Origin of the sequence: Brevundimonas sp. LM2 (genome assembly GCF_002002865.1) — a bacterium.
Classification (GTDB): Bacteria; Pseudomonadota; Alphaproteobacteria; order Caulobacterales; family Caulobacteraceae; genus Brevundimonas.
This window is the reverse complement of record NZ_CP019508.1, coordinates 3,353,014-3,468,356: the sequence shown is the minus strand read 5'-3', so window position 1 is coordinate 3,468,356 and position 115,343 is coordinate 3,353,014. Positions and strand designations below refer to the sequence as shown.

The 115,343-nt window shown below is 65.8% G+C and carries 93 protein-coding genes and 5 pseudogenes (2 of these 98 only partly in view); 69 read left to right on the top strand and 29 right to left on the bottom strand.

Annotated elements, in window-relative coordinates:
- Window positions 1-663, bottom strand: the 5' end (the start) of a protein-coding gene (locus BZG35_RS16970) for a TonB-dependent receptor (RefSeq protein ID WP_171982007.1). 1,872 nt of this gene lie to the left of the window's left edge; 663 of the gene's 2,535 nt are visible here — the first part of the coding sequence; its start codon is at window positions 661-663; the stop codon falls past the left edge of the window.
- A 295-nt stretch (window positions 664-958) separates the two neighbouring features.
- On the opposite strand from BZG35_RS16970, the gene BZG35_RS16965 reads away from it, so the two are divergent.
- The 6 genes from BZG35_RS16965 to BZG35_RS16940 all read left to right on the top strand — a co-directional run bounded on the left by BZG35_RS16965 (window position 959) and on the right by BZG35_RS16940 (window position 8,734).
- On the top strand, window positions 959-2,323 hold the full coding sequence (locus BZG35_RS16965) for a YdcF family protein (RefSeq protein WP_150126085.1): 1,365 nt from the start codon (window positions 959-961) through the stop codon (window positions 2,321-2,323).
- A 60-nt stretch (window positions 2,324-2,383) separates the two neighbouring features.
- A complete protein-coding gene (locus BZG35_RS16960; RefSeq protein WP_077357493.1) occupies window positions 2,384-3,013 on the top strand; it encodes an RNA polymerase sigma factor in 630 nt (209 codons plus the stop codon).
- The gene (locus tag BZG35_RS16955) at window positions 2,925-3,884 is read left to right on the top strand and encodes a FecR domain-containing protein (protein ID WP_077357491.1); all 960 of its coding nucleotides are present in this window, start codon (window positions 2,925-2,927) and stop codon (window positions 3,882-3,884) included. Before BZG35_RS16960 ends, BZG35_RS16955 begins: the two co-directional genes overlap by 89 nt.
- Window positions 3,885-3,967: 83 nt before the next feature.
- Complete coding sequence (locus BZG35_RS16950; protein WP_077357489.1) at window positions 3,968-6,778, top strand: TonB-dependent receptor; 2,811 nt, start codon at window positions 3,968-3,970, stop codon at window positions 6,776-6,778.
- A gap of 346 nt (window positions 6,779-7,124) precedes the next feature.
- Entirely contained in the window at window positions 7,125-8,036 is a 912-nt protein-coding gene (locus BZG35_RS16945; protein ID WP_077357488.1) for a DUF4238 domain-containing protein, read from the top strand.
- On the top strand, window positions 8,036-8,734 hold the full coding sequence (locus BZG35_RS16940; RefSeq protein ID WP_077357486.1) for a hypothetical protein: 699 nt from the start codon (window positions 8,036-8,038) through the stop codon (window positions 8,732-8,734). The genes BZG35_RS16945 and BZG35_RS16940 overlap by 1 nt, the downstream gene beginning before the upstream one ends.
- A 13-nt stretch (window positions 8,735-8,747) precedes the next feature.
- Here the strand turns inward: BZG35_RS16940 and BZG35_RS16935 are convergent, their stop codons facing one another.
- The 5 genes from BZG35_RS16935 to BZG35_RS16915 form a co-directional block, all read right to left on the bottom strand.
- Window positions 8,748-9,944: a restriction endonuclease gene (locus BZG35_RS16935; RefSeq protein WP_077357485.1), complete on the bottom strand. Its 1,197-nt coding sequence runs from the start codon at window positions 9,942-9,944 to the stop codon at window positions 8,748-8,750.
- Window positions 9,945-9,949: 5 nt separating this feature from the next.
- Window positions 9,950-11,677 carry a UvrD-helicase domain-containing protein gene (locus tag BZG35_RS16930; RefSeq protein ID WP_077357483.1) on the bottom strand — a complete coding sequence of 576 codons (1,728 nt, stop codon included), beginning with the start codon at window positions 11,675-11,677 and terminating at the stop codon, window positions 9,950-9,952.
- On the bottom strand, window positions 11,674-13,638 hold the full coding sequence (locus BZG35_RS16925) for an ATP-dependent endonuclease (RefSeq protein ID WP_077357481.1): 1,965 nt from the start codon (window positions 13,636-13,638) through the stop codon (window positions 11,674-11,676). The genes BZG35_RS16930 and BZG35_RS16925 overlap by 4 nt, the downstream gene beginning before the upstream one ends.
- Window positions 13,639-13,970: 332 nt before the next feature.
- Complete coding sequence (locus tag BZG35_RS16920; protein ID WP_077358249.1) at window positions 13,971-14,972, bottom strand: toll/interleukin-1 receptor domain-containing protein; 1,002 nt, start codon at window positions 14,970-14,972, stop codon at window positions 13,971-13,973.
- A 144-nt stretch (window positions 14,973-15,116) separates the two neighbouring features.
- Window positions 15,117-17,210, bottom strand: a complete 2,094-nt coding sequence (locus tag BZG35_RS16915; RefSeq protein WP_077357479.1) for a hypothetical protein — start codon at window positions 17,208-17,210, stop codon at window positions 15,117-15,119.
- Between the two features lie 179 nt (window positions 17,211-17,389).
- Between BZG35_RS16915 and BZG35_RS16910 the strand changes: the two genes are divergently transcribed.
- Window positions 17,390-19,222, top strand: a complete 1,833-nt coding sequence (locus BZG35_RS16910; RefSeq protein WP_077357477.1) for a type II toxin-antitoxin system HipA family toxin — start codon at window positions 17,390-17,392, stop codon at window positions 19,220-19,222.
- Between the two features lie 121 nt (window positions 19,223-19,343).
- On the opposite strand, the gene BZG35_RS18475 is transcribed toward BZG35_RS16910, so the two are convergent.
- Together BZG35_RS18475 and BZG35_RS16900 are read right to left on the bottom strand one after the other, a co-directional pair.
- Window positions 19,344-19,628, bottom strand: coding sequence for an excalibur calcium-binding domain-containing protein (locus tag BZG35_RS18475; protein ID WP_077357475.1), 285 nt, complete (start codon window positions 19,626-19,628; stop codon window positions 19,344-19,346).
- A gap of 90 nt (window positions 19,629-19,718) precedes the next feature.
- Complete coding sequence (locus BZG35_RS16900) at window positions 19,719-19,913, bottom strand: hypothetical protein (protein ID WP_171982006.1); 195 nt, start codon at window positions 19,911-19,913, stop codon at window positions 19,719-19,721.
- 437 nt (window positions 19,914-20,350) lie between these two features.
- Between BZG35_RS16900 and BZG35_RS16895 the strand changes: the two genes are divergently transcribed.
- The 4 genes and pseudogenes from BZG35_RS16895 to BZG35_RS18470 all read left to right on the top strand — a co-directional run.
- The gene (locus BZG35_RS16895; RefSeq protein ID WP_171982005.1) at window positions 20,351-20,830 is read left to right on the top strand and encodes an RNA polymerase sigma factor; all 480 of its coding nucleotides are present in this window, start codon (window positions 20,351-20,353) and stop codon (window positions 20,828-20,830) included.
- A gap of 15 nt (window positions 20,831-20,845) precedes the next feature.
- Complete coding sequence (locus tag BZG35_RS16890) at window positions 20,846-21,826, top strand: FecR domain-containing protein (protein ID WP_171982004.1); 981 nt, start codon at window positions 20,846-20,848, stop codon at window positions 21,824-21,826.
- A gap of 82 nt (window positions 21,827-21,908) precedes the next feature.
- The gene (locus BZG35_RS16885; RefSeq protein WP_077357469.1) at window positions 21,909-24,863 is read left to right on the top strand and encodes a TonB-dependent receptor; all 2,955 of its coding nucleotides are present in this window, start codon (window positions 21,909-21,911) and stop codon (window positions 24,861-24,863) included.
- Between the two features lie 9 nt (window positions 24,864-24,872).
- Window positions 24,873-27,242: pseudogene (locus BZG35_RS18470) on the top strand (alpha/beta hydrolase family protein); the annotation flags it as partial.
- Between the two features lie 52 nt (window positions 27,243-27,294).
- On the opposite strand, the gene BZG35_RS18280 reads toward BZG35_RS18470, so the two are convergent.
- From BZG35_RS18280 to BZG35_RS16865, 4 genes are all read right to left on the bottom strand, one after another.
- Window positions 27,295-28,977 carry an asparagine synthase C-terminal domain-containing protein gene (locus BZG35_RS18280; RefSeq protein WP_077357465.1) on the bottom strand — a complete coding sequence of 561 codons (1,683 nt, stop codon included), beginning with the start codon at window positions 28,975-28,977 and terminating at the stop codon, window positions 27,295-27,297.
- The gene (locus BZG35_RS16870; protein ID WP_171982003.1) at window positions 28,978-29,616 is read right to left on the bottom strand and encodes a lasso peptide biosynthesis B2 protein; all 639 of its coding nucleotides are present in this window, start codon (window positions 29,614-29,616) and stop codon (window positions 28,978-28,980) included. It lies immediately after the preceding gene.
- Window positions 29,617-29,847: 231 nt separating this feature from the next.
- Window positions 29,848-29,988 (bottom strand): hypothetical protein, encoded by a 141-nt coding sequence (locus tag BZG35_RS18075; protein WP_171982002.1) that lies wholly within the window; start codon window positions 29,986-29,988, stop codon window positions 29,848-29,850.
- A 342-nt stretch (window positions 29,989-30,330) separates the two neighbouring features.
- On the bottom strand, window positions 30,331-30,819 hold the full coding sequence (locus tag BZG35_RS16865; RefSeq protein ID WP_077357461.1) for a helix-turn-helix transcriptional regulator: 489 nt from the start codon (window positions 30,817-30,819) through the stop codon (window positions 30,331-30,333).
- A gap of 245 nt (window positions 30,820-31,064) precedes the next feature.
- Between BZG35_RS16865 and BZG35_RS16860 the strand changes: the two genes are divergently transcribed.
- Window positions 31,065-31,733: a GntR family transcriptional regulator gene (locus BZG35_RS16860; RefSeq protein ID WP_171982001.1), complete on the top strand. Its 669-nt coding sequence runs from the start codon at window positions 31,065-31,067 to the stop codon at window positions 31,731-31,733.
- On the opposite strand, the gene BZG35_RS16855 is transcribed toward BZG35_RS16860, so the two are convergent.
- Window positions 31,730-32,296 carry a GntR family transcriptional regulator gene (locus BZG35_RS16855; protein ID WP_171982000.1) on the bottom strand — a complete coding sequence of 189 codons (567 nt, stop codon included), beginning with the start codon at window positions 32,294-32,296 and terminating at the stop codon, window positions 31,730-31,732. The genes BZG35_RS16860 and BZG35_RS16855 overlap by 4 nt on opposite strands.
- Before the next feature lie 1,118 nt (window positions 32,297-33,414).
- Between BZG35_RS16855 and BZG35_RS16850 the strand changes: the two genes are divergently transcribed.
- From BZG35_RS16850 to BZG35_RS16755, 22 genes are all read left to right on the top strand, one after another.
- On the top strand, window positions 33,415-34,074 hold the full coding sequence (locus BZG35_RS16850; RefSeq protein WP_077357456.1) for a glycoside hydrolase family 11 protein: 660 nt from the start codon (window positions 33,415-33,417) through the stop codon (window positions 34,072-34,074).
- 95 nt (window positions 34,075-34,169) lie between these two features.
- Window positions 34,170-34,775 (top strand): SOS response-associated peptidase, encoded by a 606-nt coding sequence (locus BZG35_RS16845; protein ID WP_253189211.1) that lies wholly within the window; start codon window positions 34,170-34,172, stop codon window positions 34,773-34,775.
- Between the two features lie 103 nt (window positions 34,776-34,878).
- Window positions 34,879-35,382 (top strand): hypothetical protein, encoded by a 504-nt coding sequence (locus tag BZG35_RS16840; protein WP_077357454.1) that lies wholly within the window; start codon window positions 34,879-34,881, stop codon window positions 35,380-35,382.
- Window positions 35,383-35,753: 371 nt separating this feature from the next.
- On the top strand, window positions 35,754-35,966 hold the full coding sequence (locus BZG35_RS17785) for a hypothetical protein (protein ID WP_150126083.1): 213 nt from the start codon (window positions 35,754-35,756) through the stop codon (window positions 35,964-35,966).
- Window positions 35,967-35,971: 5 nt separating this feature from the next.
- Window positions 35,972-36,277, top strand: a complete 306-nt coding sequence (locus BZG35_RS16830; RefSeq protein ID WP_077357449.1) for a hypothetical protein — start codon at window positions 35,972-35,974, stop codon at window positions 36,275-36,277.
- Window positions 36,278-36,746: 469 nt separating this feature from the next.
- The gene (locus tag BZG35_RS18070; protein ID WP_171981999.1) at window positions 36,747-36,917 is read left to right on the top strand and encodes a hypothetical protein; all 171 of its coding nucleotides are present in this window, start codon (window positions 36,747-36,749) and stop codon (window positions 36,915-36,917) included.
- 308 nt (window positions 36,918-37,225) lie between these two features.
- On the top strand, window positions 37,226-38,644 hold the full coding sequence (locus BZG35_RS16825; protein ID WP_216351867.1) for a CmpA/NrtA family ABC transporter substrate-binding protein: 1,419 nt from the start codon (window positions 37,226-37,228) through the stop codon (window positions 38,642-38,644).
- Between the two features lie 217 nt (window positions 38,645-38,861).
- Window positions 38,862-39,758, top strand: a complete 897-nt coding sequence (locus BZG35_RS16820; RefSeq protein ID WP_253189210.1) for an ABC transporter permease — start codon at window positions 38,862-38,864, stop codon at window positions 39,756-39,758.
- Window positions 39,755-41,455: an ABC transporter ATP-binding protein gene (locus BZG35_RS16815; RefSeq protein WP_077357445.1), complete on the top strand. Its 1,701-nt coding sequence runs from the start codon at window positions 39,755-39,757 to the stop codon at window positions 41,453-41,455. The genes BZG35_RS16820 and BZG35_RS16815 overlap by 4 nt, the downstream gene beginning before the upstream one ends.
- A gap of 56 nt (window positions 41,456-41,511) precedes the next feature.
- Window positions 41,512-42,738: an alginate export family protein gene (locus BZG35_RS16810; protein ID WP_077357443.1), complete on the top strand. Its 1,227-nt coding sequence runs from the start codon at window positions 41,512-41,514 to the stop codon at window positions 42,736-42,738.
- 16 nt (window positions 42,739-42,754) lie between these two features.
- Window positions 42,755-43,741 carry a siroheme synthase gene (locus tag BZG35_RS16805; RefSeq protein WP_077357441.1) on the top strand — a complete coding sequence of 329 codons (987 nt, stop codon included), beginning with the start codon at window positions 42,755-42,757 and terminating at the stop codon, window positions 43,739-43,741.
- Between the two features lie 46 nt (window positions 43,742-43,787).
- Window positions 43,788-44,381, top strand: a complete 594-nt coding sequence (locus tag BZG35_RS16800; protein ID WP_077357439.1) for an ANTAR domain-containing response regulator — start codon at window positions 43,788-43,790, stop codon at window positions 44,379-44,381.
- Window positions 44,378-45,514 carry a CmpA/NrtA family ABC transporter substrate-binding protein gene (locus BZG35_RS16795; protein ID WP_077357437.1) on the top strand — a complete coding sequence of 379 codons (1,137 nt, stop codon included), beginning with the start codon at window positions 44,378-44,380 and terminating at the stop codon, window positions 45,512-45,514. Before BZG35_RS16800 ends, BZG35_RS16795 begins: the two co-directional genes overlap by 4 nt.
- A 234-nt stretch (window positions 45,515-45,748) precedes the next feature.
- Window positions 45,749-47,119: an NAD(P)/FAD-dependent oxidoreductase gene (locus BZG35_RS18465; RefSeq protein WP_371454821.1), complete on the top strand. Its 1,371-nt coding sequence runs from the start codon at window positions 45,749-45,751 to the stop codon at window positions 47,117-47,119.
- The gene (locus tag BZG35_RS18460) at window positions 47,089-48,237 is read left to right on the top strand and encodes a (2Fe-2S)-binding protein (RefSeq protein ID WP_371454820.1); all 1,149 of its coding nucleotides are present in this window, start codon (window positions 47,089-47,091) and stop codon (window positions 48,235-48,237) included. The genes BZG35_RS18465 and BZG35_RS18460 overlap by 31 nt, the downstream gene beginning before the upstream one ends.
- Entirely contained in the window at window positions 48,237-48,572 is a 336-nt protein-coding gene (nirD, locus tag BZG35_RS16785; protein ID WP_077357435.1) for a nitrite reductase small subunit NirD, read from the top strand. Before BZG35_RS18460 ends, nirD begins: the two co-directional genes overlap by 1 nt.
- Before the next feature lies 1 nt (window position 48,573).
- Window positions 48,574-51,144 carry a nitrate reductase gene (locus BZG35_RS16780; RefSeq protein ID WP_077357433.1) on the top strand — a complete coding sequence of 857 codons (2,571 nt, stop codon included), beginning with the start codon at window positions 48,574-48,576 and terminating at the stop codon, window positions 51,142-51,144.
- Window positions 51,145-51,155: 11 nt separating this feature from the next.
- On the top strand, window positions 51,156-51,974 hold the full coding sequence (cobA, locus tag BZG35_RS16775) for a uroporphyrinogen-III C-methyltransferase (protein WP_077357432.1): 819 nt from the start codon (window positions 51,156-51,158) through the stop codon (window positions 51,972-51,974).
- The gene (locus BZG35_RS16770; protein ID WP_077357430.1) at window positions 51,971-52,510 is read left to right on the top strand and encodes a molybdenum cofactor guanylyltransferase; all 540 of its coding nucleotides are present in this window, start codon (window positions 51,971-51,973) and stop codon (window positions 52,508-52,510) included. Before cobA ends, BZG35_RS16770 begins: the two co-directional genes overlap by 4 nt.
- 78 nt (window positions 52,511-52,588) lie before the next feature.
- Window positions 52,589-53,641 carry a GTP 3',8-cyclase MoaA gene (moaA, locus tag BZG35_RS16765; RefSeq protein WP_216351866.1) on the top strand — a complete coding sequence of 351 codons (1,053 nt, stop codon included), beginning with the start codon at window positions 52,589-52,591 and terminating at the stop codon, window positions 53,639-53,641.
- Window positions 53,641-53,853: a cyclic pyranopterin monophosphate synthase MoaC gene (locus BZG35_RS16760; RefSeq protein WP_077357426.1), complete on the top strand. Its 213-nt coding sequence runs from the start codon at window positions 53,641-53,643 to the stop codon at window positions 53,851-53,853. Before moaA ends, BZG35_RS16760 begins: the two co-directional genes overlap by 1 nt.
- Entirely contained in the window at window positions 53,850-55,049 is a 1,200-nt protein-coding gene (locus BZG35_RS16755; protein WP_077357424.1) for a molybdopterin molybdotransferase MoeA, read from the top strand. The genes BZG35_RS16760 and BZG35_RS16755 overlap by 4 nt, the downstream gene beginning before the upstream one ends.
- Before the next feature lie 656 nt (window positions 55,050-55,705).
- On the opposite strand, the gene BZG35_RS16750 is transcribed toward BZG35_RS16755, so the two are convergent.
- Window positions 55,706-56,617 carry a LysR family transcriptional regulator gene (locus tag BZG35_RS16750; RefSeq protein WP_077357422.1) on the bottom strand — a complete coding sequence of 304 codons (912 nt, stop codon included), beginning with the start codon at window positions 56,615-56,617 and terminating at the stop codon, window positions 55,706-55,708.
- Between the two features lie 101 nt (window positions 56,618-56,718).
- Here BZG35_RS16750 and BZG35_RS16745 point away from each other — a divergent pair, with 101 nt between their 5' ends.
- Together BZG35_RS16745 and BZG35_RS16740 are read left to right on the top strand one after the other, a co-directional pair.
- The gene (locus tag BZG35_RS16745) at window positions 56,719-57,576 is read left to right on the top strand and encodes an NmrA/HSCARG family protein (protein ID WP_077357420.1); all 858 of its coding nucleotides are present in this window, start codon (window positions 56,719-56,721) and stop codon (window positions 57,574-57,576) included.
- Window positions 57,577-57,598: 22 nt separating this feature from the next.
- The gene (locus tag BZG35_RS16740; RefSeq protein WP_077357418.1) at window positions 57,599-58,525 is read left to right on the top strand and encodes an NmrA family NAD(P)-binding protein; all 927 of its coding nucleotides are present in this window, start codon (window positions 57,599-57,601) and stop codon (window positions 58,523-58,525) included.
- Window positions 58,526-58,715: 190 nt separating this feature from the next.
- Here the strand turns inward: BZG35_RS16740 and BZG35_RS16735 are convergent, their stop codons facing one another.
- Window positions 58,716-59,627, bottom strand: coding sequence for an AraC family transcriptional regulator (locus BZG35_RS16735; RefSeq protein ID WP_077357416.1), 912 nt, complete (start codon window positions 59,625-59,627; stop codon window positions 58,716-58,718).
- A 109-nt stretch (window positions 59,628-59,736) separates the two neighbouring features.
- Here BZG35_RS16735 and BZG35_RS16730 point away from each other — a divergent pair, with 109 nt between their 5' ends.
- Window positions 59,737-60,855: a zinc-binding alcohol dehydrogenase family protein gene (locus BZG35_RS16730; protein WP_150126082.1), complete on the top strand. Its 1,119-nt coding sequence runs from the start codon at window positions 59,737-59,739 to the stop codon at window positions 60,853-60,855.
- 878 nt (window positions 60,856-61,733) lie between these two features.
- On the opposite strand, the gene BZG35_RS16720 is transcribed toward BZG35_RS16730, so the two are convergent.
- Both BZG35_RS16720 and treF read right to left on the bottom strand, forming a co-directional pair.
- Complete coding sequence (locus BZG35_RS16720) at window positions 61,734-62,300, bottom strand: Crp/Fnr family transcriptional regulator (RefSeq protein ID WP_171981998.1); 567 nt, start codon at window positions 62,298-62,300, stop codon at window positions 61,734-61,736.
- A gap of 550 nt (window positions 62,301-62,850) precedes the next feature.
- Window positions 62,851-64,470 (bottom strand): alpha,alpha-trehalase TreF, encoded by a 1,620-nt coding sequence (gene treF, locus BZG35_RS16715; RefSeq protein ID WP_077358241.1) that lies wholly within the window; start codon window positions 64,468-64,470, stop codon window positions 62,851-62,853.
- Between the two features lie 118 nt (window positions 64,471-64,588).
- Here treF and BZG35_RS16710 point away from each other — a divergent pair, with 118 nt between their 5' ends.
- Both BZG35_RS16710 and BZG35_RS16705 read left to right on the top strand, forming a co-directional pair.
- Entirely contained in the window at window positions 64,589-66,127 is a 1,539-nt protein-coding gene (locus tag BZG35_RS16710) for a tryptophan halogenase family protein (protein WP_216351865.1), read from the top strand.
- Window positions 66,124-66,801: a DUF6445 family protein gene (locus BZG35_RS16705; RefSeq protein WP_077357408.1), complete on the top strand. Its 678-nt coding sequence runs from the start codon at window positions 66,124-66,126 to the stop codon at window positions 66,799-66,801. Before BZG35_RS16710 ends, BZG35_RS16705 begins: the two co-directional genes overlap by 4 nt.
- Here BZG35_RS16705 and BZG35_RS16700 read toward each other — a convergent pair.
- Window positions 66,776-68,848 (bottom strand): hypothetical protein, encoded by a 2,073-nt coding sequence (locus BZG35_RS16700; protein ID WP_077357405.1) that lies wholly within the window; start codon window positions 68,846-68,848, stop codon window positions 66,776-66,778. The genes BZG35_RS16705 and BZG35_RS16700 overlap by 26 nt on opposite strands.
- Before the next feature lie 131 nt (window positions 68,849-68,979).
- A complete protein-coding gene (locus tag BZG35_RS16695; RefSeq protein ID WP_077357403.1) occupies window positions 68,980-71,505 on the bottom strand; it encodes a TonB-dependent receptor domain-containing protein in 2,526 nt (841 codons plus the stop codon).
- A 180-nt stretch (window positions 71,506-71,685) separates the two neighbouring features.
- Between BZG35_RS16695 and BZG35_RS16690 the strand changes: the two genes are divergently transcribed.
- The gene (locus BZG35_RS16690; RefSeq protein WP_077357401.1) at window positions 71,686-72,741 is read left to right on the top strand and encodes a LacI family DNA-binding transcriptional regulator; all 1,056 of its coding nucleotides are present in this window, start codon (window positions 71,686-71,688) and stop codon (window positions 72,739-72,741) included.
- Window positions 72,742-72,921: 180 nt separating this feature from the next.
- Complete coding sequence (locus BZG35_RS16685; protein ID WP_077358239.1) at window positions 72,922-74,025, top strand: glycoside hydrolase family 68 protein; 1,104 nt, start codon at window positions 72,922-72,924, stop codon at window positions 74,023-74,025.
- Between the two features lie 6 nt (window positions 74,026-74,031).
- Here BZG35_RS16685 and BZG35_RS16680 read toward each other — a convergent pair whose 3' ends face one another.
- Window positions 74,032-75,276, bottom strand: coding sequence for an MFS transporter (locus BZG35_RS16680; protein ID WP_077357399.1), 1,245 nt, complete (start codon window positions 75,274-75,276; stop codon window positions 74,032-74,034).
- Window positions 75,273-75,407 carry a hypothetical protein gene (locus BZG35_RS18365; protein WP_256364120.1) on the bottom strand — a complete coding sequence of 45 codons (135 nt, stop codon included), beginning with the start codon at window positions 75,405-75,407 and terminating at the stop codon, window positions 75,273-75,275. The genes BZG35_RS16680 and BZG35_RS18365 overlap by 4 nt, the downstream gene beginning before the upstream one ends.
- A 307-nt stretch (window positions 75,408-75,714) precedes the next feature.
- Here BZG35_RS18365 and BZG35_RS16675 point away from each other — a divergent pair, with 307 nt between their 5' ends.
- On the top strand, window positions 75,715-77,880 hold the full coding sequence (locus BZG35_RS16675; protein ID WP_077357397.1) for an ATP-binding protein: 2,166 nt from the start codon (window positions 75,715-75,717) through the stop codon (window positions 77,878-77,880).
- A gap of 199 nt (window positions 77,881-78,079) precedes the next feature.
- On the opposite strand, the gene BZG35_RS17780 is transcribed toward BZG35_RS16675, so the two are convergent.
- Both BZG35_RS17780 and BZG35_RS16670 read right to left on the bottom strand, forming a co-directional pair.
- Window positions 78,080-78,475: a hypothetical protein gene (locus tag BZG35_RS17780; protein ID WP_150126081.1), complete on the bottom strand. Its 396-nt coding sequence runs from the start codon at window positions 78,473-78,475 to the stop codon at window positions 78,080-78,082.
- A 367-nt stretch (window positions 78,476-78,842) separates the two neighbouring features.
- The gene (locus BZG35_RS16670; protein WP_077357395.1) at window positions 78,843-80,900 is read right to left on the bottom strand and encodes a response regulator; all 2,058 of its coding nucleotides are present in this window, start codon (window positions 80,898-80,900) and stop codon (window positions 78,843-78,845) included.
- A 1,097-nt stretch (window positions 80,901-81,997) separates the two neighbouring features.
- On the opposite strand from BZG35_RS16670, the pseudogene BZG35_RS18455 reads away from it, so the two are divergent.
- From BZG35_RS18455 to BZG35_RS16605, 14 genes and pseudogenes are all read left to right on the top strand, one after another.
- Window positions 81,998-82,747, top strand: a pseudogene (locus tag BZG35_RS18455) (HAMP domain-containing protein); the annotation flags it as partial.
- Window positions 82,748-82,810: 63 nt separating this feature from the next.
- Window positions 82,811-84,709 (top strand): PAS domain-containing methyl-accepting chemotaxis protein, encoded by a 1,899-nt coding sequence (locus tag BZG35_RS16665; protein WP_253189363.1) that lies wholly within the window; start codon window positions 82,811-82,813, stop codon window positions 84,707-84,709.
- Entirely contained in the window at window positions 84,694-84,996 is a 303-nt protein-coding gene (locus BZG35_RS16660) for an STAS domain-containing protein (RefSeq protein WP_371454818.1), read from the top strand. Before BZG35_RS16665 ends, BZG35_RS16660 begins: the two co-directional genes overlap by 16 nt.
- Window positions 84,993-85,358: a response regulator gene (locus BZG35_RS16655; RefSeq protein WP_077357393.1), complete on the top strand. Its 366-nt coding sequence runs from the start codon at window positions 84,993-84,995 to the stop codon at window positions 85,356-85,358. The genes BZG35_RS16660 and BZG35_RS16655 overlap by 4 nt, the downstream gene beginning before the upstream one ends.
- 11 nt (window positions 85,359-85,369) lie before the next feature.
- On the top strand, window positions 85,370-87,604 hold the full coding sequence (locus BZG35_RS16650; protein WP_077357391.1) for a chemotaxis protein CheA: 2,235 nt from the start codon (window positions 85,370-85,372) through the stop codon (window positions 87,602-87,604).
- A gap of 3 nt (window positions 87,605-87,607) precedes the next feature.
- Window positions 87,608-88,069 (top strand): chemotaxis protein CheW, encoded by a 462-nt coding sequence (locus tag BZG35_RS16645; protein WP_077357389.1) that lies wholly within the window; start codon window positions 87,608-87,610, stop codon window positions 88,067-88,069.
- Window positions 88,066-88,929 (top strand): protein-glutamate O-methyltransferase CheR, encoded by an 864-nt coding sequence (locus tag BZG35_RS16640; RefSeq protein ID WP_077357387.1) that lies wholly within the window; start codon window positions 88,066-88,068, stop codon window positions 88,927-88,929. Before BZG35_RS16645 ends, BZG35_RS16640 begins: the two co-directional genes overlap by 4 nt.
- Window positions 88,922-89,950, top strand: coding sequence for a chemotaxis response regulator protein-glutamate methylesterase (locus BZG35_RS16635; RefSeq protein ID WP_077357385.1), 1,029 nt, complete (start codon window positions 88,922-88,924; stop codon window positions 89,948-89,950). Before BZG35_RS16640 ends, BZG35_RS16635 begins: the two co-directional genes overlap by 8 nt.
- Before the next feature lie 14 nt (window positions 89,951-89,964).
- Window positions 89,965-90,354 (top strand): response regulator, encoded by a 390-nt coding sequence (locus BZG35_RS16630; protein ID WP_077357383.1) that lies wholly within the window; start codon window positions 89,965-89,967, stop codon window positions 90,352-90,354.
- Between the two features lie 11 nt (window positions 90,355-90,365).
- On the top strand, window positions 90,366-90,917 hold the full coding sequence (locus tag BZG35_RS16625; protein WP_077358233.1) for a chemotaxis protein CheD: 552 nt from the start codon (window positions 90,366-90,368) through the stop codon (window positions 90,915-90,917).
- Window positions 90,918-90,928: 11 nt separating this feature from the next.
- Window positions 90,929-91,267: a hypothetical protein gene (locus BZG35_RS17775; RefSeq protein WP_150126080.1), complete on the top strand. Its 339-nt coding sequence runs from the start codon at window positions 90,929-90,931 to the stop codon at window positions 91,265-91,267.
- Complete coding sequence (locus tag BZG35_RS16615; protein WP_077357379.1) at window positions 91,261-91,869, top strand: PleD family two-component system response regulator; 609 nt, start codon at window positions 91,261-91,263, stop codon at window positions 91,867-91,869. The genes BZG35_RS17775 and BZG35_RS16615 overlap by 7 nt, the downstream gene beginning before the upstream one ends.
- Window positions 91,866-92,351, top strand: a complete 486-nt coding sequence (locus tag BZG35_RS16610; protein ID WP_077357377.1) for a hypothetical protein — start codon at window positions 91,866-91,868, stop codon at window positions 92,349-92,351. Before BZG35_RS16615 ends, BZG35_RS16610 begins: the two co-directional genes overlap by 4 nt.
- A gap of 414 nt (window positions 92,352-92,765) precedes the next feature.
- Window positions 92,766-93,536 (top strand): type 1 glutamine amidotransferase domain-containing protein, encoded by a 771-nt coding sequence (locus BZG35_RS16605; RefSeq protein WP_077357375.1) that lies wholly within the window; start codon window positions 92,766-92,768, stop codon window positions 93,534-93,536.
- Window positions 93,537-93,854: 318 nt separating this feature from the next.
- Here the strand turns inward: BZG35_RS16605 and BZG35_RS17770 are convergent.
- Window positions 93,855-94,295, bottom strand: a pseudogene (locus BZG35_RS17770) (dihydroxy-acid dehydratase); the annotation flags it as partial.
- A gap of 136 nt (window positions 94,296-94,431) precedes the next feature.
- Between BZG35_RS17770 and BZG35_RS16595 the strand changes: the two are divergent.
- The 3 genes from BZG35_RS16595 to BZG35_RS16585 are packed head-to-tail and all read left to right on the top strand — an operon-like array spanning window position 94,432 to window position 97,299.
- Window positions 94,432-95,679, top strand: coding sequence for an SGNH/GDSL hydrolase family protein (locus tag BZG35_RS16595; protein ID WP_077357373.1), 1,248 nt, complete (start codon window positions 94,432-94,434; stop codon window positions 95,677-95,679).
- Complete coding sequence (locus tag BZG35_RS16590) at window positions 95,679-96,581, top strand: polysaccharide deacetylase family protein (RefSeq protein ID WP_077357371.1); 903 nt, start codon at window positions 95,679-95,681, stop codon at window positions 96,579-96,581. Before BZG35_RS16595 ends, BZG35_RS16590 begins: the two co-directional genes overlap by 1 nt.
- Window positions 96,582-96,600: 19 nt before the next feature.
- Window positions 96,601-97,299, top strand: coding sequence for a DUF6445 family protein (locus BZG35_RS16585; RefSeq protein WP_150126079.1), 699 nt, complete (start codon window positions 96,601-96,603; stop codon window positions 97,297-97,299).
- Here BZG35_RS16585 and BZG35_RS16580 read toward each other — a convergent pair.
- Both BZG35_RS16580 and BZG35_RS16575 read right to left on the bottom strand, forming a co-directional pair.
- Window positions 97,296-98,325 (bottom strand): annotated as a pseudogene (locus tag BZG35_RS16580) (cupin-like domain-containing protein). The gene BZG35_RS16585 and the pseudogene BZG35_RS16580 overlap by 4 nt on opposite strands.
- Window positions 98,326-98,392: 67 nt before the next feature.
- Window positions 98,393-101,617: a TonB-dependent receptor gene (locus BZG35_RS16575; protein WP_077357367.1), complete on the bottom strand. Its 3,225-nt coding sequence runs from the start codon at window positions 101,615-101,617 to the stop codon at window positions 98,393-98,395.
- A 263-nt stretch (window positions 101,618-101,880) separates the two neighbouring features.
- Here BZG35_RS16575 and BZG35_RS18450 point away from each other — a divergent pair.
- Both BZG35_RS18450 and BZG35_RS16560 read left to right on the top strand, forming a co-directional pair.
- Window positions 101,881-102,251, top strand: a pseudogene (locus BZG35_RS18450) (tryptophan 7-halogenase).
- Window positions 102,252-102,389: 138 nt separating this feature from the next.
- A complete protein-coding gene (locus tag BZG35_RS16560) occupies window positions 102,390-103,736 on the top strand; it encodes a S9 family peptidase (protein WP_216351864.1) in 1,347 nt (448 codons plus the stop codon).
- 445 nt (window positions 103,737-104,181) lie between these two features.
- Here BZG35_RS16560 and BZG35_RS16550 read toward each other — a convergent pair whose 3' ends face one another.
- A complete protein-coding gene (locus BZG35_RS16550; protein WP_077357361.1) occupies window positions 104,182-104,850 on the bottom strand; it encodes a TetR/AcrR family transcriptional regulator in 669 nt (222 codons plus the stop codon).
- Window positions 104,851-104,923: 73 nt separating this feature from the next.
- On the opposite strand from BZG35_RS16550, the gene BZG35_RS16545 reads away from it, so the two are divergent.
- The 5 genes from BZG35_RS16545 to BZG35_RS16525 all read left to right on the top strand — a co-directional run bounded on the left by BZG35_RS16545 (window position 104,924) and on the right by BZG35_RS16525 (window position 111,458).
- Complete coding sequence (locus BZG35_RS16545) at window positions 104,924-105,958, top strand: efflux RND transporter periplasmic adaptor subunit (RefSeq protein ID WP_077357359.1); 1,035 nt, start codon at window positions 104,924-104,926, stop codon at window positions 105,956-105,958.
- Window positions 105,955-109,011: an efflux RND transporter permease subunit gene (locus BZG35_RS16540; RefSeq protein ID WP_077357357.1), complete on the top strand. Its 3,057-nt coding sequence runs from the start codon at window positions 105,955-105,957 to the stop codon at window positions 109,009-109,011. Before BZG35_RS16545 ends, BZG35_RS16540 begins: the two co-directional genes overlap by 4 nt.
- Before the next feature lie 232 nt (window positions 109,012-109,243).
- On the top strand, window positions 109,244-110,014 hold the full coding sequence (locus tag BZG35_RS16535; protein WP_253189209.1) for an SDR family oxidoreductase: 771 nt from the start codon (window positions 109,244-109,246) through the stop codon (window positions 110,012-110,014).
- An 18-nt stretch (window positions 110,015-110,032) separates the two neighbouring features.
- Window positions 110,033-110,821 (top strand): hypothetical protein, encoded by a 789-nt coding sequence (locus BZG35_RS16530; protein WP_077357355.1) that lies wholly within the window; start codon window positions 110,033-110,035, stop codon window positions 110,819-110,821.
- 181 nt (window positions 110,822-111,002) lie between these two features.
- Window positions 111,003-111,458: a hypothetical protein gene (locus BZG35_RS16525; RefSeq protein ID WP_077357353.1), complete on the top strand. Its 456-nt coding sequence runs from the start codon at window positions 111,003-111,005 to the stop codon at window positions 111,456-111,458.
- On the opposite strand, the gene BZG35_RS16520 is transcribed toward BZG35_RS16525, so the two are convergent.
- Complete coding sequence (locus tag BZG35_RS16520) at window positions 111,455-112,240, bottom strand: hypothetical protein (protein WP_077357351.1); 786 nt, start codon at window positions 112,238-112,240, stop codon at window positions 111,455-111,457. The genes BZG35_RS16525 and BZG35_RS16520 overlap by 4 nt on opposite strands.
- A 257-nt stretch (window positions 112,241-112,497) precedes the next feature.
- Between BZG35_RS16520 and BZG35_RS16515 the strand changes: the two genes are divergently transcribed.
- From BZG35_RS16515 to BZG35_RS16505, 3 genes are all read left to right on the top strand, one after another.
- Entirely contained in the window at window positions 112,498-113,298 is an 801-nt protein-coding gene (locus BZG35_RS16515) for a tryptophan-rich sensory protein (RefSeq protein ID WP_171981997.1), read from the top strand.
- A 183-nt stretch (window positions 113,299-113,481) separates the two neighbouring features.
- Window positions 113,482-114,285 carry an SDR family oxidoreductase gene (locus BZG35_RS16510; protein ID WP_077357347.1) on the top strand — a complete coding sequence of 268 codons (804 nt, stop codon included), beginning with the start codon at window positions 113,482-113,484 and terminating at the stop codon, window positions 114,283-114,285.
- Window positions 114,286-114,333: 48 nt separating this feature from the next.
- Complete coding sequence (locus BZG35_RS16505) at window positions 114,334-114,978, top strand: TetR/AcrR family transcriptional regulator (protein WP_077357345.1); 645 nt, start codon at window positions 114,334-114,336, stop codon at window positions 114,976-114,978.
- Between the two features lie 167 nt (window positions 114,979-115,145).
- On the opposite strand, the gene BZG35_RS16500 is transcribed toward BZG35_RS16505, so the two are convergent.
- On the bottom strand, window positions 115,146-115,343 hold the 3' end of the coding sequence (locus BZG35_RS16500; protein ID WP_077357343.1) for an ATP-binding protein. It continues 1,374 nt past the right edge of the window; only the last 198 of its 1,572 coding nucleotides appear in the window; the start codon falls outside the window, past its right edge — the gene reads right to left on this strand; it ends in the stop codon at window positions 115,146-115,148.

The following is a 115,343-nucleotide window of genomic DNA, read 5'->3' as shown; positions in this document are numbered from 1 at the left end:
CTGGCTGTAGTTGGCGCTCAGCAGGACGCCGAACTGGTCCTGGTCGCCGAAGGTCGTCGAGACGGTGCCGTCGACGCGATAGTTCAGGCCGTCGTCGCTGTCGCGGCTGTACCCTTCGCCGGGAACCGCCGTGGAGTTCGAGCCGCCGATGAAGGCGTTGGCGACGGCGTAGAGCCCGTTGTGGTCGAAGGCCGACCGCGTGCGCAGGTTGACCAGTCCGCCGATGGCGTTGCCGTCGGCGTCGGGCGTGCGCGACTTGATGACTTCCAGCCCGCCCACGGCGGTCGACGGGATGGCTTCCATGTTCAACTGTCGATTGCCGCGCTCGGCCGTGGCCAGGGTCGCGCCGTCGAGGCTGCCCAGGGTGTAGCTGGGGTTCAGGCCGCGCACCGAGACGTAGCGGCCCTCGTCCTCGTCGAACACGGTCTGGACGCCGGGAACGCGGCGGAAGCTGTCGGCGATGTTGTAGTCGGGCTGCTGCCCGATATCGTCGCTGGTCAGAAATTCCGCGATGCGCGGATCGTCGCGCTTGGTCGCCACCGAGCGTTCGTTCTGGGCCCGGTAGCCGAGGACGACGATCTCGTCGACCTGGCTGGCCTGGCTGTCAGCGGTCTGGGCCGACGCCGGCGCGACCAGCCCCCCGGCCAGACCGGCTGCGCTCACAGTCGCGAAGAGAATTCCATAACGATTCAAAGTCATTTTTGAAGACATGAGTCCAACCCCCAAGAGAAACGGCGGCGGACCCTTAGGAGGAATTGATGACCGATTTACAACTGGTTTGCTGGTTGCATGACTCTTATCGTCGCGCGCTCAATTTTGCTAAACTTAGATGCGTTTGTCAGGATTAGTTCACACTATAATAATGCCCGCTGCCCGTGTTGACTTGCCATCGACACGTCCTTCAACTGCGTACGTCAGCCGGGCCACGCTCGCGACGGGACCGGACAGGAGGACGATCATGGCTCTGCGATCGCGGCGCGCGGCGACGGCCGCACTGGTGTTCGGCACGGCCCTGGGGCTTCTCACGATGAGCGGTGCCGCGGCGTCGCAGGACGCCGGCCAGCCGACGCCGAACGCCGCCGGGGCCGCGCGCGACGCGGACGTCGATCTGGCCTACCGGCCGCTGGCTGGGCCCTCGCCCCTGCAAGATTTGAACTTCTATCTCCTGACCCTGTTCGAACAGTCGCCCGAAGCGCTGGCCGCCCTGAGCGCCGATGCCGATCTCGAGGCGATCCGGAACGCAGCGGCCGGGCGCGCCCGCACCGCGGCCGCGGCGTGCGAAGCCGTCCTGGAGGCCGCGGCCGAAAATCGCGTCTTCGAGGGCCCGGCCGCCTGCGCGCCCGAGGCCCTGCGATGGACCGACGACGAACGCGCCCGGGCGGCCGCGGCCGTCGGCCGGGTCTACGATCGCACCCCGGCCGTGCGGCGCCTGGTGGACGCGCACATGCGGCCCTCGGGGCGTTTCCATCGCGACGCGGCGCTGGACGATCGCGCCCTGCTGGTGCGCGCGTGGACCGAGGCGCAATCGTCGATCGACCGCATCATCCGGGTCTATGCTCTGGGCGAGGCACCGCGATACGCGGACATCGACTCGGTCATCTATCCGGTCGACGGCCGTTACTATCAGGGCCTGCTGGGCCAGTTGATCCGCGAGGTCGCCCGCCGGGCGGACCAGCCGGGCCCCGCCTATGACCTGTCGCGGGCCTTCGCCCTGGAATTGATGGACGCCAACCTGCGGGACGATGCGGTTCGGCAGAGCGACCTGCAGGATCGCGAGAACGCCGCCACGATGGCCCGTCTGGCCGGGGTCCGCTGGAGCGACTTCCCCTATGCGGCCATTCTGGTTCCCGGCTATTCGCCCGAGGTCGCCTATGAACCGCTGAACCCGGCGGCCCGGATTCGGCTGCGGCGCGGCGTCGAACACTATCGCGCGGGCCGGGCTCCGGTGATCATCGTCTCCGGGGGAACGCTCCGGCCCATCGGCACCCCGTTCAACGAGGCGTTGCAGATGAAGCGTTTCCTGATCTCTCATCACGGCATCCCCGGCGACGCCATCCTGATCGATCCCGTGGCGCGGCACACGACCAGCAACATGCGCAACGCCGCCCGGCTGATCTTCAGCATGGGATCGCCGCGCGGGATGAAGGCGCTGGTGTCGGGCCAGGTGACCTATATCGCCAGCGCCATCTTCGCGGCCCGCTGCGTGAACGACTATGGCTACGTACCCTTCGTTCTGGGGCGCCGACTCGACTTCGATACCTATGAGTTCGCCCCGGTCCTGACCTCGCTGCATCGCGAGGCCACGGACCCGATGGATCCATGACCATCCGTCCCGCCTCATCGCTTCGCCTTCGGAAGATCTGACTTGAGCCCTCGCCCCGACATGAGCGTGGTCGCCTGGCTTTCGCGCGAAGTCCTTCCGCACGAGGCGGAGGCGCGGGCGTGGATCCGCTCCACCTCGGTCAGTCCGGCCGAGGAGGACGACATCATCCAGGAAGTCTATTGCCGCCTGCTCGAGCTCGGCGACGCGGTGGCCGAGGCCCAGCCGCGCACCCTGTTCCTGCGGGTGGTTCGCGAGGCGACCCAGGATCATCTGCGCCTGACCCCGGTGGTCAGTATCGACATCGCCAGCATCATGGACGAGCTGGAAGCGCCCGAGGCGATCAGTTCGCCGGAACGGATCGCCAACGACCGGCGCATCCTGGCCCAGGTGGGCGCGGTCATCGCCACCTTTCCGAGCCAGTGTCGGCAGGTTTTCGAGCTGCGGAAGATGTGGGGTATGAGCCAGAAGGACGTTTCGCGGCGGCTCCAAATCAGCGAGAAGACGGTCGAAAAGGAAATGACCCTCGGTCTCAGGCTCCTGATGCAGGCCCTGGCCCGCAAGACTCTCCCTCAGACACAGTTAGAACGGACTCCAGGTACGCATGCCGACGCTGCATCATCACGGCGAGATCGACGCGGAAGCGGCGGACTGGGCGGCACGGGTCGACGCGGGCGCGATAAGCCCCGATGAAGCCGACCGGCTCGATCTCTGGCTCGGCGCAGACCGCCGCCACCGCGGGGCGTTCGCGCGCGCCCAGGCCATCCTGCATGCCGCCGGCCAGTTGAACTCCAACGACGTCCGCGCGCCCCGCCGGGTGATGAATCGGCGCGCGCTGCTGGCCGGCGGCGGCGTGATGGCGGCCTCCCTGGCGACGGGCGCGGTCTACCTGACGCGTCGCGATCCGGTCCTGCGACTGCGCACCGGGGCGGGCGAAACCCGCCGCATCGCCCTGGATGACGGCTCGACCGCTGTCCTCGACAGCCGTTCACGCCTGGATGTCGCGCTTTCGAGCGCGACACGGCATTTGACGCTGGACGCCGGGGAGGCTTGGCTGTCGGCGACGGCCGACGCGGTCCGCCCCCTGCGTCTGGACGTCGGCGACCTGCACGCCCGGGCCGCTGCGGCTGTGGAACTGGTCGTGCGCCTTCGGGACGGCGAGACCCGGCTGACGATCGTGCAGGGGGTGGTGGAGGCCTGGACCACCGCCGCGCCGCGGGATGTTCGCCGGTTGGGCTCCGGCGCGGAGCTGACGCTGGCGGACGCGACCCGGTCGATCGCGGTCGGCAAGGTGGAGGCGGATGCGCTCCAACGCCGGCTCGGCTGGCGCGATGGCCTGCTGATCCTCGACGGCGAGACCCTGGCCGAGGCGGCCCGCGAGTTCAATCACTACAACGACCTGCAGATCGACGTCCGCGGCGACTCGGCCGATCTGCGTGTCGTCGGGGCCTTCCGCAACACCGATCCCGAAGCCTTCGCCCGCACGATGCAGGATCTGTTCGGCGTCGGCGTTCAAAGACTGTCGGGTCGGATCGCCATCACCGACGCGCGGGGCGTGTCGTGAAACGGTCGTCCAAATCCCCGAAATAGAGCCGCAGTCCGCTCTCCTATTCCAGAACACGCAAACGGCGACCCAGAGGCCCAGCGGTGACCCTCGACCCGCGCATGCTCGGTCTTCTCGCGCCGGCCGCCATCGCGGTCGTCCTCGGCGCGTCGCCGGCCGTGGCCCAGGACACCCTGCGCGTCTTCGACCTGCCGGCCCAGCCGCTGCGCCGCGCGATCCCGGCCTTCGCCCGCCAGTCCGGTCTCCAGATCGTGGCGGCCGAGGCGGACGTCGGTCGCGCCCGGACCTCCGCCGTCCGGGGGCGAATGACGGCTCGGACCGCCCTGGCGACGATGCTGGCGGGCACGGGCCTGTCCGTGCGCACGGACGACGGCCGGACGGTCACGCTGATGCGCAGCGCGCCGCCGCGACGCTGGCCGCCGCCGCCCCGCCCGATCCCGACCGCGCCGCCCGACACGACGGCGCGGGTCGAGGACGTCTTGGTCAGCGGCTATCGCGACCTGCACATGGCGGGCGTAGAACTGCAGCGCCAGGAGATCCGGCCGACGGCGTTCCGAACCAGCGACAGCATCGGTCAGCAGCCCGACTACAACATCGCCGACAGCCTGCGCCGCCTGCCCGGCGTGCAGACGGTCTTCGACGAGGATGAGGGGCGGTACGTCTCGATCCGCGGCCTGAACGCCAGCTACACCCTGGGGCAATTGGACGGCGCGGCTCTGGCCACCGCAGAGCGCAACAATCGCCAGCTCAACATGGAGAGCATCCCGTCCACGGCGGTGAAGGTGCTCGAGGTCATCAAGTCGCGCACCCCCGACCTCGACGGCAACGCGATCGGGGGGCTGATCAATCTGCGGGTGCGGTCCCCGCTCGAGGAACCCGGCCTTCGCGCCACGACGAGCGTCTTCGCCGGGATGTCGGACTCGACCGGCGCGCCCGGCCGGGGATTCGGCCGCCCGTTCGACGACGGCGGGAATTTCCGGTTCGACGGGGCCGTCTCGCGGACCTTCGGCGATCAGGACCAGGTCGGCGTGCTGATCAGCACAAACTACAGCCGGCGTAGCCGCGATCAGGAGCGGCTGAGCACCGCCCATGCGATGACCTCGACCACGCCGACCCCCGCCGCCGCGGGCGCGGGCGTCTACTATCGCGCCTATCCCAACACCGTCGATCGCTACGGCGGGCTGATCAAGCTGGAGGCGCGGCTGGATCCCGCCCTGACAGCGCGCCTGACGCTCTCGCATTTCCAGCAGGACGACAACGAGCTGCGGCTGGGTCAACATTTTCTCGGACAGAGGGCCAGCCAGGTCCAGTTCAACAGTTTCCAGATCGAGAAGCCGCTGACCACGGTCCAGGCCGCCGCGGACTGGCACCCCCGGGCCGGACAGCGTCTGTCGGTCCGGGCGTCCTGGTCTAGGGCGGTCTTCTACGAATCGTCGCCCGAAGTCCTGTTTCAGCTGTCCGGGCCGCCCGGCGCGTTCGACATCGCGGTGCGCCGGGGTGTGTCCTATGTCTCCGGTGCCGATCCCCGCCTGTTCGCCCCGGACCAGTATGTCTTCGCGCGCCATTCCCCCTACGTCGACGACTCTGCGGAAACCGTCCGCGAGCTGCAGGTCGACCATGGGGTCAACCGTGAACCCGACGCGCGCGGCTGGGGGTTCGAGACCGGCCTGAAGCGCCGCACCCTGGCGCGAAACTCCGACCGGACCCAGATCGTCCACAACGGATACGGGCCAGGCGCGCTCAGCCTGGCCGGGTTCGTCAGCCCGGTCGCCTATCGCCCGCTCGAAGGCGCGTTCGATCAGATCGTCATCGACTACGACGCCTTCCTCCGCTTTTTCACCGCCAATCCCCAGGCCTTCAGCCTTGATGTCGCCCAGACCCGGATCAACAGCACCGGCCAGGACTACCGGGTGCGGGAAACGGTGGAGGCCGGGTACGCCCTGATCCAGCACCAGAGCGACCGCCACGCCCTCGTCTTCGGCGGCCGTTGGGAGCGGACCCGGACCAAGGCGGACTTCATGCGCCAGATCGGCTCGGGCGCGGCCGCGCAGGACTTCGTCCCCGTCAACGCCCGGGTCGTCTATGAGGACTTCCTGCCGTCCGTCACCCTCACGTACGACCTGACCGAGACACTCAAACTGCGCCTGGCCTATGCCGAGGGCGTGGGCCGACCCAATCCGGGCGACCTGGGGTCCGCCGAGACGACGGCCGAGGACGGCGGACTGAACCGAAGCAATCCGACGCTTCGCGCGCGACGCGGCCGAACCTACGACGCGTCCCTGGAGTACTATCTCCCTGACCGACAGGGGCTGCTGGCGGCGAGCCTCTTCCAGAAGGCGATCGACGGCGAGATCTACCGCTACGCCAGCCGCGAGATCGTCGACGGAGCCTCCCTCATCGTCAATCGCCCGCGCAACGCGGCCAGCGCGGCGATCGATGGCCTGGAGCTTAGCTTCGTGCTGCGGTCCCTGCCCTATCTGACCGATCTGGGGCTGTCGGCCAATGTCTCGTGGCTGAACGGGCGGGCGACGGTCCTCACTCCAGGCGGCGTGGTGCGCCGGTTAGGGTCCTTGCCGCAGCAGTCGGAGAGGCTGGCCAATGTCGCCCTGATGTATGAGCGCGGCCCATTCGAAGGGTATCTAAGCTACGCCTTCGTCGGCGACGCGCGCACCGTCGTCGGGGAGACCCCCTCCCTGGACCAAGTGCAACTGGCCAGCCATCAGGTCGATGCACAGCTTCGTTTCAACCTGAACGCGGGGGTGCGCCTCACCGCCGAGGTTCGCAATCTGACCGACCAGGACAAGCGGACCGTGACAGGCCCCGACGGTGCCATTCTGCGCGATTACAGCATCTACGGCCGCCAGCTTTGGATCGGTGCCGCTTTCAGATACTGAAGCCCGTTCCCGGCTCAGGCGAACGTATTCAACAGCCGGATGCAGCGTTCCAGGGCCTGACTACCGTTTTTAAGCCTGTGGGAGAGAGATCCATCGAGTCTTTTGTTTGGACAGAAGTCCACTCGAGCATGGCGAGGCGGTCATTGGCGAGGGTCTGAGAAGCGCCACTAGCTGACATTGCTGCTCGGCCAAGAAGCCGACGCCGGGGACATTCCGCACAGTCACGATGGCATTGGCGTATCGCCGCCTGCCCCCATCCCGGTTCAAGCAGCGAAACTGCGCGTGATCACTTTATAGTTGCGGTAGTAGAGTGTCGTGTCATCGACCCTACAAAGGCGCTCTGAGCATGGGCAAACAGGAGCCTCGCGACCACCACTACGCACCGCAGTTTTACCTGCGGAGCTTCGCGGCCGATGCGGAGAAGCGGAAGATCGCGACTGTCGCGAAGAACGGTCATGTTGCCGTCTGGTCGGTCCGCTCCATCGAGGGCTTGGGCTACGAGCGAGACTTCTACGTCCACATGCGCAACGGCGCGCCGGTGTCGATCGAAACGGCGATCAACCGCCGCCTCGAAACGCCAATCTCGGGAAGCGAAACCTGGCAAAAGATCACCTCAGGTAACTCCGAGGCCCTAGACCGCTCGGATCGGCCGGTTCTCTACGCGCTGATCAGGCACCTCCAAGCTCGCACCCCTCATGCCCGCGAGACAGCGCGGCAGCTGATGGAGATGGCGAACTCGCCCACGAGCGAAATGCCGTTCTCCGATGACGAGCGCGCCATGTACGCAGCCATCAAGCGCTCGCCAGGCGGACACGTCGCCTGGATGAACGAAATGGCGTTGAACCTCGACTGGGCGGTGGATGACTTCGAGAGCTGCGGGCTCTGGATCTTCCGATCGCCGATCCCGCTTACCGCGTCGACCACGCCAGTCTTGTCAGTCAAAGCGCCGGCCCATCCAGCCTTGAAGATGGACCTGCCCGGCATGACGCCCTTCTCCTTCGTCCTACCGCTGGATCCGAACACATTGGCGGTCTTGGCGATCGGCAAGTTCGACGGTGCCTTCTCCAATGAGGCGATGTCGGCCGATACCGCCCGCGGCTTCAATCAGCAGTACATCGGTCAATTCTCTTTCTTCGAGCCCATCCGGCACCTGATCACAGGCCGCGAAGGCTTGGTCGAAGTCATGACCTGGGCACCCTATGACTTCGTGGAGGAGGACCATCGGAAGGTCGTGTTCCGCCGCCGGCCCGGCCGGTGATGGACAGGTCGGAACAACTTGCGAAGGCCTATCTGGAGAGCCTTCGCCTCGGCCCGGTCGCCTACGAGCCGGACGGCCAAGTTCCGCCAGACTTCACGATCGAGGACATCGCGATCGAGGTCCGCCGGCTCAACCAGAACTTCGAGAGTGACGACGGCTACGAAGGGCTCGAGTCCGTCGAGGCGAGCGTCCTTCGTTACGTCGAGAAGCTTCTGCCGACTTACGGACCGCCGAAGGAAGGCCAGGGCTGGTGGGTATCGCTAACGTTCTGGCGACCGCTAGATGGAAAGGCGATCAAACGAGAGCTGCCCAAGGCCCTTGCCGCCTTCTATGCGCATCCCAACCCGGTGGGCCTCGACACCAAGCTGACGCGGAACTTCGAGCTGGAGATCAGCCCGGCTGGCATTCCGGTCGCCAACCACTTCATGCTGGGCGCCTCCTCTGACTTTGACCAGGGCGGGTTCGTCGCAAGCGAAATCATCCGCAACCTCAAACTCTGCATCACCGAAAAGGCAGCAAAGATCGCGCCCTACATAGATCGCTACAGGGAGTGGTGGCTGGTCTTGCCGGACTACATCGGACCAGACCTCAATGCCGACGAACGCTCGACCATCGGCGAGCACGTCAACACACTCTCATTCTCACGTGTGGTTCTGATTCACCCCCGCGATCCGACGAGGGCGCTGATCATGACCTAGCCAAAGGCCAAGCTTAATCCATCAGATTGAAGTGGCAGGGCTGACCGTTCCAAGCGTGCCAGAGATGGCGGCCATCCCAGTAACGGACCCGTCCATCTTCGCTCGTTCGCTTGGCGCGCCAGACGTTTTCTGACTGAAACCGAAGAAATGTGGAAGGATCTAGCTTCGGGATGTGGCGGCCGATTTGCCCATAGCCATCATGGTCTGGCACGGCTGCCGGCACGCCCATGAGGAGGGCGGCGTGCTTCGTCTCTTTCAGGATCAAGGCGAACCAGTTGTCGGTGATATTCCACCCACCGGAATCGTGGACGATAAGCCCCGGAGCACCTTGGGCCGCTGCCAGAATAAGCTGCTCAACGCGGTCGCGGGCGACCAAACTTGCTCGGTCGGCAATGACGCCAGCTCGGGCGCCAGCACACCATTTCACCACCTCCTCGGCACCCGCCAATTCCATAAAGCCGTCCGTTCGCGCCGCCCATCGCCGCGGCGCCGGCGCATAGTTAGACGTTGTCACGAACAAAGCCTTGTCCGCGTGGTCCAACTGCGCGGTGCCATAAAGCGCTTGGACCTCGGGCAACTTGACGGGCCGGTGTGTGCTGTACCGTTTGGCCTGAACGAAGGTCATCATGTCGCCCAGCGGCGACTGCTGGATGATCCGCAGATCGACGCCTTCATCGCCGCGGCCAGGCCCGAGCACTGCTTGGAACCCTTGGTTCTGAAACAGCCGATACAGCAGGATCTCGAAGTCCCGCCATTCAAGGCGTTGAAGGCGCTCCGGGTTGGCGGAGAATTGCTCGTACAGCTCGTGGTAGACGTCGGCCGTATCGTCGGTGATCAGGCCGCAGACCCAATGCCAGTGGAAGTAGTCTTCCAGCGCTGCCGCAAGCTCCGGATCGGTCGGATAGACGTGGATCGTTGATCCGTCGTTGTTCTCATATTCGAACCCGAGCCCTTCGATCATATCGGAAAAGGACGGCTCGTGCCCTTCTGCGTCCTCACCGCTGAGCACGCCGTAGAGATCGCCGCCGAGACACAGCACCGTGGCGATAGGCGGACTGCCCGGTTCAGCACCGTTGTGGGCGAGGTGGCTTTTGCAGGAGCAGTCAAACCATAGGTCCCGCTCGACCGCCCATTTTTCGATGGCGGCTTCGAGCGATTGGATGCGTAGCTCAAGCGCTTCGTCGGCCCATTGCTTCGGTGACGGCCTCATCGCGCTCAGATCACTCGAATCTCTGCGGCATGCCCGTCGACATCGAGATGCGCCTTCAGAGCGGCGGCCCGACTCTTCGGTGCCGCGATGGCCAAAAGCCGTTCGGCGCGGGATGCGGCAACATAGATTTTTCGAGCCTCTTCGACGACGTTCGGATCGGTCGACTCTCCGCTCAAGACATCAAGGATGCCGCCAGCGGTTCGCGCCGTCAGCACCACACACACCGCCGGGAACTCCAAACCCTTCACGGCGTGGATGGCCTTTGCGGGCAAAGCTGTCGGAGACACTTCGACCAAGACAGCGTCCAACTTCCCGTTCGATCGCAGACGCTGACCGATCGTCGACGATCCAACGAGGGTCGTTCCGATGAGATCGCGCGCGCGCTTCAACCAAGCATCAGCGTTTTCTCCCGGTCTGACCCGCAGTGCCTGGCCAACGGCGATGATCTCGGGCCGCCATTTGCCGTCATCGGGACCATTTGATGTTACATGGGAGGTGTAGTCCCCGGCGTTGGCGATGACGCCGCGAATCTGGAGAACGACCCTGTGTAGTCGGGTTAGCGCTTCGCGGCGGTTGCCTGCCGCGAAGGCGAAGTGGAAGCCCATGACGGCTTCGGCGAGGAGTAACGTCTTGTCGTTACCTGCGTCAGGTACAGCCCGACCAACAGCGTTCCCGGCGCTGGCCCAAGTCGCGGCGAGTACCGGCGCCTGCGCCGGTGAAATATCCATATTAGCGGCCAAGGTCTGAAAGCAGGAGCCGATCGAGGAAGGCACGCCAGTGCCGCTATAGGACAGGATGTAAATTGGCGTGGTTTCAGTTCTGAACCTACCCACTGCCTGGTCGCGAACAGTGCGGGTCGCCGGGGGACGCAATTGTGAGATGGCTGCGCAGATTGCCGGCGACGAGCGAAAGTTGCCGCTCATCGGAAGCCGATCGTCACCGCTGAAGGTCCTCTCGAACTTGAGCAGCTCATCGGTCAGACCGCCTCGGAAAGCGTAGATCGCCTGGTTCGGATCGCATACGACCTTGACCCTTATGCCTGCCTTCCGAAGCCAGTCGATGATCTCAAGGTCGGCCGGATTGCAGTCCTGAGCCTCATCAACGACGATCTCCCGGAACCGGCCATTCAGCGCAGCGCCCAAGCGCGCGGCAAAGGTCGGGTCTCCGAGGCGGTTGGCGACGCAGTCCCTGACGTCCTCGAAATCCAGATCCCCCCGATCGCGGGCTCGGGCGATCGTGTTGCGCGCCACCGTCTCCCAAGCGCCTGGACCAGTCTTCGAATAGAAGCCGGTGTCCGCCGCCTTGGCGGGCACAAAGGTGCCGGTCGACCGATCGAAGTGCTTCAGCTTCAGGGCCTGAGCGGTGTCAAAGGGCTTAATCTCCCACTCCGACTTGTCCGGAACCAGCCGGGGTGGATGGCTGCATCCGTCGACCCCGAACGGTGTGATGAAAAACTGCCAGAGGAATCGATCGAAAGTACCGATGAAGCTCGGGAAGATTGGCGAAGGCAGCACGCCGAAGGTGTGAAGCCTTCCCTCCAGTTCCTCGACGGCCGCATTCGTGAAGGACAGGAACGCCACTCCGCGCCGATCGGTCGTCGCGCTGAGCATGTGGCGCGCGCGCTCGACCATGGTGCGGGTTTTTCCGGCGCCGGGGCAGGCGCGCACGAACGCATTTCCATCGTGCTCGATAATCGCTTCCTGCTCCTTCGTCGGCGCATAGGCGTTCGTCACGCCACGACCTCGCGGATTGTGTCGGCGATGTACTTGGGCACGACAAAGGTATGGCTGTTCTCGGGGATATTCTCGATCAGGTCGGCCAGTGTCTGGGCGAAGTCACCCTTCCGCGCATTTTTAAACAGCTTCTGTATGGCGTTGGCTCGTGCATCGCCTTCGAGCGCCGCAGCCCGGTCCCATTTCTTGCCGGATCGCTTGTGGAGGCTGACGTAAGCGGCGCGCAGGATCGCCCCGTTGCCTGCTTCCAAGAGTTCGCTCTCCAGAGAGTAACGGGACGTAACTGCTGACAGCACGCCTTCGGCGCCATTGGCTTTGGCCAAGGCTTCCAATGCGCGCTTGCGACGTTCGCCAGGGATCAGCGGCTCGGCATCGGCGCTAGATGCATTCTCCTCGCCGTCGTCCTCCTCGTCAGCGGCGCCGGCGTCGTCTTCGTCATCTTCGCCCAGGCCCACGCCATGATCGCCGTCCGTCATGACCACGACCCTTTCCGCGATCCGCGCCTCATTGATCTGCCGGGTCAGCAGGTTGGCGTAAGGCATGAAATCCACGCCATCGATCGGGACGAAAACGGCCGAGCGAAATAGCCGGAGCTTCTCCGGCTGTTCCTTCAAGGTGAAATGCTCCGCGATGACGGGCAGCAGAAGGGCTTCGGCGATGCCCTCGGCGAGCAAGACGCGCCCACCGAAAAGTAGAGCCGCTTTGGTGACGTCGAGGTATCGGTCGATCTTGCGGCGCTGCAGGTCGCCCAGATCGATCTGCGACAACGGGATGCAACGGGTCGATCGCCGAATGAAGGCGGCGGTCGCCGTCGCGGCAAGCGCTTCGACCGCATCAGTAGCATCGTCCGCTCCCTCGGCGATGCCCCCTTCGATCGCGGCGGCGTCCGCCTCTGCTGGAGACTCCGGCTCGTGGGGAGCGTCCGAGTGCGCTGTCGAAGTGGGAACCATCGACTTAAACACGACCAACTGCTTACTGCTGACCCACGCCGAAAGGTTGGGCGAGTGACTGGCCACGACCACCTGAATTTGGCCGGCCGGACTATCCTCGGATTTGACTGAGCGCGACAGGGTCGCTTGGTCCTTGAGGAAGGACAAAACGGCCGCCTGCAGCTGGGGATGTAGGTGCGCCTCCGGCTCCTCCACCAGAAACAAGGTCAGGTCCGCATTCCGGACCTTTTCAAGTTCAACGGCGATCGTCGCCATAAACAGGAGGTTGGCGTAGCCATGGCCGGAGTAGCGTAGGTCTTCGGGATGGACGCCGTGGTCAGCGAGCTTGAACCGAAGGTCGCGAGCTATATCGACCAGTGCCTCTTGCGGGGCAAAGCCCAGCGCGGCGGCTTGGGGGCGCACGCCTCCAGTAAGGGCGGCAAGGCCTTTTCCGACTGCCTCATCGACCTTGGCCAACACATCGTGTTTTGCCTGCCGCGCCAGTTCGCGGGCGAGGTCTTCGGATTTGGTGTCGCCGAGGAAGTGATTGAGGAGGGCCATAATCCGCGTGGGATTGCCGGAGGCCAAGGCGCGCTTGGCGTCGCGCAACGGCTGCAAATAGACATGACGGATCATATCGTGACAACCCGGTTCTGGCAGGTTGCCAGGCTTGCCCGCCCAAAGGCTTGGGCGATCCCCGAGGCCGCCAGCGTAGCGAATTCCGAAGCGTGCTTCCGATAGCGAGGAATCACTGCTGGCAGTGATGAGGCGTCCTTGTTGGCCGACGCTCAGATCGCTGAAGGTCGCTTCAAGCTCGAAACCTTTGTTCGCGCTCTGGAACCGAACATCCGTAGGCTCGCAATAAATTTCTCGGCGACCGCCCAGCGGCTGAGTTACTAGCCGGATCGCATCGATCGCGTTGCTCTTGCCGCCGTTGTTCTCGCCCACAAAAACCGTGAGGTCCTTTTGCAGTTCGACTTCGCCCGCATCGAACGAGCGAAAATTCCGCAGTGCAACCGTCTTCAAATACATGGGATCCCCTCAAGCGCAGGGACTGTCCGTCGGGACGGGTCGTATTGCAACTTAGCAGCGATAGATGGTCTGCCTTTTCAAGCGTTCGTGGTCGTTCCAGGACCGATATGACTGATCTAGAGCGGACCTTCCCATAGCCGCGACAAGTCAGCGTCGGCGCACTTGCGTTAGGTTCGGTGTTCGCCCGAAAGCGGACCTCACCGAGGTCGTTTAAGAGTCAGAAGAAGACCTACGCTCCGGGTTTAGCAAGCTTGGCCTGACGTGGCCCGAGCAGCATGAACGGAAGGTCCTGAGGCGGGGCTGGCGATATCAGACAGGCAGTCAGGTTGCTTCTAAACCAAGCGTACCGATCCGCTTCTTTCTTGAAGCGGTTGGATAAGAATGTTCCAGAAGAGCTCGGCCGCGCCTTCCTGAGATAGCTTGTCGTTCCGCGAATTCACCATCCTCGCCATGCCCATGCTCGTGAGAAATAGAGCTTGATCGTCGGTATGAACGCTCAGTTGCTCGCTCATGGTGTTGCTCTCTGTCGTCTCACGATCGATGTAGCAGATGCCTTTGTGACCCCACAGGCTGCCTCCCATGTAGACGGTGGCGCGAGCGACGTCCTTACCGTCCCGGTAGACGGTCGCGAAGAACCGGTTGGCGTCCATGCGTCGGAAGACGCCTTCAATTCCTTCATTGCGGGCGCTCAGTTCGCCGAGTGAATTTTCGAAAAAGCGTGCGAGGTATTCGAACGTCTCCGTCTGGAACCGATCCATGTCGCGCTGGGTAAAGGTCTTGGCCAGACGGAGATTGCTTGAACGCGGCCCGACGGGCGTCGATGTCGGTGCCGACATCGGTGCCGTCACTGGAAGCGTTACCGCGCCAGGCGTCGCCCCGTCCGTGTCGGCCCCGCCAGCGACACGGCCTGCGGCCTCGCGGACGGCCCGGGCGACCTGGAGGAACGCCTCGTCGGTGTTGGGCCAGGTCGTGATCGGTTTGCCGTCGGCCGGCGTGGCGTTGAGTTTGCCGAACGGTGCCGGATGCCAGTCGCATGGTCGCAAGATCACCGGAATGACGATCGCCTCGCCGGCTTCGTGCCGCGCCATCGCTCGGGCCATCTCGCGGTCGTAGCAGTATTCCGACGCGATGAAGTCGGGGGTCACCAACAGCAGAATGACGTCAGCCTTGTCGATGATGTCATCAATGGCGTGATCGATGTTTTGTCCCGCACCGATGCGACGGTCATGCCAGGTGTCGATGACGCCCTGGCGCTTGAGCATGGAGAGCTGGATTTCCAGTTGATCTCGCAGCCCTTCATCGATGTGAGAATAGGAGAAAAAGACGGTTGGCACGATCACCTCAGGGGGGGTGCGGTCAGTTCGATATTGGTTTGGCGCAAACAGATTGGCCGCCTGACCCCACACCGATCAGTGGAGGATTCTCACTCTATAGCCCACGGTTGGTAATCCAAGGCACCGCTCCACACCGCGTCGAGCCTAGGCGTCTGGCGCCGTCTGCGCCGAACTCCGCAGCGCTTCGATCACCCACCACCGCCAGGCCTCGACGAGGCGCTCGCTGATCGCCGTGGCAGTGTCCGCCGCCTCCGGCGTCTCGATGAACCACTTGCGCCAGTCCGCAGCGACATCGCGCTTGTATCCAGCGCCTCGCCCGTAGCGATCCGCTGTGAGCGCCCAGATCTCGCTCTGTCCGGACAGGAGGTCCGCATAGGCTTCCCGGCCAATCGTGCGTGCTGATGTCAGGAAGCCCTGGCGGCTGTCCGCCAGTTTCGTGCGCAGGCTCTCCAGGGTCTGGCGCACAGAGATGACGTTGGACCACCGGTTTTCGAGCTCCTCGATCTTCAGCTCCAGCCGCATGGCCTCGCGCTGAGTGCGGGCGTTCGCATCGATCCGGACGCCCTGGCCGAGGATTTCGGCGAAATCGAAAGCGCTCCACTCGCCCCGGCGGGCGATCGAGGCGGCGATCGAACTGTGATGGCCGATGGCCATCTGATCGACCAGGTTCTGATAGGCCGGACGGAGGCTGTCGCCCAGGCGATCGGCCATATTCAAGACCGCGTCGAGTTCGACGGACACGTCGCGGCGGGCCTGTTCGGCCAGGACATCGTGCGGGTTTTCGCGCAGATGGGCGACGCCGGCCGCGGCCCGGGTTGCGCGCTCGCCATAGACCGCGCGCATCTGGGTGATCTGGCCGCGTAGGGTCGCCCAGATCTTGTCCGGGTCGTCGTTGCGGGCATCGAAGAAATAGGCCGGGGTGGTCGGCAGGCCGGCCTTGACCAGGGCCTGCTCGATATCCTTTCGTCGAATTGCATAACCCAGCAGTCGGGTGGCGACGTCGGCGTCCATCCCGGGCACGTCGAGCGCTTCATCGCCCCTCGGCAGGACGAGTATGCATTTGCGGCGACGCTCGACGGCGCCGGAGTAGGCGTCGACGGAGTCCTGCAAAAGACGTTGTACGGTAGGTGCCGGGGCGTCGGCGAACTTGGTGCACAGGACCATCAGCGTCCGGCGTTCCTGGTCGTGATCGATCAGATCCTTCCGCTGGGTCAAACCCTCCACACCCCGGGTGTCGATGACCTGAAGCTGCTGGCCATCGGCGCTGAGACGACTGGACGGCATCAGGACCGTGATCCGCTTCGGGAGCGTGAACCGGGGGTCCGTGCCGTTATTGATGGCGGAGACGCGCTTGGACACCCACGACAGTCCATCCTCGCTACCCTCCGGCAGGATGACCTGGCGCTCCCGCCGCTCGGCCAGGTTCATGGCGGCGATCAGGCGATCGGTCGTCTCATCGACACCGAGACCGCTTTCCAGCAGATCCTTGATCGGATCCTGCATGACGGGCTCATCGTTGATGACGACGGGGACGTCCTTCATCCCGGACATGTTCCGGAGCACGCGGGCGACTTCCGCCGATGGGCCGAGCCCGCCGCTGTCCGGCTTCAGGCTGGCGACCATGTCCCGGGTCAGCCGGGCCACTTCGTCGTCATCTTCCGGATCGACCAGGACGCCGAAGGTTGGCGAGGCTTTCACGGCCGTCTCGCAAACGGTGACGCGACCGGATCCGACGGGGAAGGCGGGCTTGCGGCCGCTGCGGCCGTCGCCGACCAGAAGGCCGACGGCATGGGTGAGTGCGGTCGTCTTGCCGACGCCGATATCGCCGACCCAGGCGACGATGTGATCCTGTCGCTTGAGATAGGTCCACGTGGCTTGCAGGTCGTCACGCAAAAGCCCGATCGGGCTGCGGAGCACGGGCTCGGGATTGTCCGTCTCGAACGCCTCGAGAGACGCAAGGGCTTCGTCGATGGTCCAGAGGGTTTCGGCGTCCGGGTGCAGGAAGGACGGCGGCTCCTGGGTCCAGGGTCGCGCATAGTAGGCGAGGATGTCCGCAGCGAGGGGCGTGCCCACCGCCGACAGATAGCGTTCCGCCATCTCAGGATCGGTTTCGACGGCGCGCTCCTGTTTGGACAGGACACTGGCGACCGTCTTCATCGTATCGGCCAGTTTGGCCAGACTCTGCTTGTCAGCCTCGCGGGCGTGTTTCAGAACCTCGGAGGGGACGGGATAGCGCATGGAAATTGCCTTTCGCCGAGAACCATCGTTCAACTAGCGAATATTCGCAACATGTTATCGTTATATCTCGTGAATTATCATCATAAAGGCGGTGTTTGATGCCTTTAGAGCGTTTCCGCTTGGCTTTCGCCCCTTAGGGTTCCTAACTTTGACGCATCTTAAATGCGGGAAAGTTAGAGATGCTGCATCTCGTCGGAGAAACCATCGACAAGCACCGTGCCCACGCGGGTGCCCAGACGGGCGACTTAATCAGTGTCTACAAGGGCGTTTATGTGGACGCCTCCCACAATGTGGATCAGGTCGTTCTGGACAACGCCGTGCGTATCGCGGCTTTTCTCTACCCCAGAGCCTACCTCGCCGGCGCGAGCGCGGCCACCCTCGGCCCGGACGCGAACTATCGCCTGTTCCTCAGCGACCGGCGCAACGACCGAACCCGTATTCGCAGCCTGGAGATCATTCGCAATCAGGCCCCCCCCCATCCCTCGACCGTCCCCGTCATCGTTGGCGACGATCTCGGCGAACTGACGCTGACCGCCTCGTCGCCGCGCCAACAATTCCTTGAAGCCTTTCGCCGGCGCAGCGAGCACGCCAACGCGATCGGACCTGATCTGAAGCGGCGGATGGCTGAACGACTGCTGGGAGAGTTCGGCAGCGTCGGAGCCACCGCCGACGCCCTGTTCGCCCTCGCCGAACAGAACAAGTGGACCCACGAGGCCGACGCCGCCCAGCGCTATCTCCGCACCGATCTTCAGGGCCTGCGGGCCGCCCCGAACCGGGCCGCCGCCACCTTCACTGTCGCCTGGCATGGCGAGGAGATCGGTCAGCTGGCCCACGACGGGGTCGAGTGGCGCTGGGTCCCGGCCGAGGGTCTCCGCCCGCCGCTGGTGCGCGAGACGCGCCCCGGAAGCCTTCCACCCTTCATCGAATCTCTCCTGCCGGAAGGCTGGCTGGCCCAGGTCCTGGGGGACCGGGACGAACGCGAGGCGCTCCGCGGCGGCCGGCGCTACCTGTCCAACATCACCATCGCCGAGGATCCCGACGATCTCGCCGCCGTGCCGGCCGACGTCCTGGCCGGTCGCCTCGCCGCCTTCCAGGTCGAGGGACGGTTCACGGGCCGATACCTCGGCCCCTCACAGACCACCTTCGACGACACCTTCCAGCAAAATCTCGCGCGTCTCTACAAGAATGACGCCACGCCGCGCCTGTCCGGAGTCCAGATCAAGGCGCCGATGACCCTCCTGCCGGACGGCGATCTCATCTCGGCGACGGACACGCCCTTCACCCACATCCTGAAGCCGGCCGGAACCGCCGGGTTCGAGGCCTTGCCGATCGTGGAGTGGACGGGCCTGTCCCTGGCGCGGGCGGTGGGGTTCGAGGTGCCCGAGGTGGCCCTCGTCGAGATGCCGGACGGTCTGCCGCCGGCCCTCCTGGTCGAGCGGTTCGATATCCGCCGCACCGACAATGACGGACGCCGCATCGCGATGGAGGACTTCTGTTCGGTCCTGGATGTTCCGGCCGAGCGTAAATATTACGGCACCATCGAGCAGATGGCCCGCGGCATGCGCCCGCTGTCGACCGATATCGTCGCCGACCTGGAGGTCCTCTTTCGTCGGGCCCTGTTCGCCTGGCTGATCGCCGACGGCGACATGCACCTGAAGAACCTCGCCCTGCTCAAGGTCGCCGATCCGGATGAGGATCATTTCGGATCCGTGCGGTTCGCACCGGTCTACGACACCGTCACCACCCAGGTGTTTCCAAACCTCCGGAACGACGGCATGGCGCTCAAGCTCAACGGCAAGGATGACCGGCTCAGGCCTGCAGACTTCCACGCCCTGGCGCGAACGATCGAGTTGCCTCAGGCCCGGGCGAACATCCTGATGGGGGACATCGCCCGCCGGCTGGTGGACGCCTTGCCCGGACTGGCGCTCCCGGAGCCTTTCGCCCTGGCCCATGGTCCCATGCTCGACCGGGTCCGAGGTATCGTGGCTCGGAGGGCTGAGGAGTTCGTCTAACGACACCTATACGGGACGGCTCAGCGCCTCGCTCCTTGCGGCGTCCGGTGCCGATATCGCTTCGCTGGACAAGTGACGCCGCCCCCACGATCAACAGGCGAGGGAGTCAGCGTCTTTCAGGCTATTCGCAGCCCACGCCGTCTCCGTCGCGGTCGAGATGGGAACCATAGCCCGGTTGTCCACGCCGGACCGGGGCCGCGCCCGCCGCCCGCGCCGCTGAGCAGTTCGCGAAAGCCCCGCCCGACCGAGGGGCAGCGTTCAACAACCCCTGAGGGGCTCTCGGCACCTGAGCGCGATGGCAGTGGTACCCGCCGTTGCGTCGGTCGTTGTGGCAACCCTGGGCGTTCAGCCCGCCAGGGTGCGGTGCCGGCGCAGGGAAAAGCGCGATGACGATGGCTGCGATCATTTGAGCGTTCCCCTGCCGAAGAATGGGCCGCCCGCGTAGCGGGAGTCTAGTTGGACCTCAGAACCACCCGCTCAGGGAGCGAGGCGGTAACTAGGCCTTGGGCTGGAACGCACGGCCGCGATTGCCGATCAGGACCCAGCCTGCGTTCGTCGGCTGATAGCCACCCTTGGCTTTGGCCAAAGCCAGACCGAGGACGGCGAGCTCCGCGCCTCGGCTGACGTTCGGCATTCGCTCGGGATCAACCATGTCGAGCAGAGCATCGATGCGTTCGGCGTCGGTCATCATCGGAAGTCTCGGCGAAAGATATGGAGGCGAAAGAGGCCTATCACGGCGGTCGACCCCCGGTCTAATTCTCGCTTCATGGAGACTGCAGCCGCCCGGTGAACGTCAGCTGGAAAGGCCGGGCTCAAAGGCTGGGCGCTCGAAGGTCGGGACCGTCTCGATCGCATTCACAGGTCGACGCGCCCGCCCGCTTGCAAACCGGGCGGGCATGATTCAAGCTTGGGATGCGTCGCCCCCGGGCGGCGTCGAGGCGTGAGAACCTCGCTTGAGACGATCCCATCTTCATCGCTCCGCGGCAGCGGCGTGGTCGGCGCGTATGTCCAGGTCCTTCGGGACTAAAGGCGTCGGCGCATGCCTCAAGCATGGTCTCAACACCCGGTGCTTCGGCCGGGCTCGCCTCGCCACCTGGAGGCGAGCCCGTGTCGGATCGATCTGGAGGCGTGAGGGACAAGGAGGCCGATCTTGGCCTTCACGATCTATATCGCACCTACTCCGGCTGGCTGACCGCCCGATTGCGACGTCGTTTCGGCGACCAGACCGAAGATCTTGCGCAGGAAGCCTGGATCCGCGCGGTGCCCTACAGCCGGCGCGGCGTCATCGCCCATCCCAAGGCTCTGCTTCTACGGATCGTCGACAACCTTGTCATCGATCATGCGCGAAGACGCGCTCCCCGCTCCCTGGCGATCACCGACACCGTCGACCCGCAGTCCGCCGTCGATCCGGCGTCGCAGATCGACGTGGTCCTGCTCAAGCAACTCATCGTGTCGATGCCGCCGCGCCTGCGCGACGTCTTCGTCTTGAGCCGCTTCGCGCATCTGGAGTATCAGGAGATAGGCGAACGCCTGAACATCCCGGTCTCTACCGTTCAATGGCGGATGCAGAAGGCGATGGAATACTGCGCAGCCCAGTTGCGGCTGTAGCCAATGGGGAACGCGATGAGCGACCCGGACACGACGGGCGAGGCTGCGGCCCGGGAAGCGGCGGAGTGGCACGCGCGCCTCGGCGTGCGACCCGTGTCCGCCGCGACGCTGGAAGCCTTCAGGCTTTGGCGGCGGTCGCCCGCCAACGCCGAGGCCTATCGCGGGGTCGAGGCGGTCTGGCGGACGAGCGGCCGTCTCTCGGCCGACGCCGAGGTCCAGGCGCTGACGCAGGCCACGCTCGAGAGGACCCGGGGACGGTCAAACCCCCGATGGACGCCACGGGCAGCGGTGCTCGTCGCCGTCTCGGTATTGGCGGCGGCCGGTTTCGTCTTCATGCAGCTTTCCCCACGCGGTGTTTACGAGACGGAGATCGGCGGCCGTCGCGTCGTGGCGCTCGAGGACGGCACCCGCGTGCAGCTCGACACGGACACCCGGCTGAAGGTCCGGTTCAACGGGACGGAGCGCCGCGTGATGCTGGAGCAGGGGCAGGCCCTGTTCACCGTCGCGCACGACGCCGGGCGTCCGTTCACGGTGGCCGCCGGAGGGACGGAAGTCACGGCGCTCGGCACGGTGTTCGACGTTCGCCGGGAGCGCGCCGGGGCCCGGGTGACCCTGGTGCAGGGCTCTGTCGCGGTGAGCGACGCCGGACCCCGCGAACCCCGGCGATGGCGGCTGGCCCCCGGCCAGCAGCTCAGGACCGCCGCCGTCGATCCAAAGCCCGTGGCGATCGATCCGGCCGTGGAGACGAGCTGGGCGCAAGGCCGTCTCGTGTTCCGGAACGCACCGCTTCGCGACGCCGTCGCCGAGGTCAATCGTTACCTTCCCGAAGAGATCGTGCTCGCGCCAGGTCCGGTCGCGGACGTCCAGGTCAACGGGGTCTTCGCCACCGGAGACCGCGACGCCTTTGTCGCCGCCGTCTCCGACCTCTTCGGTCTGTCCGTGGAGCGACAGGCCGACGGCCGCGTTCGTCTGGGCGCGTCGTCCGCCGGCGGATAAAAATTTCTTCTCATTACTCAGATGACGGGGTCGCGCTGCGTCTCCTGTTCGACGCGATCCCGCGTCGGAGGGGGAAACGTCCATGATCCAACGCACCTGCAGCCTCTGGGGCGGCGTCGCGCTCGCGCCCGTCGCCGTCGTCGCTCTCGCCACGGCCGCACATGCCCAGACCCAGCGGGAGTTCAACATCCCTGGCGGTCCCCTGGGCGGCGCGCTCGTCGCCTATGCCGAACAGGCGAATGTTCAGCTGCTCTACACGGCCGACCTGGTGGCCGGGGTCCGGACCGAGGGCGTGGCGGGCCGACATCCCCCCCGGATGGCGCTCGATCGGCTGCTGGCCGGCAGCGGGATCACCTGGTCGCAGAGCCGCCCCGGCGTGCTCGTGCTCCGCCGGGGCGCGGCCCGGCAGGCCGCCCTGGACGAGGCCACCGTGGTCGATGAAATCCTGGTCACCGGCACGCTCCTGCGAGGCCCGGGCGTATCCCCGTCTCCGGTGACCGTCATCTCCCGAGCCGACATCGATGCACGGGGCGCCGCCAGCGTCGCAGAGGTTCTGACCGCCCTGCCCCAGAGCTACGCCGGTTCCGCGACCCCGGGGACCCTGCTGACCCTGAACGACACCCAGGGCAGCAACAGTTCGCTGTCCACGGGGGTCAACCTTCGGGGCCTCGGGGAGGATTCCACCCTCGTGCTCGTCAACGGGCGACGTATCGCCGGCACCGGCTCACGCGGCGAGTTCGCCGATCTCTCCGCCATTCCCGGCGCGGCTTTGGAGCGGGTCGATGTCCTGCTCGACGGCGCTTCGGCTCTTTATGGATCCGACGCGGTCGGCGGGGTTGTGAACGTCATCCTCAGGCGCGCGTACGAGGGCCAGGAGAGCCGGCTGCGGGTCGGCGCTGCGCGCGGCGGGGCCGAGGATCTTCTGGTCTCGCATCTTGCGGGAACGACATGGTCGTCGGGCTCTGCCCTGGTGAGCTACGAATACCAGGACTCCAGCGCCCTGAACGCCGCCGACCGCGCCTATACGGCGACGAGCGATCTAAGGCCCTGGGGCGGATCGGACTACCGCAACATCTACGGGGCCCCGGCCAATATCGTGCGCTTCGACGCTGGCCTCGGCGCCTATGTCTCCGCCTTCGCCATCCGGCCGGGCGCCGACGGCGTCGCGCGCAGCCCGTCCGATTTCGCGCCGGGACAGGCCAACCTCTCCAATCGGCGGGCCGGCGTCGACCTCCTGCCCAACCAGGAGCGCCACACCGCCTATGCCCGGTTCCGCCAGGACGTCGGGTCCCGCGTCGAGGTGTCCGGGGATCTGCGGTTCAGCCGGCGCGCCTATGAGTACGCCAGCATCTCGGGCGGCGGTCTCTACACGGTGACGGCCGCCAATCCCTCATTCGTGTCGCCCAACGGCTCGACGTCCCATCTGATCGCCTACGATTTTGGTCGCGAGCTCGGCCCGACGGCGCGGCTGGGCCAGTCGCGAAGCCTCGCTGCGACCCTCGGCGCCGACGTCGACATCGTCGGCGACTGGAAGCTCGACCTCTACGGATCATGGGCGGAGGAGAAGAACCGGGGCGCCCAGGAAAACCAGATCAACACGACCTTCCTGAACGAGGCTCTGGGGTCGATCGCGGACAATCCCGCGACGTCGTTCGGTGCGGGCCGCGACGGCTTTCTGAACCTGTTCGGGTCCGGCTCGGCCAACACGCCCGCGGTGCTCGCCTTCATCAGCCAGGGCTATGACCGGGACTGGGCGCGCAGCCGGGTCGAAACGGTCAACGGCCTGGTGGACGGCACGGTGATGACCCTTCCGGCGGGCCCATTGAAGCTCGCGGCGGGCGTCAACTATCGCCGCGAGACGCTGAGAACCCGAAGCGCGTCGTTTCGCTCCGGGGTGACGCCGACGGAAGGCGCGCTTGCCTTTCGGAGCCGCGAAATCAAGGCGGCCTTTCTGGAGATCCGGGCCCCTCTGGTCGGCGGCGACGTGACCTTCCCCGGTGTCCGGCGCCTCGAACTGAGCCTCGCGGCGCGGACGGAGGACTACAGCGACTTCGGCACGACGACCAATCCCAAGGTCGGGGTGATCTGGGAGCCGGTGGACGGGCTCACGACCCGGGCGAGCTGGGGAACCTCCTTCCGGGCTCCGGCGCTGACGGAGCTGTACGAGCGGGTTCTGATCGGGGCCGCCAACCTGGCGTCGCCCGGCGGCAGCCAGCTGACCCTGATCAATCTCGGCGGCAACACCGACCTTCAGCCCGAGAAGGCCGAGAGTCTGACCGCGGGCTTCGAGATCCGGCGGCCGAATGGTCTGACCTTCGCCGCCAACTATTTCGACATCCTGTTCGACGACCGCATCGGCCGACCCGCCTCGACCAATCTCACGACGGTGCTGAGCAATCCTTCGCTCACGCCCTTCCTCACCTTCGTGAACCCGTCGACCAGCGCCGCCGATCTCGCCCTCGTGCAGAGCTACCTCTCGAGCCCGGCCTACCTCCAACCCGGTCAGTTTCCGGCGACGTCCTTCAGGGTCATCCTGGACGGGCGCTGGGCCAATACCGGCGAACTGCGGACCCGGGGCGTCGACTTCACCGCCAGCTACGGGATCGACCTTGGATCCCACCGCGTCGATTTCGACGCCGGCGGCAGCTATGTTCTCGAATACAGCCGCCGCCTGACGCCCGTCGCGCCGCGCGAACAGCTCGTCGACCTCGTGGGCTTCCCGTCCGACCTGCGTCTTCAGGCCGCCGCACGATGGTCGTTCGCGGACTGGTCCGGGCGGCTCGGCCTGAACTATGTCGACGACTACCGCACCCTGACCAGCGCTGAGGTGGCGTCCTGGACGACGGTCGACGCCCAGCTGCGGTGGTCGCCTTCGGGGCGGTTCGGCCTCGACGGCGTGGACGTCGCCCTGAGCGCCCAGAACGTCTTCGACGAGGATCCACCCTTCTACAACAATCCCCAGGGGATCGGCTTCGACCCGGCCAACGCCACGGTGCTCGGGCGTGTCGTCTCGCTTCAGTTCACGAAGCGCTGGTGAGCGACGCGCATGGCTTCGATCCTGCGGCGCGCGCCGCGGACGCTGGCGGCCGCGCTCGCGGTCGCGCTGGCGTCCCTGATGGCCCCGGCGTCCCACGCCGCCGCCCATTCCCCAGCCGACCCGTTCACGGTCGACGACCTCCTGCGGAACGAGAATTTCGGCGCGATCCGCGTCTCGCCCGATGAGCGATACGTCCTGTTCGAACGGCAGGGGCCCTACGACACCGCCGAGCGGTTCGATCTGGCTTACTTCGCGCGCTGGACGACCAGCGAACTCTGGGTCGCCGACCTGACGCAACCCCGCCGCGTCAGGCCTCTCCTCGGCCAAGCGGATCGGCGAGGCGTCGTCATGGGGGAGTTTTCTCCCAATGGACGGCGTCTTGTCGTCCATCGCCTCCAGCACGATCGATGGGAGACAGGGGTCGTGGAGCTTGTGTCCGGCACCGTCGATTGGCTCGGTCTCGGCGCCGAGCCGCCTTTCAAGGGGGAGACGACGCTCTGGCGGACGGACGACGAGCTCATCCTGGTGGCACGGTCGGACGGTGATCTGCCCTATGAGATCGGCGCGCTATCCGCCGCCGCCCGGCATAGTCGAGACTGGCGTGACGCGGCCGCCCTCGGCGGTGTCGCGACAACCGTCTGGGGCGCCGGGGCGCACGCGCAGGCGACAGGATCCGGGGCGCAGCTCACGACCTGGCGGATCGACCTGGCGTCTGGAGCCCGGACGCGCCTGGCGGCAGGGCAAACCCTCGACCTCGCCCTGTCGGTCACCGGCCGCTGGCTGGCGATCGTGGACCGCGGCGCGCCCGAGCCTGTCGCTCCCGAGGAGCCCTTGCGGCCCGCCGACCAGGCGGAAGCGCGTCGGCTGAAGGTGCTGGACCTGACAACGGATCAGACCTGGCTCCCCTGCGGGACCTGCGATGTCGCGAGCGGACTGCTCGGATGGTCTGCGGACGACCGACTGCTCGTGTGGGAGCGGGGGGGCTCGGGCCAGCCCACGCAGGGCCGCCTTCTGGCGATCGCGCCGGGGTCACGATCCGTCGCGCCGATCAGCCTTGAGCGTGTCGAGCCCGATGTCGGCCAGACCCGGGACACGCGGTTCCAGACCGTGCGCGCAGCCTGGCTGGGCGCGCAGGTGATCCTCCTGGGCCGAAGCGCCGGAAACACCCGGCTGGACTGGCATCTGGCCGGGGCGAGGCCGCTCAATCTCACCCGCGGTCTTCCAGCGCCACCGGGCGGCCTTGAGGCCATCTCCACGGATGCCTTTCTCACCTTCGCCGATGGGTCGCTCTGGTCCGTTGACCGGAACGGCAGAAGCGTTCGACTGCCCGCACCCGGGACTGTGACCGCTGTAACCACCCTGACGCATTGGGCCTCTCCGCGTCGACGGCTCAACTCTCCGCTCCTGCGCGACTGGACCCTCGGCCGAGCGTCCGACGGCTCCCTGTGGCGGCTGGGCGCTGACGGGTCTTCGCACAGGATTTCCGCCCAGGCCTCGCCGGATCTGCGGGCGACCGGCCGGGGTCTTGCGATCGACGTGTCGCTCGAGAACGGCGTCGAAACCCTGCGGCTGCTGGGCCCCGATCAGACGCCGACGCCGCTCGTCGCCGTGAACCAGGCCTATGGACGGATCGCGTTCGCCGAAGCACTGCCCGTCACCACACCTGGGGCCGGCGATGGTGTGGGACAGAGCTGGCTCTACGCCCCGCCGGGCGGGCTTGTCCCCGGCACACCGCTGATCATCGTCGCCTACCCTGGAGCCAGCGTGCGACCGTCGGCCAACCCTGCGGAGTTCTCGACCATGGCCAATGTCCAGCTTCTTGCCGGACTGGGCTATGCCGTCCTCACTCCGGCACTGCCGGGCACGAGCGCCGACGGCCCGGCGGCGCATCTGACGGACCGGATCGTCTCGGCGCTGGACGCGGCTCTGGCGCAATACCCGGATCTCGACGGGGACCGCGTCGGCTATGTGGGGCACAGCTTCGGCGGCTACACCGGTCTGGTACTGGCGACGCAGACAAGCAGGATCCGCAGCTTCGTCATCATGTCGGCGCCATCCAACCTCGCCTCGGGCTGGGGCGGCTTTGGTGGACTCCTGCGGCAGAACCCGGAGTTCGGGCACGCGATGATGCGGCGCCTCGCCGGCTGGAGCGAGGCCGGCCAGGGCGCCATCGGCGGGCCGCCCTGGCAAGCCCCGGAGGCCTATGTCGCCAACACGCCGCTCTTCGATGCGGATCGGATCGACGCGCCGGTTCTTCTGATCCACGGCGATCTCGACTTCGTCGGCGTCGGTGAGGCGGAGAGCCTGTTCACGGCCCTGTGGCGACAGAACAAGGACGTGCAGCTCGTCACCTACTGGGGTGAGCAGCACCTGTTCTACAGCCCCGGAACGGTGCGGGATCTCTGGCACCGCCTCGAAGCGTGGTTGAAGCTCACCCTCGGGCCGCCGGCGCGGGCGTCCTTGCCGACCGCCGCGCTTCCCAGCGACGAATCCAGGCCTCCACCGACACGGCCGCCAGGATTTCCGGTGCACCCCCCTGCCAGCGGAGACGGTCTTCATCCAGGCGCGCTTCCATGAGGGAGCGGTCGATCGCATTTTGGGCGACCAGCCGCCCATCGAGCAGATAGGCTTTCAGGAAGGGAAGGTTCTGCGCGACCTGCTGATTGAAATAGGCCGCATAATCTCCCTTGCCCTTACGGTTTGCGATCGAGGCGGGCAGGCGGTCCGCAAACGCATCGCGCGCCAGGCCGCGCTCGCGACCATCCGGAACGAGATGCGGTACCGGCGTCTGCAGCGCCCATTCGACGAGCGGCTGGGCCATGAGGGGATGGATCATGTCCGTCACTTCGGATCGGCGACACGTCGACGCGTAGGCATGACCGCTCGCGATCGCGGCGATCTGCATCCGCTTGCCCGGGGGCAGTGCGCTGGGATCGGCTGATCGGCTTTCCCGCGCGGCCCGGATCAGCGACCATGTGGAGCTTCGGGTCCAACGCGCGACACCCGGCAGATGGCCGGAGACGAGCGACCGGAGGGGACGGCGCCACCAGAGATCCACGAACGCCAGCGGTGTGTGCATCTGAAAGAACAGAGCGTCTCCCCCCTTGCCGGTGAGCAGCGTCTGGACGCCCGCGTCTCGGCAGGCCGTCGCCACCGTCATGTCATTGCTGAGATCACGGCCGTTCTGGCTGGGCCAGGGATCGCCGGCTGTCGCCTCGAAAAGTTCGGCCGAGTAGACGACCTCATCGCGCGCGCGACAGGCCAGAACCGTTCCAGCGGCCGCAGCGACGTCCTGCGCATAGTGCCGCTCATCCGTCTCAGCATGCGGGCCCCGGGTGTTGAGGGCGAAGGCGATGGGTTTGCCCAGCGCCGTCAACGAGAAGGCCACGATGGCGGAATCGAGCCCGCCAGAGATCTCGATGCCGACCGCCCGGTGGCCAGACAGCGCGGAGACGCAAAGATCGAGGCTGCGGCGCAGGTCCTCGCGGGCATCGGCCATTCGGCGCGTGGGGGGCGCCGCTATGACTTCGGGCTGCCATAGCCGCGCCGAAGGGCCATCGAGCCTGAAAAACTCTCCGGGCTGGATGGTCGCGATCCCTGTCAGGGGCGAGGCTCCGTCGAGATCGAACGGACGCTCTGCCAGAGCCCGGACACGATCCCAGTCGAAGTCGATGGGAGGAGGCACCGCGGCGATCAGCCCCTCGAACAGCACCGAGGTCAGGATTTGAACCCCGGCCGCGCGCCATTCATGGATCGGCAAGCCCCCCGATGGATCCCTGAACACGCTCTGAAATGCGCCGTCCGGGCTGCGAAAGAGGATGACATAACGACCCCAGCGATTTCGGCAGTACCAGGTCGCGAAACTCAGGTCTGTCGCGCCGTCCGCCGCTCCGGTTTCGGCGTCGGGATGGGTGAACACCTCGCCGATGATCAGCGTGCCGGGACGGGGGCTATAGGCTTTCGGCGCGTTGGGGCCTCTGACGCCCACCCAGGATCCCTCTTGTGTCTCGATCGCGGTCCAGCCGTCGGCGATCGCAAGGGTCTGAAGCCTGGCGACGGTGCGGGCGGCGACGGCGTCCGCAGGGGACCAGTTCAAGGCCAGGAAGCCCCGCATTCAGACCTCCATGATCGGCGTGTAGTGAGAGACCCGCTCAGGGTCGTCGTCGAGAACGGCATCCCCGATCCGTAGCCAGCAGTGCGCGCTGAACGGCCATGTGCGGACGCCGAACACCCAGACCGCGTTCTGGCCGGCCCGTCGCAGCATGGAGAGAAGCACGAACGCTCGGTAGAGGCAGGCCCCTTGGTCGGGAACCCAGGGCAAAAGTCGGGTGAAGGCGGCGACCACGGCCGCCACCCTCGCTGTATCGGCGTGACCGACCGGCGGGGAGGGAAGGGCGCTGATCAGGGTACGGATGGGCGCCAGCGGGCCGAGACGTCGCGCCGTCGCGGCCGCGACAACGAGGCTCGCGGCTGCCGGGATCGACCACAGCGACGGTCGGGCAGGGAAGCCCCGTACGGGCGGATCCAGCGCTATACCCGGAGACGATCGTGAGGCGTCTCCGAGAAGACCGGCATCCGCCAGCAGTCCCAGCAGACCGAGCTCGGCTTCGACGGACGGCCCCAGAATACTGAGGTCGTCACGGGCGTGGGGGAGGCAGGCATAGGTGTCGGTCGCGAGGTCGAGAACGATAACGTCGGGCTCGATCGCCGCCATGAAGACGCCGGCGGCCAGAGGCCGCGTCTCTGTGGGCAACGGCGGTGCCGACCCGCGGTCCCAGCCCGTCATCTGCTGACCTCGTCAGAGGTACGTAGCGGCCGCCCGGAGCCGTCCGATACCGCGCAAACCGGACCAGACGTCGAACCCAGGGACCGTCCGAGAGCGCTGGAGCCGTGCATGTATACTCCGAGGCGTTCCGCCGAAGAGGCGGCCATAGGGGGAAGATGGAGCGGCGATCGTTTGGTGATCGCTGCTCCAGACCGTGGTTCAGGCGAGCGGCCGCCACACGCCGAAGTCTGTCTCCGGCAGAGTGCCCATGTCGCTTCCGCGGGTCAGCGCGGCGGCGGCGCCGAAGGCAAGCAGGCGAGGCTTCAACTGCGTCATCTTGGTCTCCTGTTTGTTGCGCATGTGCGCTTTGACGAGGTGTCGTCAGGATCCCCACCCCCGGCAGCGCGCAGACTTGACCTGCGACATACCGGAAGCGGGGCCGGAGGCGGACACGACGGATCGCATCCGCCCTGGCGTTTCAGGCCTGCGGCTTGAAGACGCCGTAGTCCGGCTCCGGAATGAGGCCCACTTCGGCCCCACGCGTCAGGACCGAGGCCGCGCCGAAGGCGATCAGCCGAAGATTGGAACGGGTCGTCATGGTCTGTCTCCCTTTCTGAATGTCGCAAATTCGCGACGCTTCATCAGGGGGCCGGCGGCTTGGCGCGGCAATCTATATCCGTCGTATATTTCAACCGTGGCGGGTCACTCGCCATCCTCGGGCGGTTTGCCCGCCAGCCGGTCGCGTCCGGCGTCCAACCAGCTCTCCGTCTCCGCTTCGCGGGCCCGGCTTTCCGCCTCCACCCTGCGAAACGCCTCGGTGAAGGCCTCGATCAACGCACGCGGATCGAGCGTGGTCATCCGATCTCCCATGCGGCTTTCGAACTCGCTGAGGGCGATCAGGAAGATCAGGATCATCTTGGTGTCGGCGGTCCGCCTGGCGAACTCGGTGGATCCAAGGCCCGGTCCCAGGACGAGCGCGTAGGGGTCGCAGTTGGTCGCGGCGGCGAACCGGTGAATGTAGTCCAGGTTGACCCGGCCCTGACCCGCCTCAAAATACTCGTAGGTTCGTAAAGGCAGGTTCATGGCGTCCGCCGCCTGCAGCGCCGTCATGCCGCGGGCGCGCCGGACAGCCCGTGCCCCAAGTCCGATCAGGCGCGCTTCGCTGGGCTTTTCGGGCGGATCGGGCGGCATCGGAAATCGACCTTTCGCCCCCTAAGTTGCGTCGTGTCAGGCTTCGGATCAATGCAGACGGGTGGCCTATTTTACAGTCGGAGCGGCACCTGGCGGAGCGCCCGCAAGAATCCTGCGGGACGACGGCGAGGGCGTGGCGGTCTGACCGACGTTGTTTTTCGCAGACGGATTCGCACTTTTGATTAACGATGCGGGAGCTGACGATCGGGCGCGAAGGGCCCATGGGCCCGCTCGGGATTCACATCATGGCGCGTAACCGGGACCCGTTCACCCAGGCGCTTTCGTCCCTGCGCGACCGCATCCAGTCCGGCGCCTTGTCGGGCGGGAGGCCGGTCATTGTCCAGGACGAGGCGCAGAGGCTGCGGCTATCGACCACGCCGGTCCGCGAAGCCCTCGCGCACCTCAGCGGCGAGGGGCTCGTCGAGCGCGCGGCCTCGGGCGGCTATGTCACCCTGCGTCTCGACGCGACGACCGCGCGCGAGCGCTACGCGATGCGCGGCGAATACATCCGCATGGCGCTTGAGCTGAACCGCGCGGCGCTCGGTCCGCTCCGGCCTCCGGCTCCGGCGTTTGACCCGGCAGCGCCCGGCCCCGCCGTGGGCAGGCTCTTCTCCATGATCGTCTGCAGCGCCGGCAACCAGGTGTTGTGGAGCGGCTTCGAGCGGATCTCGGGTCAGCTGGCGCGCCTCGGCCGGCTAGAGCCCTTTCTGTTCGATGATGTCGAGGCCGAGGCTCTGGCTCTCCAAGAAGCCTACGTCAGCGCGGCGGCCGAGACCTTCATCGAAGCGACCCGGCGGTTTCACGCACGCCGGATCTCGGCGGCCGCCGCCCTGGCGGCCCTGGCGTTTGCGGAGCGAGACGAGAAGACCGAGGCGCAGCCCGGGCGACGGGGGACCAACGGCTTCCTCGCTTAGCGGACGGCCTGAGTAAGAAGGGCCGCGACGCGCGCGCAGCGTTGATCGTGATACGCCGCAAGCTCTTGCAGAAGATCTGGAAGGCGACCTTGGATGAGCGCGTCGATCATCCTCCGCACCGTGTCCCCCGAGGTGTCTTCCCCGGTCCGCTCGGCGCGGAGGACGGGTCCGAGCCGGCGCGCGACCCGTCGGTGCGCGGAGAGAAGGGCGGCGTTGGCCGACTGGGCGACGACGGCGTCGAACAGAGCCTGGGCACCCTCGAGGGGATCCACGCCGGACACGGCCTTCCTCAAGGACCCCAGGCCTCTCGGATGGAGGGTCAGGGCGGCGTGCAGAAAGGCGAGCTGAAGCTCGAATAGGTCGATGACGTCGGCTGTCGTCAACTCGGGATAGAAATAGCCTCGACCGCGCCGACGCTCGATCAGTCCTTCCCCGGCAAGGCAGGCGAGGGCTTCGCGGACCGGCGTGGGGCTCAGCCCGACTTCGGCGGCGAGTTCGGTGATGACAAGGGCTTCGCCCGGAACGAAGCGGCCCGCTTCAGCAAACTGGCGAACCGCGCCCAAGGCGGCTCCATAGGGGTCGCGGGATTGCGCGGTGTGCATCACGCCCTCGAAGGAACAGGTGGCGACCGGGCGACGGGGCGACCGGTCCGATACAGTCGGCTCGTGCAAATATATTTGGTCCGATGAAGGGTTATATTTCCACCCCCAATAGTCGGCGGGATGTCCGCCAGAAAGTTGCGGTCTGTTCTCGACTCATGGCGTCGGGCCGGATCGCGCCCTTGAGACATCAGCGCGATGCCCCTCTCATGCAGGTTCGAAGGCGCGATTCCTGGTTGCACGGTGCGGCCACTGCAGTCACGACAAGGACGTCCGGACCCTCACCGTGTGGCGCACTGACTAGGCCTGCAGGCTCACGTCACAGCGTCCCCCATGGCCTTGCACGCTAAGTGAGCCTGCACCAGTGTGGCCAGCAGGGCTCGATAGCGGCCAGATCATAACGTCTATGCCGGCCTCGGCCGACCTCGATTTTTGCACTCGCGATTTCGCATGTGCCTGGAGGCGGTCCGATGATCGCAAAAACTGCAGTACGATCACGTAGGTTTTCCCACCAAGAGAACCTCTTCGTAGTGAACAAGAGTTTAAGTTTGCGTATCTTCTAATACGTCCGAATATTTAAGGTTCGCCGTTATTCCGCTTGGCACCAAAATCCGACAGTGTCAGCGTGTGCTTTCTTTAGCCGCTCATAAGAGTTCGACCGTGCCGTGGCCGCGGATAAGGGAAAGTGCGTCGGAGCTTTCATGGCTCTGGATTTCACTCATCCTTACTCCGCCTGACAATGCGGTCAGAGCAAGCAGAGATTCAGCCTGTCGGAACACTCCGGACATCGACCCGCCATCGCGACCATCTCCGAAAAGTGCTCGGTTTCGTCCAGGGCTGCTCACCTACGAGTTGCCCGCCATTATGGATGTAGCCCCAAATGCCGTCGAAAGTTCGCTTTGGTCAGGCTGCCAAAGACCGAGTTCGCCCCTAGCGGGCCTTCGGCAAATCTGGCTCACGGCGTCGCCTGCAATGCCTGCTTTGCGGATAGAGCTCGATGTCGCAAACCGACCCAAAGCAGACCCGACTTTGCGTCAATCCAGGCGACGTGATTTGCTCGTTCCGATCCTAGGGGAGCTCTGATGTCACGTGCAGCTTTAATATCACTGGCCTGCGCTGCCCTGTTGGCGTCCTGCGCCACGGGGGTCTCGATCTCCGAGAACGCAACGGGCCTCAAGGACGGGCGATTTTACACTTTCTGGCGCGATACGGGCTCGGGCGAAATGCGGGTGGGCCGCAACGGGTCCTATTCTGTCGTCTGGCGGCTCGGTGACACCGGCAATCTTGTGGCCGGCACAGGCTGGGCGACCGGGTCCTTAGATCGCGTCGTCCGTTATTCAGCCCGCGCCTTCGATCCCGGGGAAAACGGCTACCTGACTTTCTACGGATGGTCTAAGGACCCGCTGGTCGAATATTACATCGTCGAGAGTTGGGGCGACTTCGTCCCGCCGGGAGAACGCGCCACATTCTTGGGCACGGTCGACAGCGACGGCGGGACATACCGCATCTATCGAACTCAGCGGGTCAACCAGCCCTCAATTGCCGGGACCGCTACCTTCGACCAGTACTGGAGCGTTCGCACGTCGAGGCGTCCGCTGGGGCAGGAAGGTGTCATTACATTCGCCAATCACGTCGCCGCTTGGTCGCGGTTCGGGCTAACCCTTGGCACGCTCGACTACCAGGTGCTGGCGACTGAGGGCTTTGGGAGCGACGGCCGATCGGACGTGCTCGTATCTGAATAGCGGGTGACCGAGCGAGACGTCTCCCTTCCACCCATAGCAGCCAGCGGGCGCGTCCGCTTCTCGACACGTAGCCCGCGGCATGATGCAGTCGCCTGATGTGCAACCTATACAGCTATCGCAGGGGCCCGGCCGCCATCCTCGACCTGGCGCGCGCCATGAATAGCGGCGTCGGGAACCTAGAGCCGCGCGACATCTACCCCGATTATCCGGCTCCGATCGTTCGAAACGGCGCTGACGGCCAACGCGAACTGGTCATGTCGCGCTGGGGCCTGCCGTCGTCCAAGAAGGCCCTGTTCGACGCCGCCACGAAGCGCGCCGACAAGCTGAGAGCCAAGGGCAAGGAGGTCAACTTCCCCCGGCTCCCGGAGCTCGAGCCGGACAGCGGGACGACGAACGTCCGCAACACCGCGTCGTCCCACTGGAAGCCGTGGCTCTCCCCGGCCAACCGATGCCTGGTGCCATCCACAGCGTTCAGCGAGCCCGGCCGGGACGCGGAGAGGCGCTACAAGCCGATCTGGTTCCTGTTGGCCGGCGAGGATCCAGAACAGGTGGCCTTCTTCGCCGGCGTCCACGTCCTGGCGCACACCTGCGTCCGAAAGAACAAGACTGGCGTCGAGACTTGCGACCTGTTCGCCTTCCTGACGCCGAGCCCAGTGAGCCTGTGCGGTCATTTCACCTCAAGGCAATGCCCGTTATCCTGACTACGGAGGAGGAGCGCGATGTCTGGATGCGCGCCCCGTGGCCTGAGCCCAAGGTGATGCAGCGAGCGCTGACCGACGGAACCCTGCAACAGATCGACCGCACATGATTTGGCTCAGCCTCACCCTGTTCCTATCCATGCAGGCTCTATCTATCCCGCCCGCATTGCCCGACGACCCCGGTCCGGAGCGTCGCGCCGCAGCTCAGGACCTGTTCGGCCGCGAACCCTATGTCAGCGAAAACTCCTATGGCATCAGCATCGCGGCTGCTCGTCTGGCCGGCGAAGTGCTGACGGCACGCGATGCCCAGGCCTATGACCGCGATTACCGCTTGTCTGAACGCTTGGGCGAGCGGGCAAAGGTTGGGTCGGAGATCATTATTGATCAGGCGATCGCATGCCTGGCCGAACCGATTGCGCAGAGGTTCACACTGCCTGAGCTTGTCGCGCTGAAGACCTTCATCTCCACCCGCGAGGGCCAGAGCTTCTGGATGTACCACGTCAGGTTTCAGCCGTGGGTGGAGTGCTTTTCCGAGCCGGTTCGTTCCTATTTGGGACCTTATGTCGACCAGGACTTTGAAGCCGTCATCGCCGAGACGCCGATCCGGTGAATGCGGTTCAGCCGCCCCTATCTGACGCATTTTTGAGGCTTGGCGAACGCAGTAGTGGAAGTCAGATTGAGGGACCGGTGCACGCCCCCCGTGCGACGGACGGCAGCCTCGGCTCACACGGAACCGCAAACTTCCTAAGGGTCAGGCTGCCGAGGCCGTAGCACGCCGGGACCTTGCTCTTCCAAGACCTGCGTTTCACGGTCCCAGGTTTGTAGAACCGGAGCTTTCCGATGCTTGCGTCAGCCCTCCTGCTTGCAGCTTTGCTCCAATCAGTTCCGGCCCAGTTAGCGCCTGCTACTGCCCAAGCCCCGGCGGGCCAGGCCACGGATCGGGCCAATGCCCAGGCTGCGGTCGAGGGCACGGCCCATATCATGACTACAGTCGGCCCCTGCGAGCGTCATCTGTCGCTGGCGCAGATCCGCGGCGTGCGCCAGACCTTCGAGCCAGAACCCTGTCAGACTCCGGACGCGCTGTTGGCCTACCTAAAAGCCGCCTACCAGCGAGGTCGCGCCGATCAGAGCCGGTCTGCTAACTTCTGCCAAGAGTTGATGAGGGCGTTCTCGGAAAGCAAAGCGCTGGGCTGACCGTCGTGTCTAAGACCGCGACCGTCGAAGACCTAGAGGCGTTCTGGGAGATCCTGCAAGGGCAGATGGGCAGGCTGCTTGGTCTGGCCGGCGTGGTCATGGCTCGACTTATGAGCGAGCGCAAGGGCGAGTGGTCTGACCTCAGCGACCAACAGGTCATGGACCTCTTCCATTCCGCCTTCATACAAGTCGCACCGTCTGCATACCCGGAACTTCCCCCGGAAGAGGTCGAAGAACTGGTTCGGACGACGTTCGCAGACATAGCCATGCAGCTGAGGGCCAACGGTGATGCGAGCGAGAGCCTGCACTAGGACACGCGGCTAGGTCGGCCGGACGAGGTGTCCATCTCCAACCGGCATTCCTCAGCTAGACCGTCGCGATGCCGGCTTCCCGACAACGCAGCGAATGTCCGCTTTCCGCCCGCTTGGCCATGACCGATCTCGACCCAAAGCAGACCTTCCGGGTGTTGGTCTCGAGACCCGATCCTGACTCAGGGCGGCGGTTAGCAAAGTCCGCTTTCGGGCAGGGGGCCGATCAGCCAAGGGGTGCGCAGGTCTGACTCATCTCGGCGGTCGGCAAGGCCTGCACTTGGGCGGGGAGCCTGCAACCCTTGCAGCGGTCGTGTTGGCGTCGTCGTTGATCTGCCTCAACAAGCCTCGAGCGTCGGGGCGATAGACACCCAGCATGAAAATCCAAGCTCCCCACGAAGAAGGATGGCCGGCGCGGCCCGGACGGTCGCTGGCGCGGGCACTCTGGAACTAACCGTCGCGATCCTGGACGTTGACGGGGTGCTGCTGGCCTCCCCCGCACGATCAGGCCTGGCGTGAAGGGCTCCAGGGGTTCAGCGATCTCGCCGGGGCCCTGGCCATCGTCTATCTGTGGAAGAGCAAACTCAGCGCCGTCGTCATCATGGCTCTGGCCCGACTGGCCGGGGGGCTGGCCTTCCGCTGACCCTCTGGCCGGGAGGCCCTGCGCCGCACGCCTCATCAGCCATCAGAGGCCTGAACCGCGAAGTTTGCGCCGCCACTTGTGCGATGCAACATTCCGTGTAACCAATGGTGGGTGGCGCGTCACAATGCGGCGCTCAAAGGTCCGTCCCCAACGGTGGGAGACGCTCCGCAGTTTCAGCAGATATCGGCAATGTGGCCGCCTGGGGTGCTCTGACACGAGCCGCGCCGAGGCGGATTTTCTGCGTCCGCGATCTGCCCGCCTTGGTGCCCTGTTTCTGACCGCCAGATTTTGAACGACTGGGGACGACGATGATCGACAAACGCAAGTTTCTGATGGCCGGCGGTTCGTTGCTGATCGCCTCGGGCGCGACGGCCATTCTCGCGGGCTGCGGGGACAGAAAGCCGGCGGCCGGGGCCGCGCCCGTCGCCTTGGGGGCTGTCGAGAAGGCCAGCCTCAAGCTGGGGTTCGTCAAACTGACCGACATGGCCCCCCTGGCCGTGGCCAAGGAGAAGGGTTTCTTCGCGGAAGAGGGCCTCAACGTCGCCCTGGAGCCCCAGGCCAACTGGAAGGTGCTGCTGGACGGGGTCATCGGGGGGCAGCTGGACGCGGCGCATATGCTGGCCGGCCAACCCATCGCGGCGACCGTCGGCCTGGGAACGAAGGCGGAGCTGATCGCGCCGCTGTCGCTGGACCTCAACGGCAACGCCATCACCGTTTCGAACCGTATCTGGGCGCAGATCGAACCGTCCTTGCCCAAGGGGACGGATGGCACGCCGGCGCATCCGATCTCGGCCTCGGTTCTGCGGCCCGTGGTCGATCGTTTCAGATCCGAAGGCAAGCCGCTGAAGTTCGGCATGGTTTTCCCGGTCTCGACCCACAACTACGAGCTTCGCTACTGGCTGGCGGCGGGGGGAATACATCCGGGATTCTACCTGCCGGGCGATGTCGGAGGCACGACGGGGGCGGACATCCAGCTGTCGGTGACGCCGCCGCCGCAGATGCCCGCGACGCTGGAGGCCGGAACCATCGAGGGCTATTGCGTCGGCGAGCCGTGGAACCAGGCAGCCGTCAAGAAGAAGATCGGCGTGCCGATCATTACCGATCACGACATCTGGGCGCGGAACCCGGAGAAGGTGCTGGGCATGACCAGGGCGTTCGCCGCGCAATATCCGGCGACCACCACCGCCCTGATCCGGGCCATAATCAAGGCGCAGCAGTGGCTCGATGCCGATGACGGCGCCAACCGGGCCGAGGCGGTGCAGATTCTGGCGCGGCCCAACTATGTCGGTGCCGATGCCGATGTGATCGCGGCCTCCATGACCGGCCAGTTCACCTATGCCCCCGGAGACACCCGGCCGGCCCCCGATTTCAACATCTTCTTCCGCGATTTCGCGGGCTATCCCTATGCGTCCGATGCGGTCTGGACCCTCACCCAGATGCGGCGATGGGGACAGATCGCCGAAGATCACCCCGACCAGTGGTATATCGATACGGCCAGGGCCGTGTACCGGGCCGACCTCTATACCGCGGCGGCGAATTCACTGGTGGAGCAGGGCACCATCCCGGCGGCGTCGGTGCCGACGACCGATGGCTTCAAGGGCGTGCAGACGGGCTTCATCGACGGCGTCGCCTACGACGGTCGGGCGCCCAACGCCTATCTGGCGCGGTTCGCGATCGGCCTGAAGTCGGGCCAGGCGGTCACCGCCGCCGGCGTTTCGGCAGCCTGACCGGTTGCCAGGGCAAGGGGAGATGACGATGAATCAGATCAAGTCCGCAGACGGATCGATCGGGATCGAACGCAGCCCGCCGTTCAGACTTGAGGGGCGGGGCGGCGAGGGGCGATCCCCGGGATCGGCGAGGACGTCCCCGCGATCCGAAGACGACCCGTCGGCAGGCCCCGGCCTGGTTTCGGGCTTCGCGGCGGTCGGGCCTAGGGTCCGGGCCGTGATCCTGCCGATGGTGGGGATCGTGGTCTTCATCCTGGTGTGGGCGCTGACCGCGCCGATGGCCAAAACGTCGCTCGGAGCCCTGCCGGGACCGGTCGCGGTGGCCGCCCAGGGGGTGTCCTTGGCGGAGGAATGGCAGGCGGCACAGTCCGAAAAAGCCGCCTTCTATGCCGCCCAGGCGGCGCGCAATGCCGCGCTGGAGACGGCCGGGCGGGGGGGCGAAGCGCAGGATTTCCGATATTCGGGCTCGCCCAGCTTCATCGATCAGATCTTCACCTCATTGTTCACCGTCGCCTTCGGCTTCGGCCTGGCCTCTCTGGTGGCCGTGCCGCTGGGGCTGGTCTGTGGTTTGTCGAAAGGGTTCAACGCTGCCTTCAATCCCCTGGTGCAGATCTTCAAGCCGATCAGTCCGTTGGCCTGGCTGCCGATCGTGACCATGGTGGTGTCGGCGACGATGACCAGCCCCGACCCGATGCTGCCCAAGAGCTTCGTCATCTCGGCCGTTGTGGTGATGCTGTGCTCCCTGTGGCCGACGCTGATCAATACGGCGGTGGGCGCGGCCTCGATCGACAAGGACCTGCTGAATGTCGGCCGGGTGCTGAGGCTCACGCCGTTCGCGCGGCTGCGGCGACTGATCCTGCCCTCGGCCCTGCCCTATATCTTCACCGGGATGCGGCTGTCCCTGGGTGTGGGCTGGATGGTGCTGATCGCGGCCGAGATGCTGGCCCAGAACCCGGGTCTGGGAAAGTTCGTCTGGGACGAGTTCCAGAACGGCAGTGAACAGTCCCTGGCGCGGATCATGTTCGCGGTCATCGTCATCGGCGTGATCGGCTTTCTGCTGGACCGTCTGATGATGGCGCTGCAGTCCCTGGCCTCGCGGAACCACGAGACATGAGTCCCGTGACCTCGGTGCCCCCGATCCTGTCCTTGAGGGGCCTGACCAAGTCCTATGACGGTGCGAACGGCGAACGGACAACGGTGCTGGCCGGCGTCGATCTGGAGGTCGAGGAGGGCGAGTTCGTCGCGGTCCTGGGCTTCTCGGGCGCGGGAAAGACCACCCTGGTCTCGACCATTGCCGGGCTGATTCAGCCGGACCAGGGCGAGGTTCTGATCAAGGGTCGGCCATGCACTGGCCCCGGGCCGGACCGGGGCGTGGTGTTCCAGAGCTATTCGCTTCTCCCCTGGCTGACGGTCGAACAGAACGTGCGCCTGGCGGTGGACGCGGTCCATCTGACGATGTCGAAGGCCGAGCGGGCGGCGCTGGTGCGGTCGACCGTGACCCTGGTCGGTTTGGGTCATGCGCTGGACCGCAAACCCGGCCAGCTGTCGGGCGGAATGCGCCAGCGGGTGGCCGTGGCGCGGGCGCTGGCGACGAAGCCCGAGATCCTGTTGCTGGACGAGCCCCTGTCGGCGCTGGACGCCCTGACGCGGGCCAAGCTCCAGGACGAGATCGAGCGTATCCGAAGCCAGGAAAAACGCACCATCTTCCTGGTCACCAACGACGTCGATGAGGCCCTGCTGCTGGCCGACCGGATCGCGGTCCTGACCCCTGCCCCGGGGGCCCATATCGGCCGGATCTTCGATGTCGCCATCGCCCGGCCGCGCATCCGCACGGACTTGAACCACGACGACGGCTACAAGACGCTGCGCAACGAGATCGTCGGCTACCTGGGCCGGCTCGCGGGCGGGGTGAAGGAGGCCGCGCCGTCGAACGTGATCGACCTGCCGAGCGTGGTGCCGCTGGACCTGCTGGCCCCGCCCAAGGCCTATCAGGACGTGGCCTACAGCCCGATCAACCGGCGTTATCTCGAGTTCTATAACCTGTCCAAGGTCTATCCGACGCCCAAGGGGCCGCTGACCGTCGTCGAGGACGTCAATCTGTTGATGGACCGGGGTGAGTTCATCTCGCTGATCGGACATTCGGGCTGCGGCAAGTCGACGGTGCTGACCATGGCGGCGGGGCTCAACCCCATCACCGACGGCGGCATCGTGCTGAACGGGCGCGAGATCGAGATCGCGGGCCCCGACAAGGCGGTGGTGTTCCAGTCGCCGTCGCTGATGCCGTGGCTGACCGCGCGCCAGAACGTCTCCCTGGGCGTCGAGCGGGTCTATCCGCACGCGACGCGCGCCGAACGGGCCGACATCGTCGCCTATTATCTGGAGCGGGTGGGGCTGGGCGACGCCATGAACAGGATGGCGGCCGACATGTCGAACGGCATGAGGCAGAGGGTCGGCATCGCCCGCGCCTTCGCCCTGTCGCCGCGCCTGCTGCTGCTGGACGAACCGTTCGGGATGCTGGACAGCCTGACGCGCTGGGACCTGCAGGACGTTCTGGTCGAGGTCTGGAACCGCACCAAGGTCACCACCGTCATGGTCACCCATGACGTCGACGAAGCCATTCTGCTGGCCGACCGGGTGGTGATGATGACCAACGGCCCCAACGCCACCATCGGCAAGATTCTGCAGGTCGATCTGCCGCGTCCGCGCGACAGGCGGTCCCTGCTGAGCCACCCGCAGTTCTATGCGTACCGCGAGGAGGTCCTGAAGTTCCTGTCGGACTACGAACACGGCGCGCACGCCGACGCTGCCTGATCGGCCTCTCCCGACCAAGGCGACTGACCGCTTTTTTCAGATCCATGGGGGATACCATGAAGACGATCGAACTCGTCCTCGGCGGAGCCATGCTCGCCGTTCTGTCAACGCCCGCTCTGGCCCAGACCGCGCCGCCCGCGCCGCCCGCGCCGGCCGGGGACGGGATCAAGCCGATCGCCGAGGCGCGGGTCCGTTACGAAGGCGTGGACCGTGACGCGCCGCTCACCGACGCGGACGCCGTCACCGCGCGGCTGCGGTTCGGGTTCGAGGCGAGGCAGGGTGTCTGGTCCATGCTGGCCGAGGCGGAGGGCGTGCTGGCGCTGGCCGACGACTATAACGACACCAACGCGGGCAATGGCATGGAGCCGTTCGCGACCATCGCCGACCCGGCGAACCTGGAGCTGAACCGGGTTCAGATCCAGTACAGGACCGCGCCCCTGACCGTCACCTTGGGCCGCCAGCGGATCAATCTGGACGACCAGAGGTTCGTCGGCTCGGTCGGCTGGCGTCAGAGCGAACAGACCTTTGACGCGGTCCGGGCCGAGGGCACCCTGGGGCGGGTCAAGCTGGACCTGGCCTACAGCAACAACCAACGCACGGTCTTCGGCGTCGACGCCGGGCCGCGCGAGCGCTTCGACGGCGACTTCGTCCTGCTCGGCGCCGGGGTGGTGGCGGGGCCGGTCACGCTGAAGGCCTTCGGCTATCTGCTGGACTTCGAAGAGACGATCCAGTTCGGCAATTCCAGCGACACCTTCGGTCTGCGGGCGACCGGAGCCATCCCCCTGTCCGGCCATGTCCCGATCACGGTGGCGGCCAGCTATGCGCGCCAGACGTACGCGGGGTCCAATCCCGGAAACTACGCCGCCGACTATCTGGCGCTCGACCTGGGCACGGCGGTCGCCGGGTTCACGGTCAATGCGGGCTATGAGCAGCTCGGGGCCGACAACGGTCACGGCTTCCAGACGCCGCTGGCGACCCTGCACAAGTTCAATGGCTGGGCGGACGTCTTCCTGACCACCCCGGCGCAGGGGCTGCGGGATGCCTACGTCGGCGTCGGCCGGCGGTTCCCGTCGGTAACCGGCCTGCCCGGGATGAGCGCCCAGATCAGCTACCATGACTTTTCCAGCGACGTCGGCGGCAGCGACTACGGAACCGAATGGGACGCCCAGATCGGCTTCAAACCCGGCAGGTTCGGCGTCGTCGCCAAATACGCCAGCTATCAGGCTGACGGCTATTCGGCCGACATCCGGAAAGTCTGGCTTCAGCTGGAATGGGCGCTGTGATGCGGCGGGTCGGCTGATGCGCGTCTTTCTCGCCGGCATCTCGCTGCAAGGCGCGCGGGTCGTAGTGATCGGCGGGGGTGAGGCGGCGCTGGCCAAGCTTCGGCTGTTCATCGGCTCGCCCGCTGATCTGGTCTGGTTCGCGCCGGGCGGTGCGCCGGACCCCGACCGCTGGTCGGCCGGGGGACCCGTTCCGGTCATACGGACCCCGACACCGGCCGACCTCACCGGCGCGCGGCTGATCTTCGTGGCTCTGGACGACGAGGCCGAGGCTGTGTCGGTCGCCGGGTTGGCGCGGGCGGCGGGTGCCCAGGTCAATGTGGTCGATCGACCGGCGCTGAGCGATTTCCAGACACCCGCCCTGATCGATCGGGACCACGTCGTGATCGGCATCGCGACCGGCGGCGCGGCGCCGATCCTGGCCCGCGATGTGCGCAGCCGGATCGAGGGTGTCCTGCCCGAGGCGCTGGGGCCTCTGGCCGCTCTCGCGGGACAGATCCGGGACCGGGTCAAGGCCAGCGTCCCGGACTTCCTGGCGCGGCGCCGGTTCTGGGAGCGGGCGTTTCGCGGGGCGGCGGCGGACATGGTCGCGCAGGGCCGGATGGACGCAGCCCATGACGAGATGATCCGTCTGCTGGATGCGGCGGCGCCGGAGCCCGGCGTGCTATATTTTCTGGGGTCGGGCCCGGGCGATCCCGAGCTACTGACGCTGAGGGCGCTGCGGATCATGCAGGACGCCGATGTGATCCTGCATGACGCCGAGGTTCCGGTGGGGGTCCTGGCGCGGGCGAGGCGCGACGCGACCCGGCGGGATGTGGACACGATGACCGCGTCGCAGGTCCGCGACCTGATCGCCGGACACCTGGCCCACGGCGAGCGGGTCGTGCGGCTCCATGCCGGCGATCCCGAGGCGTCCGGGCGGCCGGCGCGGGAGCGGGCCGCCCTGAATGACACAGGGGTCGAAGTCTTTGTCGTGCCCGTCGTCGCCGGAGCCCTGCGCGCCTAGACTCTTTGTGAAGGGCGCGGTTAAGTTTGTCCGGGGACCCTCACAATTGCGTATCGCGATCGTCGACGACAGTGGATTGCGTGCGGCCATCCTGAAAGAGGGACTGGCCGAGGCCGGCTATACCGACATCGAGGTCGTCGCTCCCCACGGCGGTTTCGTCGCCCGGCTGGAACGGATGGCGCCGGACATCGTGCTGATGGACCTGGGCGACCCCAGCCGCGACGCCCTCGAGGAAATGCTGACCGTCAGCCGCGCCCTGGCCCGCCCGATCGCCATGTTCGTCGACCGGTCCGACGATGCGATGATCGGGGCCGCCATCGACGCGGGCGTGTCGGCCTATGTCGTCGATGGACTGAGGAAGGAAAGGGTCAGGCCGATCCTGGAATTGGCGATCCGCCGGTTCAACGCCTTCAACGCCCTGAAGATCGAGCGGGACGAGGCCGTCACCGCCCTAGCCGATCGCAAGACGCTGGAGCGGGCCAAGGCCATACTGATGCAGGGCCGTGGACTGTCCGAGCCCGAGGCCCACGCGCTTTTGCGTTCCACCGCCATGAATCAGAGCCGTCGCATTGTGAAGGTGGCCGAGGCGTTGATTACGGCCCATGCCCTCCTGGACCCGCCCAAGGGAGGCCCCCGATGATCCCTATTTCCATCGCCTTCCTGCCCCTGACCGACAGCGCCGTCCTGGTCGCGGCCCGGGAACAGGGGTTCGCCGCCAAGGCCGGGCTGGACCTGACCCTGGTCCGGAGCACGTCGTGGGCGACCGTGCGAGACCGGCTGGTCTATGGCCAGGTTCAAGCCGCTCATATGCTGGCGCCCCTGGCCGTCGCCGTGACCCTGGGCCTAAGCCAGCAGCCCGCGCCTCTGGTGGCACCCTTCCGTTTGAATCTGAACGGCAACGCCCTGACCCTGTCGACCGCGTTCGCGGCCGCACTGGACCCGGTGCTGACCCATCGGGTCGAGGACCCCGTGGCGACCGCCCATGATTTCGCCTCGGCCATCGGCATGCACCACAGGAAGCCGATCATCGGCGTGGTGCACCGGTTCTCGACCCATGCCCTGATGCTGCGCTACTGGCTGGGGTTCGCGGGCGTCGATCCCGATCGGGACCTGACGCTGCGCGTGCTGCCGCCTTCCCTGATGGTGGAGGCTTTGCGGACGGGCGAGATCGACGGCTTCATGGCGGGCGAGCCGTGGAGCAGCGTGGCGGTGTCCGAAGGCCTGGGGCAGATCGTGGCCTTCGGATCGCGGCTTTGGCGGCGCGGCGTGGAGAAGGTGCTGGCGACCCGCGCCGACTGGGCCGAGACCCATCCCGAGACCCTGGACGCCCTGCTGGTCGCGCTGGACCGGTCTGCGGCCTGGTGCGACGCGCCGGAAAACCACACGGCGCTGGCGGAGATGCTGGCCGCGCCTGACTATGTGAACCAGCCGGTCGAGGTGATCGTACCATGCTTGTCCGGACGGCTCGCGCTGGGACGCGGCGAGCCGGCCGTGTCGGAGCCCGATTTTCTGATGCTGCACCGCGAGGCCGCGAACGCACCCTCCGGGGATCACGGTCTGTGGATCTATTCGCAGTTCGTCAGATGGGGGATGGTCGAGGCGTCCGACGCGGCCCAGGCCGCCGCGGCGGCGGTGTTCAGACCCGACCTGTATGGAAGGGCCCTGACCGGGACGGCGCGGGCGCGGCCGGTCGAGGGCTTCTTTGACGACAGACCCTTCGATCCGGCCGGGGTCGCGGCCTATGTGCAATCGTTCAAGGGCCCGCCGGCCTGAACGGGCTTTGCTGCGCTGCACGATAAGCGCTTGCCGCAGGGGATGAAACGAGTCACTTTCGAACTCCGGGGCAAGGATGCCCCGCAGTATTCTGGATGATCCATCGCTGGATCGTCCGACTTCGCACCGTCGGCTCTCGATCAGCGCCCCGGTGATCGGGATTGGCAAAGCCGCCATGCAGCCGCTGGGAAACCAGCGACTGCATGGCGGCTTTTTTCGTTTTGGGGCCTCGGAATGGACGGTTTTGCGAAGACCCTGGAGCGCCCGGCGCTCATCCCCCTGGAAGCCCGGGAGCATCTGGTCGTGATCGGCAACGGCATGGCCGGATGCCGGGCCGTGGAGGAGCTGCTGGCGCGCGACGCCGGACGGTATCGCGTCACGATCTTCGGGGCCGAGCCACATGTGAACTACAACCGGATCATGCTGTCGCCGGTCCTGGCGGGCGAAAAGACCTTTGACCAGATCGTCATCAACGACCGGCCCTGGTACGACGACAACGCCATCGACCTGATCGTCTCCGACCCCGTCGAAGCCATCGACCGGATCGCAAAGACCGTGACCGCCCGGTCCGGCCGGGTGGTGAGCTACGATCGATTGCTGATCGCGACGGGGTCGGACCCCTTCATCATCCCGGTGCCCGGCCACGCCCTGGAGGGCGTCATCAGCTTTCGCGACATGGCCGATGTCGATCGGATGATCGCGGCGGCCGACGGCGGCGGCGATGCGGTCGTCATCGGCGGGGGGCTGCTGGGGCTTGAAGCGGCCCACGGGCTCAGCCTGCGCGGCATGAAGGTCACGGTGCTCCACCTGATGCCGACCCTGATGGAGCGGCAGCTGGACGAGGCGGCGGGCTGGCTGCTGAAGTCGGCGCTGGAGGCGCGGGGCCAGACCATCCTGACGGCCGCCGACACCGCCGAGATCGTCGGCGAGACTTGGGTCGAAGGCGTGCGGCTGAAGGACGGGCGGCTGATCCCGGCGTCCCTGGTCGTCATGGCCGTCGGCATCCGGCCCAGCGTGCGGCTGGCGCGGGAGGCGGGTCTGGCGGTGGGGCGCGGCATCCATGTCGACGACCACATGGTCACGTCCGACCCGTCGGTGCTGGCGGTCGGGGAATGCGTCGAACACGACGGCCAGGTCTATGGCCTGGTCGCGCCGCTGTGGGACATGTGTCGGGCCCTGGCCGACGGCCTGACCGAGCGGCACACGGGCTATCGCGGCTCGGTGACCTCAACCAAGCTGAAGGTGTCCGGAATCGACGTCTTTTCCGCCGGGGATTTCTCGGGCGGGGAGGGGGCGGAGGACATCGTGCTGCGGGACGCCTCGCGTGGCGTCTACAAGCGGGTGATCGTCCGGGACGACCGGATCGTCGGCGCGGTCCTGTACGGCGATACCGGCGACGGCGGGTGGTATTTCGACCTGATGAAACGGGGCGAGGACATCTCGTCCCTCCGCGACCTGCTGATCTTTGGTCAGGCCTTCGCCCTCGGAGGGGGCCGGGGGACCCTAACGCGGCCGTTGCGGCCCTCTCGGACGAGGCCGAGATCTGCGGCTGTAACGGCGTTTCCAAAGGCGCGGTGGTCGCGGCGATCACGGGCGGAGCGGTGACGCTGGACGCCGTGCGCGCGGGCTGCAAGGCCTCGGCCAGCTGCGGATCCTGCACCGGCCTGGTCGAGAGTCTGCTGGCTGTGACCCTCGGCGACGACTACGGCGGCGAGCGGGCCGTCAAGACAGTCTGCAAATGCACCAGCTTCGGCCACGACGACGTGCGCCGCGAGATCATGGCCCAGGGCATGCGCTCGATCCCCGAGGTAATGCAGAGGCTGCACTGGTCCACCCCCGACGGCTGTTCCTCGTGCCGGCCGGCGCTGAACTACTATCTGCTGTGCGCCCTGCCGGGCGAGTATGTGGACGACCAGCAGAGCCGGTTCGTCAATGAGCGGATGCACGCCAACATCCAGAAGGACGGCACCTATTCGGTCGTGCCGCGAATGTGGGGCGGGGTCACCAATCCCCGCGAACTGCGCGCCATCGCCGATGTGGTCGAGAAATACGACGCCCCCCTGGTCAAGGTCACGGGCGGCCAGCGGCTGGATATCTTCGGCATCAGGAAGGAAGACCTGCCGGCCGTCTGGGCCGATCTGAACGCCGCCGGAATGGTCTCGGGCCACGCCTATGGCAAGTCTCTGAGGACGGTGAAGACCTGCGTCGGCTCGGACTGGTGCCGGTTCGGGACCCAGGACTCGACCGGTCTGGGGATCCAGACCGAGCGGATGACCTGGGGCAGCTGGATGCCGCACAAGTTCAAGATCGCGGTGTCGGGTTGCCCCCGCAACTGCGCCGAGGCGACGATCAAGGATTTCGGCGTCATCTGCGTCGACAGCGGCTACGAACTCCACGTCGGCGGCAACGGCGGCATCAAGGTCCGCGTCACGGACCTGTTGTGCAAGGTCACGACCGAGGCAGAGGCGATGCATTTCTGCGCCGCCTTCATCCAGCTGTACCGCGAGGAAGCCCGGTATCTGGAACGCACCGCGCCGTGGATCGAACGGGTCGGGCTGGAAAGGATCAAGACGCGGATCGTCGACGACGCCGAGGGCCGCGACGCCCTGGCCGCGCGCTTCCACCATTCCCAGAGCTTCAGCCAGGACGATCCGTGGGCGGCGCGGGCCAACGGCGCCGACAGCGAGCAGCACCAGCCACTCAGCCTGACGGAGACCGCGTGATGGCCGCCGATCGCTGGATCGACGTCGGCCGGGTCGAGGACATTCCCCAGCGCGGCGCCCGGACCGTCGTCATCGAAGGCGGTGAGGAGATCGCCGTCTTCCGCACGGGAGACGACGCGGTCTTCGCCCTAGTCAACCGCTGCCCGCACAGGGGCGGCCCGCTGAGCCAGGGGATCGTTCACGGCCACAGCGTCGCCTGTCCGCTGCACAACTGGACCATCGCCCTGGAGACCGGGCAGGCGCAGGGGCACGACAGCGGCTGCACCCCGACGATCCCGGTCCGGCTCGAGGATGGCCGCATCCTGATCGCGCCCCCGCTCCTGATCTCGGCCTGAGATGACCGCAGCCGTCTCCACCACCTGTCCCTATTGCGGCGTTGGCTGCGGCGTTCGGGCGACGGTGACCGGCGCGCGGACGGTGGAGATCGCGGGCGATCCCGGCCATCCGGCCAACGGGGGGCGACTGTGTTCCAAGGGCACGCATCTGGGCGAGACGGTAGGGCTGGAGGGCCGGCTGCTGCATCCGATGATCGGCGATCGCCGGGCGACATGGGACGAGGCGATGGATGTCATCGCGCGGAGATTTTCGCACGCCGCCGCCCGTGTCGGCCCCGACAGCGTCGCCTTCTACGTCTCGGGCCAGATTCTGACCGAGGACTACTATGTCGCCAACAAGCTGATGAAGGGGTTCATCGGTTCGGGCAACATCGACACCAACTCGCGCCTGTGCATGTCCAGCGCGGTGTCGGCGCATCTGCGGGCGTTCGGCGAGGACGTGGTGCCGGCCTGCTATGACGACCTGGACCAGGCCGATCTGATCGTTCTGGTCGGGTCCAACACCGCCTGGTGCCACCCGATCGTCTGGCAGCGGATCGAGGCCGCGCGGGCGGCAAGGGGCACCAGGCTGGTGGTCATCGATCCGCGTCGAACGGAAACGGCCGACCTGGCCGATCTGCATCTGGCGCTGAGGCCGGGCAGCGACGTGGCCCTGTTCAACGGTCTGCTGGCGGCTCTGTCTGCGCGCAATGCCCTGGACCCGGCCTATCTGGCCGCCCATGTCGCCGTGCCGGATGGATTCTGGCACCGGGTGATCGCCGACAGCGATCCCGCGCGAACCGCCGCCACCTGTGATCTGCCGCGCGCCGATCTGGAGACCTTCTTCGATCTGGTCGCCGCCTTTCCGCGCACCGTTACCCTGTTCAGCCAGGGCGTGAACCAGTCGACGCAGGGGACGGACAAGGCCAACGCCATCATCAATGTTCATCTGGCCACCGGCCGGATCGGCAAGCCCGGCGCCGCGCCCTTCTCGATCACCGGCCAGCCCAATGCCATGGGAGGCCGCGAGGTCGGGGGCCTGGCCTCGACCCTGGCCGCGCATATGGATTTCGCGGCGGAAAATGTGGATCGGGTCGGGCGCTTCTGGAACGCGCCGCATATGGCGACGGGACCGGGGCTCAAGGCCGTCGATCTGTTCCAGGCGGTCGGCGAGGGGCGGATCAAGGCGCTGTGGATCATGGCTACCAACCCGGCGGTCAGCATGCCCGACGCGGGCGCGGTGAGGGCGGCCCTGGCCACCTGTCCGTTCGTGGTCGTGTCCGACGTGATGGCCGACACCGATACGGGGCGGTTCGCCCATGTGCGTCTGCCCGCCACCGCCTGGGGCGAGAAGGACGGCACGGTCACGAACTCCGAGCGGATGATCAGCCGCCAGCGCCCCTTCTTTCCGCCGCCCGGAGAAGCGCGGCCCGACTGGCGAGCCCTGGCGGACGTCGCCGGCCGGATGGGGCACCGCGCCGCGTTCGGCTGGCGGTCTGTGGCCGAGGTGTTCGACGAACACAGCCGCCTGACCGCGTTCGAGAACGACGGCGCGCGGCAGCTGGATCTGTCGCCTCTGATCGGACTGGACGAGACCGGCTATGGCGCCCTGCAGCCGACGCGCTGGGGATCGGTCCGCGCCTTTGCTGACGGCCGGTTTTCCACCGCCGACGGTCGCGCACGCATGGTCGCGGTGACGCAGGCCCCCCTGGCCGCGAACGCCATGACCCTGAACACCGGCCGCTATCGCGACCAGTGGCACACGATGAGCCGCACCGGTCTGTCGCCGCGTCTGTCGCAGCACCGGCGCGAACCCTTGGTCGAGATCCACCCCGACGATGCGGTTCGGCTGGGGCTGGTCGAAAATCATCTCGCGACCGCGACGACGGCGCAGGGGTGCAGCGTGTTCCGCGTCTCGGTCACCGACGCCCAGCGCCGCGGCGAGGCCTTCGTGCCGATTCACTGGACCGATCGCACCGGCTCCGGCGGCCGCGCCGGATTGCTTCCGGACGCCTCGGTCGATCCGGTCTCGGGCCAGCCGGGGTTCAAGCTCACGGCGATGACCCTGTCCCGGCTGGAGACCGAATGGCGGGCCTTTCTGATCGTGCGCGGGACACGGGCCATCGCGCCCGACTGTGTCTGGTGGGCAGCCGCCGCCGTGGCAGGCGGGCGACTGGTCGAACTGGCCGGCGACGGAGACCCCGCCGTCCTGGAAGCCCTGTTGCCCAACGGCGAGCGAATGACGGCCGTCGATCGGGCGCGGGGCTCCCTGCGGACGGCGGTGCTGAACGAGGGCCGTTTGCAGGGCGCGCTGTTCGTGGCCCGGGGCGGGTCGCTGCCGGGCCGGGACTGGCTGATCGCGCAGTTGTCCGAGGCTGCGGCACCGGCCGGCCTGCTGGCCGGGCGCGCGCCCGGCCAGACCGTGGATCGCGGTCCCATCGTGTGCGCCTGTTTCGATGTCGGGGCCCGAACCATCCTGGCCGCCATCGCGGCCCAGAGCCTGACCACGGTGACCGAGGTCGGCACCGCACTGTCGGCCGGGACCAACTGTGGATCGTGCCGGCCCGCCATCGCCAAACTGATCGCCGCCTGAAAGGACCGCCCATGTCTCGCCATGCCGCAGCCTGTGATACCGGCCCGATCGCCCCCGGCGAGGTCTGGCTGGTCGGTGCCGGTCCTGGGGATCCCGACCTGCTGACGCGTCAGGCCGAGCGGTTGATCCGCGCCGCCGACATCGTCTTCCACGACGCGCTGGTGGGCCCCGGCGTCCTCGCCCTGATCCCCGCCGGTGTCGATCGGGTGACTGTCGGCAAGCGGGCCCGGGCGCATTCAAAGGATCAGAAAGGGATCAACGATCTGCTGCTGGCGGCAGCGCTGTCCGGGCGGCGGGTGGTGCGGCTCAAGGGGGGCGACCCCTCGATGTTCGGGCGGTCGGCTGAGGAACTACGCCATCTCGGGGCCTGCGGCGTCCGGGTCCGGGTCGCTCCCGGGATCACCACGGCCAGCGCGGCCGCCGCCCGCGCCGGGGTCTCCCTCACCCTGCGAGGCCTGGCGCGGCGGATCCAGTTCGTGACCGCCCACGCCCGCGCCGACGAACCGTTGGATCTCGACTGGGACGCCCTGGCCGATCCGGCGGCGACCCTGGGGGTCTATATGGGACGGTCGGCCGCGCCGGAACTCACGCGTCAGTTGTTGTCGCGCGGCCTGTCCGGCGACACACCGGTGCTGGTGGCGGTCAATGTCACCCTGGAGGAGGAGCGGCTGCTGTTCACGCGGCTGGATCTGTTGCCGTTCAGCGTCGCCGCCCTGGCGGAAGATGCGCCGACCCTGCTGCTGATCGGCCATGCCGTGGCGCGACCGGATCATGTCGCGGCCTTCAGCCACGCGAACGCGATGGCCCATGACACGGACGCGGCGGCATGACCCGGCGACTTCTCGGCGCCATCCTCGCGGGCGGCCGGGCCAGCCGGTTCGGGTCCGACAAGGCGCTTGCCCTGTTCGAGCACCGCCCGTTGCTGGACCATGCGATCGACGCCCTGTCGGGTCAGGTCGATGCGGTCGTCGTCTGCGGGCGCGGCCGGGCCAACCGGACTTGCCTGCCGGATCGTCCCGGTCCCGACCTCGGTCCGCTCGGCGGGCTGGCGGCGGCCCTGCGCCATGCGCTGGACCACGACTACGAGGCGGTGGTGAGCGCGGGCTGCGACACCCCGCTGCTGCCCCCCGATCTGGTGTTGCGGCTCCAGTGCGCCGGACCCGTTAGCTATCTGCGCGATCTGCCGATCACGGGGCTGTGGCCGGCGGCGCTGTCGCCAGAGCTGGATCGGTTCATTGCCAACAGCCCGAGCCGGTCGGTGCGCGCCTGGGCCGCCTCGACCCGGGCGGTCGCGATCGATCTGCCGCGGCCGATCGCCAACATCAACACGACGCAGGATCTGTGGCGTCTTGAACGGGCGGGTTGAGGGCCGATGCCTGTGCTGAGGATCAGGAAGGCGACGCCGCCGAACGATCATAGCGGACGCGCGATGACGAAAAGCTCGATGGCAACGACCGGCTCGGATGGGCCGGTTGATGCGGAAGGCCCATGGCCAGCGCCGCCTCTGGCCGATCCCTTCGGGCGTGTGATCGACTATGTGCGGATATCGGAGACGGATCGCTGCGACCTGCGCTGTACCTATTGCATGACCGAACGGCAGAGCTTTCTGCCGCGCCAGGAACTGCTGACGATCGAGGAACTGGGCCGGCTGTGTTCGACCTTCATCGACCTCGGCGCGAAGCGGTTGCGGCTGACAGGGGGCGAGCCGCTGATCCGCAAGGGCTTCATGGACCTGGTCTCCGACCTGTCTCGCCATCTCCAGAGCGGACGGTTGAAGGAGCTGACCCTCACGACCAACGGCACGCAGCTGGCCCGCCATGCCGAGGCCTTAGCGCGCTACGGGGTGAAGCGGATCAATGTGTCGGTCGACACGCTCGACGCCGACGCCTACCGCCGGATCACGCGCGGCGGCGATCTGGCCGGCGTACTGGAAGGCCTGGACGCGGCGCAGGCGGCGGGACTGAAGGTCATGATCAACACCGTGGCGTTGAAGGGCGACAACGCCGAAGCCCTGCCTGCGATGATCGCATGGGCGCATGGACGGGACATGGACATCACCCTGATCGAGACCATGCCGCTGGGGCAGATCGAGGCGGACCGGATGGACCAGTACCTGCCCCTGTCCAGGGTCCGGGCCGAGCTGGAACGCGGCTGGACACTGACGCCGCTCGGCCGGAGGACCGGCGGGCCGGCGCGCTATGTCCGCGTCGGGGAAACGGGAGGAATCCTGGGCTTCATAGCGCCGATGACCCACAGCTTCTGCGAGACGTGCAACCGGGTGCGGGTGACCTGCACGGGGACGTTGTTCCTCTGTCTGGGTCAGGACGACCACGCCGACCTGAAGGCCGTGTTGCGCCACAATCCCGGCGACGATGCGCCGGTGCGAGCGGCGATCCGTGAGGCCATCGCGCGCAAGCCCAGGGGGCACGAATTCGATATCTCCGGCCGAGGGGCCGCGCCGGCGGTGTCGCGACCGATGTCGATGACGGGCGGCTGATGGCTACGGTGCTGATGTTCGACACGCTTGCGGAGTCGGCGGCCCCCGAGCGGACGTCCGACCTGATCCCGACGCGCCATCCCCTGATGCTGAGTTCCGTCGAGGTGTCGGTGGGGCAGCCGCCGGACGGATCAGGACTGGGGATGACGATCGACACGGCGCGGCTGGTCGCAAAGACCGGCGGCGCTTCCGGCGACTGGATGCGGCCATGAACCTGCCGACCGTCGAGGCCGCATTGGCACGGATGCTCGCGCAGGTCGCCCCGCTCGACGCGGAGGATGTCATGCTGGCCCGGACGGATGGACGGAGGCTCGGCGCGCCAGTCAAGGCGGGGCGGGACCAGCCTCCGTTCGACGCCTCGGCGATGGATGGCTGGGCGGTGCGGAGCGCCGATGTTCGGGAGGGCGCGACGTTGCGGATCGTGGGCGAAAGCGTCGCCGGGCGGGGCCTGGATCTAGCGATCGCCCGCGGCGAGACGGCCCGGATATTCACCGGCGCGCCCCTGCCGCCGGGCACCGACCGGGTCGTGATTCAGGAAGAGGTCGATCGTCGGGGCGATATCGCCGTGTTCAAGGCGACGACGAGCGCGTCGCGTCACGTCCGTCGCCGGGGCTGCGATTTCAGAGGCGGCGAGACGCTGCTGGAGGCTGGAACGCGGATGAATCCGTGGCGATTGGCGCTGGCGGCGTCGGCGGGCGCGGCGCTCCTGCGGTGCGCCCGCCGACCGCGGGTCGCGATCCTGGCGACGGGAGATGAGCTGGTCGAGCCGGGCGGGCCGGCCGGCCCGGATCAGATCTACAACTCCGGCGCGCCGTCGCTGGCGGCGTTCGTCGCGCGGCATGGCGGTGCGCCGCAGGTTTTGGTGCCGAGCGGCGACGATCAGGCCGCGATCGCCGTTGCAGCCGCCGCCGCGACGTTCGACGTGCTTGTGACGATCGGCGGCGCTTCGGTCGGCGACCATGATCTGGTCAAACCCGCGTTGCGGGATTTGGGCGCCGTCCTGCATGTCGAGGGCGTCGCCATGCGGCCGGGCAAGCCGGTGTGGTTCGCGACCCTGCCAGACGGGCGGGCGGTGCTGGGCCTGCCGGGCAATCCGGCCTCGGCCCTGGTCTGCGCGGAACTGTTCCTCGCGGCCATTCTCGCGAAACAGCAGGGGGGCGAAGTTGGCGACCGTTTCGAAACGATGGTGCTGAGCGGGATCCTGCCGGCCAACGGGCCGCGCGTTCACTATATTCGGGCCCATTCGGCGCCCGGTCCGGACGGCGTTCGACGTGTGACGCCCTTCGCCAATCAGGACACGTCGCTGGTCACCATCATGGCGGCGGCTAATGCGCTGATCCGACGATTGCCACATGCGCCGGCCGTCGCAGATGGCGAGCCGGTCAGCGTGCTGGCGCCGACGCCTTAAGCTCCTCCCGCCCGCCGGAAATCTTGCACCTCTGAGGGTCCGGTTTCGGGCTCGATTGCAATGTCTGCAAATGGCGCGAACCAGACGGCGGTCCGTTTCCAGGCTGAGGTCCGCCCACCACCCATCTCTGATGCCTAGGACGTCCGCTTTTCGGACGGCTCACCCTCACCACACCACCCGCCGACAGGCGCGCGATCGCGGTCATGCCAGACTACTACGCAGCGGCGCGCGCGGGTGAGTTCGCAACGGTCGACCCGATGCTGAAAATGAACCCGGAAGGCCCCCAGTGACGATGCGAGCAGTCATTGCGGAGCGCCTTGGAGCCCACGACCGAAACGCGCAGGCATGAACTGACCCACTTGAGGGACGGGCCTGCGAACTTCGTTCTGCTTCCTCACAGGCGGAGCGTATGGAGGCGGCCGCAGGTGCCTATCCCGGAACGCTCGCACTGCGTCAGCCGGTCGTCGGTCGACCAGTTCGTCGCACACGGCGCGACACCTCGCGTTGCTCTCCATGTCCTCATGCATAACGACCTAGGTTCCAGATCTGCGCCGAAGGCTTTGGGCAGCACGCGGTCAGCACTGGCTCCATGGCAGCGAGGGGCCGTCTGCCAGCGCCGATGGATAACCGCGCGGATGCCGACGAGCTGCGCAACGTCACTCTCGACCCACACGTCCATTTTCGGTCGAATGAGTTTCGACGTGCCGCCGAAGCGCATCCACGAATAGGGGTACCTTCGCAGAGAGGTTGCGATGGGCGGGATAGACTGCGTGGACATCGACCGTCTCGGTTTCGAACGCGGGCAGGAGCCGAACCAAGCGGCCGTCATTGACAAAAGAACGGGCGAGGAAATCGGGCAGACGCCCTATGCCCATGCCGCCCAACAACAAGATTTGCAGGACGGCCGGTTCAGGGACGACGCTTCCAACCGCGATTGATATGCGATAGGTCCCGCCATCCTGCGAACTGAACGCCCATTCGCTCGGCTGATCGATCCATCCGAGAAGCGAGTGTCCGAGCAGGTCGTTTGGAACATTGGGCGTACCCCGCTCAGAGAGATATGCGGGGCTCGCAACCGGCCAGAGCTGGATCGTCCCGAGTTTGCGCGCCATGAGGTCGGAGTCCGGCATCCGTCCGATGCGAATGGCGACATCGACATCCTCGCGTCCAAGATCGATGACGCGGTTCTCCGTTTCAAGCACGACCCGAAGGTCCGGGTAACGCTGGATGAACCCTGGCAGCATCGGCGCAACGAGCCCCAACGCAAAGGTGACGGCTGCGTTGACGCGGAGGGTCCCCCTTGGGGCGCCGAGAAGACCTTCAAGCGCAGAGCCCGCCTCGTCGACATCGGCCAGGATCCGCCGTGCATGCGGCAGGAACAGTTGACCGGCGTCCGTCAGGCGCAACTGTCGTGTATGGCGTTCGATGAGGACCGATTCAAGGCTCTCCTCGAGGCGGTTGAGCGACCGGCTGACCGTGGACTTCGGCGCGCCGAGAGCGCGAGCGGCCGCGGAAATCCCTTGCTCCTCGGCGATGCGAACGAAGGCGCGGATATCGACAAGCTCCATGGCACCATCGTTCCAGATTGGGAACGCTATGTCCAGATTTGGCTGCCTAGTGCATTCGTCTGCAACGGACGATCTTGGTTGGACAAACAGGGAAGACCACCATGACCAACCCGATCATTCTCATTACCGGCGCCACTGGAAATCAGGGGGGTGCCACGATCCGCGAGCTGCTTCGTCGTGGGGGAAACTGGCAGCTGCGCGCGCTGGTTCGAAACCCTACGGCCCCCAAGGCCCTGGCTCTGGCTTTACAAGGCGTCGACCTTGTTAAGGGTGACCTTGATGACGCCGGGTCGATCCGCGCGGCCTTGTCGGGGGTCTATGGCGTACTGGCCGTCCAAACGCCGATGGAGCAGGGGCCTGCGGGCGAGGAGCGCCAGGGCAGGTTGCTGGCGTCGCTGGCTGCCGAGGCCGGCGTGCAGCACTTCGTCTACTGCTCGGCCGGCGGCGTCGATCGCGACAGCGGCGTCCCGCATTTCGAAAGCAAGCGCGCGATCGAAGCGCACATCCACAAGCTTCAGCTTCCTTCTACGATCCTTCGCCCAGCAGCCTTCATGGAGATGTTCGATGGCTTCGCATTCCGCATCACCATGCTGTCGATGATGCGGACCTATCTCAAACGCGACCAGGCGATGCAGCTCGTCTCGGCGCGCGACATCGGTTGGTTCGCCGCTCAGGCTTTTGATCACCCCACCGCGCACATCGGCCGGGCGATCGAGATCGCCGGAGACAGCGTGACCCGGGCTGAGGCCATCAAGTCGCTGCGCCGAGCGGGCCGTCATTCGGTGGTCTCCTTCACGATCCCCGTCTTCATGAGGTCGCGTCTCCCCGAAGATTTCCGCCTGATGTTCGAATGGATCGCGCGCGAGGGATTTCGCGGCGATCTCGCCCAACTCCGAAGTGAACATCCGGGTCTGCTGACCCTGTCGGCTTGGTCGACCCTGCCGACCCCCGAAGCCTAGTCCCGATCATCAGGAGCACCCCATGACAGCGGTTCAACACACGCAGGCCAACGCCCGGATCGTTCTGATCGGGGGGACGGGCGACCTGGGGCTGAGGATCGCCCGGTCCCTGGCAGAGCGTGACGCCACGGTTCTGGCCCTGACCCGGCAAGGCTCCGACACCGGTCCTCTGACGCAGACCGGCACCGCTATCCGCGCGGTCGACTTCGCTGACGCATCCCTGCTGCGTGAGTCCATGAGCGGCGCGACCTGTGTCGTCTCGGCGGTGAATGGTCATGAGGACACCATCATCGACCTTCAGGGTCGTATCCTGGAGGCCGCCGTTGCGGCGGGCGTCCCCCGCTTCGTTCCCTCCGACTATTCGCTCGACTTCACTCGGACCCGGCCGGGGCGAAACCGCAACCTCGACCTTCGGCGGCGCTTCATGGCCCAGGTCGACAAAGCCCCGATCCAGGCGACGTCGATCCTGAACGGGGCCTTCGCGGATTTGCTCGCCGGACAGGCACCGATCGTCCTTCCAGGCCCCGGTCTTGTCCTGCACTGGGGAAGTCCGGACCAGAAGCTCGATTTCACTACCAAGGACGATGTTGCGGCCTATGTCGCCGCCGTGGCCCTGGATCCAACAACACCTCGGATCCTGCGCGTCGCAGGCGACAGCGTGAGCCCGCGCGAGCTTGCCGGGACCATGACGCGCCTGACGGGTCGACGCTTCCGCCTCCTCAACCCGGGCGGGTCAGCGGTGTTGAGCACCATGATCGCCCTGACCCGAAGGCTGGCCCCCCAGCCGGATGCCGTGTTTCCGGCATGGCAGGGGATGCAGTATCTGCGCGACATGATGGACGGGAGTGGTCACCTGCGTCCTCTGGACAATGATCGCTACCCGCGGCTCCGTTGGACCCCGTCGCAAAAGGTGCTGGCCGACGTCGTTTCCAACACCTCGCCAAGCTGACGGCAAAAGACGCGGGGCCGGCACCACGCTCTTTTGCCGAAGCGGTCGCAGGATTGGCGTCCAACCCCGCTCCGTAGAGACTTTGTCCTAATGAGGGACGTTGGGCATCCTCCGGCCATGCGCCGCATAAAGGGTCTCGGCGCGGCAACAGGCGGCGGCCGGTTTCGAGCGCCTTCTTCGCGACGGCCGGTCAGACGCCGCGTGCCCTCGCGAAGGCGCTCGGCGATCCGCCAAAGGTACGCTTGAACGCCGCGCTGAAGGCGCTTTCCGATTCATAGCCGACGGAAGGCGCGACCGTTGCAATCGACACTCGGCCGGTGGCCAGCCGATCCGCGGCCAGCATCATCCGCCATCGCGTCAGGTAGTCCATCGCAGGCTCGCCTACCGCCGTCTTGAAGCGTACGGCGAAACTGGACCGCGACATGCCGGCGATACGCGCCAAATCCGACAAGGCCCAGCGTCGCGCCGGTTCGGCATGCATGGCCGCAAGGACCGGGCCGATCTGCCTGTCGCCGAGCGCGAACAGCCAGCCTGCATGCGCTCCTCGGCGCTCGGCAAGGTGCAGCCGCAGCGCCTCGATCAGAAGCGTCTGGGCCAGATGACCCGCGATCAGGGTGCCGCCAGGCTGCGGATCGCGCAGCTCGCGCATCAGCCTTGCGATCAGCCAACCCAGTTCGGCCCGCGTTTCTTCCGCCCGGATATGAAGGATGGGCCGCAGAACACCGAGCAGCAGCTCCGTGTGAAGACCAGTGAAATCGAAGAACCCCCCGACCCCCATGCAGTCTCCGCCGCCATTGAGGACACCCGTCTCACCCGCCGGAAACGAGGGGAAGAACCGGTAGGCATCGGTCGCGGGCGCGTCGGCAGCGCTGTAGAGTCTGAACCCGCTTCGTCCTGGAAGAAGCACGAAATCTCCGGGCACGAGCCGGGTCGGAGCGCCCCCGGCATCCAAGGCGATCGTGCAGTACCCCGCATGAACGGCGAAACATTTGACGCCCTCGGCGGACGGAAAGGTGAGGGACCAGTCTCCGCCGGCGTCGAGACCGCGAAAACCGTAGCTGTTCGGCTTCATCAGGCCGAGCACATCAGAAAGGGGATCCATGGGAGTCCTGGACGCTGACAACGATGATGCGGATGTTCCAGCATGGGCCGTCCAATGCCACGCGTCTATCGTCTCATCAGCGCCGACCTTGGTGCCCCAGGAGATGACCTTGTCCGACAACACCGCCCTTGTGATGACGTCGCCACGATCGCCCTTCAGCGTGGCGGTCGTGCCCCATCCGCATCCGGGGCCTGATCAGGTCGTGGTCCGCGCCCGGGCCGTGGCGGTGAACCCCTTCGACCGTCTCATCCAGACCGCTGGCGACATCATGACCCCCTTCTTGCGTTACCCGGCCGTCGTCGGCATCGACGTCGCAGGAGAGGTGACGGCGATCGGTGCCGATGTGACGCGGTTCCAGCTCGGAGACCGCGTCGTCGGCTTTGCGGCGGGGACGGACAAGACCCGCAATCAAGCCGGCGAGGGGGCGTTCCAGACCTTTGTGGTGCTGCTGGAGCACATGACGTCCCCCATCCCTCCCTCCCTGTCCTTCGAGGACGCCGCGGTGCTGCCCCTCGGTCTAGCGACCGCCGCGAGCGCGCTTTTCCAGAGTGACTATCTGGCGCTCCATGCCCCGTCCGCGCGTGCCGAAGCGAGAGGCCAGACCCTGCTGGTCTGGGGGGGATCGACCAGTGTCGGAACCAATGCGGTCCAGCTGGCCGTGGCCGCCGGCTACGACGTCATAGCGACGGCATCGCCGCATAACTTCGCTCTCATGAGGACGCTCGGTGCCACCGCCGTGTTCGACTACAGGGACCCCGGCGTCGTCCACGATGTGGTCTCGGCCCTGCGGGGCCGAACCGCTGCCGGTGCGATCGCGATCGGTCCCGGGTCGGCCTCCCCCTGCATCGACATTCTGGGAGCCAGCCAAGGCAACCGCTTCGTCGCCATGGCGACCCCTGCGGCGTCCTTTGACCAGGTTCGGGCCGGGCGCGGTCATCGGCGAAGCCTCGTCCCGGCGATCGTTCGCATGGCCGCCGGCAGCGTCTCGCTGGCCCTGCGAGCCCGACGCAACAAAGTCGTCGCGAAGATGATCTGGGGCAGCACCCTTGTTAGCAACGCGGTCGGCCCCATGATCTTCCAGGACTTCCTGCCCTCCGCCCTGGCCCAAGGTCGCTATGCGGCCGCGCCTCGCGCCGAGATTGTCGGGACCGGTCTGGCCGCCATCCCGACGGCCCTCGAGCGGCAACGCCGGGGCGTCTCGGCCACCAAGCTGGTGGTCAGAGTGTAAGCGAGGTGACGTGCGGCGTAGGTCTCGCCCGATTTGACCTGCGAGGACACTGGCTCTGGCCATTCTCTTTGTGGTCCAAGCGCTCCGCCGTCTCATGCGGATTCGAAGGTGCGATCGTCATGCGCAGGGTGCCCCCGCTCCGGTCGCGACACGGTCGTCAGACCGTGACGGTGCGGCGCGCCGACCACGCCTGCAGGCTCATGTCACCAGCATCCCGATGGCCTGCGCGCTTAGCTGAGCCCGTACGAGCGTTGCCAGCAGCGCTCGATAGCGGCCGGATCACATAGGTGAGGCCCTAGCCGACCTCTATTTTTGCACTCGCGGATGAACACCTCCCTGGAGGCCCCATGATCGCATTCATCGGCATCTTCGTGAAACCAGCAAAGAGGCCTTGGGTCGCTCACGAACAGGCAAGTCGCCGGGCTCGCGCACCTTGCTCTCCCAAAACAAAAGTACGCTTACACCGTTTCTAAGCAAGCCTCTCCTCGGACCTAACATCAGTGTACGTTGACGGACTTATCTTATCTATCAGAGAGGAACCTTTGTCGTCATTGCATTTGATGTCAGAGTTTAGCAGTGTCAACGCGTGCATTATTGCACCGTCGATGGGAGTTGGACCGTGCCGTCTTATGTTTTTCAACTGCGCGCCCGGTCGAGCCAGGCCGCCCAATCGGAGACCGTCGAGGCGGTCGACGACGAAGAGGCACAGGACCTTGCATTCTTACGCCTGAACCTAAGCCAGGCGTTCACACAGGTGCAGGTGGAGAGGGCAGGACGCGAGATCTTTCGGCTCACGCGAGCCAGCTAAGCTTTCGTGCCTCGCGAGTTAAGACGACATAGGCGTAAAGGCCGCGCCGGATCCTTCGGCCGGCCCAAGCCTAGGGGTGCGGATCGAGACGGCGGCTGACCTTGCCGTAGCATTCGCAAGCTTGAGTTTTCAGCACAGCACGATCGCTGATGATGATCCGCCCGCGCCCCTGTCTTAGCGCTCCCAGCATGGATAGGTGTTTGAATGATGCCACGACCGACGAGCGACGCACGCCGAGCCAGTCGGCCACGTCGCTCTGCAGCACGGGTAGCTCGCTCTTGCCGGTGCGATCCTGCGTTGTCAGAAGCCAGCGCGCGAGGCGCGGCCCCAGGCCATGGCGCAGGTGGCATGCGGCATTGACGCTGGCTTCGATCTGATTCTGATGTGTCAGTACCCAAAGCAGGTTCATGAGCGGCGGACTTTTTCGGCAACGTTCTCTCAGGACATTCGCCGGCAGTTTCCATGCCTCTCCGCCGATCTGAACGGCGAGTTCCCGCCCTATTGGCTCTTCGGCCAGAAAGGCGGCAAGGCCGGTGATGCCGTTGCGGCTCACCGTGGCAGCCTGAACGCTCTTGCCGTCCGAGAAGCGGACGGTGTTGCCGAGCTCAGCCGCAATCGGAAAATACACGACATCCACATCGTCTCCGGCCCTCATGAGCGTGTCGCCTTGAGCCAGGTGGCAGAGGACGACGTGGGACTGGAGAGCCGCCCTATCATCGGGCTCCATCGCCTGCCACGTCCAGTTTCCCGCCGGTTCATTTGTCATCGCGCGCGCTCGCTCTACTTATGGGAAAGCTTTGCAGTTGCCGCACGGTTCTGCAAGTTGCTGAATTTGCATTGGTTGGGTTTGCCTCAGCCAGCGACTACGTCCTCAAACCGTCGCGAAGTGCCAAGACCCGGCGCGCGCCGTCGATCAGAACCTGCGACCGGAGGAGGGCGATCGGCGTCAGGCTTCCGAAATGGAGCGGGCACCGGACACTTGGAACACCTGTCGGGCTGTCGCTTAAAAAATTTCCCCAAGGCAGCTCGCCCGTTCCTTCAAAGCCATCATCTTGCCCTCGGCGCTCGGCGCTCGGCGCTCGGCGCTCGGCGCTCAGCCTCGGCGGTGGCGGTGGCGGCCGGCATTCGTCCCCCCACTCCTATGCCGACATGGCCGAGGGCTTCTCGCCGTGACCACGCTCCGGAGGTCACTCGGCGGCGGGTCGCGTGGGTCGCCCCGTCGGCATGGCGTCCGGATATCGGTCGAGGAGAGCGCGCGTGACACCGTTGGTCCAGCCGAACCCGTCCTGGAGGGGATACTCGCCACCGCCGCCGGGGCGCTGGGTCTCCACGTCGTATTTCTCGAGCATCTTCCCTGTCTCTCGGTAGACGCGGTCGACGGTCGCGATCCAGCGCGTTGCGATCCTGCGGGCGGGTTCGTGGTGGCCGTAACGATCGAGCCCCTCTACAGCCACCCATTGTAGCGGGGCCCAGCCGTTCGGGCGGTCCCATTGCTGGGTTGTGGTCTGCGTGGTGGTTCGAAGTCCGCCCGGCGCGATCAAGAGGGCCTCTGTCAGGCGCGCCGTCTGCTGGGCCTGATCGTCAGTGGCCAGGCCGGCGAACAGGGGGTAGAGGCCCGCTGCCGAGATGCTGGGGGTCATGCGGCCGGTGCGGCGATCCCAGTCGCCGAATCTGCGTTCGGCACGGCTCCAGAGGTATCGATGGATGGCCCGTCGCCGTTCCGCCGCCAGGCCTTCGAAGTCCCGGACGCAGGCTCGGTCCTCCAGAGCCCTACAGTGGGCCGCGATTTGACGCTCCAGCGACCACAACAGGCTGTTGAGGTCGACCGGCACGATCTCGGTCGTATGGACGGTCGCCAGGGACTGCGGATCGTCGAACCAGCGCGAACTGAAGTCCCAGCCGCTCTCGGCCGCCGATCGCAGGTCGCGGTAGACCTCGGGGGCTGGCCTGCCGGGGGCGGTGCGGGCGGTCTGTAAATCCTCGGCCCAGGATTCCTCTCGTGGCGTGTCCCGCGCGTCGTGGTAGCGGTTCAGCAGAGCGCCGTCCGGCATGCGCACAACATGATCGCAGGCCCCCGTAGGCTGCACGCAGCCCACGCCGGACATCCAGTAGGCGTGTTCAGCCTGCATGGCGTGAAGCTGCCGCCCCCGGCTCGACGCGTCGGTTCTCTTTGACAAGCCGACCATCAGCCCGAAGAAGGGTGGCTGAGATCGGCCGAGATAATAGGTGCGCGCGCCATTGGGGATATGGCCGTGATCGGCGATCAGCGCCTCGAAATTCTCGAGCATCGACTCCAGCAGGGCATCCTGGCCGTCTGCCCTCAGTCCCAGCATGGTGAAATAACTGTCCCAGTAATAAATCTCCCGGAACCGTCCACCGGGGACGACGTAAGGTGCGGGCAGGGCCAGGGCCGAGGAACCGGCTGCGGGCGATAGCGGCGGCCGCGTCAGCAGTGGCCAGAGTTCGCCGATGTGCGCCTTGATGGGAAGGCCCGGCGTGATGGCCGTCGCGTCGTTGGCGGGATCGTTCGTGGGCAGGATGAAACGCACCTCGACGAAGCGGCGCAAAGCCCCGGGATCGGTCGGTCGCTCCCGCTCATAGTCGGCCATGATCTCGTCGACCGGGTAGAGCGGCGTCGCGTCCACGAAGGTCTTGCCGTCCGGGAAGGCCCGCTCGGTCTGGACAGCCTCGAACAAGGGGCCATAGAGGTCGGCCGGCGTCGGCACCCGACTTTGGGCCCCGGTCAGGCATAGGAGAGCGGTGCCCGCCACGAACAGCCGGCGGAAAAAGGGGGTTGAGACGGGCATGAAGCATTCCACCAAGCGAGGTCAGGCCGAAGATTGACGCTCCCGTCAGCGTTTGCAAAGGTTTGTAGCCTTGATAGGGTGAGGGGGCGAGGGTCGCCTGGCCAAACCCGGAGGAGGCATGACGAACAGCATGGGCGATCGTATTCGCCGTATCGTCATACTCGGCGGCGGCACGGCGGGCTGGATGACGGCGGCTGCCTTGTCCAAGACCCTGGCGCGTGACGTGTCCATCACCCTGCTGGAGTCCGACGACATCGGGACCGTGGGCGTGGGCGAGGCGACGATCCCGACCATCCATTGGTTCAACGATCTGATCGGGCTGGACGAGGAAGATTTCGTCCGGGTGACCAAGGCGAGCTTCAAGCTGGGAATCGAGTTCGTGGACTGGACCCGTGCCGGCAGTCGCTATCTGCATCCGTTCGGCACCTATGGCGTGCCGGGCTCCGGGCTGCCGTTTCATCAGCGGTGGCTCAAGGCGCGGAACGACGGACTGGAGCGACCGCTGCGGGACTTTTCTCTGGCGTCACAGCTGGCCCAGCAGAATCGGTTCGCCAAGCCTGTGTCCGACCCGCGCTCGATCCTGTCGACGCTGGGCTATGCCTGGCATTTCGACGCCAGCCTCTACGCCGGATATTTGCGCAGCCTGTGCACGCGGCGTGGCGTGACCCGCGTCGAGGGTCGAATGGCAAACGTCGAGCGCGATGGCGAGACGGGGCGGGTAAGCGCCCTGACCACCGACAAGCAGGAGCGGCTGGAGGGTGAGCTGTTCATCGACTGCTCGGGTTTCCGCGCGCTGCTGATCGCGGCAGAACTGGGTTCGGGATTCGAAGACTGGTCGCACTGGCTGCTCTGTGACCGGGCGGCCGCTGTGCCGTGCGAACGGGTGGCTGAAACCACACCGTTTACCCGCTCAACCGCGCGGACGGCGGGCTGGCAGTGGCGCATTCCGCTGCAGCACCGAACCGGCAATGGCTATGTCTATTCGAGCGCCCACATCAGCGATGACGAGGCGGCCGCCACCCTTCTGGCCCATCTGGACGGAGCCGCCCTGGCCGAGCCGCGCCTGCTGCAGTTCAAGGCGGGTCGGCGCAAGACCGTTTGGTCCAAGAACGTCGTCGCCATCGGCTTGGCCTCAGGCTTTCTGGAGCCGCTGGAATCGACAAGCATTCACCTTATCCAGAGCGGCATTGCCAAACTGCTGTCGCTGTTTCCGGACCGGCATGTCGATCCCGCCCTGGCGCGGCGTTTCAACCTCCTGTTCGAAGCCGACATGGACAATATCAAGGACTTCCTGATCCTCCACTATCATGCCAACGAGCGGGTCGGCGAGCCGCTGTGGGACCATTGCCGAACCATGCCGATCCCGGACACCCTGCAGGCGCGGATCGATGACTACCGGCGATCGGGGCGGCTGATGCTGGGGAGCGACGATCTGTTCCGCGACGCCAGCTGGCTGGCGGTGCTGAACGGTCAGGACGTTGTGGCCGAGGGCTTCACGCCCCTGGCGGACCGACTGGACGCTCAAGTGAACCGGGAGCAGCTGGAGCAGCTGGCGCAGCTGATCGAGCGTGCTGCGCCGACCCTCCCCGCCCATGACACCGTGATCCAGCAGATCCTGGCCAGACAGCCGGTCGAGGCGCTGGCGGCGGCCGGATGAAACAACCCGAGATTCGCGCGCGGCGGATCGGCCGGGAAGGTACACCCATCGTCGTGATCGACGGGTTTTCGCAGGATCCTGAAGCGCTTCGAGACCTGGCGCGGGACCGCAGCTTCGTGACTGCGGCGGACCACTATCCCGGGGTCAGGGCCGTTGTTCCGGCCGACTATATGAGCGCACACGGCCCTATCCTCGCGCCCGTGCTCAAAGAGGTCTTTGGCGGGACCGGGTCGGTGCGGGTATTGGACATGGTCTATGGGATCGTCTCGACGTCCCCCACCGACCTGACGCTCGTCCAGCGCCTGCCGCACGTCGACGCGATGTCTCCCGACCGGATCGCCCTGGTCCACTATCTGACACCGGGACGAAGCGAGGGCACGGCCTTCTTTCGCCATCGGGTGACCGGGTTCGAGTCGATCGATCCGGCGCGGGGCGAGGCCTATCTGGCCGCGCTCAACGCCGAGGCGCAGGAAGGCAGGGTCCCTAAAGAGGGCTATGTCTCGGCCGACACGGATCTATTCGAATGCATCCACGTCGTTGAAGCAAGGTTCAACCGCGCGGTCGTCTATCGCAGCAATATGCTGCACAGCGGCGCGATCACCGCTGACACGCCCCTGTCCCCCGACCCGGTGCGAGGTCGCCTGACCATCACCGGGTTCCTGTCACTGTCGTGAAGGCGGCCGGGGGGCGTACGGCCAGATAGACTGTGCTCCACAGCTGGGCAGCGTTCGATTCGTCGACGTCGTCGGCCGCTGCTCCGAAGGGTGCGACCTGATAGCGGCCGTCGGCCCAGGTCCAGGACCAAAGCTCGGAGTTGCGGACCTGGTTCCCGGCCTGGATCACCGTCCAGAGGTCCGTCTGCGCCTTCACCAGTCGGTCACGGGTTGGCGGGGGCAGGTTGGCACGGGCCAGTTGGCGCTCGAGGCCGGCCGCGAGCAAGGCCTGCTGCCAGGACCAGATCACGGCCCCATGATATTCCTGCGGGCTGAAGCGCGCCTCGACCGTCGCGTCGGCCTGGGCCGGGTTGGCGACCAACAGACCGACGTCCGTCATCAGACCGGCGGGGAATGGTCGCATGATGGATTCGACGGCCAGATCGAGTTGTTCAGGGCCCGGATCCGCGAACAGAAGATCGAACCCCTCGTCGGAGTTGATGATCGGCACAGGCTGGCCCTGGGCATCGAGCGCTATGCCGTGAAAACGCAAGGCCGCCTCGCCGAGACTGGAAAGGGCGGCGTCGACCGGAAGACCCAGGGTACGGCCATAGTCCGCGATTTCGGACCGTGCGCTTGCGGCAGGCGTGGTGATCAAGAACATGCCGGGCACCCGGTCTCGCCAGATCGTGGCGGCCTCCGTCGCTTGCGCCAGCGCCCGGCGATCCGCATCCGTCAGATACGGATCCAACATCCCCGAAGAGAAAAGGTCCGACGCGGTCAGAAGCGCTGCCGGCACGAAGACCGCATTGACGTCGTAGGCATAGCGGCCCCGACCGATGCCTTCGTTGCTGTCGCGCCACTGGCCCGCCATCCGATCCGGCTTCAGGCTGATGAGGTTGGAATAGACGGGGTCCGCCGCGAAGGGCGCGGCTTGGGCGAGAACGAAGCGCAGATTGCGGACGAGGGCCTGGCCGACGGTCTCGGATCGGTCCGGCTCCGATTCCCTGCGAAGGGGCTGCGCCAGGAAAGCCTGAGCCGAGGCCGGATCGGCCGAGTCCAGAAGATAGGCGCGCGCGACCGGGGCCAGCATGAAGTCGTCATCGACCATGGCGTAGTCGAGGATCGCCGCATCGCTCGCCGGTTCGCCCTTGTCGCGCCGATCCACCAGGGCGAATTCCGACAGGCCCTCCTCATGGGCGACCTCGCCGTCGGCGTTCAGGCGGGCCAGGACCGACTCCAGCCCGGCCTCGACCGCGTGCGGCTGGAGTGCGGGCATCAGCAGCCGCAGGGACATCAGGGTGTCGCGGCCGAAATAGGTGTTGAAGCGCCAGGACCCGGCCAGGAACTTCTCGTCGTAGCTCAGGAAGGTCAGGGCCTGGCGCGCCTCGGTGTCGTCGGCGGCCTTGTCGTTCAGGAGGTCCGCCTCGACCAGGGGCGTCAACGGCGCATCCCCGGTCAGGGCCACCATCTCCAGCCGGATGCGACCATCAAGTCCGGCAATCAGGGTCTGGCCGTCCATGCGGCCCTCGGTCACCCGAATATCCAGCCGGTAACCGGGCGCCCCATCGATGCGGTCGCGGGCGAAGACGATCCTGTCGCCGGTGACTGTGACCGTCGGCTCCAGCCCCTCCGGGACCTTGGCGATGGCTTCGTAGTCGCGCAGGAACCGGACGTTGGAAAGGACTGCCTTGCGGACCGTCAGGCGCTGAGCGTCGATCGCGATGTCGGCGCGGATCCCGTGGAGCACGCGACCCTCGGCATCGGCGATTTCCGTCGGCACCGGATCGGCCAGAAGCGTCCACTGGGTGGACGCCTCCAGGCGGTCGAACCAGAGCCCTACGCCGCTGTTGCCGGCGGGAAAGGCGGCAATGATCCGGGGGTCGACGCCCGATCGAAGGATCAGATGGGCGGCCACGGGTCCCTGGCGCACGAAGGCGTTCAGGTTGCGGCCTTCCTGAACCTGATAAGCGAGCTCCGGGCGCGCAGTCTGGGCGAAGGCCGTGCCGGACCCGTCAAAGGCCAGAAGACAGGCCGAGGCCACGGCGGCCAGAACAGTGGCTTTCATTCTGTAATCCTATGCTCGCACGACGATGACCGACATGCCGATTCCGAGTCAGCGGCGGCGACGCGCCTGAACTCCTAACCGGCGTCCCGCCGAGGCTGCCGGTTGAACCCGGCAGGACGGGCAGGGAGATCCTAGAACCTGACCGTCAGCGTACCGCCGTACGTCGGTCCAACGATACCGCGGGCGTAGAAGAAGCCCGAGTTGGCGTTCTGTGTCTGACCCTGGCGGGGATTGCCTTCGGTCAGGCCGATCTCGTCGAAGATATTGTCTCCATCGAGGCTGAGCTGGACACGGTCGGTCAGGTTCAGACGCACACCCACGCTGGTCACGCCGTACTCTGGCAGCGCCACGCCGTTGCCGGAGTCCGCGAAGATCTCGCCGACGTACTTGTAGCGAGCATAGATCTCGCCTCGGTCGTTCGGCAGCTTGATGGTCGGGGTGAGCGTGAACAGCGTCGTCGGCGTTCGTTCCGGCCGGTTGCCGTCAAAGCCCGGCTGCGGCACGCCGTTCAGGCGAAGGTTTTCCAGCGTGGGATCCTGGAATACGCCGGAAAACTCGACATCCAGCCACTCCGTCGGACGGACCACGGCATCGATCTGGAACCCCTGGGTCCGAAGATCGGCCAGGAACGATGTCTGCTGCGTCGGATCGGTGGGGTCGATGAAGTTGTAGAACTGGTCGTCGAAATTGGTCTGGAACACCGTGGCCGTAAGGTCCACCAGTCCGCGCCAGTTGTAGCGGACACCGGCCTCGTAGAGCTCGATCTCGGTGACGGGATTGACGCCGTTGGTCTGGTTGCCCTGAGCGTAACGTCCGTAGAGGGCGAAACTGGGGGTGAACAGGTAGTTGGCGCCGATCGTGTAGGACGTCGCCTCTTGGGTGGCGTTGGTGACGCGGAAGGTGCCGTCGAAGGTGGAGCCCACGTCGCGGACGACGCCGCCGACGCCCGGTTGAACCGGTTGGTTCACGGCGGCGCTGTTGCCCTCGCGGAACTCGGCCTCGTCCTGCTCCCAGCGGATACCGGCGTCGATGCGGAGCTTGTCGCCGATCGCCATCTCGTCGTTGAGATAGATCGAGACGCTGGAATCGCTGCTCTCGCGGATACCGGCGCCCCAGTTGCCGTAGGAGATCAGGCCGTTGTCGCTGAGCGTGCCAATGACATTGTTGGCCGCGTCGAGCGCCACGATGTCATAGAGGTCGCTGTTGGTGGTCACGTCGTTGACGACCGAGGCCGTGGCCGACTGGTTCTGCGAACGCTGGACGTCATAGTAGAGGATCCCTGCCGTCAGCGAGTTGCTGAACCCATTTCCCTCGTACTGCCAACGAGCGCCAAAGTTCGATCCGAAGTCATGGCCTTCCGCGTAGTCGTGGTTCAGAGTCGTCTGCTGCAGGAAGCCGTTGCCGTTCAGGCCACTCAAGGCGGCGGTCTGGTTGCTGCCCGTCACCACACCTGTGCGCAGGTTTTTGATCCCGAAGCGCGTCGTGGTGGGGAAGGCCGCCCGACCGAGGGTCAGCAGCCCGTTGATCGGTGAATCGGCACCCGGCGTCAGATAGTCGACGGCGCTGGCCAGGCCGGCGTTTCCTGTACCCGAGCCAGGAAACAAGCCATTGAAATCATAGCTGAGATCGAGGTAACGCGCGCGGGCGAACACCTCGATCGAATCGTTTAGAGGGCGTTCATAGTCGAGCCGGATCTGTTTGGTCTTGACCCGGACCCCTTCGGTGAAACGGAAATCACGAAAGCCGTCCGCCTCCACGAAGGTCGACACGGGCACGGAGATGCGGGCGAAGGCGTCGCCGCCGACATTCCCGAACTGGGTGTCCAGACCGGGGATGGAGCCCGGCTCGCCGTCGTTGAACGTATAGGGCTGGGTCGCATAGTAAGCGGTGTTCAGATCGCCGACCTTGGCCGTCAGGCGAAGCCGCCCGCCGTTGTCGAACCGTTTCTCCAGGATCGCCTTCAGCCGGTAGCCGTCGTAGTTGAACGGGTTTTCCCGGACACCCGGCGAGGTCTGGTAATAGCCGCCGACGCTGAAGGCGAGGTCCTCGGCCAGCGGGGCCGAGAAATAGGCATCGGTGCGACGCAGGCCGTAGTCATAGGCCGTCAGCCGGACCTCGCCCTCGGAGGTCTCGAAATTCGGACGGCGGGAGATGAAATTGATCGTGGCACCAGCGCCATTGACGGTCAGGACGCCGGACGATCCGCCCTTGACGGCTTCAAGCCGGTCGATCGTGATGTCGTTGGAGAAGAAGAAGTCCGCGCCGCCGCCGCCGTAGATGATCGGCAGGCCATCCTCTTCCAGCTGGATGAACCGCTGGCCGCCGCCCTGCAGGCCGCGAACCGAATAGTTGTTGGACAGCTCGCCTGCCGTGCCCTCGACGAAGATGCCGGGGACCAGTTCCAGTAGATCGGCCGTGGAACGCGGGGCCTTGCGCGCGATGTCCTCGCTGCTGGCCAGAGTAATGTCCGCCGACGCAGTAATCAGGGGGCGATCGCGCGACGTCTGTCCTGTGACGATGATCTCTTCCAGTTGATCCTGTGAGGCTTCAGCAGTGGGCTGCGGGCCGGTGGCGACCTGCGCCATGACCGGCATGGCGGGCAGCATGGCGGCGCTGACCATCAGCACGGCACGCAGATTCGATCCGTAACGATTCATGGTTCCCTCCAAAAAATAGCTCTTTGTCCGCGCCACACCCGTGGCACGGCGGCCTTGATTGGGACGCTATCGTGCCATTTTCGAAAATGCAAACCTTTGTTGCAATCGTTTTCATTGGCTGTTCATAGTGCGAACTCAAGGCGTGGTTGGCTTTGCTCAGACCTCGGCTAAGGTTCCCGGATGACGTCAGATGCCCCGGCCGATTTGGCAACGTTTCCTAGGCGAGCCCGTACCATCGTCGACCTCGCCAAGCTGGCAGGCGTCTCGCCCTCCACGATTTCGCGCGCGCTGGCCGACAAGTCGGTGGTCAAGGCGACGACGGTCGCCCGCATCAAGGCATTGGCTCGAGAACACGACTTTCGCTTGAACCAGATGGCCAGTGGGCTGCGGACCCGCCGCACCGGGGTCATCGGTGTGGTCGTGCCCCTCGGTCACGAGCGGCGCCAGCATCTGTCCGACCCCTTCTTTTTGACCATGCTGGGCCATTTCGCCGACGCTCTGACGGAGAACGGCTACGACATGATGATATCCAGGATCATCCCCGACGCGCCGGACTGGCTGGAGCGGATCGTCGATTCGGGAAAGCTGGATGGCGTATTGGTGCTGGGCCATTCCAATCAGGTGGAAGCGATCGAGAGGGTGGCGCGCCAATATGCGCCTATGGTCGTATGGGGCAGCGCCGCCGAGGCTCAAACGCACTGCTGCGTGGGCACCGACAATCGTCTCGGCGGTTATATCGCGGGACAGCATCTGATCTCGGTGGGGGCGAGACGCATCGCCTTCTTCGGCGATCTCCGCGCGCCGGAGCTGCGGCACCGGTTCGACGGCCTCAGCCAGGCCATGACGGAGGCGGGCTTCATCGAACCTCCCCTCGTCCTGGAAACACACCTCGCCGTGGATGTGATGGGCCGAGAGATCGCCGACCATCTGGATCGTTACGGCGAACGGATCGACGGGGTCTTTGCCGGGTCGGACGTGATCGCACTGACCACGCTGCGCGCCCTGGCCGATCGCGGCGTGGCGGTTCCGGACAAGGTCAAGGTCATCGGCTTCGATGACCTACCGCTGGCCATGCAGGCGGTGCCGCGGATCACGACCATTCGTCAAGACTTCCAGACCGGTGCCCGGGCCATGATCGATCGGTTGTTTCTGAAGATCGAAGGCAAGCCTGTGTCCTCGGTGACCATGGCGCCACGGCTGATCGTGCGGGACTCGACGGCCACGTCCGTGCGGTGATCCTTGCGGGGCCTGCAACAAACGTTTGCAAATTTCGCTCGGCATGGCATCTCGACCGTTCCGGCGCGCGATCGGCTCCTCGGGTGCCGGCCGCCTCGCGGGTAAAAGCGAAGCTGCCCGCCGGATCGCGCCGAACTGGAGGCGTCTTCGCCTAAGCCTTTGACCACCTGGGAGACTGGCATGACGCCGTTTGCATGGACCGCCGATCACCTCGCGCTCCTCGCCGGAGTAGAGCCGGTGACCGCTCCGAAGATCACTGCCGCCGACATTCAACGGGTGACGGCGGATGTCGATGTCTGGGATCATTGGCCGGTACTTGACGTCGATGGGGCGACGGCCAACTTCGACGGCCGCGCCCTGGTCATAGCCTTGAGCGCGCCCGTATTCGACGATCCGAACCGTCGCCACGATCTGGCTCGGCTGCGCCTGTTCAGCGTTGCCGGCGACGACTGGACTGATCTCGGCTTCGTCTTACCCGACGGCTTCACGCCGGGCAGCCGCGAGTGGGCTGGCTCGGCCGTTATCGACGAGGCCCACGAGAGACTGGACCTGTATTTTACCGCGACCGGCCTAGCCGGAGAAACGCTGCCATCGTTCAACCAGCGCATTTTGGGCTGTCGCGCCCGCATGGATGGTGCGGACGGACGGCGGCGTCCAATCGACTGGTCCGCGCCCGCTGAACTCATTCGACCGGACGATGTCCACTACCAGAGCCGTCACGAAGGTGGCGGGGCTGTGGGGGCCATCAAAGCCTTCCGCGATCCATTTGTCTTCATCGATTCCCAGACCGGCCTACGGGCGATGGTCTTCACGGGATCGAGCCCGTCGACCCCTAGCGCCTGGAACGGGGTCGTCGGGCTTGCCATCGACGGGAACGACGGGTGGGTAATCCGAGCGCCGCTGGTTACCGCCTTGGGGGTCAACAACGAGTTGGAGCGTCCCCACATTGTCGGGCATGAAGGGCGGATCTATCTGTTCTGGTCGACGCAGGCCGGTGTGTTCGCGCCGGGCATCGCGGGGCGCACGGGCCTTTACGGCCTGGTGTCCGATCGACTGCAGGGGCCCTGGTCGCCTTTGAACGGCAGCGGCCTGGTGTTCGCCAACCCGGAGGCCGCCCCGGCCCAAGCCTATAGCTGGCAGGTGTTGGACGATCTTTCGGTCTGGAGCTTCGCCGATCAAGTCAGCTTGCCGGGCCGAGCGACCAGGCCGGTCCCGTTCGCCGGCGCGCCCGCGCCCGCGCTGCAACTCTGGCTGGACGGCGACCGCGCCGGCCTGCAAAAGTAGGATTGTTCAGACCGAGGCGGCGTCTTCATATTCGCTGTCGTTCAGCCGAGCCAGGCGGTGCTCCGCCGGGTTCCAGACGCGGTTCGCCAGACATCCCGCGAAAAGCACGACCGCGAACCCGGCCGCCAGGTAGAAGCCGAAGCGTGGCCCCCCGAACAGGTCACTGGAGGCGCCCATGGCCAAGGGCGACAGTACGGCACTGACGGCTGTGAAAAACAGGATCAGACCTGCGACGGCACCGTGGCGGACCTTGGGAAAACAGCTGATGCCCTTGGAGTTCAGCGTCGGATAGATCACCGACATGAAGAGCCCGGACAGGGGCAGGCTCCAGACCGCGCTGGCTCGCCCGCCCAGGACTGCGGCGCCGAAACAAGCCAGAATGCCCCCGCTCGCCACCACCAGTACCGTGGCCCAGGACATGCGCCCCAGCAGCCAGGCCCCCAGGAAGCGGCCGGCCGCCCTTAACGCGAAGAAGATCGACAGGGCGTAGGCGGCGAACCAAGCCCATCGGCCAGAATAGCCTTCCAGCAGGGTGGGCATCCAGACGTAGATGGCGGTCTCGACCCCCACATACACCATAGCCCCCAGGCTGAAGGCGAGTGCAAAAGGATCCGACGTCATGGCCACGATGGCCTTGGCATCGACCGGCTCGGCCGTCTGCTTCGTCCCTGGATAGCGTGTCAGCAGGGCCGTGATCGAGAGCGCGGCCGCGAGGATCCCCGCCACCACGTACAGGCCCTTCCAAGACGCGCCGCTCGCCAACAGCCAGGCCACGATGGCGGGGCCGATGATGGCTCCGACGCCGAAGAAGCCCTCGACCATGTTCATCATCGACGTATGCCCCCGCGACGAGGTCGAGATGTCCCCGATCAGAGCCAGGGCAGCGGTCTTGAACACCCCGATGGCCAGGCCCGAGGTGAACAGGAGAACCAGGAAGAAAATGAAACTGTCGCCCACGATGAACAGCAGCGAACTGGCGCTGAACGCCGTTAACCCGATCAGGATCGCGTTCTTTCGGCCCCAGCGGTCGGCCAGGAAGCCTAGGCCGAGCCCGGACAGGGCAACGCCCGCCATGGTCGCATAGTGGAAGGCCCCGCCGGCCGTCAGGCCCAGATCAAACGCCTTGATGACCTCGGGGATGATCAGCCCCACGGCGTCGGTCGTCATGGCGAACATCATGAACATCAGGCATGTCAGGCTCTTGATGATCCCGGTGCTGTGTGTGGGTGGGGCGGGGTCCGGACGGTTCATGGGAAGATCTCGAGCGACTGGGCGGGGCTCCGGTCAGCCGCGACCAGAAGCGCCCCGAGCACGCCGGAACGATGGTCCAGACCCGCGGCGACGTGCGCGTCCTTGGCGGGCTTCCTGATCGACACGCTCATGACTATGGCACCGTCACAAACGATTGCAACGTCGGTCTTCTGGGCATTCGGGTTATCTTTCTCCGGATCCTGTGTCGATCATCACCAAGGCCATCAGCGCGGACCGCTTCTTCTTCGGGATCATCATCAGGCCATCATGGCTAGCCAAGCGCCCTCATCTGCAGGTAAGCCGACCCTGCCTGCTCGGCTTCAGTTCAGACCGTGAAGAGTGGGCTAAATGTCGCAGATTTCAGAAGCGTAACGCTTTTGTACAACTTGATCTGCAGGGTCGTCAACTTCAGCCTAGAACAATGTTGAGAACGTCTGCATGTCGATTACGAAGCGCTCCAATATGGATACGCTTGATGGGCGGCTTGAGCGGATCGCCCGAAGCGCGGCCCTGACCGCAGAGGCGGGTGCCGCAGCCATCTTCATGCGCAGAGATGAGAGCACCATCGATGTGGTCGGACAGTTCGGCGAAGCATTCCGAGCCCTGTTGGAGAAGGACTATGTGGGCATCCTGGACCACGTCGCGGCGGGATCGGACGACTATCTGCTGATCGATGATGCAAAGGCGGCCGCCAACGCGCTGTCGACGGACAGCCTTCCCCTTTGGGGCGGACGCGCCAGCCGCTTCGTGATGATGATCCCCATCCGCGGCGAGCGCGAGGAGCCGCTCGGAATCCTCGCGCTCGCGGATCGGGTACCCCGTCCGGGTCTCAGCGCGGCCAGAACCTACGTCCTGATGTCGCTGGCGAGCCAAGTCGCCGACGCTTTTCGCCTTGACGCATTCCAGCGCGCCGGACAGCACGTGGCTCAGGACAATGAACGACTGCGCCTTCTGGAGTCGGTGGTGACCCATGCCAAGGACTCGATTCTCATCACTGAGGCCGAGCCCATCGTGCTGCCCGGGCCTCGCATCGTCTACTGCAATGCCGCCTTCACCGAGACCACCGGCTATTCGGCCGAGGAGGTGATCGGTCGGACGCCGCGTCTCCTGCAGGGCGTCGATACGAGCGCCCATAGCCGGGCCCTGATCGGAGCCGCCTTGGCGCAATGGAAGCCGATCGAGATCGAGATCCTGAATTACCGCAAGGACGGCTCGTCCTTCTGGGTGGAGCTCAGCATCGCACCGGTCGCGGATGAGCGCGGCTGGTTCACCCACTGGGTCTCGGTGCAACGCGACGTCACCGAGCGGAAACTGGCCACGGAGGTCCAGACCCGGGTGCGCGTGGCGGAGGCGAGCAACGCTGCGCTGCAAACCCTGACCAACGAGCTTCGCCTGGCGCTCGACGCCGCCGAAACCGCCAACATCGCCAAATCCCAGTTCCTGGCCAACATGAGCCACGAAATCCGGACGCCGCTCAACGGGGTTCTCGGCATGACACAAGCGCTCTGGCTCGACGATCTCACGCCGATCCAGCGCGATCGGGTCACCATCATCCGGGAGTCGGGCCGGTCGCTGTTGGCGGTTCTCAACGACGTGTTGGACCTGTCCAAGATCGAGGCCGGAAGAATGGAACTCGAGGATGTCGAGTTTGATCTCGCCGTTCTCGTCCAGGGCGTGTGCGCCGCCTTCGTCGATCAGGCCGAGACCCTTGGAGTCGCCTTCGACCTCGACATCGATCATGACGCGCGAGGGCTCTGGGCGGGCGACTCGGTGCGCCTCAAGCAGATTCTCTACAACCTGATCTCCAATGCGATGAAGTTCACGGCCGACGGCTCGGTGCGCGTCTCGGTTGGGCTTGCGGAGGACGCCCGGCTGCGGGTTGCGGTCGCCGACACCGGCATCGGAATACCGGCGGACAAGGTCGAAGATCTCTTTTCCAAATTCTATCAGGCGGACAGTTCCACCACCCGGCGCTTTGGCGGCACAGGCCTGGGTCTGTCGATCTGCCGCCAGTTGTGCGAGCTCATGGGTGGCGTGATCGCAGTCGAGACAGGTGTCGGTCGCGGATCGACCTTCACCGCGCTGTTGCCCCTCCGGCATCTCTCGGCGGCTTCGCAGGACGATCCCCCTTCAACGGAAGCGGAGGCCTGCGACCTTTCGAACCCGATCTCGCGGCTCAGGATCTTGGTGGCGGAAGACAATGCGGTCAATCAGATGGTCATCCGGGCGCTGCTGGACGCGTTCGGAAACACCCCCGTCATCGTCGACAACGGTCGACAGGCGGTCGACGCGTGGAAGGCCGCGGCCTTCGACCTCATCTTCATGGACATCCAGATGCCCGAGATGGACGGCCTTTCCGCCACGAGGATGATCCGGGAACTCGAACGGGAGAGCGGGCGCCCTGCGATCCCCATCGTGGCCGTGTCCGCGAACGCGATGACCCATCAGGTGCAAGACTATCTCGAGATCGGCATGGACGGCCATATCGCCAAGCCGATCGAGATCGCGGCGCTCGCTCAGATCCTGGAACGATTCGGAGCGCCGGCGGGGCGTGAGGAACGGCAACCACGATCGTCAGAGGACGATGTGCGCGCCGCCTCATGACGAAAGACGCGTCGATGTCGTCGCCTGTGCAATCATCAATCACTGATTGAGGCACAAAAGCGACCATGCCCTCCGTGCTTGCCCTTACCCTGACCTGAACCCGGATATGATTTGCTAGACAACAGATCACGGTCTCGTCCGCACGAAGAACGCCAGGGTCGAGAATCGCGGATGAACGGGTCAACATGCAATCGGTTGGCTATCCTTCGATCGTCTTCGGAAATGAGCCATAGCCGCGTATTGCGTGGGCTCGCGCGAAGACTGGCTTGGCCGATCCTTCCTGAACTTTACCAACCTCGCCACTTCGATGATCCGAATGCGCGATGAATGTCGATCTGTCCTGATCGACGTGACTATGGCGACGCTCGGACGGTGGCGTCCACGGTTTGGCGCGCTTGCAGGCTTTCAGCCGCAGCATCGCCGACGTCGTCAGGCCAAAGGAAACTCCAAAATCCACGACCAAACCAATAAAAGAGACCGCGACCGAAGCGTCTTCCAAACTATGGCCGAACAAAATCTGGGAGATGGCGAAAGCAAGCATCAGTGCAAAAGTGCTTCCCCTGAGCGCAGCGAAGCCAGAGCGCTGTTCACCCACGCCCTTCCAAGCTCTCCACGAGCTCAAGTTATCCGAATTATTCAAAGCTCTCGTGTCTTCCTGGCGTAATCGCCCTGTCTGTATCATACACCGACATATTGGTTGTCGTTCGTCATGGTCTGCAGGGACGTGGTCCTATCAGCGAGACAGTTCAGAACAGGGCCGTCTGATCGACGCTCCGCTCGAAATCATCGCGCTTCAGCCAAATGAACCGAGTGAATCCCCCTGGAAGTCCGTGGCAATTGCGGACTATCTCAACGTATTCAACCATAGCGGACAGCTAGCGCTTCGGCGGATTGCGGGCGTCTCTCCGAAGAGACGAGCGGTCCCTCGCCCATCATTCACCACCGCCGACGGAACGATGACGTCACGCAGCGAGACGTTTCGGCGACGATGCGAGCCTCACGACTTCCCGAAGAAGCAGGTCTGGCGAAATCGGTTTTGCAACGACTCCGTCCATCCCAGCTTTCAGATATTCGGCCTTGTCATGCTCCATCACGTTCGCGGTCAGGGCGATGACCGGTAAGTGCCCCTGCCGCTCAGTCACCTGCCTCAGACGACGCGTCGCTTCCAGCCCATTCATCCCAGGCATCTGGATGTCCATCAGAACAAGGTCGAAGCGCAGGCGTGTTGCCATTTCGATCGCGTCCGCTCCGCTATCGGCGGTCGCTACCTGGGCTCCCATCCGACTGAGCAGCGTCGAGCCGATCATCAGATTCGTGGCGTTATCGTCGACGACGAGAATGTTGAGCCCCTCAAGCGGGCCGACGATTTCATTGACGATGGGGGGAGCCGTCTGTGAGGCAGCGCCGGGGGCAACCACTTCAAGATAGAGGGTCGAACCCTTTCCTTCCTCGCTGACCATATGGACGGACCCGCCCATGCATTCGGCAATCTGGCGCGTGATGGCGAGGCCGAGACCCGTCCCGCCATAGCGCCGCGTCGTCGAGCCGTCAGCCTGTTGGAAACGCTGAAACAGGGCTGCTTGAGCCGTTTCGGACACGCCGATCCCGGTGTCGGAGATTTCGAAACGAAGGACCCGTGTTTGGCCATGCCCAGTGGTAGAGATCCGCAAGCCGACCCGACCCTGATTTGTGAACTTCACGGCGTTTCCAAGCAGGTTGAACAGGCACTGTTTCAGCCGCAGAGGATCCAGATCGGCCCATCCGATAGGCGGCGCGTCACTCCAATCAAACGCCAATCCCTTCTCCATACATTGAGATTTGACCGTGGCGGCGACGGCACTGATGAGCTGATCTAAGTCGGTTGGCACAGGCGCGAGCTCCATTTTGCCCGCTTCGATCTTGCTGAAATCGAGAACATCATTGATCAGCGCATTGACCATCTCTCCAGACGATACCGCCGTCTCAACAAGCCGTTTGCCTTCATGGCTCATCTCTTCGGATTTCAACAGATACAGAGAGCCAATGACGCCATTCAACGGCGTGCGGATCTCATGGCTCATCGACGCGAGGAAGTCCGATTTGGCTGAACTGGCGGCCTCAGCTGCGTCCAAGGCGACCTTGAGGCCGGAGCGGGCGCGCCGCGCTGCCAGGCTGAAGTAAAGAACGCTGGAGAAGCCGAGGATAAGCGACAGGGCGATATAGGCCCACGTCGCACCCAGAAAACTTGCGGCCGGCTGATGCGGCCGCCACCGCAATGTCAGTAGCGCTCTACCGCCTGTGTCGTTGATGGCCACCCGTGCCCTGTCGGTCTCCTCTGGAACGGACGCGGGGACGATTTCGGCGTCGTTCAGTTGATAGCGCTGGACCAGCAGCGCCAGAAAGGCCGGGTCGATCGCTTCTCCGGTCAGGACGATGGGAGCCCGTTTGCTCGGGAGGGCGGCCCCAAAATCTGGCTGCACCAACGTCGCAACCAGGACATACGGCGTGCCGGCGATGGTGGCGACGGAAGACATCTGAATGGGTGTGGAGATCATTGCCGTCCTGCCGTTCACCCGCGAGAAGGTGCCCCGATCGGCTTCCTGCCGACGAATGTTCGCCACCAGGGGAGAAGCCTGAGCCACAAGCTGGCTTACGACCGCGGGCGTCGCGGGCTTCCCCCTGTCGCTGGAGAACACCGCACTGTCGGCCTTGTCGATCACGCCAACGAGTTCAAATCCGCTGTTCTGCGTGAGAAAAACGCCAATATTCGCTCTCGCCCAAGCCGGATCATAATGGAGGTCAAGATGGTGAACGGCATCGTCCCAGTCGGCCTGGGGGACGACCGCAGCCCTAAGCTCCCCGATCCTCGCAGATAAACCCTTCTGAAGGAGCGTTTCTTCCGATGATCGGACGATCCCGTCCACGCCCTGAGCGCCGCGAAGCACCAGAACGACCAAAAGTGAGATCGCGACGATTAACACCAGGAGGAGTGACCGCGTCCCGTCAATGCGGAGCCTACGTGTAGGTGAAAGCAGCATCATTCATCCAACCTATTCCCCGCCGCTTGATCTTTGTATAACGCCGGTGGTCGTTGGGCGGGTCCCTGCCCCGCGTCTGGCATTCCGACGAGTCTGTTGGCCGCGTAGTCATGTCGCTTTCGGCCGCTGACTCTGTGCTTCAACCGATGCTGCAGGCTGAGGCACCACGAACTGAAACAGCAAGACCCTGGCAGCGGCGTGCGCTTCCCGGTCGACCTTTTGCCGGTGGCGGCAAGATTTCGGGGTTGCATTCGATGCCAGACCTGAAACGACGCGGAAAACCGGAAGAAGGGTCAACGTCGACCTGGGTGGCCAGGCCGAGGCCAACCGCCTGCTGGCCCGAGCTTCCACGTTGGTGTGGCGTCCCGGGTCGGTACTGGCCAGGATGACGAACGTCTGGGTGCAGAGTGCAGCCGGCCTGGCCAAACCACGGGCGCGAGCCTGCGCGGCATCTGTTGATCTTTAGGCGTCCTTCAAAAACTTGGTTTACCTGCCCGGCCTGAGGCCGAGAGGCGTTCGCAATGCTCTAGCGTGCGCGCCCCGCGAGGTGACCTCGCGAAACGGTTTCAGCACTCGCGTCCTTCAGTTCGCGCAGCTCAGCTTGCGGCAGATCGACGCAAAAGTACCTAAGTCTCAAGCGCACGACGCCAAGCGTGGCCACGGAGTCCCCGAGCGTCCACCGCCGTGATTGAACGGCGCTGCGTGCATCTTGTCGGGGTGTCAGGCGTCGTTCAGCACCCCAAACCGCCTCATAGCGGGAAGACGCCGGCCAAAGGCCGGGGCGATCCACCTGCTTCATGTCCTTGCCGATCGAGATTCCTGGCCCTTCGACGCGGCTTCGCTATCGCGCTATGCGCGTATTAATCATTTAAACAAATACAGGTATAATAGAACTACGCTCTCTGATTTACCAAGCGTGAATGTTTCGCTGTGAAGGTAGGCATAACAAGAGGCAAGCTGTCCCTTGAAAGCATAGTAGAGATCAGATCTCGCTTTAGGCTGGTCAGATCGTTATTTTTCCCTTACCTGCGTTCGACTTCGCTATCGTGAAATGTTTTTGCTGAATCAATTTCCGATTCATACTCAAAAAAGAGAGACCTATGCTGAAACGTTCTTTTAACACCGGCGCGATTGCGCTGGCTGTTTTAATGTCGGTTCTCATACTCGGAGGTGGATACGCGGTATCGACTATTCGGGTCGGCGGTCCGCAGTATGATTCGATTATTCGAGACAAAGATCTGGTCGCTGATATCTTGCCGCCGCCGGCCTATGTCCTGGAAGCCAACATGGAGCTTGGCCAGGCTATGCTGGATCCGGCCTACGTCGGCGTTCGCAAGAGCCGGCTGTCGGAACTGCGCTCCGAATATGACCAGCGCAGTCAGTATTGGCTGTCGTCTCCTTTGCCGGAACAACTGAAGGCAACATTGGCGACGCGGGTCGATCCGCCGGCGAAAGAGTTCTGGAGGATCGTAGAGGGCAACCTCGTCCCCGCGCTGGAGCGAGGGGACGCGTCGGCCGCGCGGTCGGCCTATTCCCTGGCTCAGTCGGCATACCGCCAGCATCGTGAGGGCGTCGATCAAGCCGTCGCCCTGGCGACGGAGCTTCAATCGGGCGACCAGGCGAGCGCTGAGCTAACCGGTCAAGTCACGGCTGTAGCCCTTGCGCTGGGCGCGGCCCTGATGCTTGCGGGGCTCGCGTTGGCGGCCTGGTTCGTCGGCCGCCGCATCCTGTCGCCGATGGCGCTCATGACCGAGTCGATGAGGTCCCTTGCCCGTGGCGATGTGGACCTCCAGATCGCCGGCACCCAGCGCAAGGACGAGATCGGCGAAATGGCGCGCTCGCTGGAAGTCTTTCGGGCCAATGCGGTTGAACTCGCGACGGGGACGGTAAACCTTCTGGACGCAAGCGCGAGGATGGAGGCCGTCAGCCGGTCCCAGGCGGTCATTGAGTTCGATACGACCGGCAAGATTGTGCATGCGAACGAAAACTTCCTGAGGGTTCTCGGCTATTCGCTGGCCGAGATCCAGGGGCGTCACCATTCGATGTTCGTCGATCAGGCCTACGCCGCTTCGTCGGAGTATGCCGACTTCTGGCGACGTCTGGGGGCCGGTGAGTTCATCGCGGGCAAGTTCACCCGATATGGCAAGGGCGGGGCGCGGGCGATCATCGAGGCGAGCTACAACCCCATCCTCGACTCGGAAGGCAAGCCCTACAAGGTCGTCAAATTCGCCACGGACGTCACCGCGGTGGAGCTGGAACGGGAACAGCGCGCGGAAACCGACCGCGCGGCGTCCGACGCCATGCTGGACGCCAAGGCCCGCGTGGAAGCGATTGGACGATCGCAGGCCGTCATTGAGTTTGACCTTACCGGCAAGATCCTGCACGCCAACGAGAACTTCCTGAAGGTTGTCGGCTATTCGCTGGCCGAGGTTCAAGGGCGTCACCATTCCATGTTCGTCGACAAGGCCTTGGCCGCGTCGTCCGAATACGCCGACTTCTGGAGGCGTCTGGCCGGCGGAGAGTTCATCGCCGACAAGTTCACCCGCTATGGTCGGGGCGGCGCTCGGGCGGTGATCGAAGCGAGCTACAATCCCATCCTCGATGCGGACGGCAAGGCCTACAAGGTCGTCAAGTTCGCCACCGATGTCACGGCCGTAGAAGTCGAACGCGAGCAGCGGGCGGAAGCCGACCGAGTGGCCGCCGAACAACAGTCCGCGGTGGTTGAAGAGACGGCCGCTGGTCTGACCGCCCTTGCGTCCGGCAATCTGGCCTATCGCATCGACGTGGACTTCCCAGGCGACTACGCCAAGCTGCGCGCAGACTTCAACGAGGCCATGTCGAAGCTGGAAGACGCCATGGGGGTCATCACGACCAATGCCGCAGCGATCCAGACTGGGTCGGGCGAGATCAGCCAGGCGGCGGACGACCTCTCGCGGCGTACCGAGCAGCAAGCCGCGACGCTCGAGGAGACGGCTGCCGCGCTCGACGAGATCACGGCGACGGTGCGCCGCACGGCGGAAGGGGCCCAGCGTGCTAATACCGTGGTCACCGAGGCGAGGGGCAGCGCCGAGGCCAGCGGCGTCGTCGTGTCCAAGGCGGTCGCCGCCATGGGCGAGATCGAGCGCTCCGCAGACCAGATCAGCCAGATCATCGGCGTCATCGATGAGATCGCCTTCCAGACCAACCTGCTGGCCCTGAACGCGGGCGTCGAGGCCGCCCGGGCGGGTGATGCGGGTCGCGGCTTCGCCGTCGTGGCCTCCGAGGTCCGCGCCCTTGCGCAGCGCTCGGCGGAAGCCGCCAAGGAGATCAAGGCCCTGATCTCCGCTTCGTCCACGCAGGTGAAGGACGGAGTGAGCCTTGTCGGGCAGACGGGAGAGGCTCTGACCTCCATCGTCGGCCGCGTCAGCGAGATCAACGCCTTGATGGCGGAAATCAATGCCTCGGCGCAGGAACAGGCGACCGCCTTGACCCAGGTCAACACCGCCGTCAACCAGATGGACCAAACGACCCAGCAGAATGCCGCCATGGTCGAAGAATCGACAGCGGCAAGCCACAGCCTGAGCCATGAGGCCGGTGAGTTGGCGCGCCTCGTCAGCCGCTTCCAGATCACCGGTGTTCAGGGCTCGGCAGCGTCGGTCGGGTTGGCGGTCGCCACCCCCGCAGCGGTTCGCGCCGCCAGGACCGCGGCGGCCCCTGTTCATGCCGCCCAGAGCAAGGTCGCCGACTTCGCCAGGCGTCACGGGGCACCTCGCCGGGCCGCGGTTGGCAACGCCGCTGTCGCGCACAGCGCGGGTGAATGGGACGAGTTCTGATGGTTCCGGCATCGTTGATCATGCTGCCGTGTCGGCTGGACTCCGCGGCGCTGCTATCCTGCCTTGCCGACCTTCTGGAACGCCGTGGCGCGCCTCTCATTCTCGACGGTTCGGCCGTCGAGCGACTGGGTGGACAAGGTCTCCAACTCCTCCTGTCGGCCTTCAAGACCTGGCGGGAAGATGGCCAGCCCCTGCGTCTTCAGTCCGCTTCCGAAGCCCTCCTCGCTGGCATGCGTCAGTTGGGTATCGATCCTGAAACCCTAGAACCTGCGGATGGGAACCCATGAACAAGGTCGTGTTGACAGTCGATGATTCCCGGACGATGCGGGATATGCTGCGGTTGGCGCTGTCCGACGCGTCCTTCGAGGTCGTCCAGGCGGTTGACGGCATCCACGGGCTTGAGGTGCTGAGCCAGACCCATCCGGATGTCATCATCACCGACATCAACATGCCGAACCTCGACGGGTTCGGCTTCATCGAGGCCGTCAGACAAGACGCGCGTCTCAAGAGCACCCCCATCCTGGTGCTGACCACGGAAAGCGACGCCGACAAGAAGCAGCGCGCGCGCTCCGCCGGGGCGACCGGCTGGATCGTGAAGCCGTTTGACCCCGTCAAGCTGGTCGACGCCGTCCGGCGCGTGGCGGCGTGAGGAGACACGACGTGGATCCGATGGAGGCGATCAAGGCGACCTTTTTCCAGGAGTGCGAGGAGCTTCTGGCGGACCTGGAATCCGGACTGCTGATCCTCGAGGAGGGCCGCGGCGACGGGGAGACGGTCAACGCGGTCTTCCGCGCGGTTCACTCCGTCAAGGGCGGGGCGGGTGCCTTTGGTCTGGACGCTTTGGTCCGATTTGCCCATGTCTTCGAGACGACACTCGACGGGCTGCGAAACGGCGAGCTGGAAGCCGATCCGGTCCTGCTGGCCGTGCTCTTGCGCTCCGCGGACAGGTTGTCGGACCACATTACCGCAGCCAAGTCGGGGGAGGCCCTGGACGACGATGGGGATCAGGATCTCGTCAACCAACTGGAAGCCTTCTGCGCCTCGGCCGAGCACGGGGACGGCGAGCTCGAGGTGCCGATCGCTTTCGCGGTCGTGCCCTTGAGCCTGGGGGATCCCGAACCCGACGGCACGTCGATCACGCGCCCAGCTCAGACCAGCAGCGACCAGTGGCGCATCGATTTTCGTCCGCATGCCAATCTGTACAGGAGCGCAAACGACGCCTCTGTGCTGTTCCGCGAACTCGGCCGGCTGGGCGCGCTTCGGATCGAACTCAACGCAGACGCCTTGCCCACGCTGGACGCGCTGAATGTCGACGAGGCCTATCTCTCCTGGACCCTGTGGCTGACATCGGACGTCGGACGGGCGACGATCCGGGATGTGTTTGAGTTCGTGGACGGGGATTGCGATCTGGTCGTCGCGGCGGCCGATCCGGACGGCGACGCGTCAACCGAAGGGACTGGCGCCGCTGCCTTCCCGATGGTGACCTTGGAGGCTCAGTCCTCGTCCGATGTGGCGGGCGGTCAGGCCACGATGACGCTTGCCGAGTTGCTGGCGATGGCGAAGGGCGAGGATCCTGCCGCAGAGGCGCGGACCCTTGCGACCGTCTCGCCGGCTCCGGCGACCGATCCCGTCGGCTCCGTGGGCTTCGCCCAGCCACCGAAGGCAAAGCCAGCGCCCAAATCAAACGAGCCGGCGCAGGCCTCGATCCGGGTCGATCTCGATCGGGTCGACCGCCTCATCGATCTCGTCGGCGAACTCGTCATAAACCAGGCCATGCTGGCCCAGCAGGTGCACGAAGCGGGCGTGGGTCGCTCTAAAAACATTTCACTGGGTCTCGACGACCTCGAGCAGCTGACGCGGGAAATCCAGGACAGCGTCATGGCGATCCGGGCCCAACCGGTGAAATCCGTGTTCCAGCGGATGCCCCGTCTCATCCGCGAGGTCGCGGCCATGACCGGAAAATCGGTGAGGCTGGTGACCGAGGGGGAGGGTACCGAAGTCGACAAGACCGTGATCGAGCGATTGTCGGACCCCTTGACGCATATGATCCGCAACGCCGTGGATCATGGACTTGAAAGTCCCGAAGCCCGGGAGGCGGCTGGAAAGCCCGCCGAAGGGGTGATTCGACTGGCCGCGCTCCACCGGTCCGGTCGCATCGTCATCGAGGTGTCGGACGACGGCAAGGGCATCGACAGACCCAGGGTGCGCTCGATCGCGGTCGAGCGCGGCTTGATCGAAGCGGACGCGGTCCTCACCGACGAGGAGGTTGACAATCTGATCTTCGCGCCCGGCTTCTCGACGGCCTCGGAGGTCTCGGACATTTCGGGGAGAGGCGTCGGAATGGACGTCGTCAAACGCTCGATCCAGGCGCTGGGCGGCCGTATCAGCATAACCTCCGTTCCCGGCAAGGGGTCGACCTTCACGCTCAGCCTCCCGCTGACCCTCGCCGTGCTGGACGGCATGGTCGTCAGCGTCGGAGACCAGACCCTGGTGGTGCCGATCACCGTGATCGTCGAGACGCTGAAACCCAAGGCGGCAGACATCCGGTCGTTGGGCCCGAACTCGACGGTCCTGGCCGTGAGGGGCAGCCACGTTCCGCTGATCGATGTCGCGACCGCGTTGGGATTCGGAACCGGCGCAGGGGCCGGTACGGGCGTCACCATCCTCGTCGAGAGCGAACTGGGGGGTCTGGCGGCGCTTCGCGTCGACTCGATCCAAGGCCAGCGGCAGGTGGTGATCAAGAGTCTCGAACAGAATTACGATCAGGTTCCCGGGATTGCGGCGGCCACGATCCTGGGGGACGGGCGCGTCGCATTGATCGTCGACGTCGACGGCGTGATCGCCCTGCGTCGCCAGATGCCGCCTCGCGCCCTTGTTCTCGATAAAGCGAGCTGAGACATGCAACAGACCACGCTCATCCAACCGCGCGAGCTCATCGCCTTCCACCTTGGCGGGCAGGAATTCTGCGTCGATATCCGGTCCGTGCTGGAAATTCGAGGCTGGGCTCCGGCCACCCCGATCCCTCAGTCGCCGTCCTACGTCAGAGGCGTGATCAACCTGAGAGGGACGGTCTTGCCGATCGTGGACCTGGCGGCAAGGCTGGGCTTGGGAACCAGCGAACCCTCTGCCCGCCATGTCATCATCGTTGCGCGCATCAACAGCAAGACCGTTGGCCTCCTTGTCGAGGCGGTGTCCGACATTCTCACCGTCTCGGACGACCTGATCCAGCACACGCCCGATGTCGCTTGCGACACCGTCAGGTCGTTCGTCAAGGGCTTGATCGCTCAGGAAACCGGCATGATCAGCCTGATCTCGCTGGACGGAATTCTTCCCGATGCTGCGGTTGCAGAGGCCGCATGATCGCGGGTGCCCGAAACCACAAGGACGACGTTGCCGTCCCCGGGGAGTTCTTCTTTACCTGGGGTGATTTCGCGGATGTCGCGGCCCTGCTCTATCAGATGTCCGGCATCCACCTGACGGAGACAAAGGCGAACCTGGTCTATTCCCGGCTGGCCAAGCGCTTGCGCGCGCTGGGGCTGAAGGATTTTTCGACCTACATCGACGGGGTCAAGGATCCTCGGGAGAAGGAAGAACGCAGCGCATTCCTCAGTTCGCTGACGACCAATCTGACGCGCTTCTTTAGGGAGCCGCATCACTTCACACACCTCGGCGATGCCAAGATGCCAGGTCTGGTCCGGCGCGCGCGCGCGGGCGACCGGGTGCGGCTGTGGTCGGCAGGCTGCTCTGCGGGCCACGAACCCTACTCGATGGCCATGACGGTTCTCGAAGCTCTTCCGGACGCCGGGCGTCTCGACGTCAGGATCCTGGGGTCCGACATCGACCCATTGATCGTGCAGCGCGCTGCCACCGGTGTCTATTCCACCGAGGATGTCGAGCCGATCCCCGACACCCTCCGACGCAAATACCTCCATCGCCAGGGCGACGACTACAGCCTGAGCGAGGATGTTCGGTCGCTGGTGTCCTTTCGTTGTCTGAACCTTCTCGGGGATTGGCCGATGAAGAACCGCTTCGACATCATCTTCTGTCGGAATGTGGCCATCTATTTCGATGGCCCGACCCAGGATCGGCTGTTCCGCCGCTTCTCGGACACCCTCGAGGATGATGGCCACCTCTACATCGGCCACTCCGAAAGGGCGCAGACTGAAGGGCTCGTGGCGGATGCCCTCACGGCCTATCGGAGGGAGGCCCGCAATGGCTAGAATCAAGGTCCTGGTCGTCGACGACTCGCCAACGATGCGTGCGCTAATCATACGGCAGCTCAGCCGGGACGCCGGTATCGAAGTCATCGGTCAAGCGGGAGATCCGCTCGAGGCGCGAGCGGCGATCAAAGCGCTCAATCCCGATGTCGTGACCCTCGACGTCGAAATGCCGAACATGAACGGCTTGGAGTTTCTGGAACGCCTCATGCGCCTTCGGCCGATGCCGGTGATCATGGTCTCGACCCTGACTCAGAAAGGCGCCGAAGCCACACTCCACGCCTTGGAACTCGGGGCCATCGACTGTGTCGGCAAGCCGATCGGCGGATCTAACGGCGAGTTCGAAGATCTGATCGAAAAAGTCCACATCGCCGCTTCGGCGAGCGTGAAGTCGCTTGGCGAGCGCAGACCGGCGCCCGCCCTCCGCTCGGCGGACGACTACGCGCCGGGGGCCGATGTGGTGGCCCTCGGTGCGTCGACCGGCGGCGTTGAGGCTTTGATGACCGTGCTTCAATCCTTCCCGGCGTCCTGCCCCCCGACGGTGGTGACCCAACACATGCCCGCCAACTTCACCACCAGTTTCGCCAGTCGCCTGGACCGGATCTGCCAGGCGAGCGTCGAAGAAGCGACCGACGGTGCCCCGCTTTGTGTCGGCAAGATCTATCTGGCGCCGGGCGGACTGACCCATCTCCGCGTTGTGCGCTCCGGTGGGCGCCTCGTCTGCAAGCTGGGAACGGATGGGCCGGTGAGCGGCCATCGGCCATCGGTCGACGCGTTGTTCTCTTCGATCGCCGAGATTCAACCACGACGATCCGTCGGCGCAATTCTTACCGGCATGGGGCGCGACGGGGCGGCGGGGCTGCTGTCGATGCGTCGACAGGGGGCCGCCACCATCGGTCAGGACGAGGCGACGAGCGTTGTCTACGGCATGCCGCGTGCGGCGGCCGAAATCGGTGCCCTCGACCAACAACTACCGCTGCAACGGATAGCGTCCGCGATCCTGAGAGCCGCCGCGCGTCAATGATGAGGAGATGAGCCATGCCAGCAGCAAGTGATCTGAAAGTTCTCATCGTCGATGATCAACAGACCATCCGCGCGCTGGTGCGCGCGGGTCTGAAAGATATCGGCGTGAGCGACATCGAGGATGCCGTCGACGGCGAAGCGGCGCTTGGTGTCCTCCTAAGCAATCGCCGAAATCTGATCGTGTCGGACTTCAACATGCCCAACCTTGACGGACTTGGGCTTCTGCGCGCCGTCCGGATGGCGCCTCAGCTGAAATCCATCGCCTTCATCATGCTGACCGGTCGGGCCGACAGCGCCCTACTCCAGCAAGCGCAACAGTTCGGGGTCAACAACTATCTTGTCAAGCCCTTCACCGTCGCAACCCTGAGAGAGAAGATCGAACAGGTCTTCGGGCCCCTCGCGTGATCTCTCCAGCCTTGGCCGCCCGCGATCTTGCGCCTGACGAGCACCGCCTACACGTCGGACAAGGCACCTTCGAGGTGACCGACCGCCATGACGTCGTGTTGTCCACGATCCTTGGATCATGTGTTTCGGCCTGCCTGCGCGATCCCTCGACCGGCATCGGCGGGATGAACCACTTTCTGCTGCCTGAAGCGCCTGGCTCAGGGGGCGATGATCGCCGGTATGGCGTGCAAGCCATGGAACTGCTCATCAACGGCTTGCTCCGCCTGGGCGCCCAGCGCGATCGCCTCGAAGCCAAGGTCTTCGGAGGCGCGAGGATGAGCCCAGGGCTAATGGATATCGGAGGAAAGAACATCGCCTTCATTCGGCGTTTCCTGGACCATGAAGACATTCCCATCGTCGCCGAGTGCCTGGGAGGCGAACAGGCGCGCCGGATCCACTTCTGGCCGGCCATGGGGCGCGTAAAGCAGCAACGCGTGAGCGATCCTTCCGTGATCGTAAGGGAGCGCGTGCTGGCGCGGCCGGCCGCGCCCGCAGCCGTCGGTGACCTGGAACTGTTCGAGTAGAGGTGTGCGCGATGGTTGATGTTTCAAACCTGTCCCTGGTCCTGGCACGAACCGGTGCAGAACTCTCCGATTGGGCCCACACCTCCGAGCAGATAGAGGCTGCTGGACTGACCGCCTCAGTGGAAACGGTCATGACGCTGCAGAGCCTGGATGCGATGACACAGCATCTCAGGGAGATCAGCGCCTTTCTGCTCCGGCTCTCGGCGGCGGTCGACGATGGCGGTGCCATCTGCCCTGAGGAGGTGGTCCGTCTTGGCAAGCCGATCTGCCTCAGCGGTCTTCAAACCCGTCTTACCGGTGAGGCCGCCGTGACTGAAGCGCCCATTTTGGAGGTCTACGAGATATGGTGAGCGCTGCCTCAAAAGAGCTCGTGGGTCGGATCAACCTGAAAGACGTCCGTGTCCTGTGCGTGGACCCGACGAACCAGGGCCAGGACATCCTCGCCGGAATGCTGAGGGGCTTTGGCGTCGAACAGACCGTGCGACTCCATACGGCCGCCGAGGCGAAGCAGGAACTGCAGCGCGGAGAGTTCGACATGGTCATCGCTGATGCAGACCTTGAGGACGAGACGGGTTTCGACCTCGTGCGCTGGCTGCGACGAAGCGCCCTGGATCCCAACCGCTACGTGCCCTTCCTGATCATGTGCGGCCACACGAGCCCAATTGCGATCGACTCGGCCCGGACGTGCGGGGCCAGCTTTGTGGTGGCCAAGCCGACCTCTCCGGCCGTCCTGATGCGCCGCATCCTGTGGGTCGCCGCCGGCGGACGGCAATTCGTCGAGAGCGACGGATATGTCGGCCCCGACCGGCGCTGGAAGTTCGATGGCCCGCCCGCCGGGAGCCAAGGCCGCAGGTCGTCAGACAAGGTGGTCAAGCTTGGACACGCCCAGGAGCCCAACCTCAGCCAAGACGAAATCAATGCGGTCTTCAAGCCTCAGAAGATATCGCTATGAGCAACGTCAAATACACCCACATGACAACGTCTCTCGAGCGCAAATGCCGCTCGGCGGGAGGCATATTGGTCACCGATGCGGTGTCTCGGGCCAACGTAAACGTCGGTGCATTGAGCGAGAGTTCGTTGGCCTTGATCAAGACCGGCATCGACGAAATTCTGCAGATCATAGGTGATGGGTCGGTCCGTCCCGATGATGCCCAAATGGAAGTCATCATGCGCCGAAGCAATCAGATGCTCGGCTATTGCGTGCCGCTCAAGTCAAGGGTCTTGCTCGAGGGACTGCACGCGGTCTGCAACCTGGCCGAGGCGGTCAGGAACAGCGACCTTTGGCTTCCCGGCACATTCCATCCTCTGATGGCGACCTTGCGGGTCACTGCGGTTGGAGGACTTTCGGACGCTCAGGGCAAGGCGTTGCTCGGCGAGATTTGGCGCTGCGTCGACAAGTACAAAGCGGCGCCCGCCACTCCGTCTGGGGTCTGACCCGAGGACTGTCTGCAGAGCAGATCTCTGAGTGTTGCCTTGGAAACGAGGCAGGGGAGCATTTGGCCAAGGCGTCGCGACTCCCCAGAGCGCTGCGGGCGGCGACCAAGCCTCGCAGCGCGGCAACGACGGACGACGCGCGCGGCGCGGCCGCGAGGGACGACGCGCGAGTCATCAGTTTTGGAAAGCGTTTCGGACCGGGCCGGCGTGCCGGTCTTCAAGGGCTTTGGAGTCGGAATGTCTTGACGATGACCTTGCGCCAGCGTTCTCATGACCCACTGGCTCCCTGAGCGGGTCTGAGGCTCGAAGCGGCCATGCTCGCATCGGCCTCTGAAAAGGTCACGCTTGATCTCTATCAGTTCGATATAGCGTCCGGGTCAGACGATTCACGCTTGATAATAACGGAGATGGGCGATGAGCATCAAAAACCCCAATCGCGTCAGCGACGCCAAGCCGCGGCGCATCGCGATCGTCATCGCCAATCCCGGCGTCTCGACCACGACGGGATGGCCGGTGGGCTTCTGGTGGAGCGAGCTGACCCATCCCTATTTTGCCTTCACCGAGCGAGGCTATGAGGTCGAGGTCTTCAGCCCGGAGGGAGGACGCTGCGAGGGCGACGCCCTGAGTGACCCGCGCGATCCGTCCGGATATTCGGCATCCGATCTGGTCTCAATGGGGTTTATATCGACGCCTGCGCTGGCGGCGCTCGTCGAAGACGCGCCGGCCGTGGAAGCCATCGATGTCTCTCACTTCGACGCCATCGTCGTGGCGGGCGGGCAGGCCCCGATGTTCGCCTATGAACACGCCGAACATCTGCATCGGGTGTTCGTCGAGTTCTATGAGGCCGGAAAGGTCGCGGCCTGCCTTTGCCATGGCGTCGCCCTCCTCAACTTCGCGCGCTTGTCCAACGGTGAACTGCTGGTCAAGGGGAAGACGGTGACCGGCTTCGCCAATGTCGAGGAGGATTTCGCCGACGATGCCGTCTGGGCCATGAATGCGTTGCCGCGCGGCTCGCATCTGATGCCCTGGCGGATCGAGGATGCGTTGAAGGCCCAGGGGGCCAACTTCATTCAGGCAGGTCTGTGGAAAAGCTTCGCCGTCCGCGACGGCAACCTGATCACTGGCCAGCAAAACTTCTCCGGGGCCGAGACGGCGCGGCTGGTGATCGACGCGCTTGGCGGCTGAATTCGGCGGCGAACAGGGAGCGCGAGACCCTGTTTTGAAGGGGTGGCCAAGATCGTCGAAGTACTGCGCCAGATGGCCAATCCTGTCTTCGCTCCTGGAAAACTGTCGCCGCTACTGATCTTCGTGCGCGGCTTCGATATTTCTGGATTTCTTCGTTGCGGCGGATGCGAGCGCGGCCCTTGTGTCTGCGGAAGATAAGGCGGTATAGCAACCAGTCCGCGTTCCCTCGGAGCCCGCGACCCTAGAGGCAGATCGAACGGTCGCTTTCAATGGTGGAGGATTTGCGATCGAGTGCTGATCCAATCGTCCGCCCGGCGCCGGGTTGCCGAACCGGTCGATGATGCGGTGGTACATGATCGCCGGTTCCGGGACTGCCCCGGTCTTCAGCTGGCCGACATTGGCCCGCTGAAGCTCCTGCCAGGGGGTCTGCGACGGAGGGATCTGGAAGCCGCCGCCGGCGTCCGGGGCGGCCTGTCGCTCGGCGAGTTCGGCGTCGGAGATCAGCACGTCGACGCGGCAGGTGTTGAGATCGAACCGAACCGGATCGCCGGTCCTCAGCAGGGCCAGATTGCCGCCCGCCGCCGCCTCTGGCGAGGCGTTCAAGATGGAGCGGGAGCCGGATGTGCTCGACTACCGACCGTCGCCGATACAGGCCAGGGTGTGGACGCCCTCTCGGATCAGGTGGGCCAGCGGCCGCATGTTCACCCCCTCGGCCGCGCCCGGATAGCCCAGCGGACCCGCCTTGCGCATGAACAGGACTAAAGGTCCCGTCGGGGTGGGTCGGGGGCGTCTGTATGGCGCGGCCATCACCCGTCAAAGTCTGACACGAGCGGCAAATCCGCTCGTCAGGACGGCCCCTCGGCGCTAGCCTCCGGGACGCTTCGAGGAGTCCCGCATGAAGATCCTGCCCGGCCGGCTCCTTCGCGTCCTGGCCCTGTTGGCCCTGGCCTTCGGGGCGCCCGCGGCGGCCCAGGAGGCGCCGCGCCCCTGGACCGCCAGCTGGGCCTCGGCGCAGATGCTGTCGGACGGGGACAACGCCCTGCCGGCGATCGCGGGCGACGTCACCCTGCGCCAGATCCTGCGGCTCTCGGCAGGAGGGGATCGGCTGCGGATCCGCGTTTCCAACCGGTTCGGCCGCGAACCCCTGGCCCTGGCGGGCGGCTCCGTGGCGCGGGCGGTCGGGCCGGGTCAGGCGCGCATCATGGCCGGATCGGCGACGCCCATCACCTTCGCGGGCCAGACCGCCATCTCGATTCCGGCGGAGGCGGACTATGTGTCGGACGCGATCTCCCTGCCGGTCGCGGCGGGGGCCGACATCGCCGTCAGCCTGCACCTGTCCGCCTTGCCCCCGCAGCAGACGGGTCATCCGGGAGCGCGCGCCTCGACCTATGTGGCCGCCGGAGACCGGCTCGTCGCCGCGACGATCGAGGACACCCGGATCGTGACGCGCTGGTACCTGCTGGCGGCGGTCGACGTCGAAGGCCGGGCCCCGGCCGTGATCGCCCTTCTGGGGGATTCCATCACGGACGGCTACGGCGTGCCCGCGGACAGCAACCAGCGCTGGCCAGACCGGCTGGCGGAACGGTTGCGCGCCACGCCGGGGCTCGAGAACGCCGGCGTGCTGAACCTCGGCATCTGGGGGAACCGCATGCTTCGGGACGGTCTGGGCCCCAACGTCATGGCGCGCCTGGACCGAGACGTGCTGAGCCAGTCGGGCGTGACTCATCTCGTCCTGCTCGAGGGCGTCAACGATCTGGGCGTCCTGACCCGGGACGCACCGGCCACGCCCGACGCGCACGCCGCCCTGGTGCGCGATCTCATCGCGGCGTACGCCCAGCTGGTGGCTCAGGCCCGGGCGGCCGGCGTCGTCGCGATCGGCGCGACCATCATGCCGTTCGCGGGGTCGGGCTACTACCATCCCGGGGCTGAGACGGAGGCGGATCGCAACGCCGTCAACGCCTGGATCCGGACGCCCGGCAATTTCGACGCGGTGATCGATTTCGACGCCGTCACCCGCGACCCCGACCATCCCGAACGGTTGCGCCCCGAGGTCGACGGCGGCGACGGCCTGCACCCTTCGCTCGCCGGCTATCGCGCCATGGGCGACGCCGTGCCGCTGACGCTGTTCCGGACGAGGCCCTGATGCGTGCGCTGATCCTCGCGGCCCTGGCCGTCCTGACCGCGACCGGGCCCGTCGCGGCCCAGGACCTCGCCATCACCTTCGACGATCTGCCGGCCCACAGCGCCCTGCCGCCCGGCGAGACGCGGGTCGGCGTCATCGCCCGCATCGTGGCGGCGCTGGCGGACGCCGGGGCGCCCGCGACCACCGGCTTCATCAATGCCGGCGGGCTCGAGACGGAGCCGGGCGACCGGGCCGTCCTCGACATCTGGCGGGCGGCCGGCCATCCGCTCGGCAATCACACCTGGTCGCACGCCAATCTGGACACGGTCGGGCCCGAGGCCTTCGCGGTCGAGATCGCACGGAACGAGCCGATCCTCGAGGGTCTGGCGGGCGACACCGACTGGCGCTGGTTCCGTTATCCCTTCCTGGCGGAGGGGCAGTCGCCGGCCGTCCGGTCGGCCGCGCGCGCGACCCTGAAGGCGCGCGGCTACAGGATCGCTAGCGTGACCATGGATTTCAGCGACTGGGCGTTCAACGAGCCGTATGCGCGCTGTCGCGCCGCCGGGGACGAGGCGGGGCTGGCGCGGCTGGAGGCCCTGTACATGGCGTCCGCCGAGGAGGCGCTGGCGGCCTCGCGCGCGCTGTCCGGCCGTCTGTACGGCCGCGACATCCCCTATGTCCTGCTGATGCACGTGGGGGCGCTGGATGCGCGGCTGATGCCCCGGCTGCTGGCGATGTACCGGGCCCGGGGCGTGAGGCTGGTGACGCTGGACCAGGCCATGACCGACCCCTTCTATGCGGCCGACCGGGCCGTGTCCGAGAGCCCGCAGGCCCTCACCCTGGAGAACGCCGCGCGGTCGGCCGGCGTGGCGGTGCCGGCGCGGATGGACGTCCAGACGGAGGCGGCCGCCCTTTGCCGGTGAGCGGATCATGACGCCGTCGATGTCCGCCATCGCTGCGGCCCGCGTCGACCATGTCGGCCGCGAATGCGAGCCGCTGATCGTTCTCGACGAGGCGGTCGCGGACCCCGGGGCGCTCGTCGACGTCGCGGCGGCGGACGCCTTTGGGGATCCGACCCTGGGCGACAACTTCTATCCGGGGCGTCTGGCGCCGGCGCCGCTCGCCTATGTCGGGGGCCTGGTGCGGGCGCTGGACCCGCTGATCCGCCAGGCCTTCGGATTGAGGGACGTCGGCCTGGGGCGCGCGACCTGCAACTTTTCCCTGGTCACCCTGGCCCCCGCCCAGCTGACCCTGGCGCAGCGCATCCCGCATGTGGACACGGTCGATCCGCTCCAGTTCGCCATCCTCCATTATCTGTGCGCGCCCCGCCTCGGCGGCACCGCCTTCTACCGGCACAGGGCGACCGGGTACGAGACACTGACGCCCGAGCGGTTGGACCCCTATCGGGCGGTGCTGGACCGGGAGCTGGCGCAGCGGCCGCCGCCGGCGGCCTATATCGACGGCGACACGCCCCAGTTCGAACAGACGCACCGGGTCGAGGCGGCCTTCAACCGCCTCGTCGTCTACCGCAGCCGGACGCTGCATTCCGGCCATTTGGCCGAGCCCCACGCCCTGTCCCCGGATCCCCGGCGTGGCCGGTTGACGGCCAACATCTTCGTGACCTACGGCCACAGGGCCTAGGACCGGCGCAGGCCCGCCATCAGGAAATCGCGGATGCGCCGCGCGAGCGTCGGCGTCATCGACCCCAGCACGCCGCGGCTGCCGACCGGGATGTGGGCCACGGCGTCCGCGTCGGGATCGAAGACATAGTGATCGAACATGGTCTTCCAGGCGTCGCGCTGAGGCCCGGGCAGATGACGGACGGTCATCACGGCGTGGATCAGGGCCTCGAAGGGCGAGGGCGGCGTGCCCGCCGTGTTCCACCAGTAGTTCACCAGAAGGTTCAGGGGGGACAGGGCCTCGACCTGATGCCACCACAGCGGCGGGATGTAGATCGCATCCCCGGGCTCGAGCTCGGCCGTGACCGCATGGGTCATGGCTTCGGCGAACCTGGGAAAGCGGGCGAAGTCGGGGTCGCGCAAGGAGACCATGCTGACGGGCTGACCCGCCAGGGTGAAGTCGAGAGGGCCGACGTAGAGGTTCTTCAGCTGGTCCGGCGGAAACAGCGTGAACCGCCGCCGTCCGGCCGCGACGCAGGCGACGTTGTCGGACAGGTCGTAGTGGGTGGACACCGTGGTGCGGTTGCCGAGCCAGAGCCGCGGCGGCACGCGGGGATCGACCAGCCCCAGGACGTGGGTCGCCTCGAAATCGCGCAGGCAGTCGACCGCCGGGGCGGCCCCGACATAGAGGGCGGGCGGGCGCGGGTCCTCGCGCAGGGCCGTCAGCCTGTCCAGCGTGGCGGCGAGGCGCGAGGTGCCGGTCGAAGTTCGTGCCGTTGACCGCCTCGTTGTAGAAGAAGCGACCGGCGATTTTCGGCCGGCCGACGAAGGTCTCCAGGAGGCGGTCGGTGGCCCCTGCTTTCAGCATCGCCGTCAGGCTGTCGTCGCTCTGGCGTGCCGCCTGCACCACTGGCCAGTGTGAAACCTGACCCCTGAAGACCACAGGTCGATAGGTGGGCACTACGGCCTGCTCGAAGGTTTCCTGATCCGTCGGCCCTCTGGCCGCAATCTCAGCCGGGGCCGGCGGGGTAGCGCTGGAAGAGAACATGACACGCCGGAGAAGAAAAAGCCCCGACGGTAAGAACCGCCGGGGCTGAACAAGGTTGTTGGAAATCTCAGAAAGTGGCGCGAACGATGAAGGTGAAGCGCCGGTCGTTCATGAACCAGGACCGTCCGACGGTCAGTAGGTCATTGTTCAGAACCTGGGACGTCCGTGTGACTTCGTTGGTCAGGTTGACCGCCTGCATGCCCACTTTCACCTGATCGGTCACCGAGTAGAACGCCGATGCGTCGAGCTGACCGGTCGACTCGTTCATGATGGGCGCGAACGGCACGATGACGTCACGCGGCGTGATCAGGAACTCGGAACGCCAGGCATAGGCAAGACGGACCGCCACCGGACCATGCTCGTAGAAGCCAGCCAGGTTGGCCGTGTGCTCCGACAGGTTCTGAAGTGGCAGCAGGCTGGTGTCGATGTTGGCGACACGTCCCGCGGCCACGTCCGGGTCGGTATTGGAAAGGGTGCTTTGAGGCACGCCCTCGGAGTCGATATAGGTGTAGTTGGCGTTGAACCCGAACCCGGCCAGGTAGGGCGGCAGCAGGTCGTCCAGCGTATGCTGCCAGGCGACCTCGAAGCCCTGGACCGTGGCGTCCTTTTCCGAGTTCACCGGGGTGGTGACCACGGCGTCGAAGGTGGCCCCGTTGTTGGTGAACGTCTGCCGTTCGGTCCCGTTGGTGATCACGTCGCTGAGGGTCTTGTAGAACAGCGAGAAGGTGAACGATCCGGGGTTGCCGTAGTACCATTCGAACGAGGCGTCGAAGCTGTCGGCCATGATCGGCTTCAGGCGCGGATTGCCCACTGCGAAGCGTCCTGTCGGACGTCCGTTGACGATATCGAGTTCGTTCGCCGACAGGTTGACGTTGAAGTAGTTGCGGGTCAGCCCGATGTCCGGCGGCGTGATGGCGCGGGAATATCCGAAGCGGAAGACCTTGCCGCCGTCCAGCTCGGCCCTCAGGTTGAAGCTCGGCAGCAGATAGTCATAGGTGAACTCGGCCGTATCCTCGGTGATCGCGCCGTTGGCGAAGGCCCGGGCCGCAGCACGGTCGACAGGCGAGACCAGACGGCAGAAGGGCGTCGCGGTCTGACCGGGAGGCGTCGCGGCACATTCGGCCTCCGAGCTGAAGGTCGCACGGGGAAAAGCAAGATAACCTTGAGCCTGACGATCGGTCGTGGTGTAGCGCACGCCGACGTTGCCGCTTAGGCGCACACCACTCGACAGCTCACCGGCATAGCGCAGCATGCCGTAGAAGGCGTCATTCTGTTCCTGGATCGGATTTATTTCGTTCAGCCGGTAGAGACTTCCAGGAACCACATCGCAGCGCTGCGCGAGGGGAACCCAGTTCTGCGGGCAGCCATTGGTGCCCAAACGAGCGCGCCATTCATCGCCCACCAATAGGCCAAACTGGGAGTATGCATCATAGTTGTCGATGATGTTCTGGTTGTAGAACAGCCGGGGCTGATTCCCGGTCGGGACCGGGATCTGTCCGCGATAGAAGTTGTCAAAGGCAAAAGTCTCGAACTGCGAGCCCACGACCTGACCGGCCGTGCCGGGCAGACCGGGACCCGGCTCGGGAACGCCGTCGGCGGAATCGCTGAGCCAGACCGGCCCGCCGCCGCCCCACTGCTCGCTGATCACGCCCCAGTTATAGGCCGAGAAGCGCGTCGTCTGCTCCCGTTCCGCGCGGCGATAGCCGAAGCGGACGGAGTCCAGCCAGCTGTCCTCATCGAAGGTATATTCCCCGTCCAGCCGCACCGCCGTCAGCTCGCCCTCGCTGTCCTCGGCGTGGTCCATGTTGTTGCGAACGAAGCTGTTGAATGGATTGCTGAAGTTGTCGTTCGGCGCGTTGAAGTAGCGCGGGCAGTCGGTGTCTGGCGTCGGCGGCGTGGCCGGGCACTGGGTCACCGTGCCGTTTTCCGACGGCGGCAGGAAGGTGACGATCGGGGCGTCGTCGCCGCGCAGCTGGATGGACGCGTTCTGATAGGTGGAGGCCCAGAGGGTGGCGTCCAGGACCTGAACGGTCGACTCGACCCGCTGAATGTCGAAGTTGAACTTCAGGCGATCGGTCGGGGTCCATTTGAAGTTAAACCCGTAATCGGTGGTAATGTTCTCGGATCGCGCGTCGCGACGCTGGTTGTTGCTTTGCAGACCGAAGGACGGGGTCCGGTTGTCACGACCGCCCTGCTGATCGTCGCGCCAGCCCGTCGGCCCAGTGATGGTGCCATTGGTGAAGACGCCGTCGTCGCCGAATTCGAAGGTTGTGCCGAAGACCGGTCGTGAATCGCCGTTGCTGGTAACGTTGTCGGTGGCGATCTCCACCGCGTGCTCGGTGGTATCCTGGGTGGCCTCCGAGCGCAGGAACTGGGCCGTTGCGATCATCGTGTGGTCAGGGCTGCGCCACTGACCGGCTGCAGCATAGCCGGTACGGGTGCGATCAAAGTCTGTCGAACGGAACGATGCGCCTCGGGGAAAGTAGACGGGCGTCGGTCCCAGGTTCGTGCGCAGGGAGAAGTTGGAGATCTGCTGGCCGTCGCTCCGCGACTTCAGCTGCGAATCGACGAAGTTGGCCAGCAGGCCGAACTCGCCATACTCGGTGTCCCAGCGCTTGCTGCCCAGGATCGAATAGGTCGGGGTCAGCTCCTCGGCGAGATCGCCATAGCTGTATTCGGCCGATGCCGACAGCACATCCCTTGACTGGTCGAAGGGAACGCGCGTGCGCAGATTGACCGTGCCGGCGATACCGCCCTCGATCAGATCGGCCGACTGGTTCTTGAACACGTCCACCCCGGCCAGCAGCTCGGACGGCACGTCGGCAAAGCCCAGGGCCCGGCCGTTGTTGGCGGTGAAGGCGTCGCGTCCGTTGAATTCCGAGCGGACGAAGGTCAGCCCGCGCACCACGACGCCGGACCCTTCGACCGCGAAGTGGTCAGGATCGACGCCCGCGGTAAAACGGTCGATGGCGACGCCGGGAACCCGCTGGAGCGCCTCGCTCACCGAGCGGTCGGGCAGGGCACCGATGTCCTGGGCGCTGATGGAGTCGACGAACACTTCAGCGTTGCGCTTGATGGTCTGGGAGTTCTGGAGGCTGCCGCGGATACCCGTGACGACCACCTCCTCGACCTGGGTCTCGTCATCGTCCTGCGGTGCCGGCGTGGGTGCCGTCTGCGCCAGCGCAGGCACGGCCGCAAGAACCGAAGCAACGGCGATCGCCGATACGCCATAACGCACGAAGCCCGGTCGATTACGGCGTTCAGGCGTGGATGTTGCGATGAGTTGTAGCATGTTTGCCCCCCCAGGCATTCGCGCGCACCTTCTTGGTAGCGCTATCATTAGTTCATACCTATCCCGAAATTCGGCATTATTCAAGTGTCCGAGTGATGGTCACGCCGAGAGCGTAACCAACTGATTTTCTTTCGCCGTGCGGCAATAACGGCTCGGCCTCACCATCTAGAGTGAAGCTGTGGTCGGTCGCGTTTGTCGGGGGAAATCATGAAGTCCAGCGCTGTCCGGAAATCGTCATCGAGGGCGGAGAAACCGCCGGCTTGATGACGGCCGGGGCCCCCTCCAGCCTTCTCAAATTGCTGGACCTTCATATCGATGTGGTCGAGCCGGACGAGATCGGAACCGCGGGCGTCGGCGCGGCGACGATTACGCATATTCGCAGCTGCAAGCAGCGATAGGCCTGGACGAGGACGCCTTCATGGCGCGCACACAGCCTACCTTCAACCTTGGCATCGAATTCCGCGACAGGGTCCTTCTGGGCCATTCCTATATTCATCCCTTCAGCGGGCACAACCAGTCGACCGACAGGGTTGGCGTCCATCATCACTCGCTGATGCGTCGCGCGGGTGCCGCGACCGACATTCACGACTATTCGCCTGGCCCACGCGGCCGAAGCGATCCGCAACTCGGCTGACTATATGTTAATCCATATGATGTTCGTGGCAGAGCACTGCGCCGCATGACGCACGTGGGGACAATCGATTGGTCCTCGACGTCTCGCTTGATCGCGTTGGCCGATCGGGTATTTGTCTGAGTATCTGCAGAGGTGATCATGCACACCACACGTCGCTCCGTCGGTCTGGGCGCTGTCTCGCTGGGGCTGATGGGGCTGTCCACGGCGCACGGCACCGGATCTGCTCCGGTCCAAACCCTGACCGCCGAGGAAGACCATCGGCGGTTGCTGGATCTTCTCGGCATCGCGCGGTTGCGACCGGGCGCGGACGGGCAGAATCCGCACGCATCCAACGCGGTCAACTATGACGAGGCGCGGGCGGATCGGTGTGTCGGACTGCCGGCCCTGCTTACGTCCAGGGATGGTACCGACGTGACGCGCGGGACCTGGCCGGCGAGGCGGGCTGAGATCCTCGCGATGTTCGAGAACGAAATCTATGGTCGGGTACCGGTCTCGGCTCCCGGGATCCGGTGGAATTCGACCCCGGCGCCGGCGCAGGACGGCGCGCGCGAGGTTCGAGGGCTGCGCGGGGAGGACGCGACGGGAGGTCTATCGATTGAGGCCACCGTCAGCCTTCCACCGTGCGTGACCGGTCCGGTGCCGGCCGTGCTTGGGCTGACCTTTCCCCGAGCCCTGACCGACCGATTTCCCCCTGAGCCCCGCCCGACCTGGAAGGAACAGGTGCTGGCGCGCGGAATGGCCGTGGTGGAATACGTCCCGGTGTCCGTCCAGGCTGATGACGGTGCCGGGCTGGCGAGCGGCGCGATCGGGCTGGCCGGAGGCGGTCGCCCACGGGCCCTGACCGATTGGGGGGCGTTGCGGGCGTGGGCCTGGGGGGCGGGCCGGGTGCTGGATGCGCTCGAGACCATGCCAGGGATCGACGCCCGCCGCGTGTCGATTTTTGGCCTGTCTCGGTACGGCAAGGCGGCGCTTGTCGCCATGGCGTTCGACACCCGGTTCGCGGCCGCCTTCGTCGCCTCGTCCGGCCAAGGCGGGGCCAAGCTTATGCGGCGCGACTTCGGCGAGCGGGTCGAGAACATCGCCTCCAGCGGCGAGTATCACTGGATGGCCGGGGCCTATCTAAAATACGCGGGCCCGCTGACGGCCTGCGACCTGCCGGTGGACGCTCACCAGCTGATCGCCCTGTGCGCGCCGCGGCCCGTCTTCATCAGCGTGGGCAATCCCCAAGCCGACGCCTGGACCGATCCGCGCGGTATGTTCCTGGCCGCCGCCGCCGCGTCGCCGGCCTATGCCCTGCTGGGCGCGCGCCCACTCCAGAGCCCGCGCTTTCCGCCGCTCGGCACGCTGGTTGACGGCGATCTTGCCTTTCGGCAGCACGAGGACGGCCATACCGGCGGGCCGAACTGGCCGGTCTTCCTGGACTGGTGGACCGCTGCCGGGGCCCGGGACCGGATGCCGACAGGGGGCCAACCATGCACGCCATGACCACGTCCTAGGTTTTCCTGATCGCCCTGCTGCTGATCTTCAGCATGCCGATCTGCTGTGGCGCGGTCTGCGCACCGACTACTACGCGCCGCTGGTGGCGGTGCAGATCATCTGCGGCATCATGCTGGGACCCAGCATTCTGGGCGCGGTTTTTCCCGCCTATTGCAGCTTCGCCTTCAATCCTCAGGGTGATCGGTGCCCTGAACGGGATCGCCTGGTGGGCGGTGATGATCTCGACCTATCGACAAGCCCGTCAGCTGGTTGCGTTATCGTCGCCGAAACCAGCGCTTAGACCCTTTGCAGTACCGGACGGTACCAAGGCGACGGAGCCTTGCACGAGCTGAATGGGCACGGCCGAGCCATCGCTTAAGGAGCGGAGCCCACTAGGGATGCTCGGCCTTCGCGCGCGGGGCCGCCGGATGTCGCTTCCAGAACCCGCCAAACGTCAGCGTAAGCCAGAGTTCTGGTCATTTACGAATCCCATCGAGGGCGCCGCGTCTTGCGCGTTGCGGTGCCCCTCGGTCGGCAAGAAGGCTGCTGAGCAGACGCCATGAAGGTGAATTTCGATCAGGCCGTGCGTTTCAACCCAGGGAAACTCGTGGCGGGCGATCAGCAATGCGACCAGGCCGTGCAGACTGGCCCACGCAGATTGGGCGCGCCCTTCGGCCTCAAGTTCGTCAGTGTAGGTCGACAGGAAAAGCGCCCTCAGCATCCCGAACGCGCGCAGGCCGGCCGCAAGGACAAGGCCTTTTTCAACCGTCGGCTCAGCCGACATGTCGAGCATGAAGGCGACGCGATAGGCCGCCTCCTGCTCCAGCCCGAACCGGATGTACTGGAGCCCGAGGGCATGCAGACGCTCGGACGGCGTTCCCTGCGCATCAGACGCCAGGGTCAGCCGATCGTGAAGCTGGTCGAAGGCGCGGCAGCACAGTTCGACGGCGATGGCGTCGCGGGTCGGAAAATGGGCATAGAGCGACGGCTGGCTGATGCCGACGGCCCGGGCGATATGGCGCGTCGTCACATTCTGGAGCCCGTGGCTGACGAACAGCTTCTGGGCTTCGTCCAGAATCTGTTCGCGGCGATGACCGACCGCTTCCCTGGGCATTTTCGCCATGCCTCTCCTCAAAGGACTTGACAGCCGATGTCAACCTATCACTGATAGCCTATCAACGATAGGATGATGTCGCGTGGGGCGAAACGAGATCACGGGGCTGGGCCTGCTGCTGCTTCTGACGGGATGCGGTCGTTCTGCCACGGAACCGACGTCACCGGCGGTCCTGCCGGTTGAAGCGGTCACGGCTGTGGAGGACTCTCGAGGCCTTTCGCAGGCCTATCCGGCCGTCATCGGTCGGGACCGCGAAGCCGACCTCAGTGCGCGGGTAGGCGGCAGCGTTCTGGCCGCGCCCTTGAGAATCGGTGATCGGATACCGGCGGGAACGCTGGTGGTTCGCCTTGACGCCACCCCTGCGCGCACGGCCCGGCGCGAGGCCCAGGCCGAAGTGGATCGACTGGCACGCGACGACGCCCGCAATGAAAGACTGCTTCCGGCCGGGGCGGTTTCGACCGCCGTTCGCGACGACACGCGAAGCGCACTCGACGCCGCCCGAGCGGTACTGGCCCGGTCCCGCTATGACGAAGCGTCGGCTTCGGTCGTGATGCCTTTCAATGGCGTGGTCCTGAGCGATGGGGTCGAGGTGGGCGAGACGGTTGCGGCCGGCGCGACCCTCTTGACGGTTGCGGATCTCTCCAGCGCGAGGCTGGCCCGGGTCGCCGTTCCGTCGGCGGTCGCTGCCGACCTGCAGCGTGGCGATCGCGGCTCTGTATCGGTCCGGGGGTATCCCGTGCCCTTTACGGCCATCGTGCGCCGTCTGGGTCAGGCCAGCGACGCGCGGACGGGGACTGTGCAGGTCGAGCTCACGCTCGACGGGGCGGACACCATCGCCAGCGGCACCGTTGCGTCCGCCACGTTCCAGAATGCGGCCCTAGCCGAACAGACAGGGGCGGTCTTTCCGGCGGAGGTGCTTCTCGATGCGCGCGACGGCTTCGGCCACGTCTATATCGTCGATCCGACAGACTCCACCGCCCGCAGGGTCCGGGTCCGCATCGTGGCGATCGACGGCGACGGCCTGCGGCTCGCCGGTCTCGCGCCCGACGTCCGGGTAATCACCGCCGGGGCCGGGTTCGTCGCCGATGGCCAGCGTGTGTCGGTCACCGGGCGATGAGGTTCAATCCGGCCGCGTTCGTCCTGCAACGCTGGCAGTTTACCCTGGTCGCCGTGCAGCTGCTGTTCGCCCTGGGGTTGAGCGCCTTCCTGACCATCCCCCGCACCGAGGATCCGCAGCTCGATCCCCCGACCTTCATCGTCAATGCGGTTCTTCCCGGGGCCACGCCCGACGAGGTCGAACAACTGGTGACGCGGCCGATCGAGGATGCAGTCTACCGGCTCGACGACCTCAGGGAGGTCCGGTCACGCAGCGGGGACGGCCTCTCGGCGACGCGTGTCGAGTTCGACTGGGGGACCGATCCCGACGGCAGCTATGATGATGTGGTCCGGGAGGTGAATGCCCTTCGTCCGACCTTGCCGACCGGCCTCGCGCGGCTCGAAGTGATCCGGGCCCGGCCGATCGGCGTGTCCATCGTGGAAGTCGCCCTGGTCAGTGAGACCCTGCCCATGCGCAGGCTCGAAAAGGTTGCGGACCGGCTGAGGGAGCGCATCGGGACCATCCCCGGCATCCGCGAGGCCCGCTACTGGGGCGCTCCGGAGACGGAAATGCGGGTTGCCCTGGACCTGGCCAGGCTCACCGCGCTCGGGATCGCCCCCGCCACGGTGTCAGACGCGCTGCGGTCCGCGGGTTTGGAGACCCCCATCGGCAATATCCAGTCGGACGACCGACGCTTCAGCGTCCAGTATGGCGGCGCCTATCCCGACGCTGCGGCCATCGCCGCCGTTCCGATCCGGGCGGGGGACGGTGCGGTCCTGAGGGTGGGCGACGTCGCCACGATCGGCTGGGCCGAGGCCGAGGCCGATCACATCACCCGGTTCAACGGCAGGCGCGCGATCCTGCTGACCGCGACCCAGGGCGAGGATCAGGATGTCACGCGTCTGTCGACGGCCATCACTGCCGAACTGGACGCCTTCGAGCGTACGCTGCCCGGGGGCGTCACCCTGGACCGGGGGTTCGCCCAGGCGGACAATGTCTCCTTGCGACTGGGGCGGCTGGGCCGGGATTTTCTGATCGCCCTGGCGCTGGTGAGCCTGACGCTGCTGCCGCTCGGACTCCGGGCCGCTGGCGTGGTGATGGTGGCCATCCCGCTGTCGCTGCTGATCGGGGTGCTGATCCTTGCGGCCTTCGGGTTCACCCTGAACCAGCTGGCCGTCGCCGGCTTTGTCCTGTCCCTCGGGCTTCTGGTCGACGACGCCATCGTCGTCACCGAGAATATCGCGCGATGGCTCAGGGACGGCGCGGATCGGGTCACGGCAGTGGTGCAGGGAACGGGCCAGATCACCCTGGCGATCGCCGGCTGCACCGCCTGTCTCATGTTGTCCTTCCTGCCGCTGCTGGCCCTGCCCGAGGCGTCCGGCGAGTTCATCCGCTCGCTGCCCGTCACGGTTCTGGCCACCGTGGCGGGGTCGTTCATCGTCGCCGTGACCGTCATACCGCTGGTCGCGAGCCTGGTTCTGAAGCGGGATCACGACCCCGAGGGCAACCGCCTGCTGCGCTGGGTCAATCGCGGCATTCACCGCGTCTATGCGCCGGTGCTGGCCCGCGCGCTGGATCGGCCTGGCGTGGTGCTCGCCGGTCTGCTGACGCTTTCAGCCCTGGCCATACCCCTGGTCGGGGTCATCGGCACCAGCCTGTTTCCTCCGGCCGAAACGCCGCAGTTCCTGATCCGTATCGAGATGCCCCAGGGCACGGCCCTGACCCGGACCGACGCGGCCGTGCGGTTCGTGGAAGCGAGACTGGCCCGCGTGCCGGAGGTGCGCTGGACGGCCGCCAATACCGGGCGCGGCAATCCCCAGCTCTACTACAATGTCGGCCAGCGCGAGACCGACGCGGCCTTCGGCGAGGTGGCGGTGGGACTGGAGGCGTGGGAACCGGCATCCTCACCGGCCCTGCTGGAGAGGCTGCGGGCCGAGTTCGCCGCCTACCGCGGGGCGCGCATCAGCATCGTCACCTTCGTCAACGGCCCGGAGGTCGAGGCCCCGATCGCCGTGCGCATCTCCGGGCCGGATGTCGAGACCTTGTCGCGCCTGTCGCTTGAGGTCGAGCAGGTCATGGCGACCACGCCGGGGCTGCGCGATATCGGCAACCCGCTGCGTCTGCCGCGCACCGACGTCCATCTGCAGGTCGATGAGGCGGCCGCCGCAGCTCTGGGCGTGAGTGCCGGAAGCCTGCGCCGGACCGTTCAGCTGGGCCTTTCCGGGGTGCGCGTCGCCAGTCTGCGTGACGCCGAGGGCGACGACTTTCCCGTCACCGTCCGGTTGCCCATGGCCGGCTACAACGACATCGACGCGTTGTCGGCGATCTTCGTGCCGACCGTGTCGGGGCAGGGGGTGCCGCTCTCGGCCCTCGCGACGCCGGTGCTGGTGTCGCAGGCCGCGCGGATCGATCGCCTGAAACGCACCCGCACGGTCACGGTCTCGGCCTATGTCGCGCCGGGCATGCTGACCAGCCGCGCCACCCAGGACTCCGTGGACCGGATCGGGGCGGAGGTGACGCTGCCGCCCGGTTATGCCGTCACGCTCGGCGGCGAGGCCGATACGAAGTCGCGCAGTTTTTCGGGTCTGATCCCGGCGATCGTGGTCTCGTCGCTGGGGATACTCGCGGTTCTGGTGCTGGAGTTCGGCCGGTTCAGGACCGTTGCCGTGGTCGCCGGAATCATCCCGTTCGGCGTCTTCGGCGCGGTGGTGGCGCTCTGGCTGACGGGGAACGCCCTGTCGTTCACGGCCGCCGTCGGGCTGATTGCCCTGATCGGCATCGAGATCAAGAACTCGATCCTGCTGGTCGATTTCACCGAACAGCTGCGCGCCGCCGGCACGCCGGTTCGAGAGGCCGTGGAACGCGCCGGCGAGCTTCGGTTCCTGCCCGTCCTGCTGACCTCGGTGACGGCGATCGGCGGCCTGATCCCGCTCGCCCTGGAGAACAACGGCCTTTATTCGCCGATGGCCATTGCCCTGATCGGAGGCCTGACCGCGTCCACCCTTCTGGCCCGGGTCGCCACACCCGTCACCTATCTGCTGCTGAATCGGCGCGACGTCGGAGCGAGGCAATGATCCGCCGCTTGCTGCCGCCGCGTGCTCGGAGGTGCAGGGCGTTGACGCCACGGACCCTGGAATCGGTGCTCAAAGCCGAGGCAGATCCATTCATGGTCGGCCTGCCGACGCCGTCTTGCCCCGAACATCAGTCCTTTTGCCATGGAGTGCCGTCGTGACGACCCCCCATCCCCGATCCCTGAATCCAGACCCCCGCCGGCTCGAGCCCCTGGCGCGATACGGACCTTGGGCGGTGATCACCGGCGCCTCTGACGGCATAGGCCAGGCCCTTGCCCGGCAACTCGCCGCCGCGGGCTTTCATCTGTTGCTGGTGGCCCGCAGCGCTGAAGGGCTCGAGCGCGTCGCCGACACCCTCAGAGGACGCCATGGCGTCGACTGCAGAACGCTCCCCTGTGATCTGTCGCAGGCCGACGCGGTCGCCAAGGTCGCGGCGGCCACGGTAGGGCTCGATGTCGGCCTGCTCGTGGCGGCCGCCGGCTTCGGCACGGCGGGTGCCTTTCTCGACAGCGACATCGGGACCGAACTGTCCATGATCGATGTAAACTGTCGAGCGGTCGTCGAACTGACCCATCTGTTCGGTCGTCGATTCGCCGACAGGGGCCATGGCGGGATCATCCTGATGAGCTCCCTCGTCGCGTTTCAGGGGGTTCCGCGGGCGGCCAACTATGCCGCGACCAAGGCCTTCATCCAGACCCTGGCGGAGGGTATTCGTCCCGAGTTCAAACCCTTCGGCGTGGATGTACTGGCGGTGGCGCCGGGACCGATCCGCAGCGGTTTCGCGCGACGGGCCAAAATGACCATGGGCTTGAGCGAGGCACCCGAGGTCGTGGCGAGGCAGGCACTGACCCGGCTGGGCCGTGCCACGACGGTCCGTCCGGGTTTGCTCTCCAAACTCCTGGAATATTCGCTGGCCCCGCTGCCGCGTCGGGGTCGTAGCCGCATCATGGCGCTCGTCATGGCCGGAATGACCCGGACCCGACCTGCCGCCACAGGTCGGGCATAGGTCGCGATGGGTACCGGGATGTCGGCCGAGAGGCTCTGGTGGGGCACGGCCGTGGTGTTCGGGATCGTCTTTCTGATCCTGCTGGTCTTGCAACACCTGGACAGGCGGCGAGTGGGTCCGGTCGGGGTCTGGTCCAAGCCGTCGAAATTCGCCGTCTCGCTCGCGGTGCATTTCGCCACCCTGGCGTTGGTGATGGGCAGCCTCGGTCCTGACTGGCGGCACAGCCTCGGCCTGGCGCTGCTGGCAGCGGTGTCGGGGCTCGCGGCCGGTGGAGAGGTCGGCTACATTTCGGTTCAAGCCGCCCGGCAAAAGGCGTCTCACTTCAACGTCTCGACGCCGTTCTACGCCATGATGTATTCGCTCATGGCCCTTGGAGCCGCGGTCATCATCCTGCCCGCCGGCGTCATAGGGCTGGTCGTCGCAATCGACCATGAGACCAGCCTCGTCGCCCCTCTCCGCCTCGCCGTCGTCCTGGGCCTGGTCGGTGGCACGGTGCTGACCGTGGTGACCGCCTTTCGGATGGGGGCGAACATGGGCCATCTCGTGGGCCGGCCGATTTCCGGCGTCCGGCCTATGCCCATTACGGGCTGGTCGAGGTCGGCCGGCGACCTGCGCCCGCCGCATTTCCTTGCGACCCATATGATCCAGGTCGTGCCGGCATGGGGCCTGGCCGCGTCTCTAATTCTGCCCTCGACCGCGGCGATCGCCTCCGTGGTCCTGTTCAGTCTCCTCTGGACCGGGTTGACCCTGGCCGCTTTCTTTCAGGCGCTGGCCGGACGGCCGTTCCTGAATGCTGTGCGGCCGTGACCGCCTCCACAGGCCGGTCGTGTCGAGCCAAATCACACCGTCCTGAAGGGCTGCCGTCGCCGAACGCGGGGGAGACCATGACCTTGCAAGCGACAGGCGTCGCCTGCAGAAACGGCGCGCGGGCGCTTTTGGGGCGGCAGTGTTAACGATAATGCTTTGGCCAAACGGAGCCGTGGCCTGAATGCAGGATTTTGAGATCTCTGTTTTGACTCCGTCGCGTCGCGTCGTGCTGGTCCTGCGCGGTCCGCTGACCGCCAGTCGGCTGACGGATGAAATCATCCAACTCGTTCAGCAGCGCCCGGAACTGGCAGGCTGGGACTGGATCAACGCTGTGGGGGGGCACGTACCCGATGCGACCTTGAGCGATGTCGAACGCCTTGCAGCGGTGTTTCGGGCGGCTGAACCGCCCGCCGCCCTGACCGTGTTCGTGTCTCGTGACCCCGCTCTACCGGCCTGGTCGTCCGTCATGGACCATATGTTCGGCAACCGGCGCCACTTTACCGCTCTCTCCATCGACCAGGCCGCCTCCCTGATCGATGACTTCCGCGCCGCTGGGAAGATGGACCGGTCTGGCGTTCTGTTCTGGCAATCCAGATCAGGCCGCGGCTCGACGAGGCGGGGTGTGCCGAAGGCCTAACCCGAGGCGAAGCCGTTTCCGCTCGTCGCGCGCGGGAGCAAGCGGATCGCCGCGACGCCGAGCAGCAGGGCCGCAGCTCCGCATGCGGCGAGCGAGACCGGGTTGCCTAGCCCGGGTCGCCCCGCCGCCACGGCTATCGCGACGAGCGCCCAGAGCACCGTCGCGACATAGGCGGGATGGGGCCTGAACAGAACGACCGAGATCGCCAGCACGGCGGCCGCGCCAATCACGCCGAGCCCGAAGATGAGCGGCGACAGACCGAAGCGATCGAAGCCATAATCCGGGAGAACATCGGCGGCATTGACGAAGGTGGCGGCGGTCAGCCAGCCGACATAGATCGCCAACGGCACGCGGACGAAGGCCTCGCGCGTCCAGCCGATCGACGTCGAGGGCTGGAGTGCGATCATCAGCGCCGGGCCGAGGGTGATCAGCATGCCGAAGATGATCGGGACGGTCAGCAGAACCGGTCCGAACCGCGCGAAATACAGCCAAGCGCAGCACAGGGCGAAGCCCGCCGCCGTCAGCCATCCGATGCGCCGGAACAGCGGATCGGCACCCGCGCCGGGGAGGCTCTGCAGCACGGCATAGGCAAGGCCGCCCAGATAGATCACGCCCCAAACCGCGAAGGCATAGCCGGCCGGTGAGGCGGGATTCGGCGCGGCAGCCGAGGGGCCCTGCGCCGTCGAGGCGTCGAATCCGCGGGTGAAGATCAGCAGCGGCAGGAGCAACTGTCCCAGGGCGAACAGGAGATTGGCGATCTGGCGCAGACGGTCCGGGGTCATGGAGCGGCCTCTTGGGAGATGGGAATCGTCGTGTGTCTGCTTGACGTCGGTCGGCCGCCGAGAGTGGCGATAACGAGCGGGCGGTCTCTACACTGGAAAAAGCTGATGGCCGATGACGCTTGCCTCTACATTATAAAAAAAACGTATATCATCCGCAATACATTATGAGAAGGGTTGCCGTCCCGCTCGGCCCGCCGAAAATGCATTGCGGAAATAAGGGGAATTATCTATCGCAACTGAGATACGGAGGGTTCCTGATGACAAGTCGATCCGAAGGCGATCGTCCGCTGGTTAACGACCGCGTCCGCGCCTCAGCGGTGATCATCTTCGCGGTGGCGCAGGCGCTGGCTTCGCAGATTACCGTCACGATGGGCGTGAACGATATCGGGACGCGATCGGTCCAGTCACCGGCGCTCTTCACGCCCCCCGGCTTCACGTTTGCGATCTGGGGCGTCATCTTCCTGGGCATGTTGGCTTACGCGATCTTTCAGGCGCTGCATGGCAAGCTGACCGATCCTCGACTGCGAAGGATTGGCTGGTGGACCGCGTCCGCGATGGCGCTGAACGCGTCGTGGGAGTTGGTGACCGTTGAAACGGGCGTCAGCGTCGCGACCGTCATGATCATCTTCGCGATGCTGGCGACGCTGCTCGCCGCATTCTTCGGGCTGTATCGCCAAGACAAGCCCAGCGGCGCCACGCTCGCCTTCGTGATCTTCCCCGTCAGCATTTTCACGGCCTGGATCACGGTGGCTTCGATCGCCAATACCTCGAGCTGGCTCGGCAATGCCGGCGGGTTCGACGGCGGTCCCTTATCCGATGGGCTATGGGTCGCCATCCTGGCGATCGTGGGAAGCCTGGTCGGCGCTGTTGTGATGCGTGCAAACCGAGCGAACATCTTCTACGCCCTGGTGCTTGTCTGGGCGTTCGGCGGCATCGCCTACAAGGGCGTCCTGCTCGGGGAAATCGCCGTGATCGTTGGTGCTTCGGCAGCCCTGATCCTCACGATCGCGGCCTATCTGGCATTTGCGCGACGGCCGGCGCGGACGGAAGCGGCCTGATGGACCATGGGTTTGCAAGCGAATGCACCGCTGCCGGCTGTCCTGTTTTCGTCGGTCGCCAGACCGTCGCCAACGCGTGGTTCGTCGGCGGCCATGGCGTTCCGTCGGGCGGCTGCGGCCCGCCAGCTCGTTCCGTGCCAGCGTGCGTGGAGGTTCGCGTCGCGACGACGATAAGCCTGTGACATGACCGGAAAGGTCGCTCGCCCCGGCCAGGTCGTCGTCATCACCGGAGGGACGACCGGGTTCGGCCATGCCCTGGCCGAGCAATTCCTGCGGCTCGGCTGCAAGGTGGTCATTACCGGTCGCGTCGCCTCTGACGCGATAGCGGTTGCGCGGGCGCTCCACCCCGATCACGCGGTCGGCGTGGGCGCGGATGTCCGGTCCGAGGCGGGGCACCTGCACACCTGGCAGGCCGCCATCGACGCATTCGGGCGCGTGGACCACTGGATCAACAATGCCGGGCTGGGCGGTGCAGGCGAGGACATCGCGGCGACCGACCCGACCCTGATCCGAGCGATGATCGACACCAACCTGACCGGCGTCCTCTTAGGCACGAGCGTCGCGCTGAACCGGATGCGCGCGCAGGGCGGGGGGCAGATCTGGGTCACCGAAGGCCTCGGCAGCAGCGGCTTCGTCCTCGAGGGCGCCGGCATCTATGGGGCAACCAAGGCGGGGGTCACCTATCTGTTCAGGGTGCTGGCGAAGGAGAATGCGGCGGGCCCGGTACGGATCGGCTTTCTGAGGCCGGGCATCATGCCGACGCGCGTCGCGTTCGGGTCCGACGCGATCCCCGATGCGCGGGCAGCGCGAATCCTGGCGCTGTTGGGCGACGACACGCGCATAGTGGCGCGGTGGATGGCACCTCGCATCCTCGATACCCGCCGAAATGGGCACCGACTCGACTGGCTGACGCGGACCCGGCTGATCGGCAACCTTTTGCGCGCCGGATTTCGAAAACTGTCCGGCGTGTTCCAGCCGGGCAGGTGAGGCCCGGCTGCGATTGCGGCTGGCGGCCGCCTCTGTCACATCAAAACGATGGCCAAAACCAAGGGCGCGCGAAGCGCCGGACATGACGAGAAACGGGCCGCGCTTTTGCAGGCGTTCCGCGTGCGGCTGATCGCGCGCAACCAGCCGCCGCCAAGCCTGCGAGAGCTGGCAGCGGCAGCGGGGGTGACGGTTCCCACCGTGAGACACTATTTCGGGCGGCGCGAGGATCTGGTCGCCGCACTGCTCGACGACTTCGGCAAGCAGGGGGTGGTGCACCTCGAGCGCCTGCGTATCGCGGAGATGCCGTTCTCGGAGTCGATCGCCGCGCTTGCGCAGATGATCGTCGAGGGGCTGGCGTTCGGAGTCTCCGAGATCCACGCCCTGGGTTTGCGCGAAGGCCTGCGGAACGACCGGATCGGCCCGGCCTATCTCGTCCACATCCTCGAGCCGACCCTCCTGGCGATCGAGTCCCGGTTCGATCAGCATCAGCAGCGCGGCGAGATGCGGCGCGTCGATACGCGTGTGGCGGCCGTGGCGCTTCTGTCACCGCTGCTCATCGCGCATTTCCACCAGCGCGAACTCGGAGGCTCGGGCACCCGGCCTCTCGACATTCAGGATTACGCGCACGCGCACGTCGATGCCTTTGTCAGGGCTCACGGGGTGGTGACCAAATCGGACCATCCTATCTCGTAACTGCAGCCTCCCGGGGAGCCAAGATGCCGTAGACGATTGGCGCAAAGGAACTTGGCGCTGTCAGCCGGTCAACGTCATCCACGGTCATCGCGACTTCCCCTAGATGGAGGTCGGCAAACCGCGCCCTGCAGACTGGTCCCGATCTACAGATGTCTCAGAGGTCGCGTCTAAGCGACCGCGGTCGCACCGTTGATCGCCAGAAGGCGCTGGATCCCTGCCAACAGGCGTTCGGGCGTCACCGGTTTGGTGATGTGAAGATCGGCTCCCGCCTCGAGCGCGGCATCTCTGTGGTCCTCCAGGGCGTTCGCGGTGAGCATCGCGATCGGCGTCCTGGTTCCCGTCGTTTGCGCGGTTTCATGCGCACG

Coding starts and splice junctions, on each gene's coding strand:
- BZG35_RS16760 (WP_077357426.1), top strand. CDS start 53,641: ATGGCTACGGTGCTGATGTTCGACACGCTTGCGGAGTCGGCGGCCCCC.
- BZG35_RS16910 (WP_077357477.1), top strand. CDS start 17,390: ATGCTGCATCTCGTCGGAGAAACCATCGACAAGCACCGTGCCCACGCG.
- BZG35_RS18280 (WP_077357465.1), bottom strand. CDS start 28,977: ATGCGGGGCTTCCTGGCCTTGAACTGGTCCCCTGCGGACGCCGTCGCC.
- BZG35_RS16680 (WP_077357399.1), bottom strand. CDS start 75,276: ATGAACCGTCCGGACCCCGCCCCACCCACACACAGCACCGGGATCATC.
- BZG35_RS18475 (WP_077357475.1), bottom strand. CDS start 19,628: ATGATCGCAGCCATCGTCATCGCGCTTTTCCCTGCGCCGGCACCGCAC.
- BZG35_RS16915 (WP_077357479.1), bottom strand. CDS start 17,210: ATGCGCTATCCCGTCCCCTCCGAGGTTCTGAAACACGCCCGCGAGGCT.
- BZG35_RS16965 (WP_150126085.1), top strand. CDS start 959: ATGGCTCTGCGATCGCGGCGCGCGGCGACGGCCGCACTGGTGTTCGGC.
- BZG35_RS16530 (WP_077357355.1), top strand. CDS start 110,033: ATGTCGGCCGAGAGGCTCTGGTGGGGCACGGCCGTGGTGTTCGGGATC.
- BZG35_RS16595 (WP_077357373.1), top strand. CDS start 94,432: ATGAAGATCCTGCCCGGCCGGCTCCTTCGCGTCCTGGCCCTGTTGGCC.
- BZG35_RS16610 (WP_077357377.1), top strand. CDS start 91,866: ATGAGCAACGTCAAATACACCCACATGACAACGTCTCTCGAGCGCAAA.
- BZG35_RS16770 (WP_077357430.1), top strand. CDS start 51,971: ATGACCCGGCGACTTCTCGGCGCCATCCTCGCGGGCGGCCGGGCCAGC.
- BZG35_RS16750 (WP_077357422.1), bottom strand. CDS start 56,617: ATGGAGCTTGTCGATATCCGCGCCTTCGTTCGCATCGCCGAGGAGCAA.
- BZG35_RS16515 (WP_171981997.1), top strand. CDS start 112,498: ATGACAAGTCGATCCGAAGGCGATCGTCCGCTGGTTAACGACCGCGTC.
- BZG35_RS16685 (WP_077358239.1), top strand. CDS start 72,922: ATGACGCCGTTTGCATGGACCGCCGATCACCTCGCGCTCCTCGCCGGA.
- BZG35_RS16525 (WP_077357353.1), top strand. CDS start 111,003: ATGCAGGATTTTGAGATCTCTGTTTTGACTCCGTCGCGTCGCGTCGTG.
- BZG35_RS16925 (WP_077357481.1), bottom strand. CDS start 13,638: ATGTATTTGAAGACGGTTGCACTGCGGAATTTTCGCTCGTTCGATGCG.
- cobA (WP_077357432.1), top strand. CDS start 51,156: ATGTCTCGCCATGCCGCAGCCTGTGATACCGGCCCGATCGCCCCCGGC.
- BZG35_RS16710 (WP_216351865.1), top strand. CDS start 64,589: ATGACGAACAGCATGGGCGATCGTATTCGCCGTATCGTCATACTCGGC.
- BZG35_RS16675 (WP_077357397.1), top strand. CDS start 75,715: ATGTCGATTACGAAGCGCTCCAATATGGATACGCTTGATGGGCGGCTT.
- BZG35_RS16960 (WP_077357493.1), top strand. CDS start 2,384: ATGAGCGTGGTCGCCTGGCTTTCGCGCGAAGTCCTTCCGCACGAGGCG.
- BZG35_RS18465 (WP_371454821.1), top strand. CDS start 45,749: ATGGACGGTTTTGCGAAGACCCTGGAGCGCCCGGCGCTCATCCCCCTG.
- BZG35_RS16850 (WP_077357456.1), top strand. CDS start 33,415: ATGTCACGTGCAGCTTTAATATCACTGGCCTGCGCTGCCCTGTTGGCG.
- BZG35_RS16640 (WP_077357387.1), top strand. CDS start 88,066: ATGATCGCGGGTGCCCGAAACCACAAGGACGACGTTGCCGTCCCCGGG.
- BZG35_RS16840 (WP_077357454.1), top strand. CDS start 34,879: ATGATTTGGCTCAGCCTCACCCTGTTCCTATCCATGCAGGCTCTATCT.
- BZG35_RS16505 (WP_077357345.1), top strand. CDS start 114,334: ATGGCCAAAACCAAGGGCGCGCGAAGCGCCGGACATGACGAGAAACGG.
- BZG35_RS16805 (WP_077357441.1), top strand. CDS start 42,755: ATGCGCGTCTTTCTCGCCGGCATCTCGCTGCAAGGCGCGCGGGTCGTA.
- BZG35_RS16885 (WP_077357469.1), top strand. CDS start 21,909: ATGATCCAACGCACCTGCAGCCTCTGGGGCGGCGTCGCGCTCGCGCCC.
- BZG35_RS16560 (WP_216351864.1), top strand. CDS start 102,390: ATGCACACCACACGTCGCTCCGTCGGTCTGGGCGCTGTCTCGCTGGGG.
- BZG35_RS16645 (WP_077357389.1), top strand. CDS start 87,608: ATGCAACAGACCACGCTCATCCAACCGCGCGAGCTCATCGCCTTCCAC.
- BZG35_RS16660 (WP_371454818.1), top strand. CDS start 84,694: ATGGGACGAGTTCTGATGGTTCCGGCATCGTTGATCATGCTGCCGTGT.
- BZG35_RS16795 (WP_077357437.1), top strand. CDS start 44,378: ATGATCCCTATTTCCATCGCCTTCCTGCCCCTGACCGACAGCGCCGTC.
- BZG35_RS16860 (WP_171982001.1), top strand. CDS start 31,065: ATGGCGCGTAACCGGGACCCGTTCACCCAGGCGCTTTCGTCCCTGCGC.
- BZG35_RS16705 (WP_077357408.1), top strand. CDS start 66,124: ATGAAACAACCCGAGATTCGCGCGCGGCGGATCGGCCGGGAAGGTACA.
- BZG35_RS16845 (WP_253189211.1), top strand. CDS start 34,170: ATGTGCAACCTATACAGCTATCGCAGGGGCCCGGCCGCCATCCTCGAC.
- BZG35_RS16585 (WP_150126079.1), top strand. CDS start 96,601: ATGTCCGCCATCGCTGCGGCCCGCGTCGACCATGTCGGCCGCGAATGC.
- BZG35_RS16755 (WP_077357424.1), top strand. CDS start 53,850: ATGAACCTGCCGACCGTCGAGGCCGCATTGGCACGGATGCTCGCGCAG.
- BZG35_RS17775 (WP_150126080.1), top strand. CDS start 90,929: ATGGTTGATGTTTCAAACCTGTCCCTGGTCCTGGCACGAACCGGTGCA.
- BZG35_RS16690 (WP_077357401.1), top strand. CDS start 71,686: ATGACGTCAGATGCCCCGGCCGATTTGGCAACGTTTCCTAGGCGAGCC.
- moaA (WP_216351866.1), top strand. CDS start 52,589: ATGGCAACGACCGGCTCGGATGGGCCGGTTGATGCGGAAGGCCCATGG.
- BZG35_RS16655 (WP_077357393.1), top strand. CDS start 84,993: ATGAACAAGGTCGTGTTGACAGTCGATGATTCCCGGACGATGCGGGAT.
- BZG35_RS16825 (WP_216351867.1), top strand. CDS start 37,226: ATGATCGACAAACGCAAGTTTCTGATGGCCGGCGGTTCGTTGCTGATC.
- BZG35_RS16865 (WP_077357461.1), bottom strand. CDS start 30,819: ATGCCGCCCGATCCGCCCGAAAAGCCCAGCGAAGCGCGCCTGATCGGA.
- BZG35_RS16520 (WP_077357351.1), bottom strand. CDS start 112,240: ATGACCCCGGACCGTCTGCGCCAGATCGCCAATCTCCTGTTCGCCCTG.
- BZG35_RS16735 (WP_077357416.1), bottom strand. CDS start 59,627: ATGGATCCCCTTTCTGATGTGCTCGGCCTGATGAAGCCGAACAGCTAC.
- BZG35_RS17785 (WP_150126083.1), top strand. CDS start 35,754: ATGACTACAGTCGGCCCCTGCGAGCGTCATCTGTCGCTGGCGCAGATC.
- BZG35_RS16695 (WP_077357403.1), bottom strand. CDS start 71,505: ATGAATCGTTACGGATCGAATCTGCGTGCCGTGCTGATGGTCAGCGCC.
- BZG35_RS16510 (WP_077357347.1), top strand. CDS start 113,482: ATGACCGGAAAGGTCGCTCGCCCCGGCCAGGTCGTCGTCATCACCGGA.
- BZG35_RS16615 (WP_077357379.1), top strand. CDS start 91,261: ATGGTGAGCGCTGCCTCAAAAGAGCTCGTGGGTCGGATCAACCTGAAA.
- BZG35_RS16890 (WP_171982004.1), top strand. CDS start 20,846: ATGAGCGACCCGGACACGACGGGCGAGGCTGCGGCCCGGGAAGCGGCG.
- treF (WP_077358241.1), bottom strand. CDS start 64,470: ATGCCCGTCTCAACCCCCTTTTTCCGCCGGCTGTTCGTGGCGGGCACC.
- BZG35_RS16900 (WP_171982006.1), bottom strand. CDS start 19,913: ATGATGACCGACGCCGAACGCATCGATGCTCTGCTCGACATGGTTGAT.
- BZG35_RS16745 (WP_077357420.1), top strand. CDS start 56,719: ATGACCAACCCGATCATTCTCATTACCGGCGCCACTGGAAATCAGGGG.
- BZG35_RS18365 (WP_256364120.1), bottom strand. CDS start 75,407: ATGAGCGTGTCGATCAGGAAGCCCGCCAAGGACGCGCACGTCGCCGCG.
- BZG35_RS16740 (WP_077357418.1), top strand. CDS start 57,599: ATGACAGCGGTTCAACACACGCAGGCCAACGCCCGGATCGTTCTGATC.
- BZG35_RS16590 (WP_077357371.1), top strand. CDS start 95,679: ATGCGTGCGCTGATCCTCGCGGCCCTGGCCGTCCTGACCGCGACCGGG.
- BZG35_RS16575 (WP_077357367.1), bottom strand. CDS start 101,617: ATGCTACAACTCATCGCAACATCCACGCCTGAACGCCGTAATCGACCG.
- BZG35_RS16630 (WP_077357383.1), top strand. CDS start 89,965: ATGCCAGCAGCAAGTGATCTGAAAGTTCTCATCGTCGATGATCAACAG.
- BZG35_RS16550 (WP_077357361.1), bottom strand. CDS start 104,850: ATGGCGAAAATGCCCAGGGAAGCGGTCGGTCATCGCCGCGAACAGATT.
- BZG35_RS16815 (WP_077357445.1), top strand. CDS start 39,755: ATGAGTCCCGTGACCTCGGTGCCCCCGATCCTGTCCTTGAGGGGCCTG.
- BZG35_RS18075 (WP_171982002.1), bottom strand. CDS start 29,988: ATGCGCAACAAACAGGAGACCAAGATGACGCAGTTGAAGCCTCGCCTG.
- BZG35_RS16665 (WP_253189363.1), top strand. CDS start 82,811: ATGGAGGCCGTCAGCCGGTCCCAGGCGGTCATTGAGTTCGATACGACC.
- BZG35_RS16670 (WP_077357395.1), bottom strand. CDS start 80,900: ATGATGCTGCTTTCACCTACACGTAGGCTCCGCATTGACGGGACGCGG.
- BZG35_RS16780 (WP_077357433.1), top strand. CDS start 48,574: ATGACCGCAGCCGTCTCCACCACCTGTCCCTATTGCGGCGTTGGCTGC.
- BZG35_RS16940 (WP_077357486.1), top strand. CDS start 8,036: ATGGACAGGTCGGAACAACTTGCGAAGGCCTATCTGGAGAGCCTTCGC.
- BZG35_RS16945 (WP_077357488.1), top strand. CDS start 7,125: ATGGGCAAACAGGAGCCTCGCGACCACCACTACGCACCGCAGTTTTAC.
- BZG35_RS16700 (WP_077357405.1), bottom strand. CDS start 68,848: ATGAAAGCCACTGTTCTGGCCGCCGTGGCCTCGGCCTGTCTTCTGGCC.
- BZG35_RS16935 (WP_077357485.1), bottom strand. CDS start 9,944: ATGAGGCCGTCACCGAAGCAATGGGCCGACGAAGCGCTTGAGCTACGC.
- BZG35_RS16540 (WP_077357357.1), top strand. CDS start 105,955: ATGAGGTTCAATCCGGCCGCGTTCGTCCTGCAACGCTGGCAGTTTACC.
- nirD (WP_077357435.1), top strand. CDS start 48,237: ATGGCCGCCGATCGCTGGATCGACGTCGGCCGGGTCGAGGACATTCCC.
- BZG35_RS16810 (WP_077357443.1), top strand. CDS start 41,512: ATGAAGACGATCGAACTCGTCCTCGGCGGAGCCATGCTCGCCGTTCTG.
- BZG35_RS16605 (WP_077357375.1), top strand. CDS start 92,766: ATGAGCATCAAAAACCCCAATCGCGTCAGCGACGCCAAGCCGCGGCGC.
- BZG35_RS16635 (WP_077357385.1), top strand. CDS start 88,922: ATGGCTAGAATCAAGGTCCTGGTCGTCGACGACTCGCCAACGATGCGT.
- BZG35_RS16955 (WP_077357491.1), top strand. CDS start 2,925: ATGCCGACGCTGCATCATCACGGCGAGATCGACGCGGAAGCGGCGGAC.